This window comes from Puniceicoccus vermicola, from assembly GCF_014230055.1.
GTDB lineage: Bacteria > Verrucomicrobiota > Verrucomicrobiia > Opitutales > Puniceicoccaceae > Puniceicoccus > Puniceicoccus vermicola.
This window is the reverse complement of sequence record NZ_JACHVA010000124.1, coordinates 1-100,057: the sequence shown is the minus strand read 5'-3', so window position 1 is coordinate 100,057 and position 100,057 is coordinate 1. Positions and strand designations below refer to the sequence as shown.

70 protein-coding genes are annotated in these 100,057 nt (G+C 56.1%); 32 read left to right on the top strand and 38 right to left on the bottom strand.

Annotated features, from left to right (window positions below; genetic code table 11):
* Nucleotides 1–53 precede the first annotated feature (53 nt).
* Nucleotides 54–650: a transposase family protein gene (locus tag H5P30_RS22750; RefSeq protein WP_185693891.1), complete on the top strand. Its 597-nt coding sequence runs from the start codon at nt 54–56 to the stop codon at nt 648–650.
* Nucleotides 651–1,686: 1,036 nt separating this feature from the next.
* Here the strand turns inward: H5P30_RS22750 and H5P30_RS22295 are convergent.
* From H5P30_RS22295 to H5P30_RS15845, 5 genes are all read right to left on the bottom strand, one after another.
* Complete coding sequence (locus H5P30_RS22295; protein WP_185693890.1) at nt 1,687–2,208, bottom strand: GDSL-type esterase/lipase family protein; 522 nt, start codon at nt 2,206–2,208, stop codon at nt 1,687–1,689.
* 462 nt (nt 2,209–2,670) lie between these two features.
* A complete protein-coding gene (locus tag H5P30_RS15860) occupies nt 2,671–5,610 on the bottom strand; it encodes a right-handed parallel beta-helix repeat-containing protein (protein ID WP_185693889.1) in 2,940 nt (979 codons plus the stop codon).
* A gap of 154 nt (nt 5,611–5,764) precedes the next feature.
* Entirely contained in the window at nt 5,765–8,215 is a 2,451-nt protein-coding gene (locus H5P30_RS15855) for a glycoside hydrolase family 38 N-terminal domain-containing protein (RefSeq protein WP_185693888.1), read from the bottom strand.
* Between the two features lie 49 nt (nt 8,216–8,264).
* Nucleotides 8,265–9,044: an SDR family NAD(P)-dependent oxidoreductase gene (locus H5P30_RS15850; RefSeq protein WP_185693887.1), complete on the bottom strand. Its 780-nt coding sequence runs from the start codon at nt 9,042–9,044 to the stop codon at nt 8,265–8,267.
* Nucleotides 9,041–10,108 carry a Gfo/Idh/MocA family protein gene (locus H5P30_RS15845; RefSeq protein ID WP_185693886.1) on the bottom strand — a complete coding sequence of 356 codons (1,068 nt, stop codon included), beginning with the start codon at nt 10,106–10,108 and terminating at the stop codon, nt 9,041–9,043. The genes H5P30_RS15850 and H5P30_RS15845 overlap by 4 nt, the downstream gene beginning before the upstream one ends.
* Nucleotides 10,109–10,307: 199 nt before the next feature.
* On the opposite strand from H5P30_RS15845, the gene H5P30_RS15840 reads away from it, so the two are divergent.
* Complete coding sequence (locus H5P30_RS15840; RefSeq protein WP_185693885.1) at nt 10,308–11,141, top strand: helix-turn-helix domain-containing protein; 834 nt, start codon at nt 10,308–10,310, stop codon at nt 11,139–11,141.
* A gap of 12 nt (nt 11,142–11,153) precedes the next feature.
* On the opposite strand, the gene H5P30_RS15835 is transcribed toward H5P30_RS15840, so the two are convergent.
* Both H5P30_RS15835 and H5P30_RS15830 read right to left on the bottom strand, forming a co-directional pair.
* A complete protein-coding gene (locus H5P30_RS15835) occupies nt 11,154–12,545 on the bottom strand; it encodes a sulfatase-like hydrolase/transferase (protein WP_185693884.1) in 1,392 nt (463 codons plus the stop codon).
* A complete protein-coding gene (locus H5P30_RS15830; RefSeq protein WP_185693883.1) occupies nt 12,542–13,582 on the bottom strand; it encodes a GntR family transcriptional regulator in 1,041 nt (346 codons plus the stop codon). Before H5P30_RS15830 ends, H5P30_RS15835 begins: the two co-directional genes overlap by 4 nt.
* 569 nt (nt 13,583–14,151) lie before the next feature.
* Here H5P30_RS15830 and H5P30_RS15825 point away from each other — a divergent pair.
* From H5P30_RS15825 to H5P30_RS15815, 3 genes are all read left to right on the top strand, one after another.
* Complete coding sequence (locus H5P30_RS15825; protein WP_185693882.1) at nt 14,152–15,696, top strand: sulfatase family protein; 1,545 nt, start codon at nt 14,152–14,154, stop codon at nt 15,694–15,696.
* Nucleotides 15,697–15,717: 21 nt separating this feature from the next.
* Nucleotides 15,718–16,977: a sulfatase family protein gene (locus H5P30_RS15820; protein ID WP_185693881.1), complete on the top strand. Its 1,260-nt coding sequence runs from the start codon at nt 15,718–15,720 to the stop codon at nt 16,975–16,977.
* A 178-nt stretch (nt 16,978–17,155) separates the two neighbouring features.
* The gene (locus tag H5P30_RS15815; protein ID WP_185693880.1) at nt 17,156–18,553 is read left to right on the top strand and encodes a sulfatase-like hydrolase/transferase; all 1,398 of its coding nucleotides are present in this window, start codon (nt 17,156–17,158) and stop codon (nt 18,551–18,553) included.
* Between the two features lie 215 nt (nt 18,554–18,768).
* Here H5P30_RS15815 and H5P30_RS15810 read toward each other — a convergent pair whose 3' ends face one another.
* On the bottom strand, nt 18,769–19,350 hold the full coding sequence (locus H5P30_RS15810) for an IS630 family transposase (RefSeq protein ID WP_185693879.1): 582 nt from the start codon (nt 19,348–19,350) through the stop codon (nt 18,769–18,771).
* A gap of 38 nt (nt 19,351–19,388) precedes the next feature.
* Nucleotides 19,389–20,066, bottom strand: a complete 678-nt coding sequence (locus H5P30_RS15805; protein ID WP_221774387.1) for a sulfatase-like hydrolase/transferase — start codon at nt 20,064–20,066, stop codon at nt 19,389–19,391.
* Between the two features lie 116 nt (nt 20,067–20,182).
* On the opposite strand from H5P30_RS15805, the gene H5P30_RS15800 reads away from it, so the two are divergent.
* A complete protein-coding gene (locus H5P30_RS15800; protein ID WP_185693878.1) occupies nt 20,183–21,550 on the top strand; it encodes a sulfatase family protein in 1,368 nt (455 codons plus the stop codon).
* Here the strand turns inward: H5P30_RS15800 and H5P30_RS15795 are convergent.
* Nucleotides 21,544–22,968, bottom strand: a complete 1,425-nt coding sequence (locus H5P30_RS15795; RefSeq protein ID WP_185693877.1) for a sulfatase family protein — start codon at nt 22,966–22,968, stop codon at nt 21,544–21,546. The two genes, H5P30_RS15800 and H5P30_RS15795, sit on opposite strands and share 7 nt — an antisense overlap.
* A gap of 213 nt (nt 22,969–23,181) precedes the next feature.
* Between H5P30_RS15795 and H5P30_RS15790 the strand changes: the two genes are divergently transcribed.
* From H5P30_RS15790 to H5P30_RS15775, 4 genes are all read left to right on the top strand, one after another.
* Nucleotides 23,182–24,231 (top strand): SGNH/GDSL hydrolase family protein, encoded by a 1,050-nt coding sequence (locus H5P30_RS15790; RefSeq protein WP_185693876.1) that lies wholly within the window; start codon nt 23,182–23,184, stop codon nt 24,229–24,231.
* A gap of 9 nt (nt 24,232–24,240) precedes the next feature.
* Nucleotides 24,241–25,758: a sulfatase family protein gene (locus H5P30_RS15785; protein ID WP_185693875.1), complete on the top strand. Its 1,518-nt coding sequence runs from the start codon at nt 24,241–24,243 to the stop codon at nt 25,756–25,758.
* 9 nt (nt 25,759–25,767) lie between these two features.
* Nucleotides 25,768–28,614 carry a family 78 glycoside hydrolase catalytic domain gene (locus tag H5P30_RS15780; protein WP_185693874.1) on the top strand — a complete coding sequence of 949 codons (2,847 nt, stop codon included), beginning with the start codon at nt 25,768–25,770 and terminating at the stop codon, nt 28,612–28,614.
* Nucleotides 28,615–28,706: 92 nt separating this feature from the next.
* Nucleotides 28,707–30,572 (top strand): sialate O-acetylesterase, encoded by a 1,866-nt coding sequence (locus H5P30_RS15775; protein ID WP_185693873.1) that lies wholly within the window; start codon nt 28,707–28,709, stop codon nt 30,570–30,572.
* 30 nt (nt 30,573–30,602) lie between these two features.
* Here H5P30_RS15775 and H5P30_RS15770 read toward each other — a convergent pair whose 3' ends face one another.
* Nucleotides 30,603–31,556: a hypothetical protein gene (locus H5P30_RS15770; protein ID WP_185693872.1), complete on the bottom strand. Its 954-nt coding sequence runs from the start codon at nt 31,554–31,556 to the stop codon at nt 30,603–30,605.
* Between the two features lie 67 nt (nt 31,557–31,623).
* Nucleotides 31,624–32,187, bottom strand: coding sequence for a hypothetical protein (locus H5P30_RS15765; RefSeq protein WP_185693871.1), 564 nt, complete (start codon nt 32,185–32,187; stop codon nt 31,624–31,626).
* A 119-nt stretch (nt 32,188–32,306) separates the two neighbouring features.
* Between H5P30_RS15765 and H5P30_RS15760 the strand changes: the two genes are divergently transcribed.
* Entirely contained in the window at nt 32,307–33,701 is a 1,395-nt protein-coding gene (locus H5P30_RS15760; protein WP_185693870.1) for an alpha-L-fucosidase, read from the top strand.
* 222 nt (nt 33,702–33,923) lie between these two features.
* Here the strand turns inward: H5P30_RS15760 and H5P30_RS15755 are convergent, their stop codons facing one another.
* On the bottom strand, nt 33,924–35,348 hold the full coding sequence (locus H5P30_RS15755; RefSeq protein WP_185693869.1) for a sulfatase: 1,425 nt from the start codon (nt 35,346–35,348) through the stop codon (nt 33,924–33,926).
* 66 nt (nt 35,349–35,414) lie between these two features.
* Entirely contained in the window at nt 35,415–37,001 is a 1,587-nt protein-coding gene (locus tag H5P30_RS15750; RefSeq protein ID WP_185693868.1) for a sulfatase family protein, read from the bottom strand.
* 413 nt (nt 37,002–37,414) lie between these two features.
* Here H5P30_RS15750 and H5P30_RS15745 point away from each other — a divergent pair, with 413 nt between their 5' ends.
* The 4 genes from H5P30_RS15745 (at nt 37,415) to H5P30_RS15730 (ending at nt 45,741) form a co-directional block, all read left to right on the top strand.
* Nucleotides 37,415–39,373, top strand: a complete 1,959-nt coding sequence (locus H5P30_RS15745; RefSeq protein WP_185693867.1) for a hypothetical protein — start codon at nt 37,415–37,417, stop codon at nt 39,371–39,373.
* 467 nt (nt 39,374–39,840) lie between these two features.
* Entirely contained in the window at nt 39,841–43,305 is a 3,465-nt protein-coding gene (locus H5P30_RS15740; protein ID WP_185693866.1) for a hypothetical protein, read from the top strand.
* 2 nt (nt 43,306–43,307) lie between these two features.
* Nucleotides 43,308–44,015: a hypothetical protein gene (locus H5P30_RS15735; RefSeq protein ID WP_185693865.1), complete on the top strand. Its 708-nt coding sequence runs from the start codon at nt 43,308–43,310 to the stop codon at nt 44,013–44,015.
* Between the two features lie 175 nt (nt 44,016–44,190).
* Nucleotides 44,191–45,741 carry a sulfatase family protein gene (locus H5P30_RS15730; protein WP_185693864.1) on the top strand — a complete coding sequence of 517 codons (1,551 nt, stop codon included), beginning with the start codon at nt 44,191–44,193 and terminating at the stop codon, nt 45,739–45,741.
* Nucleotides 45,742–45,770: 29 nt separating this feature from the next.
* Here the strand turns inward: H5P30_RS15730 and H5P30_RS15725 are convergent, their stop codons facing one another.
* From H5P30_RS15725 to H5P30_RS15710, 4 genes are all read right to left on the bottom strand, one after another.
* Nucleotides 45,771–48,164, bottom strand: a complete 2,394-nt coding sequence (locus H5P30_RS15725) for a glycoside hydrolase family 2 TIM barrel-domain containing protein (RefSeq protein ID WP_185693863.1) — start codon at nt 48,162–48,164, stop codon at nt 45,771–45,773.
* Entirely contained in the window at nt 48,151–48,783 is a 633-nt protein-coding gene (locus H5P30_RS22745) for an alkaline phosphatase family protein (protein ID WP_354587804.1), read from the bottom strand. Before H5P30_RS22745 ends, H5P30_RS15725 begins: the two co-directional genes overlap by 14 nt.
* A 217-nt stretch (nt 48,784–49,000) precedes the next feature.
* A complete protein-coding gene (locus H5P30_RS15715; RefSeq protein WP_185693861.1) occupies nt 49,001–49,933 on the bottom strand; it encodes a PEP-CTERM sorting domain-containing protein in 933 nt (310 codons plus the stop codon).
* A 306-nt stretch (nt 49,934–50,239) separates the two neighbouring features.
* Entirely contained in the window at nt 50,240–50,521 is a 282-nt protein-coding gene (locus H5P30_RS15710; protein WP_185693860.1) for a hypothetical protein, read from the bottom strand.
* 36 nt (nt 50,522–50,557) lie between these two features.
* Between H5P30_RS15710 and H5P30_RS15705 the strand changes: the two genes are divergently transcribed.
* A complete protein-coding gene (locus H5P30_RS15705) occupies nt 50,558–51,949 on the top strand; it encodes a sulfatase-like hydrolase/transferase (protein WP_185693859.1) in 1,392 nt (463 codons plus the stop codon).
* Between the two features lie 88 nt (nt 51,950–52,037).
* On the opposite strand, the gene H5P30_RS15700 is transcribed toward H5P30_RS15705, so the two are convergent.
* From H5P30_RS15700 to H5P30_RS15685, 4 genes are all read right to left on the bottom strand, one after another.
* Nucleotides 52,038–54,137, bottom strand: a complete 2,100-nt coding sequence (locus tag H5P30_RS15700) for a hypothetical protein (RefSeq protein WP_185693858.1) — start codon at nt 54,135–54,137, stop codon at nt 52,038–52,040.
* A gap of 115 nt (nt 54,138–54,252) precedes the next feature.
* Nucleotides 54,253–57,435: a hypothetical protein gene (locus tag H5P30_RS15695; protein WP_185693857.1), complete on the bottom strand. Its 3,183-nt coding sequence runs from the start codon at nt 57,433–57,435 to the stop codon at nt 54,253–54,255.
* Between the two features lie 159 nt (nt 57,436–57,594).
* Nucleotides 57,595–59,442, bottom strand: a complete 1,848-nt coding sequence (locus tag H5P30_RS15690; protein WP_185693856.1) for a right-handed parallel beta-helix repeat-containing protein — start codon at nt 59,440–59,442, stop codon at nt 57,595–57,597.
* A 135-nt stretch (nt 59,443–59,577) separates the two neighbouring features.
* A complete protein-coding gene (locus tag H5P30_RS15685) occupies nt 59,578–59,811 on the bottom strand; it encodes a hypothetical protein (protein ID WP_185693855.1) in 234 nt (77 codons plus the stop codon).
* Nucleotides 59,812–59,873: 62 nt separating this feature from the next.
* Here H5P30_RS15685 and H5P30_RS15680 point away from each other — a divergent pair, with 62 nt between their 5' ends.
* A complete protein-coding gene (locus H5P30_RS15680) occupies nt 59,874–60,176 on the top strand; it encodes a hypothetical protein (protein ID WP_185693854.1) in 303 nt (100 codons plus the stop codon).
* A gap of 147 nt (nt 60,177–60,323) precedes the next feature.
* Here the strand turns inward: H5P30_RS15680 and H5P30_RS15675 are convergent, their stop codons facing one another.
* A complete protein-coding gene (locus tag H5P30_RS15675; protein ID WP_185693853.1) occupies nt 60,324–62,456 on the bottom strand; it encodes a glycoside hydrolase family 36 protein in 2,133 nt (710 codons plus the stop codon).
* A 490-nt stretch (nt 62,457–62,946) separates the two neighbouring features.
* Here H5P30_RS15675 and H5P30_RS21910 point away from each other — a divergent pair, with 490 nt between their 5' ends.
* Together H5P30_RS21910 and H5P30_RS15665 are read left to right on the top strand one after the other, a co-directional pair.
* Complete coding sequence (locus H5P30_RS21910) at nt 62,947–63,753, top strand: PEP-CTERM sorting domain-containing protein (RefSeq protein ID WP_221774386.1); 807 nt, start codon at nt 62,947–62,949, stop codon at nt 63,751–63,753.
* A 77-nt stretch (nt 63,754–63,830) separates the two neighbouring features.
* Nucleotides 63,831–65,213 carry a sulfatase family protein gene (locus H5P30_RS15665; protein ID WP_185693852.1) on the top strand — a complete coding sequence of 461 codons (1,383 nt, stop codon included), beginning with the start codon at nt 63,831–63,833 and terminating at the stop codon, nt 65,211–65,213.
* Between the two features lie 681 nt (nt 65,214–65,894).
* On the opposite strand, the gene H5P30_RS15660 is transcribed toward H5P30_RS15665, so the two are convergent.
* The 3 genes from H5P30_RS15660 to H5P30_RS15650 are packed head-to-tail and all read right to left on the bottom strand — an operon-like array spanning nt 65,895 to nt 67,586.
* Nucleotides 65,895–66,581, bottom strand: coding sequence for a polysaccharide deacetylase family protein (locus H5P30_RS15660; RefSeq protein ID WP_185693851.1), 687 nt, complete (start codon nt 66,579–66,581; stop codon nt 65,895–65,897).
* Between the two features lie 33 nt (nt 66,582–66,614).
* Entirely contained in the window at nt 66,615–67,277 is a 663-nt protein-coding gene (locus H5P30_RS15655; protein WP_185693850.1) for an SGNH/GDSL hydrolase family protein, read from the bottom strand.
* A 21-nt stretch (nt 67,278–67,298) separates the two neighbouring features.
* Entirely contained in the window at nt 67,299–67,586 is a 288-nt protein-coding gene (locus tag H5P30_RS15650; RefSeq protein ID WP_185693849.1) for a hypothetical protein, read from the bottom strand.
* 169 nt (nt 67,587–67,755) lie between these two features.
* On the opposite strand from H5P30_RS15650, the gene H5P30_RS15645 reads away from it, so the two are divergent.
* From H5P30_RS15645 to H5P30_RS15630, 4 genes are all read left to right on the top strand, one after another.
* Entirely contained in the window at nt 67,756–69,546 is a 1,791-nt protein-coding gene (locus H5P30_RS15645) for a family 78 glycoside hydrolase catalytic domain (protein ID WP_281388085.1), read from the top strand.
* Between the two features lie 13 nt (nt 69,547–69,559).
* On the top strand, nt 69,560–70,831 hold the full coding sequence (locus H5P30_RS15640; protein ID WP_185693847.1) for an FAD-dependent oxidoreductase: 1,272 nt from the start codon (nt 69,560–69,562) through the stop codon (nt 70,829–70,831).
* A gap of 321 nt (nt 70,832–71,152) precedes the next feature.
* Entirely contained in the window at nt 71,153–73,441 is a 2,289-nt protein-coding gene (locus H5P30_RS15635) for a glycoside hydrolase family 95 protein (protein ID WP_185693846.1), read from the top strand.
* Between the two features lie 307 nt (nt 73,442–73,748).
* A complete protein-coding gene (locus tag H5P30_RS15630) occupies nt 73,749–74,507 on the top strand; it encodes an HpcH/HpaI aldolase family protein (protein ID WP_185693845.1) in 759 nt (252 codons plus the stop codon).
* 259 nt (nt 74,508–74,766) lie between these two features.
* Here H5P30_RS15630 and H5P30_RS15625 read toward each other — a convergent pair whose 3' ends face one another.
* The 3 genes from H5P30_RS15625 to H5P30_RS15615 form a co-directional block, all read right to left on the bottom strand.
* A complete protein-coding gene (locus H5P30_RS15625) occupies nt 74,767–75,777 on the bottom strand; it encodes a Gfo/Idh/MocA family protein (RefSeq protein ID WP_185693844.1) in 1,011 nt (336 codons plus the stop codon).
* Nucleotides 75,778–75,810: 33 nt separating this feature from the next.
* Nucleotides 75,811–79,110 carry a hypothetical protein gene (locus H5P30_RS15620; protein ID WP_185693843.1) on the bottom strand — a complete coding sequence of 1,100 codons (3,300 nt, stop codon included), beginning with the start codon at nt 79,108–79,110 and terminating at the stop codon, nt 75,811–75,813.
* 406 nt (nt 79,111–79,516) lie between these two features.
* Nucleotides 79,517–80,932 carry a sulfatase family protein gene (locus H5P30_RS15615; protein ID WP_185693842.1) on the bottom strand — a complete coding sequence of 472 codons (1,416 nt, stop codon included), beginning with the start codon at nt 80,930–80,932 and terminating at the stop codon, nt 79,517–79,519.
* 371 nt (nt 80,933–81,303) lie between these two features.
* Between H5P30_RS15615 and H5P30_RS15610 the strand changes: the two genes are divergently transcribed.
* Together H5P30_RS15610 and H5P30_RS15605 are read left to right on the top strand one after the other, a co-directional pair.
* Nucleotides 81,304–83,703 carry an alpha-L-rhamnosidase-related protein gene (locus H5P30_RS15610; protein ID WP_185693841.1) on the top strand — a complete coding sequence of 800 codons (2,400 nt, stop codon included), beginning with the start codon at nt 81,304–81,306 and terminating at the stop codon, nt 83,701–83,703.
* 100 nt (nt 83,704–83,803) lie between these two features.
* Nucleotides 83,804–84,940, top strand: coding sequence for a GntR family transcriptional regulator (locus H5P30_RS15605; protein ID WP_185693840.1), 1,137 nt, complete (start codon nt 83,804–83,806; stop codon nt 84,938–84,940).
* A 98-nt stretch (nt 84,941–85,038) separates the two neighbouring features.
* Here the strand turns inward: H5P30_RS15605 and H5P30_RS15600 are convergent, their stop codons facing one another.
* Nucleotides 85,039–87,165, bottom strand: coding sequence for a heparinase II/III domain-containing protein (locus tag H5P30_RS15600; protein ID WP_185693839.1), 2,127 nt, complete (start codon nt 87,163–87,165; stop codon nt 85,039–85,041).
* Nucleotides 87,166–87,588: 423 nt separating this feature from the next.
* Between H5P30_RS15600 and H5P30_RS15595 the strand changes: the two genes are divergently transcribed.
* Nucleotides 87,589–88,683: a sialidase family protein gene (locus H5P30_RS15595; protein WP_185693838.1), complete on the top strand. Its 1,095-nt coding sequence runs from the start codon at nt 87,589–87,591 to the stop codon at nt 88,681–88,683.
* A gap of 112 nt (nt 88,684–88,795) precedes the next feature.
* Nucleotides 88,796–90,316, top strand: a complete 1,521-nt coding sequence (locus H5P30_RS15590) for a sulfatase-like hydrolase/transferase (RefSeq protein WP_185693837.1) — start codon at nt 88,796–88,798, stop codon at nt 90,314–90,316.
* 10 nt (nt 90,317–90,326) lie between these two features.
* On the opposite strand, the gene H5P30_RS15585 is transcribed toward H5P30_RS15590, so the two are convergent.
* From H5P30_RS15585 to H5P30_RS15575, 3 genes are all read right to left on the bottom strand, one after another.
* Nucleotides 90,327–91,325, bottom strand: coding sequence for a glycoside hydrolase family protein (locus tag H5P30_RS15585; protein WP_185693836.1), 999 nt, complete (start codon nt 91,323–91,325; stop codon nt 90,327–90,329).
* A complete protein-coding gene (locus tag H5P30_RS15580; RefSeq protein WP_185693835.1) occupies nt 91,303–92,679 on the bottom strand; it encodes a sulfatase-like hydrolase/transferase in 1,377 nt (458 codons plus the stop codon). Before H5P30_RS15580 ends, H5P30_RS15585 begins: the two co-directional genes overlap by 23 nt.
* A 152-nt stretch (nt 92,680–92,831) precedes the next feature.
* The gene (locus H5P30_RS15575; protein ID WP_185693834.1) at nt 92,832–93,797 is read right to left on the bottom strand and encodes an autotransporter outer membrane beta-barrel domain-containing protein; all 966 of its coding nucleotides are present in this window, start codon (nt 93,795–93,797) and stop codon (nt 92,832–92,834) included.
* 237 nt (nt 93,798–94,034) lie between these two features.
* On the opposite strand from H5P30_RS15575, the gene H5P30_RS15570 reads away from it, so the two are divergent.
* From H5P30_RS15570 to H5P30_RS15560, 4 genes are all read left to right on the top strand, one after another.
* Complete coding sequence (locus H5P30_RS15570) at nt 94,035–94,184, top strand: hypothetical protein (RefSeq protein ID WP_185693833.1); 150 nt, start codon at nt 94,035–94,037, stop codon at nt 94,182–94,184.
* 62 nt (nt 94,185–94,246) lie between these two features.
* Nucleotides 94,247–94,369, top strand: coding sequence for a hypothetical protein (locus H5P30_RS22290; protein ID WP_281388084.1), 123 nt, complete (start codon nt 94,247–94,249; stop codon nt 94,367–94,369).
* Nucleotides 94,370–94,610: 241 nt separating this feature from the next.
* Nucleotides 94,611–94,844, top strand: coding sequence for a hypothetical protein (locus H5P30_RS15565; RefSeq protein WP_185693832.1), 234 nt, complete (start codon nt 94,611–94,613; stop codon nt 94,842–94,844).
* The gene (locus tag H5P30_RS15560; RefSeq protein WP_185693831.1) at nt 94,796–95,683 is read left to right on the top strand and encodes a Gfo/Idh/MocA family protein; all 888 of its coding nucleotides are present in this window, start codon (nt 94,796–94,798) and stop codon (nt 95,681–95,683) included. Before H5P30_RS15565 ends, H5P30_RS15560 begins: the two co-directional genes overlap by 49 nt.
* Before the next feature lie 216 nt (nt 95,684–95,899).
* On the opposite strand, the gene H5P30_RS15555 is transcribed toward H5P30_RS15560, so the two are convergent.
* A complete protein-coding gene (locus H5P30_RS15555; protein WP_185693830.1) occupies nt 95,900–96,838 on the bottom strand; it encodes a sugar phosphate isomerase family in 939 nt (312 codons plus the stop codon).
* Nucleotides 96,839–96,863: 25 nt separating this feature from the next.
* Nucleotides 96,864–97,667, bottom strand: coding sequence for a PIG-L deacetylase family protein (locus H5P30_RS15550; protein ID WP_221774385.1), 804 nt, complete (start codon nt 97,665–97,667; stop codon nt 96,864–96,866).
* A 173-nt stretch (nt 97,668–97,840) separates the two neighbouring features.
* Between H5P30_RS15550 and H5P30_RS15545 the strand changes: the two genes are divergently transcribed.
* Nucleotides 97,841–98,707 carry a helix-turn-helix domain-containing protein gene (locus H5P30_RS15545; protein ID WP_185691751.1) on the top strand — a complete coding sequence of 289 codons (867 nt, stop codon included), beginning with the start codon at nt 97,841–97,843 and terminating at the stop codon, nt 98,705–98,707.
* 275 nt (nt 98,708–98,982) lie between these two features.
* Here H5P30_RS15545 and H5P30_RS15540 read toward each other — a convergent pair whose 3' ends face one another.
* The 3 genes from H5P30_RS15540 to H5P30_RS15530 form a co-directional block, all read right to left on the bottom strand.
* Nucleotides 98,983–99,534, bottom strand: coding sequence for an integrase core domain-containing protein (locus H5P30_RS15540; RefSeq protein WP_185691750.1), 552 nt, complete (start codon nt 99,532–99,534; stop codon nt 98,983–98,985).
* Nucleotides 99,535–99,536: 2 nt separating this feature from the next.
* Entirely contained in the window at nt 99,537–99,761 is a 225-nt protein-coding gene (locus H5P30_RS15535; protein ID WP_185691749.1) for a leucine zipper domain-containing protein, read from the bottom strand.
* 42 nt (nt 99,762–99,803) lie between these two features.
* Nucleotides 99,804–100,057, bottom strand: a 254-nt coding sequence (locus tag H5P30_RS15530; RefSeq protein ID WP_185693808.1) for a Wadjet anti-phage system protein JetD domain-containing protein, incomplete at its 5' end; no start/stop codon positions are given.

Here is a 100,057-nt window from a genome sequence, read left to right as displayed (position 1 = left end):
CGCTCTTGATCAAAAAGTGGGGACAGGCAGCAGAGGATGCTAACCTGTCCCCGATGATTAATAGAGAGATAGGCATTAAAGGATACCGTATGATCGGTGTCGAATCGATAAGTTCTCAGCGAAGTGAGGTGCATGTGTCTCCGAAGGAGGCACCGGAGCGTTGCCCTTGCTGTGGAGGCGATCGCCTCCACAGCAAGGGCCGGTATAAGCGGCGGGCCAGTCATCTGGATTTGATGAGCAGTCGCTGCGACTTGGTGGTGCATACCCGGCGCTGGCAGTGTCTGGATTGTCGCCGGAGTTTCGTTCCCGCTCCTCCGGGGATCCGCCCGTGGCGCCGGTCGACCGAGAAGCTTCGCCATAAGCTCTACCGGAACCACGAGGACGGAATAGACCTCAAAACGCTTTCCAGCCGCTCTCCGGTCAGTGCGGCTACGGCCGGGAGGATCTTCCGCCAGTGGACCGAGCGACTCGCCAATGAGCGCAGCGATCTGCACTGCCCGAGGTTCCTGGGCATCGACCAGCATGGCCTCCCCCTGTCGCTGAACAAAATCAGCCATGATCCGCGAAGCCTGACCATATCGACCGGCATCCTCGTCCCAGAGTGCGCGCGCTTCTTCACAGTAAGAGTTTACCGCAAAATCAGCGGGTGATACGGTAACCGTTTTACCCCGGATAAAGTCCTTAGGGGTCCCATTCTCCACATAGTCGGCAATCTCCTCCAAATAGGTTTGGAGGGTCATTGGATGGGCGTAATCCAGCATCTCCCACGTCCGGGTGCCATCCTGATTTTTCTCGAAAATATCTGGACGATTTTTAACGTAGTCCTCGTTCTCATGCCAAGAACGAGGTGTGTGCACCTCAAGCTGAATCGGCCAGGAAGAGCCTGCCCGAAGCGAGCGAAGAAGATCACCAAAATTCTGTCTCCCGTAATGCTTGATCGGACTGAACGGGGGCCAGTAAATTCGCTTTCGAAAAACAGGAGCGTCGCTCAAATAAACAGGGTCTATCGTAATGCTACTGCGCTCAACAATCGAACGGCCGTCCAAGTCGATCGGCCAATACCAACGCACCCCTAAAAACCGCTCCATAAACTCCGAAACTCCCCACGCCGTGCCGTTTGATACAAGCCCCTCAATCCCGTCGACCGAAAAATCATCGTGACCTACGATAAAAATCTGATTGGGAGCAGTCTTTATGGCAAAGCCCTCAATCGGCATTTCCGACCCTACGAGCCCAACCTCTCTTGCCCCAGGCCAGTTCCCAATATTAATCAACACGCCGTCGTGTGCGAGAGCCTCCTCAGGACTAATTACTTTTAACTCGGCTCCCGTTGTCAGTTGAAAGACTTTTCGCAGCTCTTCGACCATTGGCTTCAACTCTTTAGTTCCCTAAGAGCGAAGAACGATTACAGCGTCGGTTTTACCTTTTTCAACGACCTGAATGGGGGCATGCCTCGGAGCGGGATGCTCGGTAACCGGCATTAGATCCTACGCAAGAGAGGGCGAGTCATTTCCCAAGCGAAAAGCTACCCGCTGGCTGAATACCTCGACACCTATTATTAATGACGAGCTTTCGATCTACATTTGGCTATATTTTCCACCCTCACCTTCAGCCCAAACATGCAACACAAGGCCTCCCAAAATACCAGAATGACACAGACCAACCCGCCTTCGGAACCCTACATGTCTAAAAATACTCATTCGATGAAATGCTCCATTCTCTAAATATTCGAACAATTGATCGGTAATACGAGATCTCTCCCCAGTCGTTGAGATGCAAGCCGTCGCTGTTCAAAGCACTGAGCTGATTCACGACCGATAATCCGTCTACACACCGAAGATTCGGTATACCGAAACTCTCCACGACCTCACGGATCTGATCACGAATCGGCTGCACTTGACGCGTCAGGCAAACGATGGGGGTGACCACCAAACACGGCGCTGAAAAACCATTGGCCAACACGATCGACAGGAACTGCCGGATCCTCTCCCGATGATCCTCCTTTCCATTCAAATTGGCACCACAGTGGATACTGACAAAATCTCTGGGTAGACTGGCCACGTACTCCGCTACCCGCGGGTCAAACACGCCAAATCCACCGATTCCCAGATTGACCGCGTCCCAGTCCAGCTCGCGGGCAACCATGTCAGGCCAAGCCATGCGAGGAGTCGAGTAATTCGCACCCTGCGTTATTGAATCTCCATGCACCACCCAGCGCTTCCTTCTCGAAGGAGGAGGTAAAGAAAAATTCTCTTCTTCGACGTAAATCGAATGGATCGCTAGCGTACAATGAGTTGGAAAATGGAAACGGATCGTTTCGTTTTCGATCCAGCCTGGGATCTCCACTTCGAACCGATAGGTTTCTCCTATTTTGGTAAATAGAATATTTGGCAGATGCTTAAAGGGCCCTATATAGCACTCCCCAACGAACCCATATCCGTCCGAATCAACCAAATTCACTACAAACTCGGCCTTTCGAACCCCCAACGGCAACTCGCAGATCAAGGGTCTTCATAAAGAATATCTCGTGTGAGTTTCTCCCCTTATTTAAGCAAAGGCGATCGGCGCAAAACTGTCAGGTTGATGAAAAGAGAAAGCACCCTCGCCAATCGGCTGCCAACTCGCCCAATGCGGATGAGAAGTCTTGTCGCGCTTTGGAAGTAAAAAGACCTACAGACACTTCACCCGAGCAAGGAATGCGCTGTTCGTCAGATTACTTCGAGTGTCGGAACCCCATATCGGCAGTCGGAGGTGATTCTGCCCCGCGACGGTGGCCGTCGCATTCACAATAAGGTCCATGCGAAAACCGTCTGCCGCCGGTGCTATCTCCAGCCCGGAAAGTGGCATGCGTAGCGCGAAACGCCAAACTCCCTCGGCTGCGGCAGTGCTAAATATGGCTCCTTCCGGGACAGACGAGCCTCGGAGTCCGCGAAAGACCGCGACCCCATCTTCCACTGGCGGCAGGAGAACGAAATTAAAGGATCGTCTCATCTCTTTTCCGGTCTCTGGCGCCAAAAAGAGCTCGAGCGAGGAGCCATTCCACGGCTGGTGTTCGTTGAGGACCGGTTTCGGATCGGTGATTTCACCGACCAGACAGAGCTGGTCTCCACCAGAGATCGCTACCCGTGCGCGAAGAATTTGCGTTCCCGCCTGGGACCGCTCCACCGAAGTCCCATCCGCCAGCGATGAAATCCATTCGTCTTCCGATTCGGGGATGGTCCACGTTTTCAAGGCAGGGACTGGCACCGTTTCGGGGATATTCACCAAAGTGGCTCCGCTGAACAGATTTGTTTCGTCGCCGCAAGCCATCAACCAGAAGCGGCGGGCATCCGAGGGCACTACGAACGATGATCGGAGTTCTACCGTGGCTCCGGGCAGTAACTCCACAGCTAGACTTTCCCCTTCCCAACGGCGGCCGTCCGCCCCAGATCCAAGCACCTGATAGACTCCGGAGACCGGGAGTTCGGAGACATTCCGCACCCGAAGCATCGCCTCGACACGCCTCCCATTTTCCTCCTCGATCACCTTGTCCAGCTCGACCCCGGCCACCGCAACCGCAATCGGTTCGGCCTCCGGCAACGAGTAATCGGTAAAAGACACCGGCATTGATGCTTTCTGCCGCGGTCCTGCACGGTGGCCATCAAACGTCTGGAACCCCAGATCGTAGGCGGGCGAATCCTCGCGCAACGTAAAATCTCCACCCGTCGGATTGGTAAAGAGTGGATCCAATTCGAGACTTTCCAGCCATCGGCCGGCCATCTGCTCGGCCGTTAAGGTGCCGAGCGGCCACCTCACACCTTCACAGCCCGCGGCATTCCAAACCACATTGCGAGCGGTAGCATGCGTCGAGGCAGGCCGATCCGCTCCCTCGCCGAGGTTATCGCGGTCAAACCAGAGAATGTTTCGTTCAAATCGGTTAGCACAGGAAAGATCCTCACGACCCAGACCAAGCATCGCCCGGTCCATCCGTGCGAAGATGTTATTTTGGAAAGTGAGAAAGCGCCCGTAGTGAATCGACATGCCAGCAAACTGAATGTCGTGCACGCAGTTGTTTTCATAGAGAATTCCCGAACTGCCTTCATCGGGATAAAGTCCCCAACCTCCGTAGTGATGGCAGGCGATATCATGGATATGATTCCCGACGACCTTCGATCCGCTCTGCAGGCCCAGCGAATAAATACCCCCATTGTCCGACAGCCAACGCCCGTGGTTGATGTGATGAATATGGTTGTATTCGATGCGATTGTCACAACCACGACTGGAGGCCGCGTAGCCCCAGACCCAACCAAAAGAGATTCCGGTATAGGTGAAGTGGTGAATGGCGTTGTGCTGGATGCGATTCATGCCCGCATTGCCGATCCAGATACCGATCGCACTCGGATAGATGCAGCCTCCGTCATGGATGTTACAATCCGCGACGGTGGCCGCCATCCTTCGATTGCTACCCTCAAGGTTCTCCCCAACAGCGGGCTCATGAACCTCAAGCGACTCGTGTCCGATCTTAATGCCCCCTCCCCCCAAGTCGCGAATAGTGCAGGACGCGATCATATTGCGATGGCAACCGGTAAGCATCTCGACCCCGTATCCGGCACAGTGGGCGATTTCACAGCCGAAAAGCACACAGTTCTCGGCCCGATCAAAAACAACTGATCCCGGAACATCAAAAGCCGCCTGAATCGATCCGACATGATCTGGACTCCGGGTCCATTGAGTGTGGGCAAAGGCCAGATTCTCCAGTCGGATGTCGGCTACCACTTCTGACTTTGTGCTTTGAAAGCGCAAACACTCGCTCAAACGAGGCGCCACGACTTTGGTGTTCTCCACCGTCTCACCCGGCATGGGCAAGTAAGTCAAGCGACCGGTTGTCCGATCCAAATACCATTCCCCCGGCTCGGAAAGCGCCTCAAACACATTAATCAAACGGTAGCGCGCGGGCTCGCCCGACTGCTCTAACAAACTCCCCAGCGAGGGCTGCCGAAAATGGACCACGTTACGAGTCTCATCGACGGATTGGATACGATGGTGGGTATCGAACCACAATTGGTAGGCCACCAACTCAACCTCCTCCAAATTCCTAAACGCCCTAATATCGCCGGGGCGGAACTCCGCACGGGTCGGCCCCTGATTCCAGGCAAAACCTGAATTCGGCTGCCCGTCCATCCCCGCGAAAGTATGAAAACCGGTCTTCGGAAGACAGGGACGCTCACGCCGTCGTCCATTGACCCAGAGCTGCGTAAAATGCCATTGCCCCTTCGCCACCTCCGGAAGATCGAGCACCCAGGCTTCGCGCCCCGCATGCTCGCCCACGGTCCAGCCCGATAAAATTCGTCCGCCGCTAAAAACGGGCCGGGCCCCGGGAGCCGCCGACCACACCTGTCCGTTGTCCGCCGGAGTAAAGGTCAGCGGTCGATCCAGGGGGTAACGACCGTGTGCGACCGAGACCTGCGCAGCCTTCCCGGTCTCTTTACGGAGACGGCGAGCCGCTTCCTGCACCGCCGAAAGCGTGGCCATCGGCCCATCGCTCCGATCTTCGTTGGGGGCGGATCGTCGCCCCGTCCACTGATCGTTTCCGTTGGGCGACAGAAATAGGGTTTGTTTTGCTGGATTCATAGGAAAGTGATCAAACGAGAAATTGCCATATTCTTATTAGTGATCTTAACCGTAATCATAATTCAAGAAACTGATAAACAATGACTTGTGATCATTATTAATAGTGAATACGATTACGATTATGAGGTGCGATTGCATCTTGGAGCATGTTTTCTCATTCACAAGTCGGCCCTGACTCCACCCGAACGCCTCCTCTTTCGCGAACGATCCGGAGCGTTTTGATTTCCCAGGCCCGCAGATCGAAGCGAAACGACGCTCCCCGCAGGACGCCCCTGGCTTGGCAGGCCCGGCCGCTCATTTCCTGCACCCTAATCGCCACATCATTTCCCGAATCCGAAAGCCTGACTGCCAGCACCGAAACCTGTGCCGGTTCAATCTCAAGAGCGGAGTCGTTTCGTTTCAAATCACCGGGATGGGCGGAATCCAAGAGCCAGGACGGAGGAGCCTGTAGCTCACGCGCGAGCCGATCGGGATAAAGATCCCGCCAACTACACGGAGCCGCTCGGAGCCAAAATCTGCGCTCCTGCCATCCCTGATCGAGGAAAGAAACGTGGCGATCATCTTTGTAATCAAATGGAGGATACTCGGCGTAGGGAACTCCACGGGCCAAAACCATCCTCAAAACGCCGTCCTGCACATCATAGCTATAGGAGCTGTCGTTCACGAGAAGGAGCGTATGGTTCCTTCCGGAAAACTCCCCTTCGACCGCAACCCAATCCTGACAGGGCTCTTCGTTTCCGGAGGGAGGCCGAAATTCGACACCCCCGCAGACTTTCGCCGCCACCTGCGCCGGGCGCAAGCCCGTCGGAATCTCCAGTTTCAGCATCTTACGACGTTCCTGCCAATTGAATCGCAAGCGCAGCTCCACGAACGGCGTATGCGCGTAGCGAACCACATCCATCCAGATCTCCGACCAGCCGACGCGAGTGATTTCGCGAACCACCGAGAGCAACGGACCTTCTTCGATAACCATGGATTCCCGATCCACTGGCCTCTCCCCTTTTCCATCATACCGCGTCACGCCATTTCCCCAAGTGCCACTCGCATCGGGAAGCATGACCACGCCCACTGGAGCAGTCAGAAACCCCGGCACTTCCGGAAGTTCCCGTAAGGCTGGTTCCTTTCGAACAGGACGCCGATTCTCGGCGGTCTCCACTCGTTGGAACTGATCCGAAGTCACCTCCGTTTGGGTGGGTGTCGATTCGATGACTTCTCGGGATTTCATGGCAAGGCGCAATACCGTGTAGCCGAGTGGAGGCACTTCGATGACCGCTGTGAGCTTTCCCCACGGCATTCCCCACGGTCCAAAATTTGCCTCCGCCGCGAGCCACTGGATCGGAATCACCTGTCCCTCCGGAGTTTCCAGGTGGCAGATCTCGTGGCGGTCGTCCGGCACCTTAAACGTGTCGATCCCGACAATGATCGAACGCTTCCAAGGCAACGAATTCGCGACACAGAGGACACTGCCGGCTTCACCCCGCGTATCGACCCGCCTCGCCATACTTGCTAGCGACTTCAATGACCGGTCATTCACCGTATTCAGGATCGCGCCGAAACGGTAGCCGTTCTCCGCGGACACCGCCTCGACACAGGTGCCGGCCAGAATATCGTGAAACTGGCTAAACCCGAGTTGCCACCACGAAGACTTCAACGCACCCGCATCACCGGTGCCCTTCAACACATCCAGTCCTTCCGTCGTAAACAGAGCCTGTTCGGCCATTCGGTTGTGCCGTTTCACGGAACCGTCGGCAGCATAGCAACCCCGAAAAACATAGTTCAGCTCACCTCGCACGACCGGTAGATTCTGGAACGCCGCTTCGCTCTCCACACAGGCGAAATATTCCCTCAACGTCGAAAAGCGGATTTCCGGGAGCGCGGAATCCTTCTGCAAAGCCAGAATTCTTTGGATATGTTCCCGGGTAGGTCCGCCTCCGTGATTGCCGACACCGAAAAACATTAGCCCATGTTGGAACCCCGGGGCAAATCCTTCGGCTACCGATGCCCGAACGATGGATTCAATCGCCTCCACGCTCGCCCCCGGGCTCTGGGAATACTGGATCGGTATCCGCTGGGCGAGAACCCGGGACCCATCCGGAGCTTCCCACCAGAAAAGCAATGGAAACTCGACACCGTCGCCCAGCTGCGGACGCATGAAGACATAATAATCGAGACCACTCTGCTTCAGGACCTGTGGCAATGATCCGGAATGCCCGAAACTATCGACATTATAACCGATGCGGGTATGCCCATCGGAACCGAACTCACGCTCAAAAAAGCGCCTCCCGGCGTTCACTTGCTGGAACATGCTTTCCGTCGAGGGAATATTGCAATCCGGCTGTTCAACCATCGCTCCCACCACCTCCCAACGCCCCGCGTGGATCAACTCTTTGATCGAAGCAAAAAGCCGCGGGTCCATCTCCTTCACCCACTGATAAACGCAGGCCGACGAACGGGTAAACTTGAAACCCGGAGTTTCCGAAGCGCGGTCTACGGCACTCTGCAGGGTGGTCAAGGCCTCCCCCATTCCATCCCTCACCGGCCAGAGCCAGACAGGATCCAGGTGCGCCTGCGAGATCAGGTGCAAAACGGGACGAGCGGAGGTCATGGAAGTGTTAGAGGTGACTGAGTTGGAAAAGGATCAATCGAAGAGGTTTCTAGATCGTAGGCATTACATTTCCTCCGCTTACGGGGAGGTAAACGCCCGAGATAAATGAGGCGAGATCGGAAGCGAGAAACGATACCGCATTGGCGATATCGACATCTTCACCCCGTCGGCGCAGCGGAACACCCGCCTCGTAGGCTTCCTGTCGCTCTTGCCCGGCCTCGCGATATTTCTCGCTGATCATCCACCCCGGGGCCACCTGATTGACGGTAATTCCACTGGGACCCAATTCGCGAGCGAGGACCCGCATGACCCCATCCTGTCCCCTCTTGGCACTCGCGTAGGCCCCTTGGGACGGTGTGCACTGCATCGCACATTCGGTGTTGATGGCAATGATCCGCCCGTGCCCACGTTCAATCATTGCCGGAGCGAATGCTTTCGCCATCAATACATTGTGCAAGGTCGTGGAACGAAACTGGCTCTCGAAATCTGAAACGGCCTGCTCAAGAACCGAAGTCCACTCGTACTGAATCACAGCGTTATTGACGACTATGTCGGGATCCCCCAGTTCCTTGCGAACGGCATCGCGCATGGCCAATACCTCCGCCTCGACGGTGATATCGGCAGCCCAAACGAAGGCCTTTCTTCCGAGGGACTCAATTTCCTTGCGAAGAGCTTCCGCCCGAGTCCGACTCGAGTGATAATGAATGGCGACATCGGCTCCAGCCGCCGCGAGGACTCGGACAATCACCCGACCCAGCTCACCGGTGGCTCCGGTCACAATGGCGCATTTGCCGTTTAGATCGATTTTCGGTGGCAGTACGGTTTTCATTGTTCCTTTCCTTTCCATTGAATTTCCATTGCTTGTCCAATCTCCCCGCTCGCTTTCAGATGCGCCAGAACTTCATCCGCCTCGTAACCCGTTAAACGGGAAAGTGTCCCCTGTTCACCCCGCGCGATGTTTCCACAGTAGAAAGCAATCGCCCGATCAAAGGGAGATTCGGCTGGCCCCATTAGGTCGTGAACCACGCCACTACCGTGTTCCGTGTGAATCAGCCGTGAACATTTTCGTTCGGGATCGTCCCATTGTGCACTCAAAATTTCCAAGCGTCCGCGAGTCCCCGTGATCTCAATCCTCTCATCCCATCCGTCCCGAAGAAAACCGATCTCACGGAGCGGATGCGCGAGCGCTTCGAAATGGACCGTACCGTTCCCGGTTTCGAGAATCGCGGAGGCCTGAACATCATAATCAAGCCCGTCGGGAACATGCAATCTGGCATAAACCCGTGTCGGTCGTCCGAGAAGGAAAAGGACAAGATCGACCATATGGCTCCCTCCGCAGAGAAGGATGCCCCCGCCATAGTTTCGAACCACTTGAGAATGTCCACCCGGCGGAGTGTGGAAAAATCCCTCGGTGGGAATTTTTTCCCACAGGTCTCCCCACGGTTGATGGGTACGAATGTGAACGCTGATGATCCTCCCAATGTCGGGAAGCCGTTTCTTCGCCTCCGTTACCGCCGGAATGAAACGCTTCATATAGGAAGTATAGAAGATCGTTCCTTTTCGCCGCGCGCTTTCCACAATCTGCCACGCATCCTCCGGAGTTTCCGCCAACGTTTTTTCGCAGATGACGGACTTCCCCGCCTCGATGGCTGCCAGACAAATACTTTTGTGGGAGGCAGAGCCCGTCGCCACGACGATCGTATTTACCTCGGGATCGGCGAGCACCTCGCCAAGATCGCTGGTGCTGCGCGCTCCCACCGATTCCGCTCGGGCGACCGCAGCCTTATAATCCAAGTCGCAGGCCCAGAGGATCTCAGCACCCGCGCGAGACAAGCCTGTAAAATGAAAGCGCGAGATTCCACCGCACCCGATAACCGCCGCTTTGATCTTCATCACAAACAATACTACCGCAAATAGGCGCCTTCGACCATTGACGCATCGCTCCTTTTATATGGATAATTGTGACATCTTTCTCAAATATCTACGCGATGCCGCTCTCCTGTTCGTAATCTTAATCTTAATCGTAATCGATGGGGTTGGAATTGAGATTACGAGTACGATTAAGATTACGAACAGGAGCAACATTCCACCGATGCCCGCTCAACGAGATCCAGACCATATCCGTATTTTCCCCGAAACCCTGTGGAGCCGTTCAGCGGTCGGAAATCGCTCCGGCGAGTTGACTCCGCTCTACGTGGACCGATTCCGGGGACCCAGGCGTTCGACGGCCTCTGATCCGCATGACTACTGGGAGATTACCGCCGTGCTCGGAGGCGAAGGGCGTCTGGAGAGCACCGAATCCCGCCCCCTCAAGCCATGGGACGTTTGCCTTGTCCCGCCCGGACTGGCCCACCGGGAGGCGAGCGAAGGAATCATGGACACGATCTGGCTGGGGTTCCGGTCACCTCGGCTGGACAAACGTACACCGCAAGCCAAAGTTCTCGCCACGATCCATAGCCGTTCCTTGGCCGAAGAGATCGAACGTTTCTGGATCTTTTCCAAACAATCCGGTGGGGCCATCGGCCCCGAACTTGACGCTCACTGCAGCCTTCTACTTTCGCGCTTTCATCGACTCCTGCAAGACGGCACCCGCCCCGACTCCAGTCTGGTCCAACGACTGCTCCGTCATATGGAAAAGCATTTTGCCGAGCCAATCGAAGTCGGATCTCTCGCTCAAGAGTATGGCTGCAGCACCGGATACCTCTATCGCCTCTTCCGTCAAAAAACGGGATACTCGCCCCAGGCATGGCTCACCCGCTTGCGCCTGAACCACGCGATCCAGCTGCTACAACACAGCGATCTCCCTATCACTGAGATCGCCCCAACGGTCGGATATCGTGATCCCCTCTACTTCAGCCGTATATTCCGCCGCTCGACCGGCGAATCCCCTTCGGGCTACCGCCGAAATCACAGAACTCCCGGTTAACCGATCTCTTCATCATTCATTCCCCACGCCTGTAGATGCAAACCGCGGAGTCTTCGCATGCCACGACTGAAGACGCTGGAAAAGGGCATTCTGCAAAGGTAGCGAATCCAGGTTTCCGGCAATATTGTTCTCCTCGAACGGGTCCTGCTCCAAATCGTAAAATATCATCTCGTCCTCCAAGATCGAATTGGACTCCGGATCAATTTTTGCGCCGAGCATGTGGATCGACGATCTCACTCCAATCTCGCCACCGGGCGTCTCAATGAAGGCCAGATTTTGTTCCCCTTCGGATTCGGAACCCTCGAGAACCGATCGAATACTCCGTCCGTGCAGGCCCTCCGGAACACCGATCCCCGCAAGATCGAGCATCGTCGGCATGATGTCGATCAATTGCCCCAACCGTTTTCGTTCAACCCGAGGAGCATACCTATCCGGCGCCCAATAGACCAAAGGGACGCGGATCGATTCTTCAATCAACTGGCCCTTGTTGAAAAGATGATGGCTTCCCAAGTTGTCCCCGTGATCACTGCTGAAAACGAGGATTGTATCCTCAGCCAACCCCAGCCGTCGCAGCTCATCCATGAGATGGCCGAGCTGTTCGTCGGCGCAGGTGACCATTTCATAGTAATCCCGGTAGAGATCACGAAGATTATAGCCCTCCGGCGGATGGTCTGTTTCCCGCGGCTTCTCGCCGAGCACCATCGTCCGATACCAAAAATCCGGATCGAGGTAGGTCCAGAACCATTCGTCGCAGTCCGCCATAACCCCGTCGCGAAACACGTTCGGCCGAAGCGGAAGCTGGTCCTTCTCATACAACCCACGGAATTGATTCGGCAGATTGCCTTCGCCGAGCGGCATGTGTGGCTGGGAGATGTTGTAGTAGAGAAAGAACGGATTCTCGCGGGTCTGTCCGAGAAAATCCGAAAGCCTCCGCTTTTCATAATTCGGTCCGAACTCTCCTACACGAAAGGGCTCTCCCCCATTCTCCACATATTCCTGATCGTAATGACGGTGAACGATACAGGGGTAGATCGCACTATCGAATCCACACAGCAAAGGCTCCGGTCCCATATGCCACTTCCCGATCAAAGCCGTTTCGTAATTCGCCTCGCGAAAACGCTCGGCAATCGTTGGTTGCGGAAACCATGTGCGACTTTTCTCCGGCCACAGTTCGTTCGTATTGCAGGAGATCGGGCTACATGTCCGGTAATGCTGCCCCGAAATGACTTCCGACCGCGCAGGCGTGCACACGGGAAAATTGCTGACCGCTGTCTCGAAACGAATCCCCTCCTCCGCCAACCGATCCAAATGCGGCGTTTGAATGGCCTGATTTCCGTAACAACCCGCTTCAAACGCCCGCCACTGATCAGACAGGCACACGATAACATTTGGATGGCGTTTCATTTTTTTCTCTTCTCCCTCAATGGTTTGAGGCTGACGTTGAGATTAGGACGCGCAGGATCCCGCAGGCGGCTCGCGATCAAATCCGCGCAAGTCCTCGCCAGGTTTCGCCAGGATTGCAGCAGCCGATGACGCGATTCGCCATGTCCAAAAGCTAATACGGGCAGATCCGACGGCAGGCGGATCCCCTCACGGGAGCAGACCACTCGAAACTCTTCCTGGTAGTCATACTGCAGGAGGATGGCACCGGGTTGCCAACTCCGAGTCTTCGCAAAGAGAGCCGCCAACGATCCGGGCCGCTCTACATCCCAGCGAAAGATGTGATCGAGCGGACGCCTGACATCCGCCTGGACCAGCCCGCTCAGGAAACCGGCTACCGCCTCCTTCTGCGTCAAGGTGGCCACATCGGATCGGTCGATCCAGACCGGATGCCGAACTCCGGATTCCCCGAGTTGTTGCACGAGCATCCGAGTACTGTCCCAAGTACCCCAATGAACGAAATCGAAACGATGCCCGCCAGTCACCTCCAGCCCGAGGGGGTCCGTCACCAAAATCATCGGCATTCTTGCGGGCAGGCGTCGACGCGCTCGGGTGCAAGCTCGCACGCCCTCCGGGTGGCTTGTACAGACCCACACCACGATGGCGGCCTTTGCGACCTCCTCCGGGTCGAAACCTTCCTCAAGGGCTTCGCCCCGCAGTCCGGTCTCCGTCAGAACCACCCGCAAGCCCTGCCGGGCGAGACGCTCGGTCAGGCTGCGGAAAAAAGCGGCAAAACGTGGCATATGTACAAAATAGCCGAATACCTGCGCTACCGGGCCTTCTTGCCCCAGCGAATAGCTTCCCGACCCTCGGCGCGACACAGCCACGCCACGTCGCTGCAACTCTTTCACCGCACTATGGGCGGTATTGATGGATACCTTTTCACTGCGCGCAATCGCCTGCACCGATGGCAGGCGCCTACCTGCCTCTTCCGAAACGAATCGGGCCGCCAGTTTGTCTGCAATTCGCAAAAAGTGAGGAATGCCCGTGTTTCGTGCCATGACAGGAATGGATGCCGTATGACCAGAATAGGCTCTTTCGGAAAGCACAAGAGAAAAACAGAGAAAGTATCTCAATTCATTTTCCTAAAATCTATGCATCATAGCTCATTGAAATGTATTTAATGATTCCGCCGATCCATTAGGCAGCACGACGGATACGAAATCGCTATCGAAATCGAAATCGGGCTTCAACACCTTTATCTATTTCGACCTCGATTCATTATCGCCTATTTGATCCCCCGAATGATAGCCCCGATTCTATGAGAGTTATCTGGAAAATCGAGATCTCGATTTAATTAATATAATTAAAATAGATGCTAACATATATTTCTTGTTTCTCCAATGCAGGGGTTCTTCGATAGCATCATGAAACTACAACCCTCCAATCGTCCTTTGATAGAAATCTCCCGCCGCGCACTGCTTCCCGTTGCCTGTATTCTCCTAAGCGCCAGTTTCTCACAGGCTCAAACCATCCTCATCGACTTTGGGCTAGACGGGTACCCTATTGCTCCGCAGGCGTAGAAGAGACGTCTGAGGCTTCGACTCACGACCGTTCCGCCACCGATATCATGCGCGAAAGAAACCCACGGAACGTCCTCCTGATCTGCGTGGACCAAATGCGGGCGGAGCATTTGGGGTGCGTCGGACATCCGAATGTTCGAACGCCCAACCTGGATCGTCTCGCAGCACGAGGCATCCGATTCTCGAACTCGTACTGCAACAACCCTATCTGTATGCCGGCGCGCACGACGATGTTCACCGGCTTGATGCAGCGCGACCATGGGGTTCGGATCAACGGACAACAGGCGCATCCCGGACTTCACTATCTGCCCCAGATCTTCAAAGACGCCGGCTACCGAACCCATGCGGCCGGCAAACTTCACCTAACCCCCTACGTTCCCAAACTCGACCAGCCGGATCCGCAACGTTTTCCGGAAGACCTCGAAGCTTGGAACCGGGGGAATTTTTCCGAGTTCACGACGCCCTATTTCGGTTTTGATACCGTCGATTTTGTCGGCGGCCATACCAGTTTCGTATTCGGAGAATACATCCACTGGCTCAAATCAAAGGGTGGCGACCCGGAAATGCTCAAGCCCAACAATGCACGAAAACCAGCCTGTGCGGCGGCAAACTGCTACCGCATGGCATTGCCCGCCGAGCTCCACTACAACCGCTACATCACGGACTCGACCATCCGTCACATTGATTCTTGTGCGGCCGAGAACGCCTCGTTTTTCACCTTTTGCTCGATTCCTGATCCCCATTTTCCGGTGGCTCCTCCGGCGCCGTACGACACGTTGTACAATCCGGACGACGTAAAGCTACCGCCACCCTCCGAAACGGAACGGCTGCCGCCGATTTACCAACAGGTGCACGAGGGTAAAATCCATCCGAGCGGAACCGATAACTCCGGGCTCACGGAAGCGAAACGCCGGGAAATGCTGGCACTGACATTCGGGATGATTACCCACCTGGACACGGAAATCGGGCGCGTTCTCGATACTCTGGACCGGCACGGACTTTGGGAAAACACGGTGGTGGCCTTCGTATCCGACCACGGCGACATGATGGGCGACCAGGGGCTGCTCTGGAAAGCCTTCTACACCTTCGATGGCTGTATCCGCATTCCCACGATCGTAGCGGCACCGGAAACACCCGGCGGACTCGTAAGCGATTCCCTTATCTGTCAAATGGACTTGCTGCCGACCCTTTTGGATTTCGCGGACCTGCCTCTACCGGGCAGCGAATGGCGCGAGAAGCCTACCCCCTTCGAACGGGGCAGCGTCCAACCGCTAAACCTTCTCGGGGGAAGGAGCTGGCGGTCCTTGCTCAGCGATCCGGAAAAAACGATTCGCGACTCGGTGGTGATTGAGAATGACGAGCCCAGCACCGGCCTACGACCGCGCTGCCTCGTGACACCCGAATTTCGTCTGACCGTCTACGCAGGCCAATCCTGGGGAGAAATGTTTGATCGGGTAAAGGACCCCTTCGAGCGCCGTAACCTTTGGGATGACCCCAAATTTCAATCCACCAAGGCTGCCCTGCTGCAGAAGCTTATGGATGCCTACACACAGGAGACCCCCTGGCTCCCGATTCCGCCTTGGAATTCCTGAAGCGACTGTAATCATGACCAAATGAATATTTTGTTGCTGATTGCGGACCAACTCTCCGCCCTCGCGCTTGCTCCCTACGGAAACGGGTTTACCAGAACGCCCAACATGGACCGGCTTCTCCAGCGCGGCACCAGGATCCGAAACTGCTACAGCCCATGTCCTCTCTGCGCACCTGCGCGAGCCGCATTTTGGACGGGCCTACATCCCCATGAGACCGGCTTGCTCTCGAATGGTCGCGCCTTCCCCTGCCCCGACGTAGACCCCCACCTACCCACCATCGGGTCGATCTTCCTCAACGCCGACTACAAAACGGTCCACTTCGGGAAACGGCATGACAATGGGGCGCTTCGCGGGTTCGACTGCGCTCAAGTGGAAGAACTTCCCGTTGACGCCGAATGCGGGGCGTGGCCGGTCGACTACGACACACGCCGGGACCGCTATACGGTGGAAAGGGCCTGCGGATTTCTAACCGAACCACGCGATCCGGAGAATTCACCCTATCTCTACGCTGTGGACCTGAATAATCCCCACAACATCTGCAACTGGATCGGTCATAACCGAGGCGAGCATGAGGATCGGCCCGTGCCCGGTCCCCTCCCCGACCTTCCGGACAATTTCGATGATCGTGACCTGGAGTCCCGTCCACCATCGGTCCAGTATATTTGTTGCGCCCATAACAGAAGCGCACAGACGGAAGGATGGACCGATACGAATTTCCGCCATTACCTGGCCGCCTATCACCACTATGTTGAAAGACTCGACAAGGAGATCGGAAGGCTCCTTGACGCCGTCGAGAGTCGCGGAGATTTTGCTGATACCCTAATCATCCTTACGGCAGATCATAGTGACGCCATGACGGCTCACCGACAGGTCACCAAGCACACCAGTTTCTACGAGGAGACCACCCGGGTCCCATTTATTGCCACAGGACCCGGCATTGAAACGACCGGAACCTTGATCGACACGCCGCTGGCTTCCCTTCTTGACCTCATGCCGACGCTATGCGAGCTCACCCAACTGCCAATTCCCGACGGTCTCAGAGGACGATCACTGGCCCCATGGCTGACCGGCAGGGAGCAAACGGGCACCCCCAAGACTACGTGGTTACCCAGTTGCATACCGAATGGGGTTTTACCGTGGAGCCCGGACGCATGCTCCGCACCGAAAACTGTAAATATATCCACTACATCGAAGGCGATCGTGAGGAATTCTACGACCTTCGCCGAGATCCGGGAGAAACCCAAAACCTTATCCATGATGCCGGCGCCGCCCCTGAACTGAATCGGCACCGAAACCTTTTAAAGAAATACACCTCAAACACTGAGGACCCCTATTGGTCTCTCTCCACCGATATCGACCCACGCTGGCGAAAACATCCACCGGGCAGTCAAAACCACCACGGCCCAAGCGCTCTCATGCTTTCCGAATGAAATTCCGATCTTGAAACCGAATCCCGCCAATGAAACAACCAAACGTCCTCATTTTTTTCACCGATCAACAACGTTGGGATACCCTTGGAATCCACGGCAACCCTACCGGCTTGACTCCCAATCTCGATGCGTATGCGCAGCGGGGTACGTTCTGCGCTGAGGCCGTCACCTGCCAACCGGTCTGTGGACCCGCCCGCAGCTGTCTTCAAACCGGCCAGTATGCCTCCCAGACCGGCGTCTGGCAAAACAGCCTGCCCCTCCGAGATGATGCCATCACCTTGGCTCAATGTTTCCGCGATGCTGGCTACGCCACCAGCTACATCGGCAAGTGGCATCTGGGAGGCCCCGAGTGCCCTCCGGGGCCTGTGCCACCGGCTCGCCGCGGTGGCTACGAACGCTGGCTTGCCGCAGAGACTTTGGAACTCGTAAGCGGACCTTACTCCACCACGCTCTGGAACGAGCAGGACAAAGCGATCCGCCTACCCGGCTACCGGGTCGACGCTATGACCGACGAAGCGATTCGGCAGCTGAATCACGCCGCTCAGAATGACGAACGACCGCAGTTCCTCTGTCTTTCCTTCCTTGAGCCACACCACCAAAACACAAATGACAGCTACCCCGCACCACACTTCACGGAGACGCTATTCCGCGGCAGCTGGATGCCGCCGGATCTTCAGACGCTAGGCGGCAGCAGTCATGCCCAATGGACCGGCTACTGCGGGATGGTCAAGCGTCTGGACGAAGCCTTCGGACGCCTCATGGAAGCGGTTCACTCGTTCGACTCCACCCGCGAGACCATCGTGTGTTACCTCAGCGACCATGGCTGTCATTTCAAAACACGGAACGACGATTACAAACGCACCTGCCATGAATCTTCGGTTCGCATACCGCTCGTATTCAGCGGCGGCCCATTCGAAGGAGGCGGACGGCTCGATCAGGCCACCAGCCTGGTAGACGTTCCCGCGACCTTGCTGGACGCCGCCGACATCAAAGTGCCCTCAACCATGAGCGGGCGCAGTATCCTGCCCCTAACCCGAAAAACCTCCGGAGACTGGCCGGACGAAGCCTTCATCCAATTTGGCGATAAGAATGTGCGTACCGGACGGGCTCTGCGAAGTAAACGATGGAAATACGCGATCAGCATCCCCGACGGAGCCGAGACCAGTGCCTCGGCCGAAGTTTACGTGGAAAGCCACCTCTATGACCTGAACGCCGACCCCTATGAATTAACCAATCTCATCGGTTTTCCAGCCTACAAAGAAATCCGGAGCCGATTCCGTGAACGAATTCTCAAACGCATGCAGTCAATCGGCGAACTCATTTGCACAATCACAGTCGCTGAGGGCTCCAAGTATCCCCTACCGAATAACCACAGCCAACGTACGGTAGAATATCCAGACTCCTGCAGGAACCACCTCCATTCCTGAAACCGAATACCTCCTAGAAAGAAAAGCACTAGAGAAGATCGTTCCTGCCATCCTCCGCCGACTCGGGCGCAAGGTAGATATCTTCGTTCGCGAGGACAGTGGATTCGGCTAGGTTAAGATTATGTAATGGTGCGAGTCCAACGGGCTGTTGTTCTGCCTTGGCTAGCCCATAACAAAAGATTGGAAGCGAAGCTCGCACCGACCCTTGCGGCCCTCTAGAGCACTTTCGTTTTAGTCTGTCGCATACATGGCGTGACGAAAGAATCAGGAGCAGTGCGCCTTTGGAAGGATCCGGTGGCATCGGCGACCGCAGCAAAGAGCTCGTCGAAAGAACGTGCGCACTGTTTTCGGATGAGAGCCTTGAGTTTGGAGAAAGCCATCTCGATGGGGTTGAGGTCGGGACTGTAGGGTGGAAGATAGAGCAGAGAGGCTCCGACCTGCTCGAGTGCCTGAGCCACGCCGCTGACTTTATGGCTGCTGAGGTTGTCGCAGATGACCAGATCGCCGGTTCTCAGGGTGGGTGCGAGGATCTGGCTTACATAGACCAGGAAGGCTTGGCCGTTCATGGGCCCGTCCAGCAGCCACGGGGCATCGAGGCGATCATGGCGCAAAGCGGCAATGAAGGTGTTGGTGTGCCAGTACCCGTGGGGACGCCTGTCCAGGCAGCGTTCGGACCTCGGGGCTCGGCGGTAAAGGCGTGTCATCTGGGTGTTCAGCCCGGTCTCGTCGATGAAGACCAGGCGCCGGTGATCCCAATTCGGCTGCCACTGCTTCCACCGACTCCGGGCCAGAGCCACATCAGGTCTGTTTTGCTCGCTTGCGAGCAGAGTTTTTTTTAAAGCTCAAACCGAGCTTGTCCAATCGCTGCCACAGGGCGTTGATGCCGATCTTCACCTCCAACTCTTGGGCGCACCGCGCCCGCAGCTCTTCCAGGGTGAGGTCTGGAGACTGTTTGATCCACTGGCGAAGCCATAAAAGGTTGATCCGGGCGCTCCTTCCGGTGTTCCACAATGTAGCGGATGGCGGCGTCGGTCATCACATCGGGTCGATAACCGAAGAGTTCGACCAGTTCGCTTTCGTTATTGTAGAGAGTGGTCTGATACGGCGTGGAGGTGAACTCGAGTATGTTGGAAGCCAGCCAATCCCGATAACCACCTCGGTCTTCAGGTTCAACTGGGCCGATAGGGCCGGCGGCAAGATGCCATTTCCCGAAGTAGGCGGTACGATATCCCGCATCGTTGAAGCAGGTGGCAAGCGTTGGACGGTCTTTGGGAAGTGGATAGTTGTTGTCGACCGCACCATTGGTGGTGGCGTACTGCCCGGTCTGCAGGCAGGCGCGAGCCGGACCACAGACCGGCTGGCAGGTGAAGCTCTGAGCCACATGCGTATGAGCCCGGGCAAACCGGTCGAAGGTCGGCATCAGGTTGAGCGGATTCCCATGGAGTCCGCTCGAATCCCAGCGCTGCTGATCGGTGAAAAATATGACGACGTTGGGTCGCTTTCTTGTCTTCATTGACTGTTATGAATTCAGAGTAAATTACCGGAACACAGCATTGCAGAGATGATTGGAAAAATAGAGAATAAATTACACGAAAATTGTTTTCCGGAATCGAAGACCCTCGCTAACCCATGAAACCAGAAGATCCACGCAATCAACCGAACCTGATGCTCATCATGACTGACCAGCATTTTGGCGACATGCTGAGCTGTCTCGGGCGAACTCCCGGTTTGCACACTCCAAATCTCGACCGACTTCTGGCTCGCGGCTGCGCATTTGATCGTGCCTATGCCACCCAGCCGCTTTGCGTTCCTTCAAGAAACAGCATCATCACCGGACGATATCCGCACGAAATCAACGTCACGTATAATCTTCATGGTCATCCCGGTTTCCTCAAGGAGCCCATGATGGGGACATACCTCTCTGACGCCGGCTACGATTGCGGGTATGTGGGGAAGTGGCATCTTGCCGTTCCCGTCGAGGACAAAGCCTCCCATGGTTTCCCTTTCGTACGCCTTGCAGAAGAAGGTGGAATTGACGCGAGAATCCCGAAAACCTGCGGGGAGTTCCTCGATCGACCAAGAGACCGTCCCTTCTTTCTTTTCGCCTCATGGCTGAATCCGCATGACATCTGTGAGTTTGCACGAATCGCCGGCGGCATTCCGGATCGGCTCCCGAATGGTGATATCCCTCCCGTGCCCGAGGATCCCGCCCAGCTCCCGCCACTTCCGCAAAACCATGGCCAAACGCCGGAAGATTCTTCGGTGCTGGCAAGGGTTCAGTCGTTGTATCCTAGAATTCATCCGACAGCGGGTTACAATGAACTAAATTGGCGGCAGTATCTTTGGGCCTACCATCGACTGGTGGAAAAGGTGGATGCTCAGATCGGAGAGCTGTTGCATGAGTTGGAAATCAGGCAACTGATCGAAAAAACGGTGATCCTCTTCACCAGTGATCACGGGGATGGCTGCGGTGCCCACGGATGGAATCAGAAGCAAACATTCTATGAGGAATGCGCCCGTGTGCCTTTGATTATGACCGGGCCGGGAATCCCTTCCGGTGGACGTCTGGACAAGGAGTGTCCGGTAAGCATCGGTCTTGATCTATTACCGACCCTGCTGGACTATGCCGGCGTCCCACCTCCTCCGGCATTGCCCGGCCGGAGTCTTAAAAACTTGGCGGAGGGAGGCGAAGAGGACGAATGGCCGGATCATATTATTTTGCAAACCGAGTTTGGGGGATTCGGGGAAAACCAGCGCTCATCTATTCGCGGCCGCTGCGTGGTAGACAGAAGCTACAAATATATGTGCTACGTTGATCGGTCGATGGACCTGATCGAGGAGCAGCTGTTTCATCTGCCGTCTGATCCCGGAGAAATGAAAAACCTCGTCCACCAGCCGGGACACGAGAAGATCCTCGAACGGATGCGGAACAAACTGCAGGAGTATGTCCGGCGAACGAAAGATCCATTTCAACCGGTCCCTTCTACCGCTCAATAGACCTGCCGTCCGGAAACGGGAACCGGGCCTTCACTCTTCCATGGATCACGCCAGATTTGCTGCGGCTCGCTTTGAGTCTCATGGTAGTGGGTCAGTCCGGCTCGTTCGAGATAGGCCTCTCCCGGTAGAAACTCATCGCCGCGGGCGGCCAGCATCTGCTGTAATTTGTTTTCGAGCTTCGCCTGCAAGTCCGCATGGTCAGGCCGATCGATCAGGTTGTCTTTCTGATAGGGATCGGCTTCGTTGTCATACAACAGCCACGGCCCGTGGAGATTCCGGACATAGGTATGGCGGCGGGAGCGAACGCCGCGATAAACGCTCATCGCATTGAACCGCAATTCGGTGAATCCGGCTGCAATGGACAGGAGTGCGGCATCCTCCGGATCCACTGCACGGGTGCCCCGGATCTCAGGGGACCAGTCACGTCCCTCGACACTTTCCGGCACCGGTAAATCGCACAAGTGGAGGAGCGTCGGCATGATATCCGGCGCATCGATAAGAATCGGCAATTCGCTGCCACCCCTGCCGGTCACCGGCGGATAGCGCAGGAGAAATGGCACCCGAATGCTTTCATCCCACGGAAATTGCTTGGTCTTCAGCCCCTGACATTGCCGCATTTCGCCGTGGTCGCTGGTGACGATAACCATCGTCTCTTCTTCGAGACCCAAGTCGCGCAGTCCGTCTAAGACAATTTCCAACGCGTGATCCAGGGCTGCGATATGAGCATAATAGCCCCGCAATTCCCGGATCGCCCTCTCCTGCCGGTCCTCCGGCACATTCTCGCGCAACACGATTTCGCGGTTTTCGTAGCGTTTCAGATACTCCTCCGGCGCATTATCCAGCGGGAAGTGAGGCGGTCCCCAGGAAAGCATGAGTAGGAATGGATCGGTGGCCTGGCTCCGCTCGCGCAGATGATCGACAGCAGCCCGACTTTGGGCAAAAGCATCGTAGTCACCCCAGGGATGAAACGTGGGATCGTCGTTGTGATAATAGCCGGAATTCAAGTGGTCGTGGCTGCACTCAAAGCCTTTCCAGTCGTCGAAGCCCATCTGAAAATCCCGCGGCACCGGATCATTCCGCCGCTGATAATGGCCTTCAGGGCTTCCGTAAACATGCCATTTTCCGATGTAAGCCGTGTGATAGCCTCCGTCTTTGAAAGCACGGGCGATGCTGTGGCAGTTCGGGTCCAGTTCGACGTCGTTGATGAAAACACCGTGGGTCAACGGATACTGCCCGGTGAGCAGGCTGGCACGATAGGGGCAGCAAACCGGATACCCGCTAACCGCATGTGTCAGATTCATACTCTGCGCGGCGAACGCATCGAGCACAGGAGTTTCGCAGTTGGGATCACCATTGTAACCCGTCGCCTGGGCGCGCCATTCATCGGCGAAAATGTAGACGATATTAGGGCGTTTCATAGAGAAATCTGCTGGAGTAAAATACAAAGAAATGCTACAGACAAGGAAAATAGAAAAATCGGGAACAACTCTTTGAGTACATATGCTTTCATCGCAGATTCTGGCCCGTTGAAATTCATAGCGGACACAATCTCTTGAACAGGATCCCAACTCTAGAATAAACGGGAAAATTAAATTGACTCAGATTCTTTGTAAGCCCTAGCACTAGGTGGGATGATTCTACAGCAAAACAATATTGAATTCCACAATGTCGGGGCTCTGGAGGCGTTGGACGGGATTTCCGGTCTCTCACTGGTGCGAATCCCACAAGGAGTGCGCGAGACGCTCAACTACCGGGCGCGCCTGCGGGCATTGAGCCCGACCGGCGTCGAACTGCGCTTTGTCACCGAGGCTCCCCAATTCCGCCTTTCGCTTGCGGCGCATGAAGGCGGCAATCGCCTGCACGTATTTCGCGGAGGCTATGGGCACAGCGAACACGGGATGGGAGGCGGGACAACCAGGGTGTTTGATTTTGCGGCTCCCGAGACATTTTCCACGGTCACCAGCGAAGGGCTGAAATCCGGCGTGTTTTCTCCTGACGTATGGCGCATTCAGATCAGCGGCGGACCCACCAGCTTTTGGGGCTTTGATTCGATTGGATTTCCGGTCCGGCCTCCGACCGCTGATGAAAAACCCGCGCTCCGCTGGCTGGCTTATGGATCCTCGATCACTCACGCCTCGGTGAAGGGATATCCTCACCGTGCGGCGCACCGCCTGGGCGTGGACGTGCTGAACAAGGGGTTTGGAGGCGCCTGTCATTGCGAGGAGACCCTTGCCGATTACTTCGCTTCGGAGGAAACGTGGGATTTTGCGACGCTGGAACTGGGCATCAACATGCGGGGAACGTTTCCCGTGGAGGAGTTTGAACGGCGGGCCCGGTACCTGGTGCGACGTCTGCGGGATGGAAAACCGGGTGCTCCCATTGTTCTCCTCACCCATTTTCTCAATCGCACTCATCACATACCGCCGGAACAACACGAGGATTTGATCTTCCAGCGTCAGACCGAATACGACCATGTCCTCCGCGCGATAGCCTCGGAGATGGCGAACGAAGGGGTGCACTTGATCGAGGGTTGTGATGTGCTGACGGACTTCTGCGGACTGTCATGCGACCTCATCCATCCCAGTGAGGCCGGGCATCTGCAAATGGGTGAAAATCTGGCCCGATTACTTGAGCCCATCATCGCGCCCCTTCGCATCGCCAAGGACGAGGCATCATCCTAAAACAGACTGATGAACGTTCTTCACATTCTCTCCGACCAGCACCAGGCAGCCTGCATGGGGCATGCGGGTCACCCCCAGGCGATCACGCCCCATCTCGACCGGCTGGCTTCGCAGGGGGTCAGCTTTTCCAGCGCCTACACGCAGAACCCCATCTGCACGCCGAGCCGGGTAAGCATGCTCTCCGGTCAGTATTGTCACAATCATGGCTACTACGGCCTGGGCGGACCGCGGCCGGAGCGGCTTCCCAATTATCTGGGTCATTTCCGGCGGCACGGGTATCGCACTGCCGGGATCGGAAAATTGCATTTGCCGGATCAGCCTCACAACTGGGTGGTGGATGATGTGGATCTTCTGGCGGAATGCTATGAATCCGCATCAAACAACAAGTCGGGTGCCAACAGCTACCGTTCTCCCTATTTTGAGTATCTGGAGGCCCTTGGACTGAGGGAACAGGAAGACAGCATACGTTTGCCGGAATTTCCCGGGAAGCAACAGCATGAAGCGCGCCCTTCCCTATTACCCTACAAGCACAGCGTGGAAGGTTGGTGCGTGCAGACGGCCAGGCGCTTTATCAGCGATAGCGGAGATCAGCCATGGTGCGTTCAGGTAAGCCTGCCGCGTCCGCACCAATGTTACACCCCGGATCAGGAATTCTGGGATAGGTATCCCGAAGATCTGGACCTGCCAGTGGGGCTGCATCAGGACGCGGCGCACCGGCCCCCGCATTTCCAAAAGATGGTGGAACGCTACCGCAACGGTCACGGACTGCTTAAACCGGACGATTTCGAAAGCTGGGCACGCCGCGTCTGGCGGGGTTATCTGGCCTGCGTTACGCAGGTAGATCACGCGGTCGGCGAGTTGATGGATTTCCTCGAGACCCACGGGCTGACCGAAAACACCATCGTGGTCTATGGCTCGGACCACGGAGCCTACTCCGGGACATTCGGGGTCCCGGAAAAAGCGCCCGGTATCTGCTCGGAAAAAGTCTGCCGGGTTCCCATGGTCTGGCGGGTGCCCGGTATCTCCCCATCCGAACACCGCTGTGACCTGCTGGCCGAGAATATCGATTTCGCCCCGACCTTCACCACGCTTTGCGGTCTTCCACCGATGGAAACCTCGGATGGCTGTGATCTCAGCGCACTCCTCCGGGGGGAGAACAATCCCGTACGAGAGGTGGCGGTGACGGAGAATGTCTGGAGTAAATCCTTGCGATACAAAAACTGGCGTTATGTGCACTACCAACCGGAGACGTTCGGGGGGAAAGAAGCGGGCGAACTCTACGATCTCGAGGCCGATCCGGGGGAAACGCGGAATTTGTATTTTGAGGCGGATTACGCCCCCGTGCTCCATCAATGTCGGCGATTGCTTTTGGAGTGGTTGATTCGCACGACACGGGCAACCACGATCTGGCCGGCGACCGGCTCAAAAGAACAACCACTTGCCTACGCCACAGCGGACGATGGCAAGGAGTCGAACGCGCACGGAGCTGTCCTGCGGGCGCGCAACCGTCAGTTGAATTACCTTTAATTCAGCACCATGAGAGTACGGAATCTCCGTACCGAATATCTCACCGACCCATTGGGTATCGATGTTCCCAATCCGCGCCTGGAGTGGCAGCTTGAATCGGAGGAGCGCGGACACGCGCAGACCGGTTATCACATCTTAGCCGCATCCTCGCCCGACCTCTTGGATCGTGGAATCGGGGATCTGTGGGACAGTGGACAAGTCGCAGGCTCTGAGACGCACCAGATCGAATACAGGGGGATTCCGCTTAAGTCGCGCCAGCAGGTCTGGTGGAAGGTTCGAGTCTGTAATCGAGCAAAGCAATGGTCGGCCTGGAGCGAATCCGCGCATTGGAGCATGGGACTTCTAGAGCCGGAGGATTGGACGGCTGAGTGGATCTCCGTGCGGGACGATTCACCGGTGTGGGCAAGCCGCAGCGAGTTACAGCTTCCGCCCGCCCGTTACTACCGGCGGTCCTTTGCCACCCGTCCGGCGATTCAACGAGCCACTCTCTATGCCACCGCGCTCGGGGTCTTCGATTTGCACCTCAACGGACAGCGGATTGATGAAGATTATCTGGCGCCGGGCTGGACCAATTATGCCCAACGCCTCTGCTACCGCACACACGATGTGACCGCATTGCTTCACGAAGGGGCGAACCGCATTGGTGCAGTCGTTGCCGACGGTTGGTATGCAGGATATGTTGCTTTCGGTCTTCATGCGGGAATGGGACCGAACGGAAGCGGTCGCAACATCTACGGCAAAACGCCATCCCTTCTGGCCCAACTCGAGATCGACTATGCGGATGGCACCAGGGAAACCATTGGAACCGATACGGAATGGATGGTGAACAGCAACGGACCTGTTCGCCAGGCGGATATCCTGATGGGGGAAACTTTCGATGCTCGGGCCGAGCAAAAGGACTGGTGCCTGCCCCAAGCCGAGGAGGTTTCCGAAGAATGGGAATCCGCAATCCGCGCCGGAGAAAACGGCAGCATAAAAGCGCCGTTCATCGATGGACGCGGCGATCGTGAAGTGGAACTGGGATTCCAGCCACCAGCCAGACTCCAGTCCTACCCGGCACAACCCATCCGGGCGGTGGAGGAAATCGCAGTACAGAAAATTACAGAGCCTGCTCCCGGCACATTCGTTTTCGATTTCGGCCAGAACTTTGCTGGAGTCGTGCGTCTGCGGGTCGCAGGCAAAGCCGGCACAAAGCTGGTCCTGCGCCACGGCGAAATGTTGTATCCGGATGGTTCTCTGATGACGGAGAATCTCCGTCGAGCTCTCGCCATCGATACCTATATCCTGCGCGGTGAAGTGGGCGGGGAGGAATGGTCGCCGCGATTTACCTATCACGGGTTCCAATATGTTGAAATCACGGGTCTTTCGGAAACACCCGAACCCGATATGCTCACCGGCCTGGTCCTTCACAGCGACACACCGCTCACCTCGCAGTTTGCCTGCAGCGATGCCGCACTGACACGATTCTGGAAGAACACGCAGTGGACACAGCGCGCCAACTTCATCGATGTTCCTACCGATTGCCCCCAACGCGATGAACGCCTCGGTTGGATGGGCGACGCGCAGATCTATGTGCGGACGGCAACGTACAATGCGGATGTTGCGGCCTTCTTCACCAAGTGGCTGGATGATGTGGTGGAGGCTCAATGCGACTCCGGGGCCTATCGCGATTTTTGTCCCTACCCCATTGCCATCATGAAATCCGGCATCACCTGGGGCACGGCTTGGACCGATGCGGGCATCATCTGCCCGTGGACGATGTGGCAAGTCTACGGCGATACGCGGCTGGTGGAAAAGCACTGGGAATCGATGACGCGATTCATGGATTGGCGTCAGGAGCGGGCACCGGATTTCCGAGGACGGAAGGACGGCAACACCTGGGGCGACTGGCTTCATGTTAATGATCCAACCCCGATCGAATTCATCGACGTCTGTTACTTCGCTCACACGGCACGGCTGATGTCGGAGATGGCAGGAGCAGTGGGGAAGCCGGAAGAGGCAATGCACTATGGTCAGCTTCATCAAAAGATTACCACCCTCTTCACTCAGGATTATCTGGCCCCGGACAGCCAGTTGAAAGTGGAATCGCAGACGGCGCATGTCCTCGCTCTGGAGTTTGACATGGTTCCGGCAGTGGCCGCCGAGGAACTGGCGGCGCATCTGGCACAGAAAATCGAGGCCAATGAGTTTCGCATGAGCACCGGTTTCCTCGGAACCAAGCCTCTGCTTCCCGTGCTGACGCGGCATGGCTGGCATGATCTGGCCTGCCGACTTTATCAGAGCCGTCGGTTTCCAAGCTGGGGCTATGAGGTGGAACAGGGCGCGACCAGTGTCTGGGAACGATGGGATTCCTACACCCGCGAGTACGGATTTGAAGGGGTCTCGGGAAAGAAAAACAATGCCTCAATGAATTCCTTCAGCCACTATGCCTTCGGTGCGGTGAACGAATGGGTCTTCCGCTCCCTCGCAGGAATCGATACCGACGGACCCGGATACCGTCGGATCCTCATTCATCCCCGCCCGCCGTCCACGGGAAGCAACCCCGACATTGAACCGGTCAACTGGGTCAAGGCGGAGTATCAGTCCCCCAACGGTCGAATACTGTCGCAGTGGAAAGTGGAGGGTAAACAATTTGCATTGGACGTCCGCATCCCCGCCAACACCACCGCGAAAGTATCGATTCCCGCCGCATCGATTGATTCCGTGACGGAGGGTGGCTGCAAAATCTCCGGACTGAAAGAGGTAAGATTCCTCGAGTCCGCTGCAGACTGCGTCGAGCTGGAGATTGGCTCTGGGAGCTACCAATTCGCCAGCACATTGCCATCCGTGGATTCCTCGTCGGCCGGTGGTGCGTGAACGGAGCGGGGACCTTCCTGTGCCCGGCCTCCAGCTTCGGACGATTACCGGGAGAGGAAGCTACAATCTCAAGATGAACATTCAATTCTTTCATGAAAATCACTGAAGGCTTGTTTTCCCGGATGGTTCTCCAACGCCGCCCTCGCAAAGAGGGTGGATTTCCTTTTTCGGGCTCTAGCAAAAGTCCGGGCACTTTGTTCGCGCGGGTTTCCACTGCCGGTTCGGACGGGAGTGGTCCCTGGTATGTCGCAGGCCGGGCGAAGAAAGGAACGTTTTCCGGCGAACTGAAAACCCTCCCGAACGGGGGCCCCTATTCCATCGAATTGGAGATCCGGGACTCCGCCGGAAAAGTGCTGACGAAACGGACCGTCAGGGACGTGCTGGTGGGAGATGTGTGGGTGCTTGCCGGTCAATCCAATATGGAAGGCTGTGGCATGGCGAATCAGGCGGCAAAGTCCCATCCCATGTCCAGAGCCTTCTACATGGATGATCGGTGGGGCACGGCAAAAGATCCTCTTCACAATATGTGGGACTGCGTCGACAAGGTGCACTGGATCATCAAGGGAGGTGTGCGTCCGAATGTACGCGAGCATTGTACGGGGCCAGGAGTCGCCTTCGCGCAGGAGATGCACCGCCGCAACGGGATTCCCCAAGGTCTCATCCCTTGTGCACATGGCGGCACCAGTATGGCTCAATGGGATCCCGCCAAAAAATCGGAAGGCGGAAACAGCCTGTACGGGGCAACGATACGAAGAGTTCAAAAAGTGGGTGGTCGCGTGGCCGGCATTGTTTGGTATCAGGGCGAAAGTGATGCTTTTGGAGGCGAGGCCGGGGCCGCAGCCTTTCGTGAAAAGACGAGAGAACTGATCCGGTGTTTTCGCCGGGATTGTAAATGCCCTGCCCTCCCATTTGTCATGGTCCAACTTTCCCGTTTCATCCCGAAGACTCCCGACCATGGAGCCGCATGGAACCGCGTGCAGGAGGAGCAGCTTCAGCTCGCCCGTTCCCTCAAAGCGGTTGGCACAGTGCCGGCGGTCGATCTCGCTCTCGATGACCTGATTCATCTTGGGGGTGAGGCCCAGCAAATACTTGGAAGGCGACTCGCTTTGGAGATGGACTATCTTCAGCGCGGAGGGAGAGCTGCACCTCCTCCCATTCGTTTGAAGTCCTGGAACCTAGAACACATCCCCCGCACCGACAGCGGAAAGATTATTCTTTCCTACGAGGGCGTGGCCGGAAAGCTGACCTCGGGCAGCAGGCCTGCCGGGTTCTATGTCGGAGATGAGCAGGGGACGAACACGATTTACAATATTCAGTTACACAAGAACGAAGTCCATGTGTTGACCTCTTTGCGCACCAAGGCGCTCTCCCTGGCGCACTTGCACTACGGCTACGGGACCAACCCGTACTGTAACATCGTGGACGAAGCCGGACGTTCTCTACCCGTGTTCGGACCTTTGCCCCTGAGACGCCCTGGTGCCTTTTCCGAATTTTGTCGGCAGTTTCAATGCGCTACCACGCCGATCTCTTTGCAGGATCTGAAGTCACCGGAAAAGCTCAAACCTTTGGCATGGAAAAAGCGGTCTTTTGATCAGGAATTCGCCAATAGGAGCAAGGAGTTTCAGGAACTCAAGGAGGGCACTCTTCTCTACCAGGCAGAGTTTTCCTGCCCGACAGACATGCGACTCAAGCTGATGCTGGGATACGATGGACCGGTATGCGCATGGGTGGACGGGAAGATGATGTTGAACGATTGGCAGGGAACCAACCCGGCTATTCCCGACGAAGGACAGAGCAAAAGCATTCCATGCACCAAAGGGAAGCACCGGGTGGTGGTGGCCGTCGGAGCCAATGACGGGAAAGCCTGGGGAATTTTTCTTCGCTTGGAGAGGACGGATCTCAGTCCGAGCCAGCGAAGAAAGGGTCTCAAGGACCTGCCTGTCCCCGGGTTCTGTTAGAACCTCAATTCTGCGGTCGAGAGCGAGTTATCAGTCATCCCGTCCCCCGCTCAATCCCGGACCCCCGGCTGCGGTGTATCCGCCGCTTTTTCCTTCCGGCGAATTGGTGATCCAGAAGGCGAAGAGATCGCCGCGGTCTAAGCGGAAACGCAGTCGGATCTTTTCGTTGCCGAGTCCGCTGAGGTCGCGGTCCTTCCATTTCACTTCCGCACAGGTGCTGTTACCCGTGAATCCGAGGCAATCTTCGTGGGAGAGACCTGGGATGGCTTTGCCCCCGGAATCGGTCACTTGCACACTCAGACAGGAACCAGCCGTTTCGGCGTTGACGAAGAGACGGGAGCCGTCGAATCGGAGCGGACGGGTCCACAGGAAACAACCGGGGAAGGTCGGGCGCATGGAGACAAAGCCGTCGCGGCGCAGTTTCGCCAGCCCTACGGCGCCGTTGGCGTAGGTGCCGCTGGTTCTCCAATCACTGGTGATGCGATTCGGGTCCCCGGCATAGGCCGAATAGTATATCCAAAGTTCATCGCCGACAATGAGGCACATGCCAGCGCTGGATTCGACGTAGCCATACTCCCAGGATCCGTATTCGCGGCGAGCGGCGATGAACGGAGTGCGTTCGGGCCTGTGCCAATGGAAACCGTCGCGGCTGGTGCTCAGATACTGCTCCGTGAGTTTCGGCAGTCCGGATTTTTCGCCGATTCCGTTGTGCGGGCCGTGAAGGATCTGGTGAAACCCGATCAGAAGGCTTTCGTAGGCGATCGCATCGAAGTTGTAGAGCTGGGCGCGGAGATACTTCCCATTGTCCATGCTATCCGCGCGCAACCACTCGGTCATGGTCTCGTGAGTCCACTCCCCGCTCTTGAGAAAGTCCGCGTCGGCATGGTGACTGCGAGAACGGGCAGCGAGAGGATGGTTGATGCGGATACTCTGAACCCACTCCTTTTTCAAGGGATTGTAGAACATGGTGCTTCGGTCATGCATCGGTCCGGTCTTCCCTCTTTCCGTCCAGTGGATTCCATCCCCGGAGGTGAAAAGTCGGCCCGGAAAATCAATATGCGGGGGGGGTCACGCCATTCGGCTCGCGGAGAAGCATTTTGTAGCGCTCCTCCGGATCCTCTGCAGCATGATCGATGAGAACGCTCCCCGAGTCCGGGTGAATGTCTTTGGGTAGAATCAGATTGGTGCCGGGAACCACGTCCAACGCCGGACGCTCCCAATGGACCCCGTCGTGGCTGGTCGCCAGCGCCGCATAGCCCAGGTAACCGGTCATGTACCACATTTTGAAAAGCCGGTCGCGGTCGTCGAACCAAACGCCACCGCTTTTCGCAATGGCGCAGGGCGGAAAATCCGGGCAGGTTTCCTCGGGCGATTCCGGGAAGAACACCGGATTTCCCGGATACTTTACGGGGCGATGATATTCCCGGTGCATTTGCGTACGGAACGGATCGACGAGGAAATCATCCACGAACAACTGACGCCCCCGACTTACGTCGATCACTTCTGGCGGTGATTCCAGATAAGGAACCGCTAGAGGCTGGTCGTGACTGAAGTCACTGATCGTTTTCGGTTCCGACTGACTGAGAGGAATGCCGTTGGGCAGTATGGTTTTCATCGATTGAAGAATCGGGATTTGCTTATCTGTGGATTAAGAAAAACGAATTGGAGTTGAAGCCGAGACGGAATCCAATTCTATCATTCCCTATTATTCAAATTTAAATGGAAAGTAATAGGATGTCCGATATTATCGCCCCCGTGCCCTCAGCAGCACAGCTTGCATGGCAGCGTAGTGAGACGAATGCTTTTTTCCACTTTGGCCTGAACACCTTCGCCGGAAAGGAATGGGGTGACGGCTCGGAAGATCCGCGTGATTTCAATCCAACTGCTTTGGATTGTCGGCAATGGGCTCGCACCGCTAGAGCCGGGGGCTTCAAGGTGGGCATCCTTACCGCTAAACACCACGACGGCTTTTGTCTCTGGCCGAGTCATGTGACGGAGCATTCCGTACAGAATTCTCCGTGGAGGGATGGAAAGGGCGACTTGGTTCGTGAGTTTGTGGATGCTTTTCGCGCTGAGGGTCTCGAAGTGGGACTCTACCTCTCGCCATGGGATCGGCATGAACCCTGTTATGGCGATTCCGAGCGCTATAACGATTTTTACTGCACGCAGCTCGAGGAGTTACTGACGCAATACGGCGAACTGCGTGAAGTCTGGTTCGACGGAGCCATTGACGAAGGCCCCAATGGACGAAAGCAAACTTATGACTGGCAACGCTACTTCGATCTGGTCCGAACGCTACAGCCCAAGGCGGTCACATTTGGTGACGGCGGCACGGACGTGCGTTGGGTGGGAAACGAGCGCGGCATTGCCGGGGAAACGTGCTGGGGGACCGTTGATCCCAACTTCATCCGTTTTCCGGGCGATTCGGGTATTTCGAAGGCCAACGACGCCCTTGCGGATGCGGACAAAAGCGAGCGCTTGCGGAACGGCGACGCCCCTAATGGTTCTGGACTGCGAGTTTGGCGTCCAGCGGAGTGCGATGTATCCATACGGCCTGGTTGGTTTTACCATCCTGAAGAGGAATCTGAGGTGCGAACGGTCGACAATCTTCTCGACCTGTATTTCAAGAGTGTGGGACGAAACGGCACCTTGCTGCTCAACTTCCCCATCACACCGGAAGGGCTTGTGCACACCGTAGATGCTGAGCGCGCGGTTGCCTTTCAACAGGCCAAGGCGGCACTTTTTGCGACTGACCTAGCCATTGACTCCCGTATTCAAATCAGCAATGCCGAAGCTGAGTATCCTATCGATACAGTGTTGGATGCAGAGAAGAACTCCTATTGGACGCCCGGGAAGGCGGGGGAAAATGCAACACTCATGCTCCGACTACCCGAGGAGCGAACTGTGTCGATTGTATCCCTGGAGGAGGCGATTGAGTTCGGACAGCTCATCGCCAAGCACCGGATCGAACTACAAGATGACTCCAGAAAAAGCTGCCGAGTTATCGAGGGAACTACAGTTGGCTGCAAACGACTGCACCGCGTGGATCCTATCCTTTGCTCAACTGTAAAATTAACGATTTCCAAATCCTACGGGGAGTCGGCGCTGGCTGCCCTCCGACTGTACTAATTCGACGGCTCGATGTGACGAACGCCCTTCTGCCGTCCCGTCGCCCCAGACCCGAGAAGCGTTCTTTTCGCAAAGATTACCGCAACCTTCGCGCTTCGGACAAATACCTCTCTAACTTGGCCTCTGTGATCGACATAATGGCACCAGGTGAGCCTTTGGCCGAAAAATCCCGGAATCACTTCTACGGCATGAATAGATTTTCCAGAGCCGCGGCATTGAGAATCATCGCCGATTACTTATAGCAGCTTCGCGCCAGTCCGGATTGGGCTGTGGGATCTTTGCCTCGATCGAATCACGCCATTCGTGAAGCCGTTTCCGTAAAGCGTTGGCGCGCTCGAGTTCGGTATCGGCGAGGTTGTGATTTTCGCCGGGATCGTCACTAAGCTGATAGAGTTCGATTCGTCCGTCCTCGAAAAATTCAATGAGCTTGTAGTCGCCCATCCGAATCGATGAGCCCGGCGTGCCACCCTGATTACCGTAGTGCGGATAGTGCCAGAAAATGGCTTCACGATCCAGTCCATCCGCCCCCTGAAAGAGCGGGAGCAGACTGACCCCATCACTGTGTTGTTCGGGTTTCGCAGGCAGTCCGGCGCAGTCGAGGAAGGTCGGATAGAAGTCGGTGCTGGTCACAGGGACATCGCACCGGGATCCCGCCCGAATCTGTTGCGGCCACACGGCAAACAACGGCACCCGACATCCTCCCTCATACATCCATCCTTTGCCTTCGGCCAAAGGGGCATTGCATGTCGGCGAACCCTCGGCAGTGGCCAGGCCCCCATTGTCCGAGGTGAAAACGATCAAGGTGTTTTCCAGTTCGTCGCTCGCTTCCAGGGCGTCCACAAGACGTCCGACATTATCATCCAACGTCTCGATCATCGCGGCATACGCCGGGTCGGACTGGAGCAGCCGACGTCGGATCCGCTCATCGGCTTTGCGTTCCGTGGGGTGAAAACCTCCTTCCTCGAAGGTTTCCAAGATATCGAGCCCAAGGGCGCGGGCCTTCTCCTCATACTTACGGATCTTATCGGGGTTTGCCTGAATCGGCGTGTGCACGGTGTAGTGGCACAAATTGAGAAAAAACGGGCGGTCCTCTTTCGTGCAGATCAGATGGATGGCTTCGTCCGTGAGGTAATCGGTTAAGTCAGTGCCGTCAGGAACCGAAGCATGCTCCAGCCCTTTCACCGACCACGGACTGAAGTAGCCGTTGGCACCGGGCGAACCCATATCGCAACCACCGATATTGATCTCAAATCCGAAGTCTTCCGGATACGCACCCTTTTTCCCCAGATGCCATTTGCCCACGTGCCAGGTCGCGTAACCACCGTCTTGCAAGGCCTGTGCGAGACAATATTCCTCAGGAGGAAGGCTCTTCAAGTATGGGACGTCCACCAGCTTTCCCTTCATGGGATGAAAATTTCCGTGGTCAATCCAGTCGGTAATGCCGACGTGAGCGGGATATTTCCCGGTCATTATACTGGCCCGCGTCGGAGAGCAGACCGGGCAGGACGCATAGGCATCGGAAAAGGACATCCCATTCCGGGCTAGACGATCGATATGGGGAGTTTCGTAAAACGAACTCCCAAACGAGCCGAGGTCTCGCCAGCCCATATCGTCGATTAAGATAAATACTATGTTCGGTTTATTCATAGAGCTACAAATTGCCTCACTATTGCTTTGGAAGGTCTATTCGAGAAGTAAATGCCATAGAGAGGATCAAAGAACGGTAAGAGCAAGCTCGCACTCCGGGCTTTCCCGATATCCAATGCGCACGGCTTTGGTGAAGAGTTTCCAATCGCCGGAGTCGAGATTGAAGGGTCCCGTGTAGAGCGTCCAGGACTGCTGATTCTCAAAACGATAGGCCATACTGGCGCCCTGTGTGGGAGAGTGCAGCTGGACCAACGCCGGGCCCTGCACTTTGTACTCCGCCCCATACCTCCCGCCGATGGGCTCCTTGCAATAGTCGTCCTCCCCATAGACCAAAAAGTGCGGAGCCACAGTTTCGGGCTGGATCCCTGATGGCCAGAACCGCTCGCTGAGTTCGCTCTCAGGCACGTCTCCAAGGTCGCCGATTCGTCGGCGCCAGTCTTCCAACTCGCTCCTCAATTCAAGCAGAGTTGAATGATACGAAGAATCGACCGCGAGATTATTAAGTTCATGCGGATCGGCGTCACAGTCATACAATTCCTCAACAGGATGATTTTGCTCCCCGAAGAAACGTGCATGACCCTCGAGAGCGTTATGGCGCATGAGACGAATGATCTCCTGCTGGACCGGATGTTGATTCAGATAATTATTGAAAAGAAAGCGGGGTAATTCGGGATGATAATTCCGTATGTATTTGAAGCGCCCGGTGCGCACAGCACGGGACTGATCATAGTATCCACCAAAACGATCCTGAGTGGCGTGGACAAACTTCCTCGGGTTTTCTTGGTTCAAGAGCGGCGTTCCATGAAGATGCCCCGGCAGGGGAAGTCCGAATAATTCCAGCACTGTGGGAGCAAGATCAATCGTGCTCACCAAATCTGTCCTACGGGTACCGGGCTCGATTCTACCGGGCCACCGAACCATGAGCGGAACATGCAGCCCGGAATCATAGACATGCCGTTTGCCGCGCGGAAGTCCTTCCCCATGATCACTCCAAAGAATGACCACGGTGTCCTCTGCCAAGCCGTCCTCCTCTAATTCGTCCAAGAGACGACCTACCTGAACATCGACCCTCGCCATCTGGTCGTAATGCCGCGCGATCGACTCCCGAACTATTGGAGTATCCGGAAGATAAGGCGGAACCTGGACCGATGCAGGATCCGTTTCCAACGAGCGTCCATCCGGCCACATTCCGCTTTCGTGCGCTGCGAGCAGGTTGAAGACGGAGAAGAAGCGCGCACCCGCAGGGCGGTTTCTCCAGTGAGCATTCTCACTGCACTCATCCCACGCCGTGAACGGAGATGAAAACTGGTAGTCGGTCTTTTCGTTGTTGGTGCAATAAACGCCATCTGCCCGAAGGTATTCGGTGAAGCACTTGACGTGCGCCGGCGGCACAGGCTCATACGGAGGCACCTGCCCCTCATGCGACAGATTCCGGAAATGCGTTCGCATGTGGTGCCCGCCGATCGATGCGGCATACACACCCGTGATTGCCGCGCAGCGGGCTGGAGCGCAGACCGGTGCGGTCGAAAACGCTTTCTGAAAGACAACTCCCTCGGACGCCAATTTATCCGCATTGGGAGTGCGCGCAATGCGGTCACCATAAACCTGAAACCTTGGACTGGTGTCTTCGAGAGTGATCCAGAGTACATTCATTTTTATGAAATTAGCTTTAGAGTGCGAGTTCGGAAACGATCCATATGAGAAGGAACAACGCCGGACCGGTCGAAACGGTAGTCACCGTCAAGATCCAAAGTGAAAATCCAGACAAAGACTTATCGCTTAAACATTATCCTAGTCAATAAATTGTTCCCTATTATAATGTGCCTGGAAGTCTCTGAATTCCCATCGGCAATCTCAATCCGCAAGGACCATACGAGTTTCCACTATGGAATAATAGAGAATATTAATTGACGTCCGACCTCCCTTCACCTTTAAATCCGATACCCTTCCGAAAAATTTCAATACATCAGCAAAATGTCCGAAATACACTCCCCGAATAGGGACTCCCGTGGTCATCACAGGTTCCCGCTCAGGTCGCCATTTTTGAATCAGCCTATTGAAGCATCATGCAACAAACGTTAAAAAACAGCCCGTCTCCCGCAGAAATCCGCGAACGTCTGGGGTCGCGAAAAGTGGTCTTCACCCTGGCAGAAGGACAGGCCGCACACTCGGACCTGGAGACATTCAAGCGATGCGTGGAACTGGCGGCGGCCTCCGGGGCCACCCATATCCGGGTTGGGAACCTACCCTACCGGTGCGGTTCATGGGTGCTACCCGATCATAAAGATCCCTATGCGGCCTGGTGCAATTCCACACCGGCTATTTTGCGCATCTGTCCTCCGGAAGAGCTTCACCCCTGGGTATCGCCGGAGCATGCGCGGGAGTGCCGAGACTTCATCCAGCAACAGACGTCGATTCTTCGTTCGCACGGCCTCAAGGGCGTCTGCCACACCATAGAACCCCTCTGGCTTCCAGAGGAGGTTTATCGCGCCCATCCTCACTGGAGAGGTGCCCAGTGCGAATTGGGGCGAATTGCCTCACGTCCGTACTTCGCCCCCTCCATCGATGAGCCCGAAGTGCTCGATCTCTACCGCCGGGCGATGAAAGAGTTTTCCACCCAGTTTCCCGAGGTGGACTTCTTTCAGTTCATGAGCAACGACTCGGGAGCCGGAGTTCCCTGGACGCCCTGCATCTATCCCGGAATCAATGGACCGGTAAAACACCGAACCCGAGACGGAGGCGAGCGCGTCGCCGACTGGCTCAAAGCCATCCAAGACGGGGCCGCGGAGGCCGGGGTCCGGATGGAGCTAAACATTCACAGCGCCGGGTTCCCTCCCGAGTTAAAGGCATCGATCGCCGCCAAGCTGCCCAGTGGCATATTCGTCAGCGGCAACAACGGAACCGAGGAGACCCCCGGCGGTCCCGGTGCGTCGTTTGGAGGTGGAATCTGGCATCCGGCCTACCCGGTGGTGGGGATGGGAAGCCCCATTTCTTTCCTTGAAGGGCTGCAACAAATCTACAACACCCCAAAAAAGGTCGTGGACCGCGCGAGCGTTCAGATCGGAATCCATGACCTGGATCTCGCCGAGATTTTTCTCCAAAGCTATTTCCGCCATCCGGACCAAGGCCTGCGCGAAAACACGGAAGCGCTACTGGATGCCGCCACGGCCTTCTGTGAGGATGAGACTCATGCCGAAAGAGTGATCGGCGCGTGGAAAAAAATCGGCGGCGCGATTCATGCCACCGCGCAGGTGCGCCAAAAAGGGCTGGGGCTGATATTCAACTTTGCCACGGTGAGTTCGCGATGGTTACTCCGTCCTCTGGTTGCGGACCCACATGGACTCACACCCGAAGAAACCGCCCACTACCGGGATTTCATTTTTGCCGCGGAAAAAGACAAAGACAATCCGGACCTGGGGATGATCCTGGGGAAGTCCTGTTTCAATGGAGAGTCCGCAATGTGGATGGCCCGCTGGGCTCTGCAGGAAGCCATCGGAACCCTGCGGGGAGTCGCCGGGGATTTGCAGGCGCTCGCCGCGGAACTACCCAAAGGGGGCGCGAAAAGAGTCCGGCTCCTGGCCACCCGCACGGCCGCGCTGGCCTGTCTGGCCACGAATGCGCGCAATTGCATCATGTTCAAATACTCGCTGGATATCGCGCACCATTCGCAATACGGGCCGAACCAGATGGATTATGACGACAACATCATCTACGACCAACGGGCACTGAACATGCGAAAGATCGCTCGCGAGGAACTGGACAACACCGCCGAGTTGATTCGCCTGATCGAAAGCACGGAAGAACCGGTCATCGAACACGCCGCAGCCCCGGAAGAGGAAAGCGTGTTCGTGCTTGGCCCGAACCTGGTGCGGGACTTGCGGAAGAAAATGGATGTCATGCTCGACCACTGGCAGGATTTTGAAACCCTCTATCCAACAACGATGGTGCGCGACTTCGACCCCGCCCCGCTTTCGCAGGAGAGGTCGGCACGGACCGCTACGGATCAGGGTGATCCGCCAAACTGAGATTTGCCCCTGACCGAATCGACAGGAGAACCGTAATCGATTACGAATAAGATCACGAGTAAGAAAACATCCCGAAGACACCGGGGACAGGAATGTCCCCGCTCCATTGCTGCAATGACTAATACCGCCGACTGGAACGTCCCCGCTCCGTTTCGAAAGACACGGACAATAACGGCGGGGGGACATTCCTGCCCCCCCACCTTCCCCGTCCCGTTCCCGAAGCAAGGCCCTATTACCATCGCCGCGTCAGAATAACGACCATCGAATGAACTACACCCGAGCGTTCGAAGCACCGTTCCGATCTTCCAAGATCTTGCGATTTCGGCTACCTTATCGCCCTATTAACAATTGCATTCGGCAATCCCTGACCTGAACCGACTTTACCGCCCTTAATGAGGATACTGAAAGAATAGGGAACAAACGCTTGACCGAATGCCTTTCTACCCCGAAACTCTAAAGGTCGTTACATGACTTCCACCCCCCCCAGTTTATCGGCCATATCCGCCGCCCCCCGGGACGGCTTCGCGCTCGTGATATCGCTCACGCTGATGGCGTTTCTGATCCTTCTCGTGGTCGGGCTTTTCGGGCTAACCTCGGTCAACCTCCAGCAGTCCCGCGCCGAAACTGAGATCCGGGCGGCGCAGGCGAACGCCCGCTTGGGAACACTGGTGGCACTGAGTCAACTTCAGCAGCAACTCGGCCCCGACCAGCGAATCACTGCCCGAGCAGAAGCGCTGGGCGGCGGGAGCATTTCGGGCAGTCGCGCATGGTGGGTGGGAGCAGCCCCGAGTGACTCACCAGCCTTCGACATCAATCAGGTGACATGGCTTGCATCCGGTCTGAACATAAACTTGGACGCCAGCGACCAGATCGACTCCGTTTTCAACGACCCAGTCATTCTTTTTGGCGGCGAAACCTTTGACCTGGCTCTCACCGGAGGCGAACCGCTGGAAGCCGGCATTGTCCCCATCCCTGGCGGAACGGGCGCTTCCTCTGGCGGATACGCCTACATGGTGGATGACAACGGATTAAAAGCGCAGCTAGCCGCATCCAGCCCGGAAGTTCGCAATGACCGCCCCGTCAACGACCTTCTGGGCGGGAGCATGCTTCCCGGAACGTATCAACTCGGGAACCTCACCGACATGGATGCGCTTCTCGATAGGGGCGATTCGGACCTCGCACGTTACAGCAAGATCGGCTCCTCCACGGATCTTCTCCTGCTGGGGCTTGATCGAAGTGTCGCGAAGCGGAAGTATTTCGGCTACACAGGAACATCCCTCGGAGTCCTGGCCGACGTCAGAAAGGGAGGATTGAAACGGGATCTGACGATCGCATTTGAAGATGATCCGAACGTGGGCCTCGACGTTTACAGCGAGCTTTTTGCGGAAAACGCCGATTCCGATCATCTCGTGGTAGACAGCGAAAAACGCTCGGAATTCCCAAACGACTATATCCACTGGGATATTTTCCGGCAGTATTACAATATCAAAAAATGGATACACATCCATGACACCGCAGAGGTTCCGGTTCTTGATATCAATACATTCAACAAGAGGAGCCCGAACTTCATGCAGCCTTGGCGGGGAGGCAGCCAGTTGGCCGGTCGCATTGCGAGAGGTCAGGTCGGACCTCACGAATTTCCGCAACCCTACGACACCTATATTTCGGCCTGGACTCCTATCGAATCGCAAGCCCCTCCCAATTTCTCGGAGAATTCTCGGGGGCAAAACTACGTCCATAACCCGATTTTTCCCTTGCTGTCACGAATGCAACAATACGCGTGGTTTGATTACAACCCGGGCAATCCGACAAGGCTGAAGACACGCTCCCAGCTTTGGGTAGGTCATTACAATCCCTATAACGTGGGATTGAACATTCAGGGAGGCGCGGTTAACTTCGGGTTTGCCCGGGGCCCCCGCATTCTCAATTACCCCCAAATACGATTTACGGTGGATGGCGTTCAATATACAGACGACGACAACGCAATCGTAGACCTGAGTCGAGTTACCGGGTTTTCCACAAAGCTGGAATCCAACGCCAACAATCATTTGATTGATCCGGGCCGGAGCCAGCTGTTTGCCTTTGACAGCGACAAACTGGCGGGAACTGAGGTGGATAACAAAGCTTACAGCCCGAACGTCCGGAATCTTACGACACAAAGCGTTTTCAGAAACTTTGATACGACCGCACCCCTCGATGGCAGTGAAAACGCCACCATTGAGTTCGTGTTCGAGACCGCCACCATGTTTCACGGCCTCGATGAAAGCTTGGGCTATCCCAATGACAATCCTGACCGGGAAGTCGCGCAGCTCTTTTTCGCACCCTATACGCATTCACGAATTACCGGCGACGGAGGGCCGCCCAAGAGGGAACATAAGGTCCCGGGGACGGAAAGACCCGGCCTCGCTTACGAAGCTACCTTGGAAAATAGTAGGATCAACAACCGACCGGGTCTTAGCTTCGCCCTTCGGACCACTCGCGAGCCGGAATCCACAATCCGCCCGATCATCGATGCAAACATCCGTGCGCAGTGGAACAACCCACGGTGGGACTCCCCCCTCGGTGTGGACGTTCTGGCAGCTTACAGTATGGATCCGGAGATCAAGGAAAACAAAGATATCATCCAGTCCAGCCCGGCTCCAGACAACCAAGAAGGCTATCTATTCATGGGAGGAGGACGAACCCAGGAAGACGGTTTCGACCGCGTGATTTTGTTCGACATTCCGCGGGAAGACCTGGTCTCTCTCGGGCAGTTGCAACATGCCTCGGCAGGGCGCTTCAGCTACGAGCCGACCTATATCGTAGGGAACTCCTACGCGAACCCGCGCATCCCGCTGGATGAGTGGAAGAACAGCATCCAAGACACCTTTAGCGATAACCCGGGAATGCCAGACGAATGGGCGATCACGGGAAGTTTTGACATTTATGATGCGTCCTACTTGGTGAACGAGGAGATTTGGGACAGCTACATTTTCACCACGATCCCGCAGGCGAATGACAACAACACGGCGGCCGGAGGGAAGGCCGAGCCGACCTGGGACTACGAGGCATTGCTAGACCGAACACAGTTTCTACCGAACCCGCGGTTCATTCCCTACGAACCGGTCGGTTCCACTTTCAGCAAGGAGACACTCACCGACCATGATCGAGCGGTCTATCACAACGCCGGGCACGTGCTGGTAGATGGAGCTTTCAACGTCAATTCCTCTTCCGTGGACGCGTGGGAAGCATTCCTGTCGGGCACCCTGAATCTGCCGATCGAAAAAACCGACAACTTCGGGATGATTACGGGATTCGATGCGGTGGAGGGAGTTCGGTTTCCGCGGGTAAAATCCCTCTACGGTGACGGAATGGAGAGCGGTGGTTTGAATGAAAATTACTGGATGGGCTTCCGTGAACTCTCCCCAGCGGAAGTGCGGCAGCTCGCAGAAGCGATCGTCGTCGAAGTCAAGGAACGCGGTCCGTTCCGCAGTCTCGGTGAGTTCGTCAACCGGAAGCTCGTCAATGGCGACCTCGGAAAAGCGGGCGCGCTCCAAGCCGCCTTGGATGCGACGGTGAACAACGTGTCCGAGAATTCCAGTCTCGCAATGTTCGGCAACGCGGTCACCGGCACCCACATCCCGTCGGGAACGACCCAAGGTGCGGGGTATCCGGGGCAGCTCCTTCAAGGCGATATCCTGCAAGCGCTTTCGCCGTTCATGCAAGTTCGGTCAGATACGTTTACGATCCGTTCCTATGGGGAGGCGAAGAGCCCGACTGGCGAGGTCACAGCACGATCCTGGTGCGAAGCGATAGTGCAACGCTTCCCCGATCCAGTAACGAATCCCGCCGGGGGAAATTCCACGCTTGAGGAGCTGGAGCGTCCCAGCAGCCCGTTCGGTCGTAGCTTTCGTTTGCTCTCCTTCCGTTGGTTACACCCTGAAGAAATTTAATAATGCCTCCCCCCCTATCCTATCGACTCCGTAGAGTTCTCGCAGTGGGGCTGGCAGCATTCTTGTGCGCATCGACGTCCCTCGCCGATGAGGAAACCTTGATGATGAGAGGGATGATGCTGGCACCGAGTGCGGAGGATCTGCCTGAATTTTTCGTCCGGGGATCGAAAGGACTCGAACCGCTTGTTTTCGGACTCAACGGCCCCGGGAAACCGGTTCGCGCACAAGCGGCGAACCCGTTACCCCTGTTCGGCAATAAGCTCGATGAAGCGGGAGAGCCTGTGATTGCCAGATCGGTAAATGTACCACCCGGGGCGACGAGTATTTTGCTAGTGGGCATGATCGTCCGGGGAAACGCCGAGTTTTTTGCAGTCCCTGACGATTTCGTCGGTGCGAGGAGCGACGATTGGTTCTTCATCAATGCCACCGAGACGACGGTGGCACTACAGGTGGGCGCAGGAACCGAGCCAATCCTCCTTACCCCCGGCGCCGCACTGCCCCATCGGATCAGCGCAGAAAAGGGCACCGGAGCGACAGTGGCGATCATTAAACAGGAACAACCCGGGGGTGACTGGAAGGCTTTCTATTCGGCATTTTGGCCAGTGTATCAGGATCAGAGGTGCATTGTGCTATTGTATGGTGATAGCAAGAAGATCCGGGTGAAGAACATTTTTGACTCGGTCGAGGCAGAGTCAACCCTACCCGATTGACACCTTCGGGTCTGGATCACTCGACCAATTCCGCTCTGAGGGGCCCGGTCTCTCTCTTGAAGGCCTCAGCCATCCTCAGTCAGCCGGGATCCATCGCAATGCAAAAAACAAAACAATAGAGAACAACTATTTGACGGACGAACCCCAGACGGAGCATTGTCGGACAAGGAATTTCATGCAGCAACATCAACCCAACATTCTGCTGATCTGTGTCGATCAGATGCGGGCCGGTCACATGGGTTGTGCGGGACATCCATTGGTGCAGACGCCCAATCTTGATCGACTGGCTTCGCTGGGGACCGTGTTCAACCGCTCCTATTGCAACAACCCGATCTGCATGCCCGCCCGCACCAGCATGTTCACGGGCCTCCTACCCCGCGACCATGGCGTGCGTTTCAACGGGCAATATCCCCATGCAAACCTGCCCTGTCTACCGCAGGTGCTGAACGCCGTAGGCTATCGCACACACGCCGCAGGCAAACTGCATCTCACGCCCTACGTTCCAAAGCTCGAGACACCCGACGCCAGCCGCTTCCCCGAAGACATGGAAGCATGGAACCGGGGCGACTTTACGGAATTCCCCACGCCTTATTTCGGCTTTGAATCCGTGGACTTCGTCGGCGGACACACCTCATTCGTGTTCGGAGAATACATTCAGTGGCTCAGGGATCAGGGCGGCGACCCTGCCATGCTCCAACCCAACCTCGCCCGAGAACCGGCCTGTGTAGCCAGTCAATGCTATCGTATGGCGCTGCCCGTCGAGATGCATTACAACCGATACATCGCGGACTCCACGGCGGCCTTTATCGACGCTGCGGCGGGCAATCCCGATCACCCGTTTTTTGCCTACTGCTCGATCCCGGATCCCCACTACCCTGTCGCGCCCCCGGCTCCGTATGACACGATGTACGACCCTGCCGATATACCGCTTCCGCCGCGCAACTCCGGCGAATCCGACAATTTACCTCCCATATATCAGCGGGTGTTCAACGGCGACATCCATCCGAACGGCACCAACAACGCGAACCTTACCGACACGAAGACAAGGGAGATGATCGCGCTGACCTTAGGCATGGTCAGCCATCTGGACGCAGAGCTTGGCCGGGTTTTCGATGCCCTGGAACGGAACAACCTTTGGAACAATACGGTGGTCCTATTTGTTTCCGATCACGGCGACATGATGGGCGACCACGGCCTGCTCTGGAAATCGTTCTACACGTTTGAAGGTTGCGTGCGTATCCCCACCATCGTCGCCGCACCGGGCATGCCGGGCGGTCGAAAGAGCGAGTCATTGATCAGCCAAATTGATCTCATGCCGAGCCTGCTCGATTTCGCCGGGGTTACGATGCCCGGCAGCGAATGGGAGGAAGCCACCACCCCGTTCGAGCGGGGCAGCGTTCAGCCAATCCCGCTGTATGGCGGACGAAGCTGGCGGCCTTTGCTCAGCGACGATCAGGCGACCATCCGCGACAGCGTGGTCATTGAAAACGACGACCCTGGCACCGGCCTGCGCCCGCGTTGCCTGGTCACCACCCGTTACCGCATCACCACCTACGCCGGGCAACCATGGGGCGAATTGTTCGACCGCCAAACGGATCCCGACGAACTCCACAACCTCTGGGACGAACCTGCCCACCAGTCTCTGCGGGCGGAGCTGCTGCGGCAGTTGCTCGATCAATACACCGCCCAAACACCGTGGCGTCCCATTCCGCCCTGGAATTCGTAAGAAAGACCGAGCGGGGCCGAAGCGCCCGATCAGAAGCTCCGTAGTTGCGCGGAGGTGTTTACGAACCCAGAGGATTCGACGGTTACGAAAATTTCGCCGGGAACGTTGGCCCGTGTGCGGATTACCGCGAGAGCCATGCCGTGAAAAAGCCTTCCATGACAACCAGGGATCGGCTCTAGACTGGTGGGATCTCCTCCATCGACAGCCAAGACCTCTGCGGGTCCTTGGACGCTTACAACGACGGGCTGGGCGGCGGAAGGACAGACAATGCCGTCGGTGTCGCACATTCTGATGGTCAGAAAGGAAAGGTCATCGCCATTTGCTACTAACTCTATACGATCCGCACTCAAGGTCAGCCTCGCCGAAGCCCCGGCTGTTCGTTGTACCGCTTCCTCGCCTGTAGGGTGGTCTTGTGTGTCCAGTGCACGAACCCTCAGTTCGCCGGGTGCATAGGTCACCGCATCCCAGACGAGGCGAAAACGGCGAAGGGGATCGGACGCATCTTTACGCCGAATCCCAAGCGATTGTCCGTTCAGAAAAAGCTCCGCGCCAGCGGCATTAGTAAAAACGTGCACCGGGATGTGCTCACCTTCCCTACCCGGCCACGACCAATGCGGCAGCAAGTGTAGTGTTGGGACCTCTGGACGCCATTGACTCCGATAAAGGTAATAGCGGTCCTTGGGAAAGCCGCAAAGATCAACTATTCCGAAATAAGAACTGCGGCTAGGCCAATGGAATTTGTACGGCGTCGGTTCCCCCAGATAATCAAATCCTGTCCAGACAAATTCGCCCAGCATATAGGGGCGGTCCTCTTGCGCAGCAAACTCGATGTCCGGCGGATACCCCCAGCATGGTGACTCCAGTTCGTAGGCGGAGCAGTGCCCGGATGAGCGCTCGTGATCGCGAAGAATTTTCGCAGGGAACACATATTCTCCCCGGGTGCTGACACACGATTCGGTTTCGCTGCCGTACATGATCCAGTCCGGATACGCTTCGCGGAATTCAGCGTAGCGTGCGGGGCGATAATTCCATCCGGGGATATCCAGTTCGCCAGCCAGCCCGTTCTGGATTGCTCCATCCGGGTCGTTGAATCCGGCGGTAACCGGGCGCGTGGAATCTTCGTCATGACAGATGGCGGTAAGCCATCGACAGGTCTCCCGACCCTCGGGCCTTCCTTGATCGAGAATCTCGTTACCAATGCTCCACATGACCACGCAGGGATGATTGCGATCGCGCCGGATCATTGCACGAAGATCTTTCTCGGCCCATGCGTCGAAGAGGTTGCTGTAGCCGTTGGCCACTTTCGGAACCCGCCATTCATCAAACGCTTCGTCTAAAACCAGGATGCCCTTTTCGTCGCAATACTCCAATAATTCCGGGGCGGGTGGATTGTGGCTGGTGCGAATCGCGTTGCAGCCCATTTCCTGCAAGATATCCACCTGCCGCTCCACGGCGCGCCGATGCACGGCCGCGCCGAGTAGCCCCAAATCGTGGTGCATACAGACACCCTGAAATCGGACTGGCCGATCATTCAGCCAGAAGCCGTTGGGCGTAAACTTGAGCGCGCGTATCCCAAACCTCGTCACGACCTCATCCACCACCTGCTCGTTATCACATATCCGACTACGGAGCGTGTAGAGCGCCGGTCGATCCAGATTCCAACGTTCCGGATTAGCGACGGTCAGTGTCTGGTCTGCCTTTGTGGAGGCGGGAACGGGAACCACGTCACTCGCGACCTCGTAGCCGGACGGGTCGCGGATTACCGTTTGCAGCGTCACAGCCCGGTCCGTGGTCACCTCGGTACGCACGACAACGGTGGCAAATGCGTCCTGCACGTCCGGTGTCGTAATCGCAACGCCCCAGGGCGCAATGTGCGCCGGGTCCACGGCCTCCAACAGCACGTTCCGGTAGATGCCGGCACCGGGATACCAGCGTGATGCGTTCGAGGGATTGGCTACGCGCACCGCCAACAAATTCTGACCGCCCGGTAGCAGGAAAGGTGTGAGATCGAATTGGAAGCTGGTATAGCCGTAGGGCCATGAACCCACTTCGCGGCCATTGCAATACACGATACTGTGACTCATCACGCCGTCGAAGATCACGCGGACCCGCCGACTGCTCCACGCTGCCGGGATATCCAGCGGCAGCCGATACCACCCCACGCCCTGATGCGGCAACCCGCCGGTCCGACCCAGATGCAAGCGGGCCTGCTTTTCGCCATCGGCATGAATGATCGTATGCTGGGCATCGTTCTGCGAATCAAAAGGCCCGGCAATCGCCCAATCGTGAGGCACGCGGACGGTTGACCAACCAGTATCGTCGACCGTGGGCTCCGCGGCATCTTTTGGATCGCCGCAGGTGAAACACCATGTGTCGCCGGACAGTGATCGCACGATTCGTGAAGAAGAGTTATCGAATGTCATTATGATCGGGAGTGGAGCCTCTCGTGGTAGATGTTTGGATGTCTCTGTGACTTGTCGAATTCCTCTCGTGGGCCGATAGGCCGCTGAGCTTGTGTTTAGTAGTTGTCGAAACCGAGGTCCCGGCGCAGCGGGTATAGCCTTTTCTCAGGATAGACTGTGGAGATTCCACCCGTCCCGATTCCCGTTGTTTGGTGCCGCCCCACCCCAACGTTTCCGTATTCCAGAATGGCCTGTTCGACTTTTTCTGTGAGTTTCTGGACGAGGTCGCGATGCTCGACAACGAGGTTGTGCTGTTCGCCAGGATCGTCGCGAAATTGATACAGCCGATGCGCCCTTCCTCGAAAAATTCGATGAGCTTACAGTCGCCCGACCGAATCGAGGAGCCGGCCGTTCCGCTCTGGTTTCTGTAGAGGGGATAATGCCAGAAAATGTCTTCGCAATGCAGCCCATCCGCACCCTGGAAGAGCGGAAGTAGGCTGACGCCTTCACCATGTTGTTCGGGTTTCGCTGGCAGTCCGGCAGAGTCAAGAAAGCTCGGATAAAAGGCAGTACTGGTCACTGGGACACTGCACAGAGAACCCGCCCAAATCTGCTGCGGCCAAACGGCAAATTGCGGCACCCGGCACCCTCCCTCATAAATCCAACCTTTTCCTTCAGCGAGGGGCGCATTGCAAGTCGGTAATCCCTCTGCAGTGGCGAGCCCTCCATTGTCCGGGATGAAAACAATCAAAGTATTTCCCCATTCGCCAGAGTCGAGAGATCTCGGTCCGGTGCAGAGACTCCACAACTGCCGGCCTTTGGATTCGTAGGCCTTACCGACTCCCGGCGAGAGCCCGTCAGGATCTGCGGCGGCGAAACAACAGCAACGCCATCCCGGAAAAAAGCACAATCCCCAAAGCACTGGGCTCTGGGATCACGGACAGCGTCCCGGTGCCTTCGTCAAACAGGTAATTGCCGCTGGTCCATGTGGTTCCACTATTGGCAAAACCAACGACGTTGAAGGTTTCGCCGAATGCCTGATCAAATACGTTAACCACGGTCCAAGAATCTCCAATCGTGCTGCTGGCCAAGGAGAGGTCGAAATAAAAATCCCCCTCGAACGTCGCGGCCGAATATTGGTTGGAACCACCACCGGAACTGAAGCCGTAAATCTGATTGTTCAGTCCATTGCCGTAGATGTTAAAATTCATTCGGCTATTCTCTTCCAACAACAAATGCCCATCCGAAACGTGGATATTTCCGGTGAATGTGCTCTCAGAGGAAGAGAATCTAACTCGATAACCAGGAAAGTTGTTCTGCTGCCAACCGCTAATCTGCAGGGTTGCCGAGCCGCTGATATTCGAGCTGATCTTATAGTCGGTGCGGGTCGCGAAAATTGACGAACTGCTCAGGATTTCGAGGTTCCCTGCGAGTCGAACGGAAGAGGGATTTGCGAGAATATTGCCTCCGTCCAGAATCAAATCGTTAATGGTGATCAGCCCGGATCCGACGAGATCCATTCTTGAATTGACCGTCAATGAGTCGCCGGCAAACGTGTAATCGCCATTATCATCGGGAGTTTTGAGAATGAAACCGTTGGTTTCGTAATCATTTCCGGCTTGGGGAGCCTGTCCGCTATCCCAATTGCCCGCTGTATTGAACGACGAGGTTCCACCGGCATCGTTAGCCGTAAGCAAAATCTGAGCTTGAAGGGATGTGACCGTAAAAACCGTGCAGGAAGCAAATACACAAGCAACGAAAGTAAATTTGAGATGAGTGGGGAGTTTCATTCTTATAAATTTTTCGCAACCCCACCCATTCGTCAACTCTTTTATTTCCTAATGTTCCCCATGCATACTTTCGCCTCAAAACGCGGCTTCCGGGACAAGTACAAATCAATCGCTGCGAGACGGGCATACGGGAGTGTTGCTACGACAAACTCTCGGGATCGCACCCTCTATTCGAAAATCCACCCCCTACGATCTGCCTTTCCGTAGCGGGGTGCTTTAGCCCCCGACCGTGGGAGCGGAGATCCCGCAAACGAGTGTGCAAGCACTCCGGGCCGAGGGGCAGAAGCGGGCGCTGAAGCAACCCCCCTACGGAAATTTCTTGCGAAGAAGTGGCGTAAGAGCTGGAAGCTCCCGAACAAAAGTCCGAAAAATCGAAGATATCCGGTTCACCCGGAACTTCAACAGGGCAGACGTTCCTCCGAAGCCCAAATAAATATACCGTAGTGCATTGAACCGGAGCCATCGCTCATCCGCCACTTCAAAAACGAATCCACGAAAGCCGACCCCGGCTTCACCTCCGACGGTCGTAAAGAAATGTGTCGGCCGGTCGCCGTCGACAAGAATATCGAGGAACAATAAAGCTGGCATTCGCGTTTCGCACTCCTACGATCAAGGCAAAACCTCATGAAAAAACCAAACATCGTCCTGATCATGACGGACCAGCAGCGGTGGGATACCTTGGCCTGCCTGGGCTTCGACCACATGCAGACACCGAATCTCGACCGTCTGGCGGGATCCGGTTCGGCTTTCCGCCATGCCTACGTGCAGGGAGCCGTGTGTGGTCCGTCCCGGAATTGTATTGTTTCGGGACGCTACGTCCATGTGCATGGCGCGGAGCGAAACGAGGAATGGCTGGATGCCGGGCAACCCAATTGGATCGAGTCTTTGCAGAGCGGAGGATACCGCACCGTAAACATCGGAAAAATGCACACCGCTCCCATCCGCCTGCCCTGTGGATTCGATGAACGCACCGTGGTGGAGAACAAGAATTATCAAGTGGGACTCCACGGCCCTGATCCCGACGACTACGACCTCGAACTCGAAAGACACGGGCTGAAGCGACCCGCGCTCACCTATTACCGCGATATCCCGGATTGGCCCGACCGCCTGCAGGCCACGACTTGGCCGCACGCGGAAGAGCTGTATCCGGATCATTTCATCGGTCGGCGCTGTGTGGAGGCCATTGATCGATGGGAGCCGGACCAACCGCAGTTTTTATGGGCAGGATTCGTGGGACCGCATGATCCATACGACGTTCCCGAATCCGCCCTCGCACGCTACGAGGACGTCAAACTTCCACCGCCGGTTAAATCCCCCGGAGAACTGGAATCCAAGCCCCCGCCCCAGAAACGATTCATGGAGCGCCTGGAACGAACCGAACAACCGGCTATGTGGTGCCAGAGTCGCGCCACACCAGAGCGACTGGACCGAATGCGCCGCCATTACTTCGCCAACATTTCATTGATCGACGACTGGGTCGGAAACATCGTCAAAGCGGTGGAGTCAAAAGGCTTGTTGGACAACACGGTTTTTGTGTTCACCTCGGACCACGGGGACTGTCTGGGAGACCACCATCAGATCTATAAATTTTCGTCGCACTACGATCCGGTGGTTCGCGTTCCCTTCATCGTGAGCGGGCCGGGACTGGCCCGGAACCAAACGGTGGACTCGCTCATAGAATTGATCGATCTCGGACCCACTCTATTGGATCTCGCAGGGCTGGCACCGCTGGAGGGTGCCAATGGAATTAGCCTGCGCTCCGGATTGGAAGGCGGCAATTTTCCCGCGCGGGATGCCGTATTCTCGGAAACGGGCCCACGCGTGATGATCCGCACGTTGGAATGGAAACTGGTCACCTACATCGGTGAACCATACGGAGAATTATACGATCTTGTTCAAGACCCAGACGAACTTCGCAACCGGTTCGATGACCCGAAGGCGGCATCCGTCCGCGCCGAACTCACCGAGCGGCTGTTCCATTGGTTCGCCCGCACCCGAATGCGGCGACCTGCCTGAGCCGGTTCAACCAAGAATCGAACCGCCGGAGGCGAAGGCATCTGGGAACTTACTGGATACGAACCCTAGAGGAGCAGCATCCTCGCTTCTACTTCACGATAAGACGAAAGACCCGAGTTTCGGGAGGGGTAATGGTCAGGGTCAGATGATCGGCATCGACGGCAATCTCCTCATTCTTGACCACATCGTGTACGTCACAACGCTCCGGAAGGCGTATCACCCGAGTCCCCGCGCGAGTGGCATGCACACCCAAAAAATGCTTGGAGGCGAGAATGACGTCATTCTCCTCGGAGTAAATGTGTGCGCCTCCATGTCGAGCGAATTCCCGAATGAGAGCACCTGGAACCGGGACTGCGGCCGTGTACACGCTGGTCCAGCGGTTGCCCCCCTCCCCCATTTCCTTGATCACAAGGCCTGGACGGTTCACCCCCCGAGTGCCTAGCACAATCCCTTGGGTCGAAGCTGATTCATCCCATTCCGGCCAGAGCAGGGGCCCATAGGCAAAGCTGTCTCCATAGGCCATGGGAGCGGGCAAATTCTCGGTGATGGCATGATCGAAGGCACTGAGAACAACCCGGCGGGCACCGCGTTCCTTCGTAAAGCTCATCGGAATTCCAGTCACCTCCGAAGCCCGATCTGCTCCGAGTTTTTTTCCGTCGGTAATTCCAGTCCCCGGCCCCCAAAGAACGACCCGTCCGCGCCCCAAGACACGTTCCCGCAAGACGGCCATCCGCTCGTCATCGACAAAAAACAGGTTGGGAAAAATAAAAAGTCGGTGATCCGGGAGCCGGTCGTTAAGAAGGTCCTCCCAGAGATAAACCCGATAGGGCAAGCCCGCTTGAGACAATCCGGTCAAACGCTGCCAAAAAGAGGCTAAGTTCTGAAAATTCGAGGAGAAGTCTTCATGGAGAGCCGCCCGGTCGTCGAGGATGACGGCAATGGCCGACACATCCTCGTGTTCCCAGTCGCGACTTTTCTCCACCACCGGCAATATCGAGGCGACGGTCTCCATGATACAAGGGTCACGAAAGTAGCCCCCTTTCGGATTCCGCCGCCCGGTGACATCCATCCAATAGAACTGATAACCCCGGGCGATCGCGGCGGCGGCATTACGCCAGTAACCGGCCCGCACCTCGGCGGCATTTCGATAGAAGCCATAACTTTCCCCCTCCGAAGCGGTGAAGGAACGGCAGTCATCCTCGACAAGAAAGAGTTTCCCCCTCAAGACGGCACTGTCCACCGCGCCTTCCGGCTCCGGCTGCCCCCCCATGTGCCGAAAAGTGTAGTCGTAGGGAGTGTTCAAAATGTTGAATCCCGGAATTTGCAGTGTCTCATCGACTCCGATGGAACCCGCAGCCACAAGCGGTTCCGCATGGTGACTGCGGGGTGCACGCCCGGCGAAGAAGGGGTTAATCTGCCACCCTGCCATCCCCTGCTTCAAGGCATCCATACCCAACAACACCTGACGCCCCTGCAAGGCGTCTTGGGCCGTTTCCATAAAAACCTGACAGCGTCGCAAGAAAAGCTGCCGCATGAGCTCGAAGTAATCCCGCTCCATTTGAGAATCCTCCGGATTCAACCAGGTCATTCCCCGACCAGAGAGACGACCCTCCTCAAAACGCTTCTGCGAAGGAAAATCCGTGTACTCAGGCTTAAACTCCCGAAAGGCCTTCCGCATGGGCTCGCTATGATCGAACAAAAAGCCATCCGCCCCGATCTTTGACGTGCCCTCACTCTCATGCAGGGTGAGATACCCCATCACCCGATCCCGCCAGGGTTGCGCCTCCACCCAGCGGATCATGTGGTGCAGAGCGACCCGGTGGTCCTCCTCGTAGCGCTTGCTGGCCAACGACGTATCGGACGTGGTCTTTCCTTCCTCACTCAACGCGAGTTCCTCTGGATACTTCTCGCGCCATTCCTTGGGAGCCGCGGCAAAATATCGCAGCATGAAACGGGCTTCCGGACAGCGCTCGAGAATGTAAGCAACTCGCTCCGGAAGAGAAAAACACCGATCCGCAGAGACAAAACGGGGTTCGTCCAGCCGACCCACGCCCGGCCAGAAGGGCGTTGTATAGAACTCCCTAACGTTCTCATCCCGTCCTACCCAAAGGTAAAAATCCTTTACCCCCGCCGCGAGGAAGGCGTCGATATCCTGCCGAGACACATTGTCAAATGAGTCTCCGGGCATGAAGGAGGGTGTCCCGCGAGGAACACCGTTCTCGCAGAGACAGGGCTTTCCGCGATATCTTTCAACCGTGTAGTGGATCATAGCTGCTCAACCTCCGGATTGGAAGTCCCAGGGATTAATTCCGATTCGAATAGTCTTCCCGAGCCTCTTCGGAAACAAGTTCAAAGTCTCCAAACGAGATCCTTCCCCCTGCACCCAAGGAAAGGCGAATCCCCTCTTCCCGCAGCTGCGCGGTGCCAACCGTTCCCTCGAAAGTGATACCGCCTTCCTCAAAGGTGAAGGGGTCCTCGGATAAGAACACGTAGTCTGTGCCGACTTCCGATTCCACCTTCACCCCGCGCCCCTCGGCGAAGGAAGTGAACGTCGGAGCGGCTTCGTTTTTGAGTCGCGGATAGATCACGGCCATGAATCCCGGCTCGCTCTTCACGGTAGCCAGTAGCCCGATCTGGGTATAATCCATTTTCCCCTCCTTGACACGGTTCGGGTTAGACGGGCTTGGATTCGGGGCCGCGGCTCCGTGTCCACTGGTGGTTTTTTCCTCGGTAGCCAGTTCCAGCCCCGGAGGATAGGCGTAAAAAACATCCGTATCCACATCCTCCTTGCCAATGACCGATGCTCCCCGCTCGGTCAGTTCGACCGACTCAGCCACAAAGAACGTCCGCGAAGTGGCGGAACCCGGCTTGGGGAAGCTATCCCGAATCACGAAGTAATTCGGTCGGAGTGGATCCTCATCTTTGATGAAGACAATCTGCCGCGTCCACTCATTGGCCGTGCCTTTCATATAATCCATCCACTCTCCGGCATAGAAATCCGACACATGGAAGAGATTGGAGGCGCGGGAAAACTGACTGGTGACCATGTTATGTTCCGTGGCCGGCCCCATGCTACTGTAGCCAAAATCGTCGGAGACAATGCGCCCCTTGCCCCACAGGGTGAAACTGCCCGAGTCACGGTCGTAGTGGTCGTGATTTTTCCCGGCGATCACGGTCATCATCGTTTCCCGGTCCGACGGAAAGCCACTCCGAAAGATGACGCCGGTGTCGCGGAACCAGTCCGAACCATATGCGGGCGCCACCGGCTCGACCGTTTCGGCGACCCCGAGCAATAAACCGCGATATGGACCAAACATAGGAAACCTCCCACCGATTCCCGCCTTCGAAGGGTTCCCGTGCTGGTCCCACATCCAGCGCATGTTTCCCGCAAACTCAGGATCTTTCTCCTGCCACAGCGCCGCGAAGACTCCATACCCTCCCGACGTTTCGTACAAATAGGTATGCCCGATGTGGGGCCAATGCCGCCGACCGTGGAATCGGGAATCCGGCGGCGTTGAAACCTTGGCGAACCACTCAGCGATATTTTTCAGGCGCGGATCGTCGAGCATATCCGCATACCCGCTGTTCTGCGCCATTGTGAAAGCCGCCAGCAGGGTATCGAAGGCCGCCATCGCATAGTGGGGCGTCTCCTGCCAGCCGCCATCCAGGCCCGAAGAGTTTTCGAGCTGCGAGATCAAGGTGCCAAGACCTTTGTTGGCCCAGGCTTCTCCCATCGGGTGGGAGGCCAACAGCGAGCCCGCCGAGACCTGCATGCCCGCTACAAAGCTACTCATGTTCAGGTGGTTGGCATAGCCACGTTCCGGCGACCAGAAGTCATCCCGTGTCACCGTGTATCCCACAAAAGCCGCCTGTGCACGCAACCGCCTCCTCTCTTCTTCGGTCAAGGCGTTGACACTCAACGCGGAATCGACGCCGATGAGAGTCGAGGCCAATCGACCATAATGATGATGCGGCGCCATGCCGAAGGAAGTCGTGTTGGTCGCCCTATTTTGTTCCAAATAGACTCCCAACAGTCCGTTTGAGCTTTCGACTACTTGATCGACCAATTCCCGTTGCGCGGCTTCATCCTCATAGATCAGCGCGGCGGGCGCGCCTTGGAGATTGTCGGATGGCGGATTCTCCTGCAGTTCCGTGAGTTGCTTTTTCGTCAACAACAGCCGGGGATGATCCTCGGTTTCCTCCCACTCGAGTACGAGATCTTTGACCTCATCCAGCGGAAACTCATACTTGATCACGTATTGCTGGGGCACGGGGATGAGGAACGGATCCTGCCCCCCTCCTTCACTCTTTGGCTCGATCTGGGCCAGACTTTCCTGCTTATCGACAGAGCCGATCAGCCAATTCCGTCGGCACGCGACGAGCGGCAGTTTCACAAACGGTCGGTCGCCCACTTCGAATAGCGTGAACGGTTTCGCGCCGGAACCCAAGATCAGCCGATTGGTCGACCCCTCCCGGACTTCGGCCCAGACCTCTGCGTCGCGTGCCGCCAGAAACAAGAGCGCGGAATCCTGGTCGTCGTACAGCCCGACCCACTTGGCGTTAAAGTTGCGCCACCACTGAACCCAGGGCTGGATTTGATAAAACACGTTATTCTGGTTCGGCTCGATCTCCGTGGCATAGACAAAACCACGTGAGAATGGCGCCTTCGCCATCCACCCGGCACGATGCAAGATGTGGTTCGGCGCAAAGCCCTCGCCCGCAAGCTCTACTTCCCAGTTTTCTCCCTCGCCAAGTGTGGTCACCTCATCGACCAACACCACCGGCTCGCCCGCCTGCAGCCGGAATGTTAAGCTCCACGTTTCCTCGTCCCCCTCTCCGCGGGTCAGTCGAACCTCCACCTCACTGAAGACCGGTCCACTTGCCGCAACCGAAATCTCGTACCGATACTCCGCAGGAGTCAGGTTCAACCGCGAACCGCTCGTCCAAGTTCCGTCACTCAGCATGATCCCCGCGATCGGACCCATCGCTTCCTCCAATCTCTTGTTGATCCGCACACCGGTCCTGCCATTGTTGAGCTCAATCACGGCATCGGTTTCCGTGACCTTCAGATCCGTTTCCGCAGCCTTCGCGCCGTCGGCGATTCGAAATTCCTTACGCTCATACGGTGAAAGGTTCACAGCAAAGGCCAACGAATCTCCATCGATTTGATAAGGGTGACTCTTGCCGTCCGGCCCGATCAGGGCTTTCCCGGACTGAAGCGCGGCGATTTGCTCCTCCGAAACCGGGAACGTCACCAGTTCATTGGTCCAAGACCGGTTGAGAAGATCTTCCAAAACAAAAACTTCCGCGGGCTCCTTCTGCACCGAGGGCGCCGGCGCGGCTTCCTTTTTCTCCGATGCCGGCGACATGGCTTTCTCCCCGGATGCCATCTGCTTACTGCAGGAAGCAAAACTGATAAGCGCACCCAGCGCGCAGAGGGAAAATACAGATTGGAGGCGACAATTGGGGAGATTTCTCAATTTCATTGAAGCGTCACCTTCTGACGCAAAGGGGACCCTGTCAATTTTTATTCCCATTTATTCTGCCATGACACCTAGCAGGTGGTTCATGATCGTTTAATTGAAGACCTCGGCTTCGTCTCTCTTAGCCATGCATGGCCGTTGGAACTGCCTGTGTGGTGAACGTTATGTGTCAGGCCGAAATGCGAAGCGGGGGGCTTGGGTTTGTGAAGCAAACATCTTTTCCAGTGGCAGGGCTTGGAAACCCAGTTCCAGGGCTTCAGCATTGTTTTTGAGGGAGAAATCGCCGTTTTCGGCGTCCATGAATCCGGGATCACAACTTCGGCTGTGCAGATCCACCCCGTAGGATTGGAGTCCATCCAGCCAGGACTGACTGGCTTCAGGGGTGCCTGAGCACCAATAAATATTCTCGTCGCTGTCAGTGTCGCAAAGGCGCGCCTTGCGGCCCTGACCATGGATACGGATTTCGCCCACGAACCTGTGGTCCGGCATGACAGTGAGCAGAATGTTGCGACGAATGACCGACCCATTGAGCGGGCCTGTTTCGAGTGACAGCAGGCCGCGGACAGGAGCTTTGAGGGGCAGGGCGAGGATGTTGTTGGTCACGCGGTTAACACCCTTGAGGGCGATGCCGGTTGCGTAGCCATGCAGGGAGAAGATGAGGTTGCCGTGGAGGATGGTCTGATGCTGATCGTCGTCGCAGCGGATGCCTTCGGCCATGGTCGGTGATGGGCAGGGCCCGACGACGTTGAATCGCACCACATTGCCGCCTCCGGCTCCGGACACATAAATGCCGTTGCCGTCACCCATGATCTGCATGACGTCGTGGATGTTGTTGTACTCGATCAGGTTCTCCCGTGAGTGCATGAGAGGCTCGCGCATCCACCAGTTCGTCAGACCCGAATGGTACCAGGCATTGTTCACATACCCCTTGCCGCACTGGCGCTCCACATCGTCCCAATGAATGGTCGCGCTGCATTCTCCTTTTCCCGCGCGGTCATAGACGGTCCGCCCGGAACAGATAATGCCGGTGTAGGGCAGGTCGTGCACGTAGTTACGGGCGATATGGTTGTCGCCGCTCTGCCAGATGAAGATGGCGGAGCAGTGCCAGTAAGCTTCACCCAGATGGTGAAAGTGACTGTCAACCACATGGTTCTCACGATTGAGATAGTGATGGCTCAGTCCATAGCCGCAGAGGACAACACCGCACCCACCGAGGTGGTCAAACTCGCAGCGCTCCACCCGGTTGCCCCGGCAGGCCAAATCCATGCGCAGTCCACCGGACGCGCCCTGGTGAAAATGGCAATCAGTGACGGAGCAGTTCTGGGCATGGCGAAGACGGACCATGCTGGACGGCGCGTCGTGCATCTCCCAATCATGCTGAATCCCTTTGCCGGTAAGGCCGTGAAAGGCAAACCGGTTACTGCGGGTGAAGGCCAGGTTCCTGAAGTGAACGCCCTTGACCGGATGTTGCTCGCCGTCCAATTCATGGACACCCTCGATGCGGATAAACTCGGTCAAACACGCCGCTTCCAGGTCCGCCCCGGGTTCATCGTCATCCGGGCAGTAATAGAGACGGCCTCGCTTTTCGTGATAGACCCAACTGCCGGGTTGCATCACGCTCAAGCTGTTCTCCAACCATATGGAGCCCTCGGGCGCGCAGTGCGGAACGCCGATGGGATAGGTGCAGGGCACTCCGAGGTGGACAATCTGCTTGTCGAAGTCGATCCTCTCCATGGGCAGGATGTTCATGGTCCATTGATGCATTGGAATGATGAGAAACTCCGCCTCGTCCAGATCCGCAGCGGGCGTGATCGCACCTTTCGAAAAGCCAAAACGATCATGAAATAAGGTCGTCCCCTCATGATACATCCGAGGGCGAATGGCGTTGGGCCCATCCGGTCCGTACTGTGCCAGGGTCTCTTCATCAATAGGAAGACGATTGGGTTTAAGTGCCTCACCCCGGGCCCGAGGTAGTGGCCCCTGCCTCCCATAAAGCGCATTGACCTTCATCCCCTCGGGTAAATCGACAAACCAAACCTTTCCCTGAAGAGCATCGGGCAGGTCCGGCAGCTCTTGCGCGATGCGTTGCCAACCCTTCAGGATATGGCCGGAGCTTACCTGCGTCCGGTCGGCTCCACAACCCTTCTAGGTAATGGCAAAGGTTCCGTCACCCCCATCTTCGGGCCCCAGTATCAATGTTTCCGACAGACGATGAATGCCGGGCGCAAGGTGCACCGTGATATTTTTTGTTCGTCCGGATTCAAAGCTGCCAACAACCGATCTGACTTGGTCACGAGCCTTGGTCAGCGTTTTCCAGGGCGCGGCTTGGGTTCCCGGGTTCTGATCATTGCCGTCAGGCGAAATATAATATTCTAGCATTCCGAAAAAAACGATTTTCCAGTTTCCAATCTAGTCCGTTGCCTATTTCTTGAAAAAAATTCTTGGACGAACCATTAGCGGCTCACCGAAAGAATCCCAGTACTTTCGTCAAACGTGTATCCGTCCCGGGTCCAGACCGTGCCGTTTTGAGTGAACCCGTCTACGGAAAAGGCTTCGCCGAAGGTCACGGTGCCGATGCTGTCGATGTACACCATGGTCCAGGAGTCCCCCGCTTTGGCCCCGTCGTTGGTCAGATCGAAATGGAATTCCCCGTGGAAGTCGGCGACGTGGCATTATCCTCGGATGCCATCTCCTTACTGCAGGAAGCAAACAATCCAAGCATGCAGAGAGTAAATAAGGGTTGAAGGCGACAATTGGGGAGATTTCTCAATTTCATTGGAGAGTCACCTTCTGACGCAAAGGGGAACCCTGTCAATTTTTATTCCTTTTTATTCTATTTAGGGCAAGATTTCCCTACAAACTGATCCCGAGGCGAAACCGACACCCGCGCGTCAACTTGCGATCTGGCATTTTAAGCGATAGATCCGAGCCATCTTTTTTTCAGGCAGCGTTACCGAGAATATGGAGGTTGCGGGAGCCCAATTCGTCGGGACCGGTCGTTCTTTCGGATAAACGCAGTCTGCGCATAGTGGCCTGGATCCAAAGCCATCATAGTTAAGCAGGAGGTCAACCGTCGCGTCCTCTCCTTCAAATCGCCAAACGGAGAGTAAGATTTCATCACCCCAACGTAAGCCGAAGGCTCCCCAACCGCTATTGTGCCGGGGAAGACCCAGCGGCCAGATGAGTTCAGCTTCCGGAATGCGCTCACGGTAAGATTTGTAACACTCCACTGCCTCGCGAATCAGACAAAGCCGCACACCTTGCATCGATTGCATTTGACCGCTCAAATAGATGCGCCAACTCATGGCACTAACCATGTTCATAATCACCGATTCCTCGGTGGCATCCATCAGGGGATAGGCCCAGACACCGGCCTGCTCGGGACAGACCGCAGTCCCACTATTGATGGAAATGCGCGCATTCATCAGATAATCCTCACTGTCGGTGGTTGACGAAGTGGTGTGCAGATCCATCAAGCCATAGGTCATACGCATGGCTCCGGAACTACAGTTCTCGATCACGAGATCCGGATACCGTTCGAAGATCGAAGTTAACCACGCTCTGTAAGCTCGTTGATGGCCGACGAGGCCGTCTCCAAAGCTATCCGCATCGACTTCGGTTCCTGGACCGATCTCGATATTGTAGTCCATTTTGATGAACTTGCATCCATACTGCTCGACGACTCGACGCACGACTTCATCAGCATGCGCCCGCACCTTGGGGTGGCGAAAATCCAGCTGCAGCGAATCGTGGTCCACCACTCGGAGGCCATGGCGCACGAAGAAGCATTCGTCCGGCCACTCGGTCGCTAAACGACAGTTAATCCCGACGCGCTCGATTTCGAGCCAGAGCCCCGGCTCCATCCCTTTCTCGCGAATATAGTCCAGGGGTTCTTCGATTCCCCCGGGAAAGCGTTTTTTAGCCGGCAACCACTCGCCGACACCCGACCACCAAGGGCCGTCGTGATACCAACCCGCATCGATCACGAAATACTCCGCGCCGGCCGCGGCCGCTTTGTCGATCAGCGGCAAGAGCTTTTCCGTCGTCGGATCGCCCCTCAGGCAATTCATGTAGTCATTAAAAACGACCGGCAGTTTGTGGTTATCGAAATGATCCCTCCGCAGAGTGCGGCGATAGGTATTCAAATGGTTGAATGCCGCGTCGATTTTGCCCGTACAGGCTCCGACAGCCACAGGGATCGATGCGAAAGACTCGCCCGGCTGAAGGTTTTTCCACCATTGATTTTCACGCTCGGTCGGGCCGCTTAAATGGAGATACAGTTGCTTGGAGATATCTCCGACCTCCCAGTGCCAGGAAGCGTGACTCTCGATCTGCCAAAAAAGAAAATGGCAGCGCCGAGGCGTCTCGAAAATCCCCATGGGTAAAAATTCTTTGGCCGCCCAAGTGCCGGTGTTGCTAAACGCAAGGGACTTCAAGGAAAAGCCCGGCTCGCTCATTGGAGTAAGCCCAAGCTCCGCCAAGGAATTACGGCGCCACTGAAATTCGGATTTCCATGAATTGTGCGCCACGTGTAGAAAAGCGTCTTCCATCACCTCGGCGCCTTGCTCCTTTGTGATGCCGACGAGTGCAAAAGAGGCCACATACTCGATCCCCACTGATACGTCGGCGGTGTTCGTTAACTCCGTCCAACAGCGGGCTACCGGGATCCCATCAAAGAACTGGATGTGACTGACAATCAACAAGCGGTCGGACACTTGCTCAATCTCCAACTTACGCCCCTGCGCGTTACCCGAGTCACGCAAGGCCACAAAGCGCGGGAGGTTGCCGCCGCAATTGGAGCCCGTATGCTTTCCCCCGTGATGATCATGTTGGTTTTCGCCAGTGCAATGCACTTCCACCAAAGTGTAACGACGGCGTAAGCGCTCATCGTCAGAAACCGTATTCGCTTCGAAGGGCAGCGATGAAAAATGAAGCAAGCGCGCAGCGTGATCCGGGCCCTTTTCGATAACAATGTGCAGTCCGTTTTCTTCAGTATCGAGAATAAGATTGAATTCGGTTCTCATCTAATAAGCTTTGTGCACTGACGGGACAATCACTTGTAAAGAGTCGGAATAATAGCGACGACGGGAGAGAAGGCTCAATTTCATTGAAGTGTCACCTTCTGACGCAAGGGGAACCCTGTCAATTTTTATTCCTTTTTATTCCATTATCCGGCGAGACTATTTCTACTGGTGAATGTAGCTAAAATCGCAAGATTTCGGACGATGGAAACCGATGGCTGCGAACGATCCAAAGCGTTGGCCGCTTCGGCTACGGGCGAATCTCAGCTTTACCGATGACTCTGTGGGTTAAGTTGCACCCTTCAATATATAATCGGTGACTTCGAACGGGCCCATGGCATAGGTCAAACGTTCCCAGCGTTCCTGTCCCCTTTTTATCCAAACGGCTCCGACATCCCCTCCCCGGGACGGTTCGAATCCCGGAACCAAGTGAGAGTAAAATAATCGAGAATATTTATTGCCAAACAAAGATTTCCTTACCAACATCGTTTTCATGAAAAGCCCCTCCCAAGCAAATCTATCCTCCACTTTCGGTTCGTCGCTCGCTCTCGTTACCCTCACCTTCATCGGCTTGGCGTCCGCAAGTGTGACGGCTCATGCCCAGCTTCTGGTGTCGGAAGACTTCGATGGATCCGGCAGTGATTTTCTCGATGGCAAGACAACCACTACGGGTGGGCTAACCTGGCAGGTCGTGCTGCAACAAACAGGTTATCCGCAGGGAACGCTTTTCCGCCAGGACGGCACAGTCCTTGAGTCCACGGACTCCATTAACGTGGCTTTCCTCCCCTACACGTTTGAGGTCGATAAAGTTTACGATCTCAGAGCCACCATCACCAGTCCCGGAACAAACTGGATCTCGTTGGGCTTCAGCACCAGCGACAACATAAATCATAGCAGTGCCGCCGATGGCGGTTATCCATGGGTGCTGGCCCGCACTCATGCGAGCAATGACGATGTCGTATTCTGGAACGGACCGGGGACGGCAGGAGACACAGTCGGGACCGATAGCGACACGGACGGCACCTATGATGTATCCATCCAGCTTGACCTGACAGGAACCATCGCGCAAGCCTCCTATTTCCTAAACGGAATTCAGCTTGGCAGCACCCAGGACCTCGGTATCACCAGCACCGCATTGGTAGGGGACCTTCCGGGCTTCGGCTTTACCCGCTTTTCGGGATCCGGCGGAAATGGATCCATCGAAAACATGTCGCTTTCCGTGGTCCCGGAGCCTTCCAATCTTGCCCTGCTCGCTGGAGCCTTCGGGCTTCTAGCGGCCCTACGTCGCCGGCGTACCTGAAGGGTTTAATCAGAGTTGCCGTGTAGAGACTTTAGGACCGCCACACTCCACTCAAACCCAAGGGTTCACTTATCTTGATGAGCCGACGGCCCAACATCCTCCTCATCAACTGCGACGACCTCGGATATGGCGATCTAGGTTGCTATGGATCAACGGTGAACCAGACGCCCGCCGTGGATCGCCTGGCGGCGGATGGAAAGCGATTCACCGATTTTTACATGGCCTCGTCGGTGTGCACCCCCTCGCGCGGTGCCATGCTGACGGGCTGCTATCCTCGGCGAATCGGATTTACCGAATTCGACCGTGCGGGCGTGCTTTTCCCTGGTGACAGTTGCGGACTGCACCCCGACGAAATCACCATCGGCACGCTATTAAATGACGCCGGCTATGCCACTGCATTGATTGGCAAGTGGCACTGCGGTGATCAGCCGGAATTCCTGCCCACCCGCCACGGATTCGACCACTACTACGGCTTACCCTACAGCAACGACATGGCCCGTCGGCACGCTAACCCCGATGGATACGTACCGCTCCCTCTCATGCGCGGTGAAGAGGTTATCCAGCAGCAGCCCGATCAGACCAGCCTTACCGAACGCTACGTCGAAGAAAGTATTACCTTCATGCGTGAACATCGCGACGAGCCCTTCTTTCTCTATTTTGCCCACCTCCACGTCCATCTGCCGCTGCTCGTCAGCGAACGCTTTCTAAAAACCTCGCAGAACGGTCCCTATGGAGCAGCCGTGGAATGTATTGACTGGGCCACCGCCTCGCTCCGTGCCGAACTCGAGTCGCTCGGCCTGCTGGACAACACGATCATCATTTTTACCTCCGACAACGGTTCCCGGGTGAGCGGCGAAGGCGGAAGCAATGCCCCACTCCGCGGCACGAAAGCCCAAAACTACGAGGGGGGAATCCGCGTTCCCTGCATTGTCCGTTGGCCGGATCACGTCCCGGCGGGCACCACCTGCTCGGCACTCACGACGGCTATGGATTTCCTCCCCACACTGGCGGCCGCCGCCAACACCAAGCCACCGGAAGACCGGGTAATCGACGGCCACGATGCGACCCCACTCTGGACCGCTCCAGGCGACGATGCGGACTCGCCCTATGAAGCCTTTTTCTACTACCGACGGGACGAGATTCACGCCGTGCGCAAGGGATCCTGGAAGCTGCACCTACGCATCCACGAGGGAGGAGGTCGCTGCACCGACTGCCAGGAACTCTACGATCTCTCCCGCGACATTGGGGAAACCGAAAACCTCTTCGAGAGCCGTCCCGACAAAGTCGAGGAGCTGATGAATGCCTTCCGGCAGGGCGCGAAAACGATCGGGGACTCCCGCAACGGAGAACCCGGCCAAGACATCCGCCCGCTCGGCCGCGTGAACAATCCCAAACCCCTCACCGTATACGATCCCGAACACCCCTATATCATCGCCTTGTACGACGGCAAGGCCGGGTAATTCAGAGCCCACAGCGGGCGAATAATACCAAAGATCAATTTTTTCTGGTAGTTCGGCGACCCGGAACAAAGCCTTGAGGTCTCGTGGCCTCGGTTCTCAGAACCGGGGGAACCAAGATCGATTTACCCGCTATCTTAATACATCGACGAGGCCCGCGCCCGACAGGATCCCCTTCTCCAATTGGCCAAACTCGCGCTCAGCCGCGATATCCCGACTTGTGGATTGGTTATCACAGAGGTGGGGCGGGGAATCCGACGCAGGGCCAGCTGAAGCTGGTACTCCAACCTTCTCCAACGCGATGACCGTTGGAGTACCGGATTTATCCGGAAAGCGACTGCCTCTCGGATAAGTGGCCGGGTGGGTTCACCGCCCGGCTCCGCGGGGCTTTTCCCTATCTTTGGCGTGATTCAATATAATGGAGATTTCGAAGTGGCGTAGGAGCTGGAAGCTCCCGCTACAGCGCGACTGGGGGAGATCCCGCTACGATTGGGATCGAAGCGCGTACCGTAGTTGGGAGCTTCCAGCTCCCGAACAATAGTCCGAAAATTCGAAGACATCCCGAGGACAATCACGGACGTATCGAGATTCTTGGAGATCAGGAACGGCCGCGAAAAGGCTCAGAAATCGCAAAATAGAGAGTCGAACAGGGTCTTTTGAGCAATCGCTCATGGATCGAAATCCTTAGAGATTACGATTAGAATCCGACAAAAACAACTCCGGCAGCTCCGCCCACTCCGCCTCCGGATCAGCCGAGATCCGGGCGATTTTGGCATCAAAGTCTGCCCATTCCTCTTCCCGGCACATCTCAAAACTGTGCCCCCAAAAATAGAAGACACCGCCCCCGGAAGACTTCGCCCGCTCGTAAATCTCCCAGAAACTCGAATGGTCGAACTTGCAGTTCGGATGAAATTGCATTGGATCCGCGGGCGGCATGCAAGGAGTCGCGTTTTGAGTGGTGCGGGCATAAACGTGCCCCGCTTCGCGCACCACTTCCGAAGTCGCCTCGTCGTAATTGCCATAAGGGTAGACAAACCCCCGAATAGGCTGCTGAAACCAATCCTGCAGCATCTTCCGGGCATCCACGACTTCTTCCCGCCATTGCTCCAGCGGGATACCCGTGGCGCGGGGGTGGGACATCGAATGGTTCGCGATCGTGAAACCCTCATAGACGGAATTCAACTCTCCACGGCTGAGTCGCTCGATGCGCTTCTTCCATCTTTCGCTCATTCCGCCACACCGACTCTCTTGGTGGGTCGCCGGATTGAGGTTAAAGGAAGCCTTCGCGCCATGGCGGCGGAGAATCTCAATCAACCGGATGTCGTCATTGACGCCATCATCCCAGCATTGCACGACCTTCATTTTATTCATAACCAATCGATATTGAGGGTCTCTGTCACGCGATCATCGCGCGACCACGTCGGCTTCTTCCGAAAGAGCCGACAGCATGGGAAACCGCCCGGAAAAAGCTTCCAACCAAGCATCGGCGATCAATTGAAATCCGGTGTGGGTCGGATGGAAACCATCAACGAGCCATCTTTCGGCCGGAGTAGTCCGGGCTACCTCATCAAAGCGCTCCTGCAAAGGAACAAAAACCTGCCCGCTCTCCTCCGCTATCTGCCGGATCGCCTCCTGACGGGGGCGAATATGACTCCGCCACTCCGAAGTCACATCGCCCGTCTCCAGAAGAAAAGGTTCCAAAAGGAAACTGACCGGAGGGGAAGAGAATCCCTCCAAGAGCTGTCGATACGCGGACGCAAACTCGACATCATCCACCCCCTTGTGCCCCCGCATCGCCTTGACCGTATCGTTGATCCCAACGAGAAGAGAAAGGACATCCGGCGCGTGTGCGAGTGCGTCCGCTTCCCAGCGACTGACCAAATCACGGACTCCGTGCCCGCACTCACCCTGGTTGATAAACTCCCAACCGTTGTCCGAATAATCCCGGCTCAGACGGGCTGCCACTAAAAAGGCAAACCCCCCGCCCAATTGAAACGCCGGATTGACCTCCTCCGGCCGCCTATGGGCATGGGTGATCGAGTCACCTTGAAAGAGAATTTTCTTCATCGACGGTGACTCTACCGCTTTTCAACCGGAATATAAAGGAACAATTTTAAAAATTCGAATCACGCTCAGGGTGATCTCCGATCCGGCGTGCTCGCGCAGAAAACTGACCAAGTGCTCGCTATCGATTCCGAAACGCCCACGCTGTACCCCGTATTCCACTACGAAGGATCCGAGTTTGGCGACTGCCGATGAATCGAGGCCCGGCGCTCTTTCTCGATTCGCCGGTGCATTGCCGATCATGAGGGATTCCTCGTCCCAAGATGTGTCCTCAAGCAAACCGTAAACGCCGGAGGTCACAAATTTTCCCATTTATTTTCATCGAAAGGCGTCGCAGTCATCGGGTTCTCGGGGCCGATTACTTTCTACGCGGAGGCAAACATTTCCAGATAATCAGACGCGCTCCACCCTTTCAGCTCGTTGATTACCCAAAAGATTCTACCACATCTAACCAGTATAATAGGAAGTAATTATTTGACGCATGCTCAGTGCGATTCGATCATCGACAGATGAGATATCAGGATCGAGCGCAGTGATTGCTCATGCAAAGTCGTTGGTTGTAGAAGAAACTCCACCGGATCACCGATGTCGGCTTCCCGATAATGGGTGGTTTTTTGATTTTGGAAAAGCCGCTTTTGGCACTGTTCGGCTGCGCGTCAAAGCATCCCGGGGGACAAATCTCACGCTTCACCTGGGCGAAAAACTGAATCCGAATGGGAGGGTGGACCGACAGCCGCCCGGCACAGTCAGGTATCGGGCGATCCCATTGAAGATCGCAAAGGGCTGCCATGTGGAACAAATCGTGATTCCCGCCGATCCACGGAATACGGGACCGGCGGCAATTTTGATGCCCGCCGAATTATTCGAGGTGCTGCCCTTTCGTTATGCGGAAGTCGAGCCGGAAGAAGGACCTGCGCTTCTCTCCTGCGAATTGATCCGATTGGAAGTTTCCTATCCCTTCGACGAATCGGCCTCGGATTTCAGATGTGACGACGACGCCCTGAATCGTGTGTGGGATCTCTGCAAGTATAGCATCAAAGCCACCAGTTTCTGCGGCATCTACGTGGATGGAGACCGCGAACGAATCCCCTACGAGGGAGACGCCTACATCAACCAGCTCTGCCACTATGGAGTGGATGCCGAGTATGAAATGGCGAGGCGCACGATTGAGTATCTCATTGATCACCCGACTTGGCCGACAGACTGGGCTTTGCACTTTTTGCCGATGGCGTGGGCGGATTATCTATACACAGGCAGGAACGATTTGCTCAGGCATTATTATGAGGAGTTAAAAACGAAGGCTCTTTTTGAACTGGCTCGCGAGGACGGAATCATCAGCACGGAGACCGGGTTGGTGACGCCGGAATTGCTTGCCAGGCTGCACCTCGTCGGCGAACCGCCTCCTCTCCGGGATCTGGTTGACTGGCCGCCGGGGTCATTCGCAGATAGCGGGATCGGCGAGCGGGACGGCTACGACATGGTGCCGGTAAAATCGTTGATCAATGCCTTTTATCTTTGGAATCTGTGGTTGCTCGCGCAGGTTGCAGAGATGCTTGGGCTGGGCGGGGAAGCCGTCGAAATCCGCGAAAGGTACGAGCAGGTAAAAATCCGCTATCAGCAGCTTTTTTTTGATAGCCGAAGAGGAGTTTTTCTGGATGGAGAAGACACTGACCATGCTTCGTTGCACGCGAATATGTTACCGGCCGCTCTCGGCCTTATCCCTCCGGGATATGAAGTGAGTGTGCTGGATTTTTTGCGCTCCCGCGGGATGGCGTGCAGCGTGTACGGAGCACAATATTTGCTCGAAGCCTGCTATCAGCTTGGCGCTGCTGATGACGCGCTGGATTTAATGACTGCCACGCATGACCGGGGATGGCTCAACATGGTAAAATCAGGATCGACCATCACGATGGAGGCATGGGACCATCCCTACAAAAACAACCTCGACTGGAATCACGCGTGGGGTGCTGCACCGGCGAATATCATTCCCCGCTTCCTGGTCGGGGCTCGTCCACTCCAGCCCGGCTTCCGCAAGGCACTGATCGCACCGCAGCCCGGAAGACTGCGCCAGATCCGCTCCACAGTGCCGACGATACGAGGCCCGATCCGCATCGAGCTGTCCGCATCCGCGTCGAAAGACTGGACCCTGCGGATTGATTCTCCGGTCCCCTCCCAGCTCGATCTTTCCGGACTGTGCAGCCATGACCGTTCGCCGCGGGATTCATACTTGGAGCTTCCTGCAGGAACGAAAGAGATCAAACCGACCTGCTGATCCCGTAACATCTATGACGCCAACACCTGAACATATTGAAGTCCTCGTCGTGGGGGGAGGCACCGCCGGCACGATCGCAGCCATTCAGAGTGCGAAAGCAGGGGCTAAGACTTCCCTCATTGAGCGCGGCTCTCAACTTGGAGGCGTGACTACCACCGGAGGGGTAAACTTTCCCGGCCTGTTCCACGCATGGGGAAAGCAGATCATCTCCGGCATTGGGTGGGACCTCGTCCGCCGGACCGCCCTTCTGGAAGATCGCGAGTTGCCCGATTTTTCCACCATTCCGGAACGGCATTGGCATCACCAGATCCGGATCAACGGCAGTCTCTATGCGGCCCTGGCCGAGGAGTCCTGTCTGGAGGCTGGAGTCGATCTCTGTTTCTACGAATTCGTGAGTTCCATTGAAGCGGTCGATGGCGGGTGGAAGGTAAAAAGTGTCGGCCCGGGGATCGAGAGAATCATTCACTGTAAAGTATTGATTGATTGCACTGGCGGAGCTGACGTTGTTGGCATGGCTGGATTCCCCCGGCTGCGCGATCCGTTGGAGACACAACCGGGAACACTGATGTTTGAGTTTGGCGGCTACGAAGTCAGTGCCCTCAATGGGGATGCGATCCAGCGACAATATGAGAATGCATTGAACACGGGCGCGCTTAAGGCAGGTGACTTCGCCACCAAAAGCGGGCGGTTCATTTCCTTTCTGCAGAAAGGGGGAGAAAATGCCCAGCACGTTTTCGGTGCCGACGGTTCAACCAGTGTTTCGCAGACCAAGGCGAATATCGAGGGGCGGCGATCCATGCTGCGGCTGTTGCGGTTCCGGACTCTTCCCGGATGTGAAAATGCAAGGCTTCTGCGGGCTCAGCAGGAAACCGCCGTGCGCGAAACCTGGCGGATCGAGGGGGAATACTCCATCACCCAATCCGATTATTGCACGGGCAGGCAATTTGCTGATTCGGTGTGCTACAGTTTTTATCCCATTGATCTGCACACGGCAGAGGGTGTGAAGCCGGTGCCGCTTGAGGAAGGGGTGGTCGCTCGTATTCCCTTGCGCGCGTTGATTCCCAAATACAGCCACGGATTGCTGGTAGCTGGCCGGAGCGTGGCGAGTGACCGGATGGCCAATTCTGCCCTTCGTGTCCAGGCATCTGCGATGGCGATGGGGCAGGCGGCCGGAGCTTGCGCCGCTTTGGCCGCGCAGGGGGATGTGACGCCAGGAGCGGTCAAGCTGTCCGAGTTGCACCATCTTTTACGCTCTCACCAAGCGGTCGTTCCATCCCCTGCCTGAAACAACAGACAGCACAATTTTGCCGTGATAATTTTTGGGTGCATTGTGAGACGCTAAAATTAGCGCCATTCCCCGTAGAAGCTATCGTCCGCCCAACCCGTCCACCATAGTGTCCCGAATAGATAGTGAACGAAGGATGATGCCGTTGGCTCGCTGCATAGATGGCCCTCCCCTATCGAGCTCGATTCACCCTCTCTGCGTCCCCAGCCTGCCCGCCGTAGCCTTGCGCGAAAATGCCTTCCCTAATCGGAACCGATTGACCACATCGTAAAACGAAAAACTTCCTCCAAACCCTCGATCCAAGACACAGCCCAAACCTAAATGAACCCTTTGCCTAATCCGTCCCGCCCGATTCTCTGGTTCTCCGAACCTGCTTCCGTCTGGGAGGAGGCACTTCCCCTGGGCAACGCCCGACTCGCCGCCATGGTCTTCGGGGGAACCGATCAGGAGCGGGTGCAGCTCAATGAGGAATCTCTCTGGGCCGGCGGGCCGGTGAATGCCACCAATCCCCTTGCCCGCGAACACCTCGAGCACGTCCGAGCCCTCCTCCTTGCCGGGGATCCCGTTGCGGCGGAGGAAGGAATTCAGGAGCGAATGATGGGGCGCCCCAATCGCATAAAGCCCTACCAAACTTTGGGAGACTTGTGGTTCGATGTCGATGGACACGCAAACCCCGTAAACTACCATCGACAACTCGACCTTGCTACCGCAACCGCCAGCATCAGCTACCAGCACAACGGCGGTCGTTTCACCCGGCAATGCTGGATCAGCGCACCGGATCATCTGCTGGTGTATGAGTGGCAGGCGGAAGACGGCAAATGGCCGGATCTCCGCATCCGAATGACGCGCCCGGAGAATGCGTCGACCACCGCCAACTCCGATGGCAGCATTCAGATGCAGGGCCGGATTGATGACGGTTTGCGCTTCGCGGCTGTGGCCGTTGTGATCACGGACGGGAAGCTCGTCGCGGAGGACGATGGGTTAACCCTATCCGGTGCCTCGCGCGTGGAGGTGCGCCTGGCGGCGGCGACCAACTACCGGAAGCCGGATTGTGATCCCGACGCGGTCTGTCGGCAGCGGTTGCACGGTGTGCAGGGACGTTCCGCCCACGCGCTCCACTTCGCCCACGAAACCGCTCACCGCGTCCTTTTCGACAAGGCTAGCCTGGACCTCTCCGGCGGGGAGTCCCACCCGGACTGGCCGACAGACCGGCGTCTCCGGCACGTCAAAGAGGGAGGCACCGACATCGGGCTGGAGCAATTGCTCTTTGATTATGGACGCTATTTGCTCATCTCGTCGACTCGACCGGGCAGCCTGCCCGCAAATCTCCAGGGAAAATGGAATGCGCATCTCCGGCCCGCCTGGAACAGCGACTACCATTTCAACATCAACCTGCAGATGAACTACTGGCCCGCAGAACCGGCCCATCTGGGGGAGTGCCACGAGCCACTCTTTGATTTACTGGAGTCGTTGGTCGAGTCCGGTCGCCACACGGCCCGGGAGCACTATGGCTGCGGCGGATTCGTCCTCCATCATTTGACGGACATCTGGGGTTTTACGGCTCCCGCGGACAACTATCGATGCGGGCTTTGGCCCATGGGGGGCGCTTGGATCGTCCTCCACGCCTGGGAGCATTGGCAGTTCCGTCAGGACCCCACCTTTCTGAAAGAGCGGGCCTTTCCTCTGATAAAAGAAGCCGCTGAGTTTCTGCTCGATTATTTGGTCCCGCTGCCGGATGGCACTCTGGTAACTGTCCCCTCTTCCTCTCCCGAGAACGGATACCGCTTGCCGGACGGGCGTGAGGCTTTCCTGTGTGTCGGCGCAGCCATGGATACACAGATCTGCCGGGAACTCTTCTCCGCAGCCATGGAGGCCTGCGACATTCTTGGGGTATTCGATGGGTTTCGCGATCGGTTGACCGATGCCCTCCCCCGACTTTCGCCGGACCGGATCGGCGACGATGGACGTTTACTGGAATGGCGTGAGCCGTTTGAAGAAATTGAGCCCGGCCACCGGCACATCTCACATCTTTTTGCCCTCTATCCCGGGACACAAATTAATCCGGATAAAACCCCGGAGCTGGCGGCGGCCGCGCGGCGTTCGCTGGAATCCCGACTCGCTCACGGAGGCGCCCATACAGGCTGGAGCCGGGCATGGCTCGTTAATTTCTACGCACGGCTTCACGACGGGAATGCCGCCCGCCAGCACCTTGTCGAATTGCTGCGCACATCGACCCTACCCAATCTTTTCGACAATCATCCCCCGTTTCAGATCGACGGAAATTTCGGAGCCTGTGCCGGCGTTTGCGAGATGCTCCTGCAATCGCATGCAGGCGAAATAGTATGGCTGCCCGCCTTACCGGATGGATGGCCCTCCGGGAGTGTGCGCGGGCTCCGGGCGAGGGGCGGCCTCGAAGCGGACCTCACCTGGATCGACGGCCGCCTCCGTTCCGCAGAGATGCGCGCCACCGCCACGGGAGAAAGCGTGTTCCGGTCGGGAAATCCCCAACTCTTCTCCGGAAACGGAAATCCGCCTGCCGCAAGCTTTCGCTGGAAATACAAGCCCGGTGAATCGATGCGGTTCGTCTTCGAACCCCCACCGGCCGCGTGATTATACCCATTCTTCACTTTTTCGATAGAAACGAAGTGCCGCTGTTGTAGTCGCAGCTTGCTGCGGCCCACGATGGAAAGGTCGGAGAGGCAGATTGGGCCGGAACCAGCTCCGATTACCACATCCTGCCAGAGAAAGTTAACTCTCGGCATAAGAAGATTAAGATTACGAGTAGGACTGCGATTAGGAATTACACCGTTTTTATTCCTTAATATTCTAGTCTTTCTTGACCTTCGGCCTTTCAACCTCCACCTCTTTCATCCGTGGCAAACGCCAAGGCCAGTGAAGTTCTACCCCCAAAACCCTCATGAATGAGTCCTTGCCCCCTTTTCACCGGAAACTGCAATCGCAGGCCCTGCTCGGTCCCTTTTCCAAGACTTCCGATCCCAACATGATCGAAGCCATCGGGATGGGAGGAATGGACTTTATCATCCTCGACCTCGAGCATGGTCCCAATGACGTAACCACCTTGGGCAATCTCATCCGTGCTTGCGAGTGCTCGAACACCACCGCAGTCGTGCGCTGCCTGCGCTCCGATCAAATCGGCCAAGCACTCGACTTGGGGGCACGCGTCGTGCAAATCCCCCACGTCAACTGCGCCGCAGATGCGCAGAAGGCCGTTAAAGCGGCCCACTTTGCCCCTAGAGGGCACCGGGGCGTTTGCCGCTATGTCCGCGCAGCTGATCATAGCTCGACCGAGAAGCAGACCTACTTCAATGACTCGACCGAGATCACCGTGATTGCCCAAGTCGAAGGCACCGAAGGTCTTAACAATTTGAATTCCATCCTTGAGATCTCCGGAGTGAACATGATCTTCGTCGGCGTCTACGACCTCTCGCAGTCACTCGGTATGACCGGCCAAACCGAATCACCCGAAGTGCTGCATGCCCTAAAGAAGGTGGCCGAAACCTGCGCAAAAATAGGCATTCCCGTCGGCACCTTCGTCGAGTCCGTCGAAACCGCCCTCAAATACAAAGAGATGGGTATTCACTACGTCTGCTACGCCGTTGATGTCGGCATCTTGATGGGTGCCTGCCAATCCCTGAGCCAACAGATCAAAGCCTGAGAACGCGGTCGACCCCCCAAAAAAGCATCGAGGTGGACCATAAATCTGGGTGCCGCGATAATCGTAATCCTAATCGAAAGACCGAATACGAGTAGGATTCGCTCAAGGGCCGCTACCTTGAACCATCCGGACAGTCCAGCGGATTCACGCCTCCTGCTCCGCCTTTGATCCACCTCCGATCCATACGCCGAGGCTAGCATTCCCCCGTAGCACCGCTTTCAAGCAGGAATCGGAAATACGCCCGACTCCAGAATAACACCTAAAGTCTGTCCCGAATCACGGACTCCGTCGCGGATCGTGCGATGTCCGCCACCCTTATTCCCTCCTCGCCTGAGGTAAGCAAGTCGGACTTCCCAGACCGCAATGCCCGAGCCCATTCCCGATACATCCCCCGGAACTCTTTCTCCGGGTGCCAGGGAAAATCGTGATGCCCAGCCCCATTCTCCATGGTGAAACTCTTACTATCACGGTCGTAGCGCAGGATCCCTTCCGTTCCAATCAATTCATAGGTAAAGAGGGAGCATTTCCGGGCCGATGTATGGGTATACGAATAACTCATCTCGACCATGGTATGGGCTCCGTTGGCATGGTCGAGGTGCAGCCACATGTGGTCGGGAGCTTCGAACTCGTCCACCCAGGCCCCCTGCCCGGCATAGCGCACCACTGGGGATCCGAGCCAGAACTGGGCCAAATCAATCTGATGAGTCCCGCAGTCCACCATGTGGCCGCCTTCGAGCATGCGGGCTTCGCGGCGTTGATGAATCCTTTTTCCCCCGCCGGGAACCTCCATGTATTTTCCGGCCATACTCCAGTTGTAGATCAACCGGAGCGATCGCACCGCACCAATTGCCCCGGCCCGGACCAGTTCCCGGATTTTGAGGGCGGAGGGGCTAAAACGATAGCAAAATCCCGTGTAGAGCGTGAGACCAGCGGCTCGCATGGCGGCAACCATTTCCTCTCCCTCGGCCCGGTCCATGGCCAAAGGTTTTTCACACAGCACGGGAAGCTGGTGCCGGGCACAGTCGATGACATTGTCCCGATGGCAGGGAGCGGGCGAAGTGATGGTGACCGCCTCGATTCCCGAGGCAAAGAAGTCATCCAAATTGCTAAAGGCATGGGGAATCGCGTACCGCTCCTGCATGGCCTGCAATCGACTTTCTGTCGGATCATAGAGAGCGACCAACTCCAGGTCCGGTACTTCGAGGATGGCCGGTATATGTCCATAGCCAGCCACCGTGCCACAACCCATCAGTCCAACTTTTGATTTCATCACTCGCGAGAGTATCTCCTTCCGGGCCAAGTCCTATTGGAGTTCCACACGGGCGTCCTCGCCTAACTCGGTCACCGTGGCTTGCCCGTCTTGGAGGGTAACGGTAAATGCACCTTCTCCGGCGATATCCTGTTCGCCCAGTTTCCCAGCGCAGGCACCCTCAAAATTCACCAAAGCCAAGCGGCCATCCCGATAGAAACGTATGGCAAAGGCCCCGCCGGTAAACCTCCAGTCTTCTCCCGAAATCTCTCGGGGTTCCGTTCCAAGAAAAACCACATCGGTGGAAAGCTCGGTTTCCACCCGCACGGTCTCGGGATCGAGGCGGGTGAACTTCGCCGCCGGGTCCTTGCCTTTCAGCCGTGGGTAAAGAACGACCATATAGTCTTCCCCCGGTCCCTGCGAGATCCGCAACAGCTCCTGATACTCGCCCAGCTTTCCGCCGGGATGATACTGAGGATCGAACCCCACCAGACGATTGTAGGGTTGCTGGACATGTCCATAACGATCTGTGGTGATCTCCGGGTCTTCGGGGGTATTGATGAACACATCCATATCCACGTTCACCTGACCGTCGAAATGGAGGTAGTTGGATTCCTTCTCCATGCCGTTGGCGAGAAACCAGAGATTCAGATCGGTCGGCTTGGTCGGTTCTCCGCCAAAACTGTCCCGGAGGACAAAATAGTTTGGACCCGCCGGATCTTGATCTTTCAGAAAAGCCATCTGCCGGGTCCAGACGGTGAGCGGAATTAGTTCTCCTTCACTCGTCGCATAGTGGCGGTTGTCGGCCTTCTCCTCATCCGTCCACCTGCCTTTCTCATTCAACTTGGGATACTCCGCTCCTCGCTCCTTCAGCAGATCCACTTCCCGGACCGCTCGAAAATAGTCGGCAGCGGGCTGGAAGCTGGCCCATTCCACTTCGATCCTGTCACGTTCGAAGGCCTCCATCTTCCTATCGAAAGAAATCCGGTTTCTCAACCAGGGCCGGTTGAAGATGGGAAAATAGCCATTCCCAAAGTGTAGATGAATGGGCTGTCCCTTGGCATACAACGTGTAGGCCATCTGATCCGATTCGATTTCGTGGTGGCCCAGGGCCTTGCCCGCGAGCAGAAACATGAGGGTCTCATACTCGGTGCCGAACCCGTGCCGGAAGGCTACACCGTAGTCCTTCCACCAAGTGCTTTTCAAGTCGGGAGGCGTTTCCTTGGGCATGATTTTGACCTGCTTGTTCTCGGGCAACGTGGCATTGCCAAACCATTGAATTTCTTCCGCAAGCTCGGGATCCCTCGTTTTATAATACTCCACATATTGTTTGATGAAGGACGGGGAGACCGACTGATAGGAACCGTTCCCCAGCGGCAGAACTACCCGGTGGCCGAGAAACCGGGCATCGGGCGGAGTGAGCCAGTTGGGCAGGAACTCGATGGTTTTCTTGAAGAGCGGATCATCAAACGCATCGCCAATGTTGGCTTCCATCAGCGCCGAATTGGCGATGGCGGCCCAGTCCAAGGTCACATCCAATATATAGTGGGGATTTTCGAAGGGCACTCCGTTGGGAAAGGTGAATCGCCGAAAAAATCCCTCCATGAGGGCAAGCTGGGCTTTTTGCCACTCCGGCACCGCCGGATGGCCGGGAACCAAGCCGACGCTACGAGCCTGCGACTCCACCGCCATGATCGTCATGTTCGGATTGTTGAGATGAAAACCGGCACCATAGGGAAAGGAAGCGCCGGAATTCTGGCGGTAGGCCTCGTAGGCAAAAAGCCGCCGCAACTCCGCGCGTTCTTCCGGCGTGGTCAGGCTCGGATCTTTGACGACGGGTTCAAGAAGCGGGAACACGCGCTTCGCAAATCCCGAGTGATTCGCCATCGAAAAAGTCGCATAGGGTCCGGCCAGCTGATGAAGGTCCCGACGCTGTCGCATCGTGGTGAGGGCAGTCTCTGCCTCCGGCGAGCTTTGAGTTCCCAATTGGTCCGGAGTCAACGGGTCCGGCCACTCGAAAACCCAATGGCGAATTTTGTCCAATGAGTCTCCGCTCAATGTCACCGCGGCCGTCATGAGGGCGTCGAGTTGGTTCTCTTTGTCCTCCACTGCCTCGGTGATGAGAATACCATAACACCGCCAGGAGGTGCCTTGGGGCACCCCTTCGGTCACTCCGGTGTAGTTGGGACTTCCTCCCCCGAACCCATCCGTATTCCAGTCCTGGGTAAACTTTTGCAACGCGAGACGGACCTCCATTTGCCCCTGGGCATTGGTTCCCATCCGGAGGGCAATGGGATCCTTCCAAGACATCGGGTTGATTCCGGCAAATCCGATGGCAATGCCTCCCGGTTGCACCACCTGATAAAACGTGCCCACATTCGGAATGTTGGTCGGCCAACCGGTCAGCCCGTACTCCGTCAGATCGGGTTGGTTCGAGAGAGTATAGCCGTTGACCGGACTGCCCAGCCAGTTGGCTTGCTTGGGCAGTGCGCCGGTTTCCACCCAGGCCGGAGGCGCAGAGCGCTTGAGCAAGTCGGCATACGCCGGGTTGCGCGGTGTTCCGGTAAACCAGCCCTGAGTCGGCTGGTAGTTTTCCCCTTCCAAAGCTAGGGTAAAGAACCGATCAAAGTCTCGAAACGAAGCCTCACTTTCGCCAGTGTGAAATTTCTCCCATACCTCCATCATCGGAGTATCGGCACTGACCGTAATCTCCATCGTCCAATAGCCGGGGTCCACCTCAAATTGGTAGGCCAACCGGGCACGAATGAAAAGCGGGCCCTCTTCCACAATCTCGGATCTCCAAGACTTGAGGCGGGCCGGAGCGTGGATCCCCGATGCTCCCACCGACTTCCCCGAAGGAAGGATCAGACTGCGGATGGGCGCTTCGTTCCCACTCATTTCAATCGGTTCGGCATAGGTTTTCTCTCCCAGGAGAATCCGCACGCCGCCGTGAGCTTTCCCGGCCGTCCACAGCGTTGCTTCGCCTTCGCCACGCTCGACACTGACCTGAGAGCCCTCCTTCCCGGAAAACGGCTCTCCCGGCACCACCTGATAACGGGCTTCCCCGTCCGCCGGCACGTCGGCCATGAACCAAACCTTGCCGCTCGCCAACGAACCGTCCGGATGTTTTTGGACATCGCTCACCTGACTTAGGATTGGCTTCTGATCAGGACCAAGAACTCGAATCTGCGGATCCCCAGAGGCTACTTCTCCAGAAGCAAAGGTGATGGGCTCACCGATTAAGGCACCCGACCACTCCGTCCCTATTGGATCCCTCAGGACAATCTCCTTACCGAGAAGCGAAAATTGACTCAGAACACAGAAAACAACTACCGAGAAATAGGGGAACTTCATGAGAGCTACGATGGGCAGCAAGTACTTCTCCGTCAATTGTTATTCCTTATTATTCTATATCCGAATCGACGCCAATATTAGCTCTCCCTCTGCCCCTCAGATCCGTAGCGCGATGCTTCAGCTAGCGTCTCACTGCCCCTCAGCCCGAAGTGCGATGTCTTTCGCTCAATGCCATTGCACAGATCAAAGTCGCTCTAATTTTCGTTAAGAGCACCTATGTTTGGCTCATTTTCAAATATTCTGAGCATCAAGCAGGCGGCAACTGAGACAGTTGCCCTCCCAAGCGTGCGGCGCAAAGAATCAATGGCATCGAGTTAATCCATTAGTGCGCCTCGGCGCTAGTAGCGCGATGCTTCAGCTAGCGCCTCTCTGCCCCTCAGCACCCGTATCGAAAACAACGTTTTCTTTATCCCGAGGCAGTCCAAAGCCAAGGTTCGGCCTGGCTGCGAGTGGCCGGGATGGGAACGGGGCCGAGTTGCTGTTCTGGAGGCAGCGGGCAGACCCGGTTCTGCTGGGTCAGGGCCTCAACATCGTCCCGGACCAATCCTCGATCCGCCAAGACCTTTTCATCGATTTCGCTGAGATCGCCGGTTTCGGCCAAGTGCTGGTCCAACGCGGTGCGCAGTGCCTGAAGGGCCTCGGAATGCGCCGGGTCCTTGGCAAGATTGTTCAGCTGATTGGGATCGGCTTGGGTATCGTAAAGCTCCTCCCTCGGTTTCTCGGGCTGAAAAAAGACGGCCTCATCCCCCTTCAATTGACCTTTGGCGTGTAGATCCCGCATCAGGGGCATGATGGGCTGTTTCTCCATGTAGGCTTGATACTGAGCGTAAGGAAGACCCGGGGCATCGTTTCGAATATAGTGATAGTGATGATCACGCGCCACCCGAACCATGTCATAGATACTGTCCATCCGATCTCGTCCGGCGAAAACATGGGAACGCTCAGGAGCACGATCGGGACCCATAAATACCTGACCTTGATAATGATCGGGTATGGCAACGCCCGCGAGAGACAAAACGGTCGGTGCGATGTCTACCCACGCCACCAGTTCATCTTCGGTCGTGCCCGGAGCGATCTCTCCGGGATGACGAATCACGAGAGGAAGATGCAATCCGGCGTCATAGCACCATCGCTTCTCTCGCGGAAGACCCCGACCGTGATCGGAAAGAAGAATGACAATGGTCTCATCGCTCAGGCCCTGATCCTCCAACCACTGCAAACGCTGGCCAATCCGGTAGTCGTTTGCACTCAGGGCATCATAATACCGCACCAACTGCCAACGGAGCTCGGGGGTGTCCGGAAGATAAGGGGGAACGGGAATCTCATCGGGGTGATGCCGGCACTCCGATGGACAGAAATACGGCATTTTGCCGTGAATATGCGAAAGCTCGCGAAACATTCGGCTCTCGTGGGTATGCACGAAGTTCTCGTAGAGGAAAAAAGGCTGCTCGGGAGCCGGCTTTTCCCACCAAAAGTCCTGGTCACTGCACCAGCCCTCGCCAGGCGTAAAATTGAAATCCAGCTTGGTCGGCCACGAAACATGATACCCAGCTCGGACCAACTCGTGGGTGAACGTTCGGGGTGGCTCTAAAACATCGCACCGCATGAACTGATTGCCGATAGACCAAGGATAACATCCCGTGACCATACCGCCCCGACTCGGAGCGCATACAGGGCAGTGGGTGAAGGCGTTGGTGTAGAGCGCTCCTTCGGACGCCAATCGATCCATGTTCGGCGTCTTCCCCGCAGTATCGCCATAACACCCAAGATGCCGACCCGCATCCTCAAGCTGAAGAAAGAGAAAGTTTGGAGAACGGCTCATAGGGAAATCACGTTGCACTCCGGGAAAGTGCTTGAAACTGCCCTACCCGAGAGAATCCCTAGAGCCTTTCGAAGTTGCTGGAAATAAAACATTCGGGAATAAAAATGCTTTTCGCAATCAGTGTCCAGCAAACTCCGCCCCATCCGACCTACCCCCGACTCATATTGCCCTACCCATAATCGTGCTCCTAATCCTAATCCCAATCGGTCGATTACGATTACGAGAAAGATTACGATTACGATAAATAATAAACGGGAATAATTTTTGATTGTCTTGCGATCCGGTTTAGCGTGATCTCCGCAAAGGTCTTCCAATCCCCCGATCTATTCCTCTCTACACTGTTTTCGGAATCCCACACCAGAGAAAACCTCATGAACCATGTAACGAAACGAATGATCCATGAACCTCCGTTTCGGGAGGAGAAACCATCCGCACCCTGGGGCCGCGGAAACTGGCCCTGCAGTTGGATCTGTCACCCAAGCGATCCCCAATGCCCCTTTACCTCGGCTTTTAAGAAGGAGTTCGACCTCACGTCCTCTGAAGAGATCCGAGTACATGTCAGCTCGGATGAACGTTACGAATTGTATCTGGACGGCGAACTGGTGGGGCGCGGTCCTGAGCGCGGCTCACCGGAATGCTGGTATTTTGAAACCTACGACCTCGACCTGGAGGCCGGGTCCCATCTATTGGTGGCAAGAGTCTGGGCGCTTGGACCCAACCGAGCGCCTACCGCACAAATGAGCATGGCACCGGGCTTTCTCCTCGCCCCGGAGAGCGAAGAACATCAGGGATTGCTCGGTACCGGACTAACGCCGTGGCAGGTCCTGCTTTTTACGGGACTCAACTACCCCGAGGGACCACACAATTATGGCATTGCCGATGGGATCGAATTCGACGGCGCATCTTATCCATGGGGATTTGAAACGGGAGATGGAAGCGGTTGGATCGAGGCGAAACCTGGACTGGTGGCCAAGAGCGGCGCTACGCCCAAACTTTCAAGTCAGGCGCAACCGCTCGTGCCGGCCATTCTCCCGGCCATGCTGAACGAACCGCGTCGGCTAGGCCGTTCCCGATACGCGTCCGCCACAGTTCTGCAGGAAAAGTACCTGAAAGCGGCAAGCGACCCCGAAACGGCTAAGCAGTGGGACCGTCTTTTGGGTGGGGATGCGACAATCACCTTGCCTGCCCATTCTCAACTACGGATCCTGATCGATCTGGATGACTATTACTGCGCCTACCCTGAACTCACCACGAGCAGGGGCCAGGGAAGCCGTATCTCTGTCTCCTGGGCCGAATCACTCTATCATACCGTGGAGCGCACACCGGAGTGGCCCGACCGCAAGGGCAATCGCGACGAGGTCGAGGGGAAATTCTTTGTCGGCTACGCCGACTATTTCCGACCGGATGGTGGTTCGAAGAGAAAGTTTCGTCCCCTCTGGTGGAGGGCCGGACGTTATCTGGAAATTCTGATCAGCACGGCAGAGGAGGCCCTGATTGTGGATGATCTGATTTTTTACGAAACCCGCTATCCGCTGGAAATGGAAAGCCGGGTTCAATTTGAAGATCCACGATTGGAAGAGGCCCTACCGGTTATGGTGCGGGCGCTGCAGACGTGTTCTCATGAAACGTATATGGACTGCCCCTATTATGAGCAACTCATGTATACAGGGGACACTCGGCTCGAGATCCTTACGCATTATGCTTTGCAGCGGGACTACCGACTCCCGGCCAAGGCGGTACGACTTTTCCAGCTTTCTCTATCTTCGAATGGCCTGACCAAAAGCCGCTATCCGAGCCAATCGGGTCAATTTATTCCACCATTCTCACTCTGGTGGGTCACCATGGTTCATGACCTGGCGCTTTGGCGGGGCGAGGAGACGCTGGTGCGTCAGGCACTTCCGGTATGCCGCCTGGTTCTGGATCAATTCACAAGCCACCTGACTGCAGATGGAGTCCCGGCACCCCTGGAGGGCTGGAACTTCATGGACTGGGTTCCGGGCTGGCAGTATGGCTGCTGTCCCGATGGAGACATGAGCGTCAACAGTGTGCAGGGCTGGCAACTTGTATTGGTTCTCGCCCTGACGGCACAGTTGGAAGAATGGATGGGAGAGCCGGAATTGGCCAGTCGTGCAACCAAGACGGCTGGCAAGCTTGCCACTAGCCTCAAGGAGAAATTCTGGAGCGAAACGCGCGGTCTCTTTGCCGACAACCCCTCGCATACCTCCTGGTCAGAGCACGCCCAGTGCCTCGCCATTCTCAGTGGCCAACTGACCTTGGACGAGGAAGCAGCCCTCATGGATGCCATGCTTGCGGCGGATGATCTTGCCCAAACAACCATCTACTTCGCCCACTATTATTTCGAGGCATGCCAAAGAACCGGAAGAATGGATGCCTTTATGGAGCGCATGCAACTTTGGTTCGGGTTGGTCGACAAGGGCTTCAAAACCACCTTCGAAAAACCCGGCGATACCCGGTCGGACTGCCATGCCTGGGGAGCCCATCCGCTGTATCATTACTATGCGACTATTCTCGGAGTTCGGCCCGCAAGTCCGGGATTCGAAACCGTTCGAATTTCTCCCCAGCTGGGCAAGATGGAGTCCGCATCCGGGAGCCTAGTGCATCCACGGGGCCACATCGATGTCGACTACCGGAAGAGCGGGCGGTCACTCAAAGCCACGATAACCCTGCCCGAAGGAATTACCGGGACTTTTAGGCACGGTGAAATCGAGATCCCTCTGTCCGCCGGAAAGAATCAGGTGACGGCGGAATAAGAACCCAAAGGTGAAACCTGTCTGGGAACCACACCCCGCACCTCCATGGGCCAATTCTTTATCTTTGCCTAAACCGAATTCATGCCCATATATTCCACTTATGGTTCCCAAGGTCTACAGGCAATTTAAGCTGGATGGAGATACGGCCGATCCCGGGCATTTACAGATTGCTCGCTTTTTGGAGCGGCTTATCCACACGGATGTTCTAAAGGAAAATGAGCGCCTGCCCAGCACCACGGAGCTCGTGAACCTCTGGGGAGCGAACATCACCCGGATCCAGCGGGCCATGGATCTGTTGGTGGCCAATGGCCTTTTGCAGCGTTCACCCCGCAGAGGAACTTTTGTAACGTCAAAGAGGGCTCGTCCTTCCGTCGGGATCTTGATCGGTCCCGATTTGTTGCCGGGGGAACCTCAATTTTATCGATTGCTGGCTGCCGATCTCAAACTGGAGATCAAATCGAAAGGCCTTGTTCCCAGACTATACGATTCTTATAATGGTTCCCGAGCGCCCTACGGCGGCGGCTCTCATGAGGATATCCACTATGATCTGATGCATCGATCATTTGTCGGATTCACGGTGGTGGGGGTGCCCCGGAACGCTCTTTTGCTGGAGGAGGACAAACTGCAGATCGGGAAATCCAAGTTTCCATACGCCAATTTTTCCACACCGGCACCCGATATTGATGTGCATGTCGATTATCATCATTTTGCGAGCACGGCAGTGGATTCCCTAATTTCCCAAGGTTGCTGCAAGTTTGCGTATTTCCCTCCCTCCATCGGCCCCCGTTACAAAGAGCATCTAAAGAGTTTTACCGATTCCATGAAAGTCGGCGGGATCCCTGCCAAGGACTATAAAGTGGTGAAGGATATGAATAAGGGTATCGATCACCCCCAGTCAGTAGGACTAGAGCGTTCGGCCTATGAGAAGACGATATCGCTTCTCAAAAAGTGGAAAAAGTCGAAGTTTTCGCCCGACGCCTTTATTATCTCTGATGATATCGCCGCCCGCGGAATCATTGCGGCCGTAAATGCGGCTGGAGATTCCGCGTCGAAGTTTGTCGTTCAGTCGAATCTGAATACCGAGCATTTTTATGTGCTTCCCACAGCGCGCTACCTGGTATCCACCGCAGAAATTGCGAGTAATCTGGTCCAGCGGCTAACGCTACGCATGACCAATTCCCCTCATGCCTCGGAGCCGGAAAAGATTCGGGGCACTCTGACCAAGGCTTATCGGTAAGCTGGGGTAAGATCAGCTGCCCGCGGCCCTATTGCCTCCAAAGCCGACCGGACGGACGAAAATCCATTTCTGGCAGCTCCGCATAGTCTACGGGAACATCAACGACCACAAACGCCATCACTTACCCGATGTATGATTCGGGATTCCAAGCCATCTCCAGATCGGTTGATTGATAAAAACCCCCAAGCGCTGTGGGTTCCGGCCTTCATCTCAGCATCAAATCCGGTGTGAGACAGCATGACATGATCGGTATGGGAATCGAACTGCACTTCCACTGCTACTGCACGGCTGGCGGGTTCCTCTTTGCCATTTAGTGACACCGGCAAGCGTTTTATCTGCGGAGTGGATTCGGAGGATTTTCGTGGAACAATGCCCCAGACCAGACAGTCGCTGGTGATTTTTTTTCGAAAGGCAAATACCGGATAATTTTCGGCATTCAGATTCCGCGCTTCCCTATAGGCATCCAGACCGGCGTCACTCACACGTTCCAGATGCAGACCAGAGTCTTCCGGCGGCAGAATAGCAAGACTGGCATTGGAAGAATCGAGGCGGATACCGTCACCCTCGAGTTCTCCCGGACAGCAGCCATGAAAATAGGCGCTTACGGGATTCTCCGTATCAGAATCGATCCAGTCGAAAACCAGAAAATAACTCGGTTCTGATTTAAAAAAGAGGATCTTACGCGCGTGGAGAATCCGCTTGTCGGGTCCCCGGTTAAAGCCTTCGTGCACGCCATCAAAGAAGTCGTGGGTATCTTCACGGATCCACCGTCGCACACAGGGAATGACCTGACTCTTCCATCGCCATTGATTTTCCAATTCGGCCTGCTCCATGCCATCGATGGTCAGACAAGTATGGGCTTCGGTTTTTTGATCGTACTCGCGTGCGGGCGAATCGCCATAGTTAACGCACCCCATCTCTCCCACGAACCTTTGGCCCAAAGCGTGGATCTCCATAGAGAACACCTCGTTGTGTCCGTGGCTGGTCACGATCGGACCGCGGTCCGCTGCCGCCACAGCGAGGTAATTAGCGAACTCATGATCGCTGTTCCGCATGGCTCCGTAGCCTGTAGCACCCATCAACACCGATTTATGCCGAGGGTTCTGGGAACGGGTGCCGGCATAGACTCGTGCCCCGGCAAGGCCGACTTTCCAGAAGACACTCAAGGGCAGTTCCCCCTGCGTTTCCCTCTGGACCCCCGGCCGGTGATGGCGGAAGCGCTCGGCATACCATTTCGCTTCGCGGTCGCCGGTAACGGCCGCAGAGACAGCCGCCAGGTTGGTCAATCCTCCAGGATTCGGTTTCATGTCGCCAAAACAGGGCGAACTGCCATTGGGCGTCGCTAGACGCAGTAGAAAGTGCGTCGCATGCAGGAGCCGGTCTCGGTATTCGGAGGAGAGCGGAACTCCATTTCGTTGGGCAAGGAGATAAAAATCCCAAAGATGCGTCAAAGACCCACCCTGATATCCCAACGACGTTTCGCGAGCTCCCCCATCGGCCCGATAGTGCCCCCGGAGATGCTCCTCCATGATGCCGATGCTGCTTCGCAGGTAATAGTCAGCCTGTTTGAATTCCGGAAAGAAAATCCCGTAAAACGGTAGGACATGCATGCCATGCAAATACCAGTTGTGACCCTCCGGCCCGAGGGTCCGCTGCGTCCAACCGGAGGTGCGCTCCCATGCATCGTCCGTGATGGCGCAGATGTGATCCAAAACGGCAATGCGCCCTTCGCGGGTGAATCCCTCACAGTCGGAGAAATAGAGCCATGTGTCTAGCTCGATTGCGCCTTGGCTGCCATTGAAATGTTGCCAGTTAAACATTTCGCCCGTGGGAAGCGCCCGATAAAAGCGTTCGAACGCGCGGCCATATCGTGGATCTCCGGTAGCCCACCAAGCCTGGCCCAGACGGGCGACGGTGGAAAGTGCACGGGGACCTTGCGCCTCTTCGATGGACAGTGCTTCCAGACGGTCTGCCTCGGTGGTATCGAAGTTGCGCCAGGCCTCATAGTGCTCATTTAGGAAAGCGAGGATCTCCCCTTTGCACTCATACTCAAACTGGTAATTCCGGCGTGGAGAAGTGGCGAGGTGAGCGAGAAGTGCGGCGGCCTTGTCCGGAGCTTCGCGAACGCTTTCCAGTGCCGGATGCGACCAGTCCACCCTATCCAGCAAACTTTTTTCTTTGGCGGCATCCAATTCAGTGCGGTTTTCATCGGCAAGGATTTCCATAGCGTATGTCATCTTTTTTCTATCGGAGGTGTAAGTGAGCCTAAGCGAATACTAGAATGGGGAATCGACAAAAAGAGGAGAGAAGGTAGCCGTGAACCCCAAAGCGGGAACTAGAAAATTCGGGACTGTCCACAACTGCTACCCCAACCCAAAACACCGAAACTTTCAAGTTTTTGTTCCCGTTTATTTCTTACAACCCAAATTTCTGACCTTAAACTCTTCCCTATGATCGATTAATTTTCAGGGCGGAGGATTCGCGGATAACGGCCCGTCACTGCTGTGAGAAGATGCACGTTACAAACTTGCATACCAAAGTTTAATTTCCTTTTGTTCTACATCCCTCACATATACCAGGCAACTGTTCATCGGCGGCACTCCCGTCGAGAGGGAACCCCATAGAAAGTAATAAAGACGCTTACCCTCATGACCGAAGAAAACATCCATTCCCTTTCACTCACCGCCCCGGAAATCCATTTCCACCCCGGTCCGCAATTTACCTCGTCCCGGCGGCTATGGCAGGGAATCCCCGGGATTGAACAGACCTCCGAAGGCATTCTGTATGCGACCTGGTATTCCGGAGGCACGACCGAAGGCATCGAAAACCACGTCCTGCTCGTTCGCAGCGATGACGACGGCCGGACGTGGTCGGAACCTCTGCTGGTCATTGACCCCGCCGGCCCCGTGCGCGCATTCGATCCTGTTTTATGGGTCGATCCGAGCCGACGCCTGTGGCTGTTCTGGGCACAGAGCCAAGGGCTTTGGAACGGTCGCGGCGGCGTTTGGTGCATTCGCTGTGAAGACCCCAATGCAAAGCGTCCCGCCTGGACCTCACCCCGCCGCATCGCCAACGGCGTCATGATGAACAAGCCCCTCGTCCGATCCAACGGCGAGTGGCTTCTGCCCATTGCAGTCTGGGGCACCAAACCGCCGCGCCTTCCGGAGTTGGCCCATGAAGCGGTCTCCAGCGTCTTCGTCAGCACCGACAGCGGGGAAACCTTCACCCGTCGCGGCGGAGTGGATGCCCCACATCGGTGCTTCGATGAACATATGCTCGTGGAACGGAACGATGGCACGATCTGGATGCTCGTGCGCACGGTTTACGGCATCGGCCAGAGCACCTCGCCCGATGGAGGTGCCACATGGACAACACCCCGCCCGACGGACATCGCCGGCCCAAACAGCCGTTTCTTTATTACCCGCCTTTCAAGCGGCCGACTGCTCATGGTCAACCATTTTGGATTCACAGGACGCTCCCACCTTACTGCCTCGCTCTCCGAAGACGATGGCCATACGTGGCTATCCCATTTGCTTCTCGATCCGCGCCCCGAGGTCTCCTACCCCGATGCAACGATTACCCCGGACGGACGCATTCGCATCATCTATGACCGCGAACGGTACAAGGCGCGGGAAATCCTTCTCGCCCGCATTACAGAAGAAGACATCCTCGCCGGAAAAATTAAATCGGCGGAGAGCTGTCTCCAGCAAATGGTCAACAAGATCGAGGACCAGCGACTGTAAGAATATATCCACAGAGTGGCATGAACGTCGGTTCAACAAAAAAATAATCGCTATGCGTCAATCGACCCTGACTGGTCGCGTCTGAATTTCATAGCTCTAAACCGGATAACTAGTGCCCCTACCGCCCAACATCATTCTCTTCATGGTGGATCAATTGGCCGCGAAGTGGCTCTCGCATGTCGAGAGCACCGTCGGCCTGCCCAATGTCGCTAGGCTTCGCTCCAGCGGCGTTTCGTTCAACAACGCGTTTACCAGCAATCCGGTCTGTTGCGCCTCGCGGGCGACGATTGCCACCGGGCTCTCCAGTCGTCAGCATGGCGTGCTCGAAAACGGGTATCAGCTCGATCCCGGCCTGCCGACCTTCATGCGCACACTTCAGCAGGCAGGGTGGCGCACAGGGGCCTTCGGGAAACTGCATTTCCATCCACACTTTGCGGGTCTGCGACCCGACTATCGAGAGTATGGCTTTGACGATTGTGAAGTCACCGAAGACATGCGCGGGGGAGCCTGGCTGGATTGGGTCGCCTCCGAACATCCATCCCATCTGGACGCGGCGCTGGCCACCGTCTGGCAGCCCAAAGTTCCCGAGTTCGCATCCTATGGCGCGGAGGGCCGGAACCTGCGCGCCCGGATCGAGTCCATCCGCGCCAACTTTCCATGGGCCAGTGCGGAATTCCCCGACGCCCATGCCGGCGCCTATCCCCTTCCCTTCCCCGAGGAGATCTCCCAAACCAACTGGATCACCGCCAAAGCGCTGGATTTCCTGGGAAGAGCGGACGAGCGCCCGTTTCTGGCGCAGATCAGCTATGTCCAGCCGCACGGCCCGTATTGCGCTCCGGCTTCCGACCTGTGCCGGATACCCGAGGACATCATTCCAACACCCTTAGAGGCGGAGTGGCTGGAGGACCCACACGCCCCTGAATACTTCGCGCGACAGCGGCCGGTCAGCGGTAACTGGCGGCACGACCGCCGGTGCTATTTCGCCGATCTTCTGCACCTCGACCGCCAGATGGGACGCGTTCTGGACCGGCTGGAAGATTTGCAGATCCGGGACCACACCTGCATCCTGTTCTGTTCCGATCACGGAGATTTACTTTACGACCATGGATTTAAAGGAAAAGAGGAACGCCACTATGATGCCTGCATCCGGGTACCTCTGATCGTTTCCGGCCCCGGATTCTCCACCGGTCAAACGCGGGCGGATCTGGTGCAACTCGAGGACATCTGTCCGACCATTCTTGAATTGGCAGGTCAGCAATTCCCGCCCCCCGTGACGGGTCCCGATTACCCCGGCCCGAATCCGGTGTTACCCGGCATTTCCCTTTTATCGACCCTGCGGGGCACGGACTTGCGGGAGGCTGTTTATTGCGAAAGTTACAACTCGATCCGTTCTGCCAATCCGCAGGACTGGGCCAGGACGATTCGGACTCTCTCCCATCGTTACACCTGGTATCCGGGCGGCGGGGAGCAATTGTTTGATCTCTCCAGAGATCCCGAGGAACAGCACAATCTGGCGGGCTGCGCCCGGCACGCCGCTCTCAAATCGAAACTCAAGGAGATGCTTTTGGAACGGATCGTCCTGCAGGACTTCCCCAAGCCCCGCCATCATTTATTCGCGCTGGGGGTGCACTGATTCGCGGAAATCAGCCTTCCGCCACTTCGAAAACGAATCCATGGAAGCCCGCCCCGGCTCCCCCTCCGAGTGTCGCAAAGAGATGCGACGGCCGGTCACCATCGAAGAGAATATTGGGTTCCTCCATGCGCTGCGCTGTTCCGAAAAGCTTCCGGGGACTTGGATAACCGGGTTCCGGAGGTCCCCAAGCCAAACCATCCTTCGAACGAAACAACAGTCCGCCATTTTGCTCCAAGATACATATCGGATTGTCGAGTTCCGATGCCAGCATGCAATAGGCGTCATCTTCCCGCCAGACAAAGGGATCCTCAAAGGAAAGTGGGGCAAGATCCAGGACCGGGTTCTCGGAATACTTGACATAGAGCCCTTCCAGAGTCTTCGCCGTGGCCAGACCGATCCGCATCGGCCCCGCTCCCGCACCCGGTAGCCGCGGACGCCCTTTGTAATAGATCCAAATCTCTCCACTGGGATGCACAAGCATAGCCGGGTTGTTGCAGAGGTAACCATCGAAGGCCTCCGGTTTCTCGCCCGGCGCAATGATCGGAGCATCGGCGCTCAAGTTGGTCCACGGTCCGTCCAAAGAATCCGCCACCAGCAAACCGATCGCCTGGGTATCATGACGCCTCGCGCGGCATCCCGTGTAGCAAAGTGCGAAACGTTCGCCGATGCGATAAATCTTCGGATTGATGACCGCCGAATCATCCCACGATCCATCGCCTCCCTCTTTCCGCAAGACAACCTGGCGAATTTCGTAGGGCCCGAGGACATCGTCCGAAACGGCATGAACGATTTCGCTGCCCAAATACCACTGCGCGTCGGGACTTGAGCCTTCCTCCGGTGTTCGCCAGCGGGTGAAGAAAACGTGCACTCTCCCTTCATGAAGAATCGGCGCACAATCCCAGACCGTCCAGCCCTCTCGGCTGAAATCGAGAATGGGGCCAAGCGGTCGCAGTCGATCGACGAACCGCACACCACAGTTACGGTCTTCATTCGGCATCGGAGAGATCATACTCAGCTTCGAAATAGGGACAGTCCGGATGGAATTCGGTCAATGGCTTCGCCTCATTCACCCGACCAATCGGCCGGACTCCATCCCCGCGCATGCCCATGGAGCTGTCTCCGAGGTCGCAGCGGCAGGCAGTCAGCAGTTCCTCCAGTTCACGGGCCACTTCGGGATGATCCAGAAGCACATTACAGCTCTCTCCCGGATCCGTCCCGAGCTCAAAAAGCTCAGGGCCGTTTCCATTCCAGACATGATATTTCCAATTCCCCCTCCGTACCGCACAAAGCTCCTCGCCAAGGTAGTAAAACATCTCCGTCCGTTCAAGCTCCGTCCCCGTTCGTTCAAAGAGCACCCCACCCGCATCGCATCCGTCGATCCGCCGACCGCACCGCCAGTCGACTCCAGCCAGAGAAGCAAAGGTCGGCAGAAAATCCATGGCGGAAACCGGGGCATCGCACTCTTCACCGGGCGCAATCACCCCCGGCCAGCGCATCACGCAAGGCACCCGGAATCCACCCTCCCACGCCGAGCCCTTGCTCCCGCGCAGCCCGCCGTTGCTACCACCGTTTCGTCCATTGGATCCATTGTCCGAGGTGAAAATCACCAGCGTGTTCTCCGTCAATCCAAGCCGCTCCAACTCCCACAAAAGGACCTCCGTGCTCCAATCAACACATTCCACCGCCGCACCGTAGCGCCCGTTGCGGGACTGCTTCATAAATCGTTCCGGGGCGAACAGCGGGAGATGCACCTGCATGTGCGCCAGATACAGGAAAAACGGACCGTCCCGCTCCGCACGGATGAACCGCACCGCCTCCTCCGTATAGCGCTCAATCAAGGAGGCCTGATCCGGCTGCGCCTCAATCACCTCCTCATCACGCAGAAGCGGCAGTGGCGGAAAGTCGACCTCCCGGCCCGCCTGACGCCCCATGTCGTTGCTGTAGGGCAATCCGTAATAATGGTCAAAACCATGCCGCGTCGGCAGGAATTCCGGCTGGTCGCCGCAATGCCATTTGCCAACCAGGGAAGTCGCGTATCCAGCGCGCTTGAGCAAAGTGGCAATGGATGTCTCGTCCGGCGAGAGACCGACCGGCTGGCCCGGAAACAAAACAGGACGGTCATCGAAGGAACCGAACCCAATGCGCGGAGGATAACAGCCCGTCAACATCGCACCCCGGGAGGGCGAGCATACGGAAGCCGCCATAGAAAAGTGAGTCAGCCGAAGACCCTCGCCAGCCATCCGGTCCAGACAGGGAGTCGAGTTAACCCCAGAGCCATAGCATCCCAAATCCCCAAAACCCAGATCATCGCAATTGATCAGAATAATATTCGGACGACTGGCCTGATGGTTTTTCGGATTCAAAATCTACCTCTTTCCCTCAGGGACGCTTTGCCTGATAACGGGAAATCAATTGGCGTTCCGTCCCTGCTGTCAGTTCGACCGTGTTCCCGACATGAATGCTTTCGATTACAGGAAAGAGGCAGGTCGATTGGAAAAAGTGGAGAGATATACCGTCAGGAAACACTGCGTCGCCGACCGCAAACCACAACCGTCACCCCACATCCCGCCAGGAGGATCATGGTTGCCGACGAGGGCTCGGGGATCACGGAGAGCGTGCCGGTGCTTTCGTCAAAGGCGTAATAACCACTGGTCCAAAGCGTCCCGCTATTGGAGAATCCATTCACGCTGAAGGTTTCGCCAAAGGTTACATTCGAGGCCCCGAGACTGGCCAGATCGACAATATTCCAGAAATCACCCTGGGTCGTACTGGCGCTACTGAGATCGAAATAGAAATCGCCGTCCAAATCGACGATGGAAGTGGACGATGCCGCAGAGGAGTCGTAAATCTCGTTATTAACCCCGCTGCTGGCTCCGATGACGAAATTCATGCGCGCATTGTCCGCCAGAGTGAAGTGGCCCACGTCCACATCGATGTCTCCCGTAAAAGTATTGGCCGAGGAAAGGAAGGTGACCGTCGGATCGTTGGCGGCCTGACGGTTGTAGATCCTCAGTTCTGCCGAGCCCCCGACCGCAGCAAGAAAGTTCACGGAAGCCCGAATCGTCTGCAGACTAGAGTTTCCCGCGACTGTAACATTCCCATCAAGATTGAGATCCCTGCCGCTCGTCCCTGTTTGGAGGTTTGCATTATCCAGGATTAGGTCGTTCACGGTCAAAACGCGCGTAGTGCCCGCGATGACCGCCCAATTCGAATTATTGATTGTCAGCGAATCCCCTCCGAAAGTGTAATCATTGTTATCATTGGGAACCTCCAGTCGGAATCCATTGGTATAATAGTCGTTCCCAGCCTGCGGTGCCTGATTATCATCCCAATTTCCTGCCGTAGCAAAAGAGGAATTACCTGAATCATCCGCATCCAAAGTCACTACGGCAGAGTGAACCGGAAGGCATACCAAGCTGATGCCGAACGCAAGCAGAGGAAACAAGTGAGAGAAGAAGGGAATAGGGGCAAGCTTACTCATCATGAAAATATTTAAACCCGGTCGGATTGCCATAGTCAAACTCAATATTTCCTTATATTCTCCGGCTTGGCCACGTGTCCAACTCGACGCCACGTCCCGTCAACAAAACAATTGGGAAAGAATGGCGAAGGAGAGGTGGATTCGAGCTCTTACAATTGGTTAAGCTGGAAGCCATACCGTTTCTCTTTCTTCCTTGCTTCACCTTATTCTACTGAATACGAATATTCGGGAATATAAATGAAGAAAAAGCCAAATATCCTGCTCTTTCTTTCGGACGACGAGCTCCTCGACACGATCCCCGCACTGGGAACCAAGCAGATTCACTCACCGACTCTTGATTCGCTCGCTGTTCGAGGAACAACATTCACCCACGCAGACATCCCGTGAGGCAATCGCAGGTCGGTTTGAGATCCAGTGCCAGGGTTACCCTCAACCCTGACTCTTACCCAATGGACCGAACGCCCGGCCAATCGAAGAGACGCATCCTCTTCGCCCTCCCCGACCCTTCCGATTATCACATCTTGGACGGACTCGACCAGACTCTCGCTTGGCTCGTCTCGAATTGCGAATAAAACGAAAAAAACCATTCTCATGAATCCGAAACCGATACACCTAGGCTTGATAGGGACTGGACAGCGTTTGCTCAAAGTAATCCAAAAAGTCCTAAATGCATCAGACCAAAAAATCGTGGTCGAAGCCATCTACGATCCCGACCCAATTTCACAAGCCGCTGCGCAAACCGTATTAGGAACTCCACTCACCCTGTGCTCCTCCGAAGACGAATTATACCGAATTTAGGAAGTTTTGATAGTTATGGCGGGATGGGAAATGAGTCTGAGCGAGGCGGCCCAATTGGAGGCGGGTCTGAGACCCGTGCCATTTGGGCTAACGCTGCTCAGGCTCATTTCCCGCCCGTCCCAGGGGGATGCGCCCAGAATCGAAGGTCGCGGCGTTGCAGGGATCGGAGCGTATCTCGATACGAATCAGATCCTTGCGCCTTGCGCTGCTTCGATTCTGCGCTGCACCATAAGGATCAAAACTTACTAAATTCGGTATTAGTAGGTCGATCGTCGGTCGACTGGGTCTTCATCGGATCACCCAACACTCATCACCCCCGTCAATCAATCAAAGCTCTGCAGGCGGGGAAAAATGTCTTCTGCGAAAAACCGCTTGGAACCGATCTTAGCGAATGCCGAAAGGTCAGAAATGCCGTCAGGGAAAGCGGACGCACCTTTGCTTTTGGCCTCGTTCTCCGATACTCGCCACACTACCAAAAGATTCGTGAGGTGGTCCAGTCTGGCGCACTCGGAAGACTAATTTCCTTCGAATTTAACGAGACCCTCGATTTTAATCTCGGAGGATACATTTTTGGAAACTGGCGCCGCCATCGCGCTGTCGCCGGACCCTATTTATTGGAAAAGTGCTGTCATGACCTGGATCTAGCCAACTGGATTCTCTCCAGTCGGCCTTCGCGCGTAGCCAGTTTCGGCGGACTTGATTTCTTTGTCCCTTCAGAGGAAAAAAACATCGCTCGGGTTGGCGAGAATATTGAAGGGCTACCTGCCTATCAAACCCTGGCCGATCCTCATAGGGTTAATCCATTTCGGGGAGAGGCTGACATAGTGAACAACCAAGTCGCCATTCTCGAATACGAAAACGGTGCCCACGGGACCTTTCATTCCAATGCCAATGCGGGCATCCCCGAACGCCGGTTCTATTTTTGCGGCAGCGAGGGGAGCCTCCTGGGCGATGCCTGCTCGGGTATCATCGAATGGAAACGCATCGGCTATGAGACCCCCATGGAACGCTTCGAGACCCCCTGCGATCTCCATGCTTGTGGAGACGACATCATGGCAAGCGGGCTGCGCCGACACCCTATTGCATAACAAGCCACCTCTAGCCACAGTCGACGATGGAATCCTTTCCTGCATCGCCGCGATAGGAATCGATCACGCTCTCCAGTGCGGAAAGACAATAGACCTGAACTCCCTCTACCAAGAGTATCTCTGAAGAGAGATTATCCAAGAAGGACACAGCGCGAACTAGCAGGATCGCATTCAGTTCAACTGGGGAAACGACTAATTCATGGCCCCTTCTTATGATCAGTGCATCTCCACAGCAACCGTCCCAATTCCCGACCGAAGAAAATTGAATCGCACGTCTTGATGGTCTGCGAGAAGAGACATCGGCACGGCACTACTCCGCAATCCTTTCGAAATCATCAAAGCAGTCAGGCGCATTCCGAATGGATTATCATGGTGCCCGGGGTGCCAAATGCTCACCGTTTCGGCCTTCCAGGTTTCCTGCGGGCCGACCGTACAGGCTCGCGTAGGCACAAGAGAGACATTCCCACCACCCGAGGTGCGCGCATTTTGCATGATGGTTACGGGATGAAGATCCACCACGCGCGTCCCTTTCGCCAAATACTCTTCGGGAGTTGGCGGATGCTCTTCGAACTTCCCTTCGCGACGAACCGGATCATTAAAAGCCCAGTGCTTGATTTCACCCTGCCCTCCCTGCATCAAAACACACCGGACAGAATCGTAGGTCGCGGAGTACTCGGCAAGGTCACCGCCGGGAAAATGCTTGTTCGACTCCCGCATGGCTAAGTCCGAACGGATTCGATTAAAACAGAGTTCATTGTCACAGCGTGCAAATGAGAGAGGATGATCGGAATCTACAGGCTTCCCTGCCTCGTCCACCCATTCGTCCATCCCCCAAAAGTGCGCCTCGCGTTGCTTCAAGTTTAGCTCCAACGCGTTCACCATCTGGGCGACAATCAGTAGTTGTTCCGTCGGCCCGATCGGACCGCAGATGCCAGCAGGATTATCGGGAGTCGATTGTTGCCATGCCTGGATATACTCAAGTGCCTGAGCCGCATAAAATTCCTGCACCGTGTCATAGAAACGAACGGTAAATCCCGGACGGGACAACTGCTCGAGATCCGAAACGGTCAATCGGGCGGCATCGTCCAGGATATCCCTTTCTAGTGTCGTATAATCCCACCATGTCGGTGCTAATTTGCTAATTGGATGGCTCATTGGTTTTTCGTTTCAGGTTAATGAATCAGGAATAGACGGACGGGAATGCACTTTGAACAAAGTCGGGCAAAAGAGATTCTAAAGGCTGGTAATCTTGCGGACAAAACCCAAGATGATGGTGAATCCGCCAACCCTCAGCACAAGAGAACCGACAAGAATTGTGCTTGGCCAACTGGTGGCCCATATCAATCATCTCATCCACATAGGATCCCATGCCCTGGGTGGTCTCGAGCCACTCTTTCTGGCTACGGTGACAATTCAGCATTTTCTCTTTGATCGGAATTTTCGTGAAAATATCAGTAAAGAGATCCGGCTGAAAAGGGTTTCCCATACTATCATGCAAGCCATGAGGTGCGGCGTGATAGATGCGAACCGGATCGTTGTAGGTCGGAACCTCCGGGCCCGTGATATGGTTCGGCATCGCTCGACTGAACGCAGCTGACACCACCAATCGACATACGTTCTGATGGTCCTCCATGTAGTCGTTCGGTGAATGGGTCAGGATGATCTGTGGCCGAATCTTCCGGAGGACCGCACTGACGATGGAGAGCGAGCGGCGATCATAGAAAACGGCGAGGTCATCAAAAACCGGTTTGTGCGCGTATGCGCCCAATACCGCGGCGGACGCTCGGGACTCTTTCCATCGAATATTGGCGGTCTCCTCTCTGCCGCGAACCGCATCCCCACAACAGCCATTCGCCAGATTCCACATATGCACGGAACAACCTACCTCTTTCAAATGAGCAAGAGTGCCTGCAAAGCAGAACTCAATGTCATCCGGATGCGCTACAGCGGCGAGAACCGTTGGGAGGGGGGGGGAAGAATTCATCGGACCTCAGTATAGATCGAAGTCAACAGATTCTCTTCTACCCTATTGCAAATGTTTCAATACTATTTTAACACAAATCCATCGAGAGACGTGTATCATGAATCATAACGTTCTCCGTGAGAGAAATAATCGCGATGACTCTTCCAGACAGAACCTAAGATGACCCATCTGATATGATACCGGATCCACCACAGCTTGAAGCCCTTTCCGGAGGCCAGATTGGAGTCAAAGTTTCCACCTTCTCCAAACCAAGCGTGGATTCCCATTGGCATTTTCATCCAGAAGTCGAAGTTGTCTGGATCGAGAAAGGTCGGGGCCTTCTTCATTCCGGTCGAGCAATGCGCCCCTATGGACCGGGCGATCTGGTGCTGACTGGATCAAATCTACCTCATGCCTTCACTTCGGATCCCTCCAACAAAAGCGGCGCAAAATGGACCGTCCTCCATTTCCGTCCGCTCGCCTGGGGGGAGAATTTTTGGGCTCTCCCTGAAAATCGCCCTACACGTCTTCTCCTCGATCAGGCGGAGCGCGGAGCGATTTTCCCCAAATACTCCGCCAACAATTGCTACGAAATACTGCGACGGATGGAGAATCGAACCAAGATGGATGCTCCGATCGCGTTGTTGCTCGACCTTCTCCATTCTCTCGCGATTACCACCTCTCATGAATGGTTGAACACCCCGAATTTCTCAGTGAAGAAAGCGGCGCATATTGATTCTCGTCTAGAATCTGTTCTCCGGAAAATAGAAACTAGATTCACGGAGTCCAACCTCACCCAAGCTGAGATCGCCAAGGGTATCGGTATGTCGCCCCAAGCATTCTCGCGGTTCTTCAAAAACAAAAGCGGACGGCACTTTCACCGCCACCTAAACGAATTGCGAGTCGCTCGCGCCTGCTCTATCCTAATTGGAAGTCGTAAATCCGTTACCGAAATCGCTTACGCGGTTGGATTTTCGAACCTATCAAACTTCAATCGGCGCTTCAGGGAAATTACAGGAATGCCCCCCACCGCCTTCCGCTCTAATTTCTACAAGGACTGAACGCATTCATTCATCCAGCAAATCGCCTTTCACCCAGCTTTTCAATGCACTGAACATTTCGGGTGCGTGGCGGGCGACGACTAAACAAGGAATCGATTATCGGGGAACGATGGATACGGGTTGACAGGTTCCGGATTGCTGGGAACGTCGGGCGCAGGGCTTCCCCAAAATCGTTCATGGGCTCTTTCTCCTTTTTCGACTTCATTTGAGTTTCGTCCAGTATTTGCGCTTTTCAGCGTAATTCTGGACAAAAACAACCGCTCATTCCCGTAGCCCTACCCTGCATCCGTAGTAGATCTCGCCCAGACAGAAGTTGACCTCCCCCCGATCAAGAAGTGTCCCGACTCACTGACTTGTCTCACGGTATAGTCTTCGGGGTAACGTATTTTGTCCGTTTCGCCGAGACGCCGGGAACTGGGGCGGTAAACTTCGCCGGGAAAAAGCATGTCCAAAGCCTCGTGAGGACGATCATGATTATACTCATGACGCCAGCGGTCGAAGCGCTTTTGTTGGGCTCTCATGTTCGCCGGCGGAGGCCGAACCGCCTCGGCTTCCAAGTCCAGGTGAGTGCGCTCGTGCCACCCGTTCTCCTGCGGCGATCCCGGCGTCGTGAACTCGACACGGATTCCCTGCTCGATCCACCACACGCTCAGACGCAAGAGTCGGCCCAGAGACCCGGAAGCAAACGGAGAACCGTTGTCCACCCGGATGACCTCCGGCAGCCCGTGATAGCGCATCAGCTTTTTGCAGCTTCTCAAAGTCCCCTTGAACTGCTGATTGGGCTGACACTTGCAGCCGATCACATAACGGCTGTAGCGGTCGCACACCGTCAGCGGATCGCAGAAAGAATTAAACGCTCCACTTCCTCCTCGGTTACAGAAGGACTGCTCCCGGGACAGCGGCTCCTGTCCTTCAACCCGGCCCGTCCTTCGCGACTGTGCCGTTCCAGGTATTTATGCCCGGTCTTCCGGCTGATTCCAAAATCACGACACAGATCCGTGATCGTGAAACGGCCGGTCCCCGCAAGGGTTACAAAACGTTCTTTTTCGGTCATCGATTCGGTCTCTCTCCATGGCATGAATGCCACTATAGAGTGTTACCGATGTCCTTGGGTCATACCAATTAAGTTAAAGCAGGAACGAAATACTACCTTTATATATTCAAAATCGATATGCTCCTGCTCTAGGCGGAGCCCGGAATTCTCACGAAGCATCTCAACCATCGACCTCTCTCCAGGATTTAATGAATCGAATTCACGATCACTGATTGATTGCGCGGCTTCGTGTTTTTGCGTCCGGGAACTAAAGTGTTTCCATGTCTCTAGGTTCATCATGAGCGATTCTACGTGCG

Excerpts from the sequence above, each read along its gene's own strand:
- H5P30_RS22750 (WP_185693891.1), top strand. The coding sequence starts at position 54 with ATGATTAATAGAGAGATAGGCATTAAAGGATACCGTATGATCGGTGTC.
- H5P30_RS15860 (WP_185693889.1), bottom strand. The coding sequence starts at position 5,610 with ATGAATCCAGCAAAACAAACCCTATTTCTGTCGCCCAACGGAAACGAT.
- H5P30_RS15855 (WP_185693888.1), bottom strand. The coding sequence starts at position 8,215 with ATGACCTCCGCTCGTCCCGTTTTGCACCTGATCTCGCAGGCGCACCTG.
- H5P30_RS15850 (WP_185693887.1), bottom strand. The coding sequence starts at position 9,044 with ATGAAAACCGTACTGCCACCGAAAATCGATCTAAACGGCAAATGCGCC.
- H5P30_RS15845 (WP_185693886.1), bottom strand. The coding sequence starts at position 10,108 with ATGAAGATCAAAGCGGCGGTTATCGGGTGCGGTGGAATCTCGCGCTTT.
- H5P30_RS15840 (WP_185693885.1), top strand. The coding sequence starts at position 10,308 with ATGCCCGCTCAACGAGATCCAGACCATATCCGTATTTTCCCCGAAACC.
- H5P30_RS15835 (WP_185693884.1), bottom strand. The coding sequence starts at position 12,545 with ATGAAACGCCATCCAAATGTTATCGTGTGCCTGTCTGATCAGTGGCGG.
- H5P30_RS15830 (WP_185693883.1), bottom strand. The coding sequence starts at position 13,582 with ATGGCACGAAACACGGGCATTCCTCACTTTTTGCGAATTGCAGACAAA.
- H5P30_RS15825 (WP_185693882.1), top strand. The coding sequence starts at position 14,152 with ATGCGCGAAAGAAACCCACGGAACGTCCTCCTGATCTGCGTGGACCAA.
- H5P30_RS15820 (WP_185693881.1), top strand. The coding sequence starts at position 15,718 with ATGAATATTTTGTTGCTGATTGCGGACCAACTCTCCGCCCTCGCGCTT.
- H5P30_RS15815 (WP_185693880.1), top strand. The coding sequence starts at position 17,156 with ATGAAACAACCAAACGTCCTCATTTTTTTCACCGATCAACAACGTTGG.
- H5P30_RS15805 (WP_221774387.1), bottom strand. The coding sequence starts at position 20,066 with ATGAAGACAAGAAAGCGACCCAACGTCGTCATATTTTTCACCGATCAG.
- H5P30_RS15800 (WP_185693878.1), top strand. The coding sequence starts at position 20,183 with ATGAAACCAGAAGATCCACGCAATCAACCGAACCTGATGCTCATCATG.
- H5P30_RS15795 (WP_185693877.1), bottom strand. The coding sequence starts at position 22,968 with ATGAAACGCCCTAATATCGTCTACATTTTCGCCGATGAATGGCGCGCC.
- H5P30_RS15790 (WP_185693876.1), top strand. The coding sequence starts at position 23,182 with ATGATTCTACAGCAAAACAATATTGAATTCCACAATGTCGGGGCTCTG.
- H5P30_RS15785 (WP_185693875.1), top strand. The coding sequence starts at position 24,241 with ATGAACGTTCTTCACATTCTCTCCGACCAGCACCAGGCAGCCTGCATG.
- H5P30_RS15780 (WP_185693874.1), top strand. The coding sequence starts at position 25,768 with ATGAGAGTACGGAATCTCCGTACCGAATATCTCACCGACCCATTGGGT.
- H5P30_RS15775 (WP_185693873.1), top strand. The coding sequence starts at position 28,707 with ATGAAAATCACTGAAGGCTTGTTTTCCCGGATGGTTCTCCAACGCCGC.
- H5P30_RS15770 (WP_185693872.1), bottom strand. The coding sequence starts at position 31,556 with ATGCATGACCGAAGCACCATGTTCTACAATCCCTTGAAAAAGGAGTGG.
- H5P30_RS15765 (WP_185693871.1), bottom strand. The coding sequence starts at position 32,187 with ATGAAAACCATACTGCCCAACGGCATTCCTCTCAGTCAGTCGGAACCG.
- H5P30_RS15760 (WP_185693870.1), top strand. The coding sequence starts at position 32,307 with ATGTCCGATATTATCGCCCCCGTGCCCTCAGCAGCACAGCTTGCATGG.
- H5P30_RS15755 (WP_185693869.1), bottom strand. The coding sequence starts at position 35,348 with ATGAATAAACCGAACATAGTATTTATCTTAATCGACGATATGGGCTGG.
- H5P30_RS15750 (WP_185693868.1), bottom strand. The coding sequence starts at position 37,001 with ATGAATGTACTCTGGATCACTCTCGAAGACACCAGTCCAAGGTTTCAG.
- H5P30_RS15745 (WP_185693867.1), top strand. The coding sequence starts at position 37,415 with ATGCAACAAACGTTAAAAAACAGCCCGTCTCCCGCAGAAATCCGCGAA.
- H5P30_RS15740 (WP_185693866.1), top strand. The coding sequence starts at position 39,841 with ATGACTTCCACCCCCCCCAGTTTATCGGCCATATCCGCCGCCCCCCGG.
- H5P30_RS15735 (WP_185693865.1), top strand. The coding sequence starts at position 43,308 with ATGCCTCCCCCCCTATCCTATCGACTCCGTAGAGTTCTCGCAGTGGGG.
- H5P30_RS15730 (WP_185693864.1), top strand. The coding sequence starts at position 44,191 with ATGCAGCAACATCAACCCAACATTCTGCTGATCTGTGTCGATCAGATG.
- H5P30_RS15725 (WP_185693863.1), bottom strand. The coding sequence starts at position 48,164 with ATGACATTCGATAACTCTTCTTCACGAATCGTGCGATCACTGTCCGGC.
- H5P30_RS15715 (WP_185693861.1), bottom strand. The coding sequence starts at position 49,933 with ATGAAACTCCCCACTCATCTCAAATTTACTTTCGTTGCTTGTGTATTT.
- H5P30_RS15710 (WP_185693860.1), bottom strand. The coding sequence starts at position 50,521 with ATGCCAGCTTTATTGTTCCTCGATATTCTTGTCGACGGCGACCGGCCG.
- H5P30_RS15705 (WP_185693859.1), top strand. The coding sequence starts at position 50,558 with ATGAAAAAACCAAACATCGTCCTGATCATGACGGACCAGCAGCGGTGG.
- H5P30_RS15700 (WP_185693858.1), bottom strand. The coding sequence starts at position 54,137 with ATGCCCGGAGACTCATTTGACAATGTGTCTCGGCAGGATATCGACGCC.
- H5P30_RS15695 (WP_185693857.1), bottom strand. The coding sequence starts at position 57,435 with ATGAAATTGAGAAATCTCCCCAATTGTCGCCTCCAATCTGTATTTTCC.
- H5P30_RS15690 (WP_185693856.1), bottom strand. The coding sequence starts at position 59,442 with ATGAAGGTCAATGCGCTTTATGGGAGGCAGGGGCCACTACCTCGGGCC.
- H5P30_RS15685 (WP_185693855.1), bottom strand. The coding sequence starts at position 59,811 with ATGCTAGAATATTATATTTCGCCTGACGGCAATGATCAGAACCCGGGA.
- H5P30_RS15675 (WP_185693853.1), bottom strand. The coding sequence starts at position 62,456 with ATGAGAACCGAATTCAATCTTATTCTCGATACTGAAGAAAACGGACTG.
- H5P30_RS21910 (WP_221774386.1), top strand. The coding sequence starts at position 62,947 with ATGAAAAGCCCCTCCCAAGCAAATCTATCCTCCACTTTCGGTTCGTCG.
- H5P30_RS15665 (WP_185693852.1), top strand. The coding sequence starts at position 63,831 with ATGAGCCGACGGCCCAACATCCTCCTCATCAACTGCGACGACCTCGGA.
- H5P30_RS15660 (WP_185693851.1), bottom strand. The coding sequence starts at position 66,581 with ATGAATAAAATGAAGGTCGTGCAATGCTGGGATGATGGCGTCAATGAC.
- H5P30_RS15655 (WP_185693850.1), bottom strand. The coding sequence starts at position 67,277 with ATGAAGAAAATTCTCTTTCAAGGTGACTCGATCACCCATGCCCATAGG.
- H5P30_RS15650 (WP_185693849.1), bottom strand. The coding sequence starts at position 67,586 with ATGGGAAAATTTGTGACCTCCGGCGTTTACGGTTTGCTTGAGGACACA.
- H5P30_RS15645 (WP_281388085.1), top strand. The coding sequence starts at position 67,756 with ATGCTCAGTGCGATTCGATCATCGACAGATGAGATATCAGGATCGAGC.
- H5P30_RS15640 (WP_185693847.1), top strand. The coding sequence starts at position 69,560 with ATGACGCCAACACCTGAACATATTGAAGTCCTCGTCGTGGGGGGAGGC.
- H5P30_RS15635 (WP_185693846.1), top strand. The coding sequence starts at position 71,153 with ATGAACCCTTTGCCTAATCCGTCCCGCCCGATTCTCTGGTTCTCCGAA.
- H5P30_RS15630 (WP_185693845.1), top strand. The coding sequence starts at position 73,749 with ATGAATGAGTCCTTGCCCCCTTTTCACCGGAAACTGCAATCGCAGGCC.
- H5P30_RS15625 (WP_185693844.1), bottom strand. The coding sequence starts at position 75,777 with ATGAAATCAAAAGTTGGACTGATGGGTTGTGGCACGGTGGCTGGCTAT.
- H5P30_RS15620 (WP_185693843.1), bottom strand. The coding sequence starts at position 79,110 with ATGAAGTTCCCCTATTTCTCGGTAGTTGTTTTCTGTGTTCTGAGTCAA.
- H5P30_RS15615 (WP_185693842.1), bottom strand. The coding sequence starts at position 80,932 with ATGAGCCGTTCTCCAAACTTTCTCTTTCTTCAGCTTGAGGATGCGGGT.
- H5P30_RS15610 (WP_185693841.1), top strand. The coding sequence starts at position 81,304 with ATGAACCATGTAACGAAACGAATGATCCATGAACCTCCGTTTCGGGAG.
- H5P30_RS15605 (WP_185693840.1), top strand. The coding sequence starts at position 83,804 with ATGGTTCCCAAGGTCTACAGGCAATTTAAGCTGGATGGAGATACGGCC.
- H5P30_RS15600 (WP_185693839.1), bottom strand. The coding sequence starts at position 87,165 with ATGGAAATCCTTGCCGATGAAAACCGCACTGAATTGGATGCCGCCAAA.
- H5P30_RS15595 (WP_185693838.1), top strand. The coding sequence starts at position 87,589 with ATGACCGAAGAAAACATCCATTCCCTTTCACTCACCGCCCCGGAAATC.
- H5P30_RS15585 (WP_185693836.1), bottom strand. The coding sequence starts at position 91,325 with ATGATCTCTCCGATGCCGAATGAAGACCGTAACTGTGGTGTGCGGTTC.
- H5P30_RS15575 (WP_185693834.1), bottom strand. The coding sequence starts at position 93,797 with ATGAGTAAGCTTGCCCCTATTCCCTTCTTCTCTCACTTGTTTCCTCTG.
- H5P30_RS15570 (WP_185693833.1), top strand. The coding sequence starts at position 94,035 with ATGAAGAAAAAGCCAAATATCCTGCTCTTTCTTTCGGACGACGAGCTC.
- H5P30_RS22290 (WP_281388084.1), top strand. The coding sequence starts at position 94,247 with ATGGACCGAACGCCCGGCCAATCGAAGAGACGCATCCTCTTCGCCCTC.
- H5P30_RS15565 (WP_185693832.1), top strand. The coding sequence starts at position 94,611 with ATGGCGGGATGGGAAATGAGTCTGAGCGAGGCGGCCCAATTGGAGGCG.
- H5P30_RS15555 (WP_185693830.1), bottom strand. The coding sequence starts at position 96,838 with ATGAGCCATCCAATTAGCAAATTAGCACCGACATGGTGGGATTATACG.
- H5P30_RS15550 (WP_221774385.1), bottom strand. The coding sequence starts at position 97,667 with ATGAATTCTTCCCCCCCCCTCCCAACGGTTCTCGCCGCTGTAGCGCAT.
- H5P30_RS15545 (WP_185691751.1), top strand. The coding sequence starts at position 97,841 with ATGATACCGGATCCACCACAGCTTGAAGCCCTTTCCGGAGGCCAGATT.
- H5P30_RS15535 (WP_185691749.1), bottom strand. The coding sequence starts at position 99,761 with ATGACCGAAAAAGAACGTTTTGTAACCCTTGCGGGGACCGGCCGTTTC.